The following is a 114332-nucleotide window of genomic DNA, read 5'->3' as shown; positions in this document are numbered from 1 at the left end:
CAGGGGAAGGAGCCATGGCAGGTGGTACAGTTCGCCGCTGTTGCGCTCTGCGAGCAGACGGTTGACGGTCAGCCTGTGCCGCTGCACCAGTGTGAAGGCGGCAAGGGCTTCTGCATCCTGCGCGATGAAGGCGGAGAAGTCTGCCTTGCTTTGGGACGCACTGGCGGCGTGGGGAGTGTCGCCTGCCGGGGCAAGGGGCCAGAGACGCTGGTGGAGGAGTGCGTCCAGTGCATCACGGGCGGTGAGATAGTCGCGCGCTATGTCCTGCGGTGTGCGGGGCGGGTGGGCCTGATAGTGGCGGGCTTCTTCCGGGTCCAGTTCGCGCAGAAGGATGTCCGGCACGGTCTGTTCCACCAGAAAATGGAGGGGGACGCCGGGTTCCGGACGGGTGTGCAGTTCTGCAAGCAGTTCGTGCCCGGCGACGTTCACCCATGCCATAGTACCGCGTACAAAGCGCAGCATTCTGCCGCGCAGCACCTGCCCCGGCCTGTGGGCGCGGCGGAACGCGGCGGCTCTGTTGCCGGAATCGCGGTCCTGTGCGGCGTTGCCGGAGACGGTGTTTGCGGGATAGATGCGCGTGGTCTTCATGGGAGGGCAGGCGGGGCGGCTAATTGCCCGATTTCATGAGGATGAGTTCCACCTCATCCACGGAAAGCCCTGTGGCGCGCGCCAACTGCTGTGGCGAACGGCCTTTGCGGTGTCCGTCGATGATCATTTCCCGCAGGAAATGGGGTGAACGGGTGATGTCTTCTGCCTGCTTGATGAGTTTTTGCAGGGACGCGGCGCGGGCTTCCAGCTGAATGTCCAGCTGGCGCAACTGTTCCTGACGTTGGGCAAAGGAGTCTACAAGCTCCTGCTCCAACTCGGCGTTGAAGCGGATTTTGGCGGCAAAGGCTTCCTGCTTGGCCTGCATTTCGTTGAGCAGCGATTCGGAACGCTTGAGGCGGAGGAAAAAGACAAAGAGCAGCAGGAGCAGGGCGATTTCCGTCACGCTCATGAAAAGCAGAATCCAGTGGGAAAGTTGCATGCGGGCGTCTCTATGGCTAAAGGCAGCGCGTGGTGGGGGTCAGACCTTCACATTCAGGATGTTTCCCTGCCAGGGACTTTTCGCGGTCCGGACGGTTTCTTCTTCCTCCGGTTCGTCGGGCGGGGGGTTGCGTCTGCGCCTGTCCTTGCCGTGTCCGCCGGTGCCGCCCTTGCCGTCCTTTTCCAGCAGGAGCTTGGACTGCTCTGCCTTGTCGGGCCTTTCCACCGCATTCTGCTCGTGCTTCAGCGTCTCCGCGATGGTTTGCTTCGCGGCTGCTTGCTGCGCCTCGGGGTGGGCCGATTCTTTGTGCGCTATTTCCTGCACATGGCCCATCTGCGCCAGAAGAACGGGCAGGCTGGCATCCAATGACATATTATTTCACCAGATAATGTTCTATGAGCAGATCCTCGAACTGTCCGTTGCTCATGTATTGGTTGATGACCGCCAGAAGGTCGGTCTTGAGTACCTCTACATTCTTTTCATCGGTCAGGAACAGGAGATCTTTATTGCGCAGATAATAGAACAGGGCGTCGCGCAGCACCACCTTTTTTGTTCCCGCCTCCCATGAAAGTTTTTCATTATCCGTGGCGGCGGCGAATTTGCATACCAGAAAGCGGATTTTGCCGTCTTTGTCCTTCTGTTCCACCCAGAAAGGGTCCCACGTGACGACAAAGGAATCTTGCTTTGCAGGCTCCGGTTCCGGTTGTTCCGGCTGTTGCACGGTGACCTGTTCCGGCTGGGGCGGCGGCTCCGGGCGGGGGGCGGGCTTGAGCACGAGCCACGCGAGGAGGATGATCAGCAGGGCGATGACCGCCAGAGAGGGGTAGAGAATTTTCTTGTTGTCGAGAAGCGTCTTCAGCGGGTTGGGCTTCTTCTCACCGGGTGTTTCCAGCAGCACCGGGCCGGAAGGCTGTGCTGCGGCAGGCTGCTCCTCTTCCTCTTCATCATCTTCGAGAAAGGGGGCGTCTTCAAGGTCCAGTTCGACCTTGTCTTCAGACTTACCCGCCGGGGCTCCCCCTGCGGCACCAGCAAGACCACCCAGCTCTTCGGTGTCTAGCTGCGCCTTGTCGGAGAGATCTCCGTCCAGTGAGAGGTCATCGTCTGCCATGGGTGCCGGGTGTCATGGGTTGGCCGGTTGGCCGTCCTCCGCGCGGATGCGGCCTTTCTGCGTCCGGCCGTTGAGGAAGGCTGTCTGCTGCGTTGCTGCGGAACATTCAGACCTGAGCACAGGTTCTGGTGCCCTAGGACTCTGAGCATTTTTACGCTTTGCATCCCACCGCCGGGAGCAGCCCGATGGGAAAGGTTTTTCACAGTCAGGTGCGCCCCGAACACACGGCCTCTAGCTGCCCCGGCGGAAGCGTATCGGATATTGCCGGACAGGGGAAAGGCAGGGTGAGCCGGGGCAAACAGACTGCAAAGAAGGACCGGTTGCGCGGGTCCGCTACGGGAAAATCTTGTCGATCTTCTGCTTCATCGTCTCTGCGGTGAACGGCTTGACGATGTAGTTGGAGACCTTTGCCTGCACTGCTTCTATGATGTTTTCCTGCTGGGCTTCGGCAGTGACCATAAGGAAGGGCAGGTCGCCGAACTCTTCGCTGCCGCGGACCTTGCGCAGCAGTTCAATGCCGGTCATGTTGGGCATGTTCCAGTCGGAGATGATGAAGTCTATCTTGTCTTTGTTCAGAGTTTCCCATGCGGTGGTGCCGTCATCCGCTTCCACGATGTTGGTGAAGCCGATCTGGCGCAGGATGTTCTTAACGATTCTGCGCATGGTGGAAAAGTCGTCCACTACAAGAACGCGCATGTTCGGGTCGAAGGCCATGTGAAACTCCTTGTCGGCTCAGATGCCGTCGTTTTCTCCGTAGGAGGTGTGAAACTCGCGTCGCAACCGTTGCAGGGCCTGCGTGTGCAACTGGGAAACCCTGCCTTCGGTTATTCCCATTACCTCTGCGGTTTCACGCATATTCAGTTCATCACTGTAATAGAGCGATAATACCAGCTTTTCCCTAGGTGTCAATTGGTCGATAAGTGACGCAACGCGCTCGATGAGCTCGCTGAGGGCAGTGGCCTGAAAGGGTTCTCCGTCAATGGATTCGCGGCCTTCTGTGGAAAAGGTGTCCTGTATGGCGTCCAGACTCAGGCACAGCTGGTTCTGCAGGGCTTCCAGCCCCAGCCGTACGTCTTTTTCATCCAGCCCTGTTTCTGTCTGCAGTTCCTGCTCGGTGGGGGCACGGCCTTTATCATTCTCCAGCCGGTGGATGGCCTGTTCCAGTTGTCGCACCCGGTGTCGCAGGCTGCGGGGGAACCAGTCGAGCCTGCGCAACTCGTCCAGCATGGCTCCCCGGATGCGGCTTTCGGCGTAGGTGTCGAACTTGATGCCCATTTTGGGGTTGAACTTGCCGAGCGATTCCATGAGGCCCAGCGTGCCCGCGCTGATGAGCTCGCCGAGTTCCACGTTCTTGGGCAGCTTTGCCTTGAGGCGCAGGGCGAGGAATTTGATCTTTGGGGCATAGTGGCGGACAACGGCTTCCTGTTCGCGGTTGGACATGTCCTCCCACGCCACGGAGCCGGATTCCAGCATTTCCCACGGGGCCTGTTTGCCCCCGGAACCAGCCGCACCGCCCCTGCTCCCGCCTGTTTCCGGGCTACTGCCGGAAGAGGAGCTTTTTCCAGAAGAACTTGATATTTCCATCAAGGTTGGCCGATACATCCCAGTTTTGAATGGTCTGCGCCACCTGGCGCACTGCCGCGCAGGCGGGGCCGCCTTCCGCTTCCGCGCAGAAGGGGCGCTGGTTGACCACCGCCTTGCGGACGCCCGGATCGCGGGGGACGTAGCCCACGAGATCCAGCGAGACGCCGGAAAGGAAATGGTCGCACGCCGCGTACAGTCTGGTAAACATTTCCTTGGCCGTTTTTGCGTCCGGCACCATGTTTACAAGCACCTTGAAATGCTCGACCCCGTGGTTGAGCTTCATCACCTTGATGAGGGCGTAAGCGTCCGTCAGCGAGGTGGGTTCCGGCGTGAGCACCACAATGCGCTCCTGCGCCGCGAGATTGAAGTACAGTACGTTGTCGTTTATCCCGGCCCCGGTGTCAACTATCAGATAATCCACGGCATCTTCCAGGCCGTCCATGGCCTCCAGCAGTTCCAGCTTCTGGCCGGTGGACAGGGCGAGCATCTCGCTCATGCCGGACGAGGCGGGCAGGATTTTGAAACCGTAGGGCGTGTCGAAAAGGATGTCTTGCAGGGAAGCGTCTTCATGGAACAGGTGGAAAAGGTTGCGTGTGGGCGTCATGCCCAGCACCACGTCCACGTTGGCAAGGCCGAGGTCCGCGTCCAGAAGCACCACGCGTTTGCCCGCCCGGGCAAGGCACAGCGCAAGGTTGACGGACATGTTCGTCTTGCCGACTCCGCCCTTGCCGGAGGTGACGGAAAATACCAGAGGATAATCGCCCTTCATAGTCAGTGCAACTCCGTTGTCTTAAATGGCCGCATCGCCGCGGGAAGGTGTGTCACACGGGAGCTGGTGCTTGAAGAGCAGTCTCCACAGCATGACATCGCGCGCGGGCGTGAGCGTGTTTTTGAGTCCCGGCCCGAAAGAGAGCGCGGAGACAGGTAAACCGGACGATACCGCCATGTTGACGACTGCCCCGAAGGTACAGGCTTCGTCCAGTTTCGTCCAGATAATGCTCCCTGCGCAGCCGTTTGCGTATTGCCGCATGAAGCTGGCCATCTGCTGCGGCGCGTAGGAGGGGGCAAGCACCAGATGCACCGCCATATCCTGCGCGGCGCACAGGCCCATGCGCGTGGACAGGGCGGAAAAGGAATCCTGCCTGCCGAGTCCGGGCAGGTCTATGAGCACCCTGTCGAACTGGCGGGATTCGCGCAGGACGTTGGCAAGGCTTACACCGTCGGAGGCTTCGCGGTAGGCCATGTCGGAAAGTTCCGCGTAATGCTTGAGCAGCAGGCGTCCGTTGCCGCGTTCGCTGTCTGCGTTCACGATGCAGATGCTCATGTCCGGCCGGCGGCTGCGCAGCGAAAGGGCCATGCGCACAAGGGTGCTGGTCTTGCCCGCGCCGTAGGGGCCGGCCACGGCGTGCACGCGTTCCGGCCAGTGGCTCTCTTCCCACGGCTTGACGGATACCATATCTGAGAGCGGTTCCAGAACGGAGGCGTGCGGGGTGCTGCGCAGCCTGCCGAAGAGGTCGAGCAGCACGGTGCCTTCCACGCCTTCTCGCTCCAGATATTCCAGTGCCACGCGCTGGCGGGGCGAAAGGTCTTCCAGCCGGATGCCCGGCTTCATGAGGACCAGCAGGTGCTCCTTGATGAGCGACCATTCGCGGTGCCATTCATTCCAGCCTGCGGGCGAGGCGGCATTCTTGCCGTTGCCGTTGCCGCCCGCATCCAAAGTTTTGACAGCGCGTTCCAGGCCCGCCGTCATTTCGCACCACGGGCCGTTTTCACCGTTGCCCTCGTGCTTGGAGAGGATGACGGCGTCGAGCCCCATCTCCTGCTTGATGCGGCCGAGAACGGTTTTGGTGTCCGGCCCTGTGAAGGTTTTAACCTGCATTACTTCAGTCCTACGCTGCCGACGGAGGTGAGTCGGATATCAGAAGGAATTTCTGCCTGCGAGATGACAGACACCGAGGGCAGAAACCGCATTATCAACTGGGCAAGGTGCGGGCGGGTGACAGGCGAGGTGAGCAGGACGGGTTGACCGTCTGTCGCCACCGCGTTTTCCACGCTCTGGTTCACGGATTGTATCAGCCGCTGTGCCGTTGCCGGGTCCAGTGCCAGATAGGTGCCGCCGTCTGAACGGCGGATGGCCTCTTGTACGGTCTTTTCCACGGAGGGGTCCAGCGTAATGATGGGCAGAACGCCGCTGCTGTCCATGTATGGCTTTACAATGGTGCGGGCCAGACGTTCGCGCACGTATTCTGTGAGGGTGTCCGGGTCTTTGACGCCGGGGCCATAGTCCGCCAGTGTTTCCACAATGGAGAGCAGGTCGCGTATGGAGACGTTTTCGCGCACCAGATTCTGGAGCACCTTCTGCACCACGCCCAGAGAGAGAATGCCGGGTACCAGCTCTTCCACGGCCTTGGGGGCGTGCTTGGCGAGGTTGTCCAGAAGGGCCTGCACCTCCTGCCTGCCGAGGAAATCCGCAAGATTACGCTTGAAGACCTCGGTAAGGTGGGTGGCGATGACGGTGGAGGGGTCTACCACCGTGTAGCCTGCGAGCATGGCCTCTTCTTTCTGGCTCTGCGGAATCCACAGGGCGGGCAGGTTGAAGGCGGGTTCGCGGGTTTCTATGCCCTTTATGTGGTGCTTGGCGTCGCCGGGGTCCATGGCGAGGTAGTGGTCGATAAGGATTTCTGCCCCGGCCACCGCGTTGCCCTTGACCAGCACGGAATACTGCCCCGGCTTGAGTTGCAGGTTGTCGCGCAGGTGCAGCGAGGGAACAACCACGCCCACGTCCAGCGCGAACTGGCGGCGGATGGAGCGGATGCGCGAGAGCAGGTTGCCGTCCTGTTCCTCGTCCACCAGCGGGATGAGGCCGTAGCCCACTTCCAGTTCCAGTGCGTCCAGCGGGAGCAGGGTCTGCACCTCTTCGGGCGTGTCCAGCCCCTTGGATTCGGCCTTGGCACCTTTGCCCTTTTTGCCTCCGGATTCCGCGGCGCTGTCTCCGGGGGAACCCACCAGTGTGGAAATGAAGAACAGGCCTGCCGAAAAGATGGTGAAGGGCAGGAAAGGCATGCCCGGAACCAGCGCGAAAATGAGCAGCACCATTGCCACCAGCTTGAGGGCGCGGGAGTTGAAGGTGAGCTGGCCGATGAATTCTTCGCCCATTTTCGCTTCTGCCGCCGCACGGGAAACGATGATGCCCGCCGAGGTGGAAATGATAATGGATGGGATGGTGGCGACAAGTCCGTCGCCGATGGTGAGCAGGGTGTATGTGGTAAGAGCGTCCTGCCAGGGCATGCCCTGTTGCACGATGCCGATGAGGATGCCGCCGATGATGTTGATCATGGTGATGAGCAGGCCGGCGGTAACGTCGCCCTGCACGAACTTGCCCGCGCCGTCCATGGCGCCGTAGAAGTCTGCTTCGCGCCGGATGATGTTGCGCTTTTCGTTGGCGGTTTCCTCGTCTATGAGGCCTGCGTTGAGGTCGGCTTCAATGGCCATCTGCTTGCCGGGCATGGCATCCAGGGTGAAGCGGGCCGCCACTTCTGCGATACGCGTGGTACCGGAGGTGATGACCATCTTGTTCAGGATGAAGAGAATCATGAAAATAACCGCGCCCACCACATAGTTGCCGCCTACCACAAACTCGCCGAAGGCTTGAATGACGGAGCCTGCGGCACCTGTTCCCTCATCGCCGTGCAGCAGAATGAGGCGTGTGGAGGCCACGTTCAGCGCAAGGCGCAGCAGCGTGGTGACCAGCAGCAGAGACGGGAAGATGGAAAATTCCAGCGGCGAAAGCATGAACATGGATGTGACCAGCACGATGAGCGCCAGCGATATGCTCAGGCTGAGCATGATGTCCAGAAAGAAGGTGGGCAGGGGAATGAGCATGACGAACAGGATGGTGATAACACCGCCTGCCAGCAGAATGTCGCCCTGCTTGGCGAAACGCTCATAATTTATCTTGGGAGCTGTGATTTCCTGTTTAGCCATTTTTCCGACACCTTCCGCGGGCTGGGGGGTTGTGCGAGCCGTGTGTGGCGTGCTCTGCTAACCCCTTTGTTTCCCTTTGAATTTATGCAGCGAGGCAAGAATGGATGCCACCGCCTTGTACAGGTCTTCGGGGATCATTTCGCCAATCTCAACCGACTTATACAAGGCACGTGCCAGAGGTACATTTTCCCGCACGGGGATGCCGTGTTCGCGGGCCACTTCCTTGATTTTTTCGGCCAGATGGTCCGCTCCCTTGGCAAGCACGCGCGGGGCGGGTGCCTCCATGGCGTCATACCGCAGAGCCACGGCGATGTGGGTGGGGTTGGTGATGACCACGTCTGCCTTGGGGACATCCTGCATCATGCGGCGCATCATGACCTGCAGCATCTTTTTGCGCTGTTCGGCCTTGATCTTGGGGTCGCCTTCCGCCTGTTTGCGCTCGTCCTTTACTTCATGCTTGGTCATCTTCAGGTTTTCTTCGTAGTCCCAGCGGGTGTACCACAGGTCGGCCAGGGCGATGATGGTCATGGGGACGAGGGCGTAAAGCACCATCTTGTGCCCCGTTTCCAGCAGATACACGGAAAGGCCCGCCGCATCTGTGTAATAGAGGGGCAGGAAGTTTGCCATTTCGGACTTGATGACCAGATAGGGCGCAAACCCGATGACCACGGCCTGCAGGATGCTTTTGCCCATCCGGATGAGGGTTTGGGTGGAGACGAAAAGGCGCTTGAGGCCGGAGATGATGTTGAACCTGCTCCATTTGAATTTGAAGACTTCTGTGGTCCACAGTTTGCCCACCTGCACCCGCATGTTCAGGTAGGCCAGAAAGCCGATGAAGAAGAGCAGGGGAATGAGCATTTTGGCCAGTTCTGTGGAGAGCCACTTGAAAATATCGTACACGCTTTCCGGTGTGGCCGAGAACTGCATGCTGTCGCGCAGGAAGCGCACCATGATCTTGTTCATGCTGTCGTAAATGACGCCTATCCATGCGTAGAGCCCGTACATGCCCGCAAGAATGGAGACGACCTTCCCCAGTTCCTGCGATTTTGCGACGTTGCCTTTGCCCCGCGCCTTTTTGCGACGTTTGGGTGTCGCTTGTTCTGTTTTACTCGGATCGCTCTGCGGCATGGCTCATACTCCTAAGGGGCAAGCGGGGACATGGAGTTGATGAGGTTGGTCATGAGCGGGCCGATTTCGGTGATGAAGTTGGCCATGTGGCGTGCCATGATGGTGAACAGCATGCCCATGAAGAAGAAGCCCACGCCTATCTTGAGCGGAAAGCCCAGCTGGAGCAGGTTCATCTGCGGCGCGGCGCGGCCCATGAGTGCCAGCGCCAGTTCCACAAGGAACAGCGAGGCAATGACGGGGGCGGCGATTTTTACGGCCAGCGAGAACATGATGGAGGAAAGGTCCAGAATCTGATGCACGATGGCCGGGCCGATGACCAGATGGCCCGGCGGGATGGCTTCAAAGGTTTTTGCCAGCGCCTGCAGCATGTAGAGGTGGCCGTTCAGAGTCATGAAGGTGAGCAGCGCAACAAGGTAGAGAAAGTGCGAGGTGATGGAGACGGAGGTGCCGGTCATGGGGTCCGCGATGTTGATCATGGTGAAGCCCATCTGGAAGCCCAGCAACTGACCGCCTGTCTGGATGGCAGCGAAAACAAACTCTATGGCCAGCGCGAGAGTGAGGCCCAGTACCGCCTCGGACGCCAGAATGCGTATGAGGTCGAAGGGGTGCTCCGGCATGGCGTGCCCGGAGACGGAAAGGGCCGGGAACACGGCCAGCGTGAGCACCATGCACACCGCTCCCTTGACCATCTTGGGTGCGGAATCGCCGCCGAACACGGGCAGCATGAACACCACAAGGCTGAGGCGCATGAAGGTCAGTATGAAACTGAAAAATTCGGGTTTGCTGAAGTTGAACAGATCCATGCCGGAGTGATTGCAAGGGGCGCGCCAGAGAAGATGGAGATGGGGCTTTCGGAAATGAGGAGGGGTGTCGGAATGGGGCGCGGAGGGTTCCTGATGGGTTCCCGGCGGGCAGGCTGCGGGCGGTCAGCCGGAAGTAGGGGCGTAAGAATGATCAGAAGCCTGGCGGGAAATGCGCCGTGCCGGTGCAGATGCAGGGGCAGGCGCGTTGCGCGGGGCGGTGGGGTGCGCGGGGCAGTGTCATGAATATGGCGGTGCCTGCAAGGCAGAGCAGACAAAAGGCCGCATGGGCCACGGAGCCGCAGGAGGCGGGGTTATCGAACGGGGGGTGCGGGGGCCTGCTCAGCAGGGTTGTGCGGTTCTGCTGAAGGGGCTGCCGAGGTTTGCGCAGGATCGGGGTTGAACGAGGCGCATGCGCCGACCATGGCCCCCAGTATGAGCATGGCCGTGCCCAGCCACCACGTGCGGAAGAAGCTGTGGGCGCTGACGGCGGCACCGAGGTACCCCCCGAAGTAGGAGGCCCAGAGCAGGGCGGTGACGAACCAGTAGGGGCGGTCGGGCGTGCGCAGCCCCTGCCGTATGCGCAGTCCGCTCCACACGCCGTTGCTGAGGGTGAACGCCGCAAAGAGGCCGAAGCCGATGATGCCTGTTTCCGCCAGAAGCTGCACGTAGATGTTATGGGGGTGCGGGTAGACCACCACGGTTCCGTTCCATTCCATGACGATGCCCAGAAGGTTGGTGCCGTGACGGAAGGCCCCGTTGCCTACACCCAGCCAGAAGTGCTCGTGAAAGACGCTCATGGCGGCGGGCCAGATGTCGGAGATGCGCACGTCGTTCAGGGCAGTGGCAAAACGGACCCGCTCCGGGCCGAAAAAGCCCATCAGTAGCACAATGGCACCCAAGGGCAGAAGGTGGCGCAACCGTATGGTGTTGAGCATGAGCGCCAGCAGGAGGACGGCGATGAGCAGCCCCACCCAGCCGCTCCGGGCCTGCGCGAACATCCACAGGAATATGCCCGGTGCGAGAAAGGCGGTTGTGATGCCCAGCCTTGCGGCGCGCGGCAGCGAGGCGGGCAGCAGAACCCACAGCACCAGTGAGGGAAGCAGGGCCATGGACATGTAGTTGCCCACGCGTCCTCCGCCCATGCTTGCGGTGAGGCGGCCGCCCTCAGTCATGGCGTTTTTGATGAAATCTGTGCCGTTTATGAATTGATAGATGCCGTCCAGCCCCTGCACCAGCGAGGCTGCGGCAAGGAGCAGCGCGAACAGGTAGAGGCGTTTGCGGGTGCGGACGAATTCCAGCCCCGCGAGGAAGAGCACGAAACCTTTGTGGATGTTTGAATTGAAGACGTACCAGCTTGTTTGCAGATGGATTGAGTGCACCACCTTGAAGGCGAGAAAGGCCAGAAACAGGGCGTACAGAGGCCAGAGGGGATACCGGTGCAGGGCGCTCTGCCGGAAATTGAAGAGGTAGGTCCACAGGACTCCGGCAAGGCAGAGCACGCCGCCGATTTCTGCAAACATGTTACCCAGCGGCATGAGCAGGGCAAAGGTGCATACCCCTGCCGCGATGAGCCAGTCACCCGCACGGGAGGCGGCGGGGTGCGACCGGATGGCGTGGTACCGGCGGACGAGTGCTTCGCGGGAAAGGGAGATGTTCGGCATCTGCTACCGCGCAGGAAGGGGGTGGATGAAGCGTGGCCCGCTGATGCGGAGGGGGGGGGCAGCGTGCCGGGGCACACGCAGGTCTCTTGTGTGGCAGGTTTCGGTCATCTTCCTGATCAGGCCGCAGGAAGCGGCACGTTGCGCGTTGCTGTTGTTAAGAAATCTTAAGCTGGCCGGGTAGGGCGGAACGCCGGGAACTCCCTGAAGCTGCGCGTCAGTTTGAGTTGCCGTCGTTTCCTGATCGCTTCTTGATCGTTCCGTGTTCGCGCCAGCCTGTACCGCACTCATCATCAACGCGGGAAGTATATTCTTTTTTCTGTGATTGGTCTATACTGGGAGCGGGTACCGTAAAAGGGCTTTGCTGACGGCAGGCCAAAACGGGGACGGGAGCGGAGCTTGCCATTGACCCGGTATTCTGGCAAGCCACGGGAAACCTGCGGAATGCGGGCGGAAATGGTATCCGCCGCACGCCCTTTCCGGACTCTGGCAGGAGAGGTTCGGACCTGTCCCGGAGGCGGTTCGGACAGGGTCGGCATGAGCCGCACAGGCCGTATTGGCGTACACGCCATAGTAATCTGTACATGGAGGATGTATGGACCTTTTACCCATCAAACGGGCGCTGCTCAGCGTTACCGACAAGTCAGGACTGGTGGAGTTTGCCACCTTCCTGCACGGGCGCGGCGTGGAGCTGGTTTCTACCGGCGGCACGGCGCGCATGCTTTCCGAGGCGGGGTTGAAGGTCACGCCTGTAAGCAAGGTTACGGGGTTTCCGGAGATACTCGGCGGACGCGTGAAGACGCTGCATCCGCATATCCACGGGGGTATTCTGGCGGACAAGGACAACCCGGAGCACCTTGCCACCCTCAAGGAACTGGGCATTGTTGCCTTTGACCTCATTGTGGTGAACCTGTACAACTTTGCGGAAGCCGCCCGGAAGGGATTGGATCTTAAGGCTGCCGTGGAGGAGATAGACATCGGCGGACCCTGTATGCTGCGGGCGACAGCCAAAAACTTTCACAGCATGCTCGTGCTGCCGGACCCGGCGGATTACGCCGAAGCTACGGCAGAGCTTGATGCCAGCGACATGCGTGTGGGGCTGGATTTCCGCCGCCGCATGGCAGCCAAGACCTTTGCCCGTACCGCCGCCTATGACGGCATGATTACGGAGTACCTTTCCGCCCATAACGTGTAGACTAATCCCCGCGCTGTTACCGGATTCCGGGGCGCGGGGATTTTTTTTCAGGAGCACGCCATAGCCTCTGTTCTCGGAAATATTCAAGGGCTTAAGCCCAGTCAGATCAAGGCACTGCAACGCCTGTATACCCGCAGGTATCCGGCGCAGGGCGGCTATACGCCCGAGCAGGCACGGGAGATTGCCGCCCTTTCGCGCAGCATTGCGCGGCAGGTGGGGCTGCTCATAGACAGGCAGGGGCGGGCGCAACTGGTCATCGTGGGCGACACCGGGGCCATATACATACCGGAGCTTCCCCGCTCGCGGCAGGGAACAGCGCGCCTGCGCGGGCTGCGCCTTGTGCATACCCATCTTGCCGATACGCTTCTTTCGCAGGAAGACATGATGGACATGCTTTTTCTGCGGCTGGACTCGGTGGGCGTGCTCACGGTGGATGAGTTCGGCGGGCCGGAACGCTTTCAGTACGCGCATCTGCTGCCCTCTGTGGTAAGTGGCGCAGGGGCGGGAGAGCAGGAAGCGGAACAGGGCGGACGTGCTGCGGATGGAGAAGAGGGCGAAAACAAGGGGTACCGGGTTTTTCCCGCTGTGCCGTGGGACCGGGTGGATGCAGACTTCAACGCACTGACCGAGGCGCTGGAAGATGAAATGGCGCGCGCCCTTTCCGACGCACGGGTGGCGGACGGCGACGGCGAGCGGGCAGTGCTGGTGAGCGTGGGCACGCAGCCGCGCAGCCTGCAGGAGCTGTATCTGGACGAGTTACAGGAGCTGGCGCGCACGGCGGGTATTGCCGTGGTGGGGCGCATAGTGCAGCGCGTGCCGCAGGTGAACCACAAGCTCATACTCGGCAAGGGCAAGCTGGCAGAGCTGGAAGTGCTGTGCCTGCAGGGTAACGCGGGGATGGTGGTCTTTGACGGTGAGCTTGCTCCCGCGCAGTTGCGTAACCTTACCGATGCCACGGAGCGCAAGGTGCTGGACCGTACCCAGCTTATTCTGGATATCTTTGCCCAGCACGCCACCTCGCGGGCGGGCAAGCTCCAGGTGGAAATGGCGCAGTTGCAGTATACCATGCCCCGTCTGGTGGGTAAGAACAGGGCCATGGACAGGCTTATGGGCGGCATAGGGGGGCGCGGTCCCGGTGAGACCAAGCTGGAGACGGACCGGCGCAAGATACGTGACCGTATAAGCCGCATTAAGGGCGAACTGGAAACGCTGCGCAGGCAGCGCGGTTATGCGCGCGACCGCAGGGCAAAGGCGCGTGTACCTGTGGCGGCATTGGTGGGGTATACCAATGCGGGCAAGTCCACCACGCTGAACACGCTGACCCATTCGGACGTGCTGGCGGAAAACAAACTTTTTGCCACGCTGGACCCCACCACCCGACGGCTGCGTTTTCCGCAGGAGCGGGAACTTATTCTCACGGACACGGTGGGCTTCATCCGCAACCTGCCCAAGGAGCTCAAGGAGGCGTTTGAAGCCACCCTTGAGGAGCTGGAGGCGGCGGACCTGCTTATCCACGTGGCGGATGCCGGGCACCCGGAGGTGGAGCGGCAGATTCAGGCCGTGGAGTCCATTCTCACGGACATGCAGCTGCACGAGATTCCCTCTGTGCTGGTGCTGAACAAGTGGGATATGCTGGACGATGAGGCGCGGTTCGCGCTGCGGCAGGCGCACCCGCAGGCCATATGCATCTGCGCCCGCACGGGAGAAGGGCTGGACGGGCTTTCTGCCGCCATCATCAGCCGCATTGACTGGGAACGGGGCATGGTGGTTGCGTAGCTGCCCGTCCGGTGGGCAACGGTTTTCTGCTGCATTGCCGCCGGGTTCTGATGTTCCCTGAACTGGCCCGCATTTAAAGCGCCGCCAGAACTGGACGGAATTGCACCGGACCGGCACCCGACGAGCACCGGACTGGCGACGGAATGGCCCGGGCTTGTCCAATGCGCCTGAATACGTCTGAACTGGACTTGAGCCGGGTCAGCAAAGAATGAAAAACCGAAGGCCCGTCCCATTGCGGGGCGGGCCTTCAGCACTTTGTCCGTTGTCCGGTTTCGGGAGGCTATTCTGCGCGAAACTCTCCGCTCTTGCCGCCTGCCTTGTAGACGAGACGGCAGTCGCGGATGACAATATCTTTCTGAACGGCCTTGCACATGTCGTAGATGGTCATGGCGGCGGTCTGGGCGGCCACAAGGGCTTCCATCTCCACACCGGTCTGGCCCGTGGTGCGCGCTTCCGCCTCTATGAGTATGCGGCCTGCGGGGCAGGTGTCGTCCGGGTCTGCCACGGTGAAGCGGACGTCCGCATAGCTGAGGAACAGCGGGTGGCACAGGGGGATAAGCTCGGACGTGCGTTTGGCGGCCATGATGCCCGCCACCTTGGCGGTGGTGAGCACATCGCCTTTGGGCAGTGCCTGCCGCTTAAGCAGGTCCAGCGTGGCGGGCGAAACCTCCACCACGGTGCGCACTATGGCCACGCGGCGCGAATCTGCCTTGCCGCCTACATCCACCATGGTGATGGAGCCATCATCGTGCATGTGCGAAAAGTCGTTGCCGTTCATGGATTAGTCCACTCCCATGGCCTTGCCGACCTTTTTGAACAGGTTTTTGGCCTTTGTCATGGGCTTGTCGTCCTCCAGCTGAGCGAATTCGCGCAACAGTTCTTCCTGCCGCTTGCTCAGTTTGGTGGGCGTTTTAACCACGATTTCTACCAGCAGGTCGCCGTTGGCCCCGTATCCCAGCGAGGGGAGGCCATAATCGTGCATGCGGAAGATTTCGCCGTTCTGGGTTCCCTTGGGGATTTCCACGGTGATGGGGTCGTCCAGCGTGGGCACCTCTATCCTGTCGCCCAGCGCGGCCTGCACGAAGCTGATTTCCCGCGTGACGATGAGATCCTGCCCGTGGCGGCGGAAGGTCTTGTCCTGCTCTACGGTGATGACCACATACAGGTCGCCGGGAGGGCCGCCGTGGATGCCGGGTTCGCCCTCGCCGCGCAGGCGCAGGCGGTTGCCGGAGTCCACTCCGGCGGGGATGCGCACGGCAAGTTCCTTTATCTCCTGCACGATGCCTGCGCCACGGCAGCGGGGGCAGGGAGAGGAAATGAACTGTCCCGTTCCGTTGCACGCGTGGCAGGGCATGGAGATGGAGAAGGGGCCCTGACTCTGGCGCACCTGCCCTCTGCCTGCGCAGCGGGAACAGGTTTCCGGCTTGGTGCCGGGGGCGGCACCGGAGCCTTCGCATTCCGGGCAGGTGACCTTTTTGGGGATTTTGAGGGTGACCTCGTCTCCCTTTGCCGCCTGCCGAAAACTGATGGACAGGTTGTAGCGCAGGTCCGCGCCTGACTGCGCGCGCGGCCCTCTGGACGCGCCGCCCATGGAAAAGCCGAACAGGTCGCCGAAAATGTCGCCGAACTGGCTGAAAATGTCTTCCGCACTGTGGAAGCCGCCGCCACCGCCGAAGCCGTTTCCGTTCACACCCGCATGGCCGAAGCGGTCATAACGGGCGCGTTTGTCGTCGTCGCGCAGGACATCGTATGCCTCTGCCGCTTCCTTGAACCGGGCTTCGGCATCCGGGTTATCCGGATTTCTGTCCGGATGGAACTCCATGGCCTTCTTGCGGTAGGCTTTCTTGATCTCGTCTTGCGAGGCGTCCCGGCTTACGCCGAGGACTTCGTAGTAGTCACGCTGGCTCATGGCTCGGCATTACTCGGCAGTCTTGGTTTCTTCGGGGGCGGGGGTGTACCATGCGGGGTTGTCGGGCAGCACCTTGCCGGCAGCGATTTCGCGCAGGGCGGTAACCACTTCCTTGTTCTTGCTGTCTACAAGCGGCTTGTAGCCGTCGCGAAACTGGTGGACGCGCTTGATTGCCATCTGAACCAGCAGGAAACGGTTGTCTACGCGTTTCTGACAATCTTCTACTGTGATGCGGGCCATGTGTTGACTCCTTGTATTGAAATGAACAGGGATTCCCCTGCTGTTTCCTTGTGGTTTGGGCGTATCAGGCTTTTTGAGCCGTTAACAGCCTTTTCAGTCCGATGTATACGGTACCCTGCCTGCTGTGCGAACAGTCCTTTCCCCTGCGTAGCCTTTTGTCTGTGGGCTTGAAGCCGGGGCAGGCTTGTTTGCGCGTGCAGCATACCCGCTTTGAACGTCCTGAGAAAATTCGACCGTCATTTGCCGGGCGTTTGCCGGGTGGTTACCGGGCGGGCAGCCTGCTCAGCAAGTCGTTGAGGAGCAGTCTTTCCACCGGAAACCAGTATTCTTCGCCCTGCACGTGCAGCCAGCAACGGCCGGATACGGCGGGGTCTGTATGAAATTCCACAGTGGCTATGAGCCCGGTGGCAGCGGCGCGCAGTGTCCATGTGAGCACGTGCTGTGCCCCTTCCGGAGCCTTTGCCTGCGGTGTGTCCACAAACTGGATGGCCCCGAGCCGCCACAGGATGACGTCCAGTCCTGTGAGCTCTTTGCCGGAATCCCGGTCCCGCCAGCCGTTGTGATCGCGCACCGCCGTGTGGATGCGCGTGCCACCGCCCGTAAGGACGGTGAAAATCTGCTCATCTGCCTGCCCCGGGTCGGCTCCCAGCACGGGGCGCGCCCGCAGGGAATAGGCCGTGACAGCGAGTTTTTGTGCCAGCTCGCCGTCTATGAGAACCGGAGCGTTCTGCCTTGAAAGCCGCGCAATGAACGTTTTGCCGCCATTGCCGTCGTGAAAAATATCCACCGTTTCCGGTGTGTCGGAGCGCCTGGTCCACACGGACAGCCTGAGCTGCGGGTGGGGCGGCGTTTCCGTTGCGTTATCCGCCAGTGCGCGCCCGCGCGCGTTGACCAGCGTGTGCAGGTACATTTCCAGCTTGGGCTGTGCGACCGCGTGGGGACGGTGTTTTTCCGGGGCGGCGAACGAAAAGCCTTCATTCTTGCCGCGCACCACATCCCACACGCCTGTTCCGGGGCCTTCTGCACTTACTCTGGTGACGGCATCCGGCGAATCGGCCCCCACCAGACGCAGGTCATAATAATATTCCACCGGGCGCACGATAAGTTCGCGGTACGATGCGTCCAGCAGGTGCACCTGATCGCCCTGCAGGGAGCTTCTGGCGTATACTGTTCCCGGTCGCGGGCCGTCCGCGCCGAGAACGATGCCCCAGATTTCGTTGCCCAGTAGGGTAATGCTGGTGTCATCGTTGTCCAGACCATACTGGCTTTTTTCGCGGCGCGTATACCGGGACACGTGGTCCAGCGGCGGCCTTCTGGCTATGGTATCCAGCAGGGTCTGCATTTTGGCGGCATCGGCCAGTATGGGCCGCCCGTCCGCAGCGCGCACGTACCACACGCCTTTCTCCGGGGCAAAGATGTATGTTCCCGCTGCAGACTTGACGTCTATGCGCGACAGGGAGGCAAGACGAAGCCCCGGCCATGAAGGGTCGCCCAGCAGAATCATGCCTCTCTGCGTCCATATATGCAGCCCCAGCCCCGCCGCGCTGGCAAGCACGAACAGAACCAGAAAAGCGATGATGTGTCGTTTCATCAATCGTTGCTGAAAAGGCTCCCGGCGGCCTTTCGTATGCGCCAATCGGCGGAGAAAGTGTTATCAGCCCGTTCCCCGGGTTACTGCCCCGGAAAGAGTCGCGCGGGGGAGATGAGAAGTAGTTTGTAACTTCGGGGACGCAATAATGCCAAGCTGCGCAGCATACTCCGCGGGCGTATATGTGTCAACCGCGCAGGAAAGGCCGCCGGGTGAGTGGTTGCGTACCGCCCCGATGCGGGGTACGAAGCCCCTCACCGCTATATTACAAGGTCAGGAACGGAAGAACATGGCACGCGAAAAGCTCAGTTACGCCCAGAAACACTGCGTGAGCAGCGCAGGAAAACTTATGCAGACCACCGGAATGCTCCATCCGGGGGCGCGGGTGGGGATTGCCATGTCCGGCGGCATGGACAGCTGGGTGCTCATGCAGACCCTGCTGCACAGGCGCAGGATTATCCCGTTCAGTTTTGAAATGATGGCACTGCACCTGAACCCGGGGTTTGAACCCGAAAGCCACGCCCCGCTCATTCCGTGGCTGCAGGAGCGGGGTATTGCCTATCATGTGGAGGTCACCGACCACGGACCGCGCGGGCATTCGCCGGAAAACAGGAACAACTCCCCGTGTTTTTTTTGTGCCATGCTGCGGCGGACCCGGCTGTTTGAGCTGTGCCGGGACTACAACCTGACGCATCTTGCCTTTGGGCATAACACGGATGACCTTGTGGGCACCTTTTTTATGAATCTGTACGAGGGCGGCAGTGTGCGCGGCATGTCCATGAAGGAATCGTTCTTCGGCGGCAGGCTGATGGTCATACGCCCGCTCATGCTGGTGGAGAAATCGATCATTGCCAAGTGTGTGCGCCAGTGGGAATTGCCGCTGTGGAGCAACCCGTGCCCTTCTGCCTCCGATTCGCGCCGCAAGGAGGTCATGGACGACTTCTGGGCACTAGCCGCACGTAACAAGGGGCTGCGCCAGAATGTTTTTAACGCCCTGACGCGCTGGCAGCTGGACTTGACACGGGGTGGCAAAGCGAAGTAAAGAGGCGGAGAATTGCTTGAGGATTGCCGTGCGTGCATGGCTTTGGATTTTCTAACTAAAATGCGTGAAAGGGCGAAGCGGAAGCATGCTGTTCAGCAAGTACCACATTGTCATGTTTAGGGAAAATCAGGGCCAGTGCAAGAAGTTTTTTCTGCGCGGCTGGCTGGGGGTTATCCTGCTTGGCATGGTATGCGTCTTTGCCGCCGGTAACGTTGTTTTTTGGCATTATTATACCAGTTATCAGAAGCTTAAGCGTGACTACAGCGTAGCAGAAAAGACGCTGGAAGAGCAGAATAACCAGATCCTGAGCATGGCGAACAAGCTGAAGGGCGTGCAGAGCGATCTGCAGCGCGTACAGCAGTTCAACTCCAAGCTGCGTGTTATGATCAACCTTGAGCAGGATCAGGGTGACGCCACCTCTTCCATGGGTGGTTCCCGCCCCAAAGATTTTTCCGAAAGCTATCTCCCCATACACCGTCAGGAACTGCTGGCGCGCAAGATGCACAGCTTTCTCAACCAGCTGAACACCGAAGTGCGCATGGAAGAGGTGCAGCAGCAGGAACTGATGCAGCAGTTCCGCGAAAACCGCGAACTGCTTGCCTCCACCCCGTCCATATGGCCCTCCGAAGGGTTTGTTTCCTCGCCGTTCGGCATGCGCCGCTCCCCCTTTACGGGCAGGCGTGAATTCCACAAGGGTATAGACATTACCAACCGCAAGGGCACGCCCATCTACGCGCCCGCCAAGGGCACTGTATCGTTCAGCGGCGTGGACGGCGGCTATGGCAACTGCGTGGTTATCAGCCACGGCGACGGCATATCCACCCGCTATGCCCATATGCAGCGGTTTGTGGTCAAAGAGGGGCAGAGCGTGACCCGCGGTGAGCTTATAGGCTACATCGGCAATTCCGGTCGTTCCACCGGGCCGCATCTGCATTACGAAGTGCGTCTGAACGGGGTGTGCGTGAACCCCATGCGCTACATCCTGAACTAACTTTTTCTTCCTAGGCATGTTGAAGCCCCTGCCGGTGAGCAACCGCAGGGGCTTCGGCTCGTTTGCGGGGGCTTATATGCCGCTTGATTATGGGCGCAGAGGAAGAAGGCGTGACGGGGAAGCAGGCGGGAGAGCGCGGCTGTTCAGCGCGTGGCGCGGATGCGTTCCAGCAGGGCGGTGGTGGAAAAGCCGGGAAGCAGGGGCAGGCTGACCACGGTGCCGCCGTCTGCCTCTACAAGGTCGCGGCCCACGATACGGTCCACGGACCAGTCGCCGCCTTTGACAAGTATTTGCGGGCGCACGGCGCGGATAAGTTCGTAGGGGGTGGGTTCTTCGAATTCCGCCACGAAATCGACGGCGGCAAGGTGCGCCAGCACGTAGGCACGCACAGGAAAGGGGTTTACGGGTCGGTCTGTGCCCTTGCCGAGGCTGCGGACGGAGGCATCGCTGTTCAGCCCGAGCACCAGCAGGTCGCCAAGGGCGCGGGCGCGGGCAAGCAGGTCCGCGTGGCCGGGGTGCACGATATCGTAGCAGCCGTTGGTGAAGACGATGCGTCTGCCCCTGTGCGGGGCAAGGGCCGCAAGCAGGGCATCGCGCCGTGCGGCGCTGAATACGGCGGGATGGTCGGGCACGGGCGGCATGGTGTGCCCGTTGCAACCCTGAGCCGTTTCCGGTGCGGGCAGGGTGTCGTTACTCTCTGTGGCGGGTTTTTGCTGGGGCATGTGTCTGCTCCGGGGCGGTTTTGCGCCTGATTGTGAGTCCGGGGCGGTGCGCTGGCCGCTACGCCTTGACGGTCAGCGTGCCGTTGCCGCCGTAGAGAACCAGTTCCAGCCAGTCGAATCCGAATTCCAGCCGGGCGGTCTCATCTTCCAGAATCCGTGCCTTGCGTTCTTCCGTCAGGTCCAGCCGGTCCAGCAGACCCATGCTGCGGATGAATCCTTCAAAGCGGTCCAGCTGGTACAGGGAGAGCGTGCACAGGGTGGCGTGCTTTTGCGCAAGGACACGGCCTGTGCGTTGCTGCAGTGCCATGAGGTGCATGTAGCGGTCGTTGAGCCGGTTGTATTCCGTGAGTTCCTGATCCCTGAGCCATGTTTCCGTGGTCCATTCCGCAGGCTCGGAGAAACCGAGACAGTGGGGTTCCTGCACAAGGAAATACTGCTCAAGCGGGTTTCCGGCATCATCTTCGCGGGTGGCGCGGCCCAGCGGGTAGGTGCGGCATGCAGCGGAACGGCCCGGATAGACCGTGCAGCCCGCAGGGGAAAGGAAGAAGCAGGCGCGGTCCGGCGAGGGGCTCATTTTGAGGTGGAGCACCGGGTAGCCCGAGGGGTATTGGCCCACCGTGGTGTACACGCCGATGAATTCTTCGCTGTCTATGCCCAGTTCCTGCCGCAGGCGCAGCACGTCATAGGGGGCGAGGGGCATGTTCAGGTCGTGGCAGCAGGCATTGAAACAGGCCACCTTGGGGTGGCAGGCGAAGCGGAAGGACTGGCCGGGTTTGATTTCCGGCAGGCTGTCCAGAAACGCCTGTGTTGCTTCGGCATCGGGGGCGGCGTGGTCGTTATGTGCGGGGTCGTTCATATACCCTCCGTGCGCTGGGTGGCTGTTTGTACCTTGTGGAATGGAGTATTCATCGTACGGTTGCGCGCTCCGGGCGGGCGGACCTGCCCGGAGCGCGGGCCGTTAGAAGTCGAAATGGAAGTGCCTGCGCACGCCTTCCATGGTTTCCTGTGCCTGTGCCCGTGCCCTGTCTGTGCCGTGCATGATGATATCGCGCACCAGCTGGGGCTTTTCTTCAAGCGCCCTGCGGCGCTCCTGAATGGGGGCGAGGAAACGTTCCAGCGAGGCAAGCAGGATTTTTTTACAGTCCACGCAGCCGAGGGTGGCGGTGGTGCAGCCGCTGCAGATTTCTGCCTGCGTGGCTTCGTCGGTCATGAGCACGTGGTAGGGGAACAGGTTGCAGACCTTGGGGTCGCCGGGGTCGGTCTTGCGCAGGCGGTTCTGGTCTGTGAGCATGCCGCGGACCTTGGGAGTAATTTCCTCCATGGTTTCGCGCAGGTAGATGGAGTTGTTGTAGCTCTTGGACATCTTGCGGCCGTCCAGACCGGGGAGCTTGGCTTCCGGGGTAAGGCGGGCCTGCGGTTCGGGGAAGAATTCGGTGCCGTACAGGTAGTTGAAGCGGCGGGCGATTTCGCGCGTCATCTCAACATGGGGCAGCTGGTCCTGACCCACCGGAACCCACTGGGGGCGGTACATGAGAATGTCTGTGGCCATGAGCACGGGGTAGCCGAGGAACCCGTAGTTGCCGAGATCCTTGTTGGTGATCTGCTCGCGCTGTTCCTTGTAGGTGGGGCAGCGTTCCAGCCAGCCCAGCGGGGTGATCATGCCGAACAGGAGGTTCAGTTCCGCGTGTTCCTTGACCAGCGACTGCTGGAAGATGACGCACTCTTCAGGATTCAGGCCGGAGGCCACCCAGTCTTTGACCAGTTCGGGGACGAATTCCTTGATGCGGGCGGGGTCTGCAAAGTCGCTGGTAAGGGCGTGCCAGTCTGCCACGAAGAAGAAGCAGTCCATCTCCTTCTGCATGTCCACCCAGTTTCTTATTACGCCGAAATAGTGGCCAAGATGCAGCGGGCCGGTGGGCCGCATGCCGGATACAGTGCGCTGTCGGGTCATCGGGGAGTCCTCCGGAAGAATGGGAATGGCGCGGCTATAAGCCGATGAGTACGGAAATAAGGCCGACGGAGCCGTCTACAAGGGGCCAGACCACCTTGCCCAGCAGTCCCGTCGCCAGAAGAATCATGACAATGATCAGGCCGTAGCGTTCCACGCTGAGATAGGAATAGACCATGCGCGGAGGCATGAACCCGGCGGCTATTTTGCTGCCGTCCAGCGGGGGCACGGGCATGAGGTTGAACCAGCACAGGGTGAGGTTAATCCAGACGCCTGCCCTGCACATGGCAATAAGAAATTCCTGCACGCCGCTGACAGGCATGCCCGGAATGGCGGCACTGCCTGCTGCGAGCTTGTAGCCCACGGCAAAGGCGATGGCGAGCAGGAAGTTTGTGGCCGGACCTGCGGCGGAAACCCACATCATGCCCTGCCGGGGATTGCGGAAATAGCGCGGATTAACAGGCACGGGCTTGGCCCAGCCGATGACGAAGGGGCTGGTGAGGGCCGTGAGGATGAACACCATTGTGCCCATGGGGTCTATGTGCGGCACGGGATTGAGCGTAAGCCTGCCGAGCTGCTTGGCGGTGGGATCGCCGTGCCGGTAGGCCACCCAGCCATGAGCGGCCTCGTGAAACACGATGCCTGCCAGCATGGGGATGAGGGCGATGGAAATTTTGCGTATACTGAGTGCTATATCGAGGTCAAACATGCTTGCGGCTATCATGAACGGTGGGGCAGGGCAAGCAAAACGCGGCCCCGGTGTTTGTGCGGGGCACCCCAAACGCTGCGCCGGGAGGTGTATTGTGCCGGGCGGGGCAGGCAGTTTGCCCTGCGTATCCGTTCTGCCGGTACATCTGGTCTGCAAAGGGCGTGCTTGACGGTGGGGCCGCATGTGTCTATCAGTCGGCAGTATGAAGCAGGCAATTCAGATTGACGAGAAAAACAGGCGGATTCTGACAATTCTTCAGGAGAACGCCCGTGTTTCCAACGCCGAGATTGCGCGGCAGCTGGGCATGACCACCTCTGCCGTGTTTGAGCGCATCCGCAAGATGGAAGAGCGCGGGATCATTCGCGGGTATTCCGTACAGGTGGAGCCCGCCGCATTGGGGCTGCCCCTTTCTGCCTTTGTGAGCGTGAAGATCAATCCGCACCGTCTTGCGCCGGAAGTGGGCAGGGCCATAGCGGAGATAGAAGGGGTGGAAGAGGCCTACCACCTGACCGGAGAGGAATGCTTTCTGGCCCGCATCCGGTGCAGCGACACGGATTCGCTGGAACGTATTCTCATGCAGATAAACGACATAGAGCCGGTGTATGCCACGCGGACAGTGATTATTCTGCGCAGTGCCAAGGAAATTTCCGGCGCGCTGCTCTCTTCCGTGGTGGGCGGGCTGGGAGCCGGCGAGGGCGCGTAGCGCCTGCCTAATTACCGCGTCTGCGGTATTTGTCGCGCCTGTCGAATTTGCCGTACCTTGCCGTGTCTGTCGTGTCAGTTGCTCCTGTCGCGCTAATGACGCCGGGCGAGGTGTCCGCCAGTATCAGGCGGTATCCGCCAGTATATAGCGGAGCGCGCCGCTGCCGGAAGACTTTGCGATCATACGTATGCACAACCGAACTTGAGCCAAAGGTGGAACATATGCGATTTCCCGAACCGATGATGGAAGGCCCGCTTTCTGTGGAGACAGCTCTTGCCAACCGCCGTTCCGTGCGGGAATACGCGGATGAACCGCTGACTCCGGATTCGCTGGGGCAACTGCTCTGGGCCGTGTACGGGGTGAGCGAGGAAGGCCCGTGGAACCGCCGCACCGTGCCTTCGCACGCCGCGCTTTATTCAATGGATGTGTATGTGGTGGCGGGCAGCGTGGAAGGGCTGGAGCCGGGCGTGTACCGGTATGACGCGCTCAGCCATTCGCTGGAAGAGGTGCAGGAGGGTGACCTGCGTGCCGAAGTGGCGGAAGTGTGCCTTGAGCAGGACTGGATGGAAGCCGCACCCGTGATACTGGTGCTTGCGGCGTCGTTTGAGCGCATTCAGCAGAAGTTCGGGGAGCGCGGCGTGGCCTATGCGTTTTTTGAGGCGGGGCACATGTCGCAGAGCTGCTACCTGCAGGCCGAATCGCTTGGGCTGGGCACCACCTGCGTGGGCGGGTTCCGCGAAGAGGAGCTTATAGACCTGCTCGACCTACCCCCGGACCATCACCCCATGCTGGTCATGCCCGTGGGGTGGAAGGTGTAGGGGGGAGCAAAGACAACAGAAAACGACGGACGGCCTTGGGGCTGTCCGTTTTTTTTTGGGCCGGGGACTGCGATGGAAGAACTGGGGGGGCTACGCTTCCGTCAGTTGCTGCATTTCCGCGAAGCTCTGCTCAAGGGGGCAGGGTTCGGAGACGTTTTGTTGCAGGAAGTGGTTGATGCGGGGGACCATGGTGATGGCGCGGTCTATGTCCGGGTTGGAGCCTTGGGCGTAGGCGCCGATATTGATCATGTCTTCCACGCGCTGGAAGGTGGCAAGGTGCCGGGTAATCACGCGTCCGGCGGTGACGATCTCCTGCGGGCAGATGTCTGCGCGCAGGCGTGAGACGGACTTGAGCACGTCTATGGACGGGTAGTGCCCCTGATCCGCAAGGTCGCGGGTGAGGACGATGTGGCCGTCCAGAATGGACCGCACGGCGTCGGCGATGGGTTCGTTGAAGTCGTCGCCGTCTACCAGCACGGTGTAAATGCCGGTGATGGTGCCGTGCTCGTTGCGTCCGGCGCGTTCCAGCAGTTTGGGCAGTTGGGCAAACACAGACGGCGTGTAGCCCTTTGTGGTGGGTGGTTCGCCCACGGCAAGGCCTATTTCGCGGGCCGCCATGGCAAAGCGCGTGACGGAGTCCATCATGAGCAGGACGTCTTTGCCCTGATCGCGGAAGAATTCCGCCACGGCGGTGGCGGCATAGGCGGCGCGCATGCGCACAAGGGGCGACTGGTCGGACGTGGCGATGACAAGCACGGAACGGGCCATACCCTCCGGGCCAAGGTCCTTTTCCATGAATTCCACCACCTCGCGCCCGCGTTCACCCACAAGGGCGATGACGTTTACATCTGCCTTGGTGTAGCGCGCCATCATGCCCATGAGTGTGGACTTGCCCACGCCCGAACCTGCCATAATGCCCACGCGCTGGCCTTTGCCCAGCGTGAGCAGGCTGTTTATGGAGCGTATGCCCACGTCCAGCGGTTCATCAATGCGGGGGCGGAGCAGGGGGTTGGGTGGTTCGGCATACAGAGGGTTGTAGCCGCCTGTGAGCAGGGGGTGGCTTTCTCCCGCCTTCATCTCTGCGCCGAAGGCATCGAAGGCCTTGCCGAGCAGGTCGTCACCCACGGGAAATACCGGGGGCAGACTGGAGTTGCGGATGAGCGCGCCGGGGCTTATGCCGCGCAGGTCGCCGTATGGCATGAACAGCAGGTTGCCATCACGAAAGCCTACCACTTCGGCCGGTACGGCAGCGGCCTCGCCGCCGGGAAGAATTTGGCACACGGACCCCAGAGGTGCCTTTATCCCGCAGCCTTCCGCCACCAGCCCCACCACCTTGTTCACTTTGCCGTAGGCCTGCGCCGTGTTCAGGTTTTGCAGCATGTCCAGCGCGCCACGGGGGTCTATCATACACCGTCTCCGGGAATGACAAGCTGTTCGAGGATCTGGTCTACCAGCGCGTAGCGCGTTTCCAGCGTGCTATCCACCATGCCGTCGCGGCTTTCCACCACCAGCCCGCCGGGGCCGATTTCTGCGTCTGCCCGCACGCTCCACGCTTCCAGGCCGGTGTGGTGCTTGCGCGAGGTTTCCAAGATGTCGCGCACGGCGGGCTCGTCTTCGGGATTGACGCGGATGACCAGCTTGCGCTGGCTGTCCAGCGTTTCCACGGCCTTGGCGAGAACTGCTTCCAGAATGCGTGCGCGGTCTTCGGCAATTTCCAGCTCCACGGCGCGCCGCACGGACGCCCGCAGCAGGGTGACAAGATCCTGACGCCAGCGGAAGAAGATGCCGGAACATTGGCCCTGTATAGCTCCAAGCACACCGGATACGGAGTCGGACATGGTCCGGCGGAATTCGTCCAGTTCCTGCTGTGCCTGCCCAAGGCCATCGTTGTAGCCCTGTTCCATGGCCTCGCGGCGGATGTTCTCTGCCTCCACGCGGGCCTGTTCCAGCATTTCTGCGGCACGCATGGCGGCGCGGGCGCGAACCCGCTCCATGTAATTGGCTTCTGTCTCCGCATCCCACTGCATGGAGCGCGAGCCTTCCACCTGATGGATCTGGCGTTCGTCTGTGCGGGCGGGGCCCATGAAGATGGTGCCCCATTTGGAGGTCTGGGTAGAATCAGACGAAGACATCTCCACCTCCGCGTCCTATGGCGATACGTCCTTCCACTTCCAGCCTGCGGACAACCTTGACAATATTCTGCTGGGCGTTTTCCACGTCCGAGAGGCGCGTGGGGCCCATGATTTCCAAGTCTTCCCGGATCATGGTGGCTGCACGTTCGGACATGTTCTTGAAGAAACGCTCCTTGAGGTCGTCCGATGCGCCGCGCAGGGCCATGGTCATATCTTCGTTGGAGATTTCCTTCAGCAGTTCGCGCACTGCGCGGTCGTCCAGTCCGGAAACGTCCTCGAACACGAACATGAGGTTGCGGATATCTTCCGCCATCTGGGCGGATTCTTCCTCGATCTCGGAGAGAACCTCTTCCTCGGTGGCGCGGTCCACGGCGTTGAGGATTTCTGCAACAGCACTGACGCCGCCCACCTTTTTGCCTTCCTTGCCGCCCATGGCGATGAGCTGGCTCTGGAGCACCTTGTCCACTTCCATGAGCATGTCTTCGGGCACGGCTTCCAGTTTGGCGAGGCGCATAAGTATTTCCGGGCGCACGCCTGCGGGCAGGTTGGTGAGCAGTTCCGCCGCCTGTTCCGACTGCAGGTGGCCGAGGATGAGCGCCAGCGTTTGCGGGTGTTCGTTGCGCAGTATCTGGGCGAGAATGCGCGGGCTTACGTTTTCCAGTTCCCGGAAGGGGGCGGGGCCGGTATCCAGGTTCAGGGAGTCCATGATGTACTTGGCGGTTTCGCTGTCCAGATTCTTCATGAGCAGGCGCTTTACGGTGTCTGCGCCGCCGGAGATCATTTCCTGCCCGGAGACAAGGGCGAAATGGAACTCGCGCAGAACATCCTCCACCACTTCTTTGGGAATGGATTCCAGCTCCACCATGGCCTTGGATATTATGGCGATTTCGGACCGGTCCATGCGTTTGAACGCTTCGGACGTGAACTTGTCGCCCATGGCCAGCAGAAGAATGGCTGTCTTTGACGCGCCGCTAAGCTTGTCCGCCACTTTTCGCTCCTTCAGGCTGCTTGAGCCACGACTTCAGTATGCTGACTGCCTGTTCCATATTCTGTTCCGCCAGTTGCATTGCGTGTGCCTTGATGTCTTCTATCTTCTTCAGGGCGTCAAGGGCATCCAGCTCGTCGCCGCCTTCTATGAGTGCCAGACGTTCCTCGCCGGAGGGCAGGCCTTCCAGCCCTTCGACCACGTCGCTAGAATGCACTTTGGGACGGATCATGGCAAGGATGACGGGGCGCACGATCATGATAAGGAACAGGAAGACCAGAAGGGCGTTCAGCAGCGGCTTGCCGAGGCGCATGGCGTAATCCATGACCACTTCGGTGAGGCTGGGTTCGGGCAGGATATCCGGGCCGCCGAAGGAGATGCTGGAGACTTCTATGATGTCGCCGCGTGCCGTGTCGTAGCCCACCGCGCTGGCAACAAGCTGGCGGATGCGGGCAACTTCTTCCTCGCTGCGGGGGGTGAATACATATTCGCCTGTGTCCGCATTCCGGGCATAGGTGCCGTCCAGAATGACCGCCACGGAGAGGCGGCTTACCTCGCCCACGGGGGCAACGATGTTCTGTTCTTCTTTGTTGATTTCGAAGTTGGTGGTGCGTGTTTCACGGGCGGATTCCTGCGAGCTCAGGCCGCCGGTTATGCCGTCGCCCCGGAAGTTGGGGTCCGGGGTGCCCGCTTCCAGGTTGGACTGGCCGCGGGTGGTTTCTTCGCTGCGCTGTTCGGAGCGGACCACGGCGCTTTCCGGGTCGAAAAGTTCCTTGCGGATGGTGCGCTGGGAGAAGTCCAGATCGGCGTTTACCTTGGCAATGACCCGCCCGGCCCCGATAATGGGGAACAGCATTTCCTGAATGCGGCGTTCCATGTCGCGCTGCAGGGTGAGCTTGTTATCAAGCTGGGTGGTGGTCATGCCATGCAGGGTTTCCTCATCACTGGGGTAGTAGAGGATGTTGCCCTTGGTGTCGTTCACGGCGATACGGCTCTTGTCCATACCTTCCACGGCCATGACCACAAGGTTGACGATGGCCATGACGTCTTTCTGTTCCAGCTTCTTGCCGTCCACCATGGTGAGCACCACAGAGGCGGAAGGCTTTTGTTCATCTTCAATGAACAGGCTGCGGTGGGGCACCACAAGGTGCACGCGCGCGCTTTTGATGGCAGGAAATTCGGAAATGGTGCGCGAAAGTTCGCCCTGCATGGCGCGCTGGTAGTTGATCTTCTGGACGAACTCGGTCTGGCCCACCTTCACTTCGTTGAAGATTTCGAAGCCGATGCCTTGTCCCACGAGGCTGCCTTCGCCCGCCACGCGGATACGCAGGTCGTATACACGGTCGGCCGGAACGAGAATGGTGGTGCCGTCATTCGCAAGCTTGTATTTGGTCTTGTCGGCATCCAGAAGCTTGACCACGCGGTTGGCGTCTTCGAGGCTCAGGTTGGTGTAGAGGGTTTTGTAATCCGGCTGGTTCATCCACAGGATGAGGGCGAAGAACACACCGATGACCGCAAGGGCCAGCCCGCCTATGAACACGCGCTGGGAAAGGCTTATCTGGCTCCAGAAGGCTTTGGACTTGTCTACGGCATCGTTGAGAAGGGGAGACATGGGCTACTCCGTGTGCTGTGTGGTGTGAATTGCCAACCCGAACCGCCGTTCCGGCGGCCAAAATTTTGCCATGCGCGCCGCTAGAAGCTGACGCGGCTGAGTTCCTTGTAGGCTTCCATAACCTTGTTGCGAACCGCGCTGGTCATGGACATGGCGACCCCCGCCTTTTGCAGGGTGATCATAAGCTCGTGCACGTTCTGCGTTTCGCCGGAGGCAAAGGACTGAATCTGCTTGGACTTTTCGGCTTCCATGTCATTTGTTTTGCGCAGGGAGTCCTTGATGGTGGTGGTGAGCGATTCTTTGGGGGGCCTTGGCAGGGCAAAGGATTCACCCGTTGTGGCCTTTTGCGCCTTGCTGAAGTTGTGCATGGCATTGGCGTATGCCTTCATGCCCACGTTCTGTATGCTCATGGCTTCCTCCTGCCTGCGGCGGGATTACTTGGCGAGTTCAAGCGCCTTGTTATACATGCCCTTTACGGCTTCCATAGTGGCCACGTTGGCCTCGTACCCGCGCTGTACGGTCATCAGGTGGGCCATTTCCTCCACCACGTTGATATCCGGGTAGAAGACGAAGCCGTCTTCGTTGGCGTCGGGGTGTCCGGGTTCGTACACCTGCTTGAGGGGGCGCTTGTCCTGCGCCACGTGCAGCACGCGCACGCCGCGCAGTTCCCTGTCCAGAGCGGACTGCATCTGCTTGCTGAAGGGGTGGTCCACTTCTGTTGCCGCCATGAGCACCGTCTTGCGCCGGTAGGGTCCGCCTTCCGGCGTGCGGGTGGTCTTGGCGTTGGCAAGGTTCATGGAAATGATGTTCATGTGGGTACGCTCCGCGCTGAGGGCGGAGGCGCCGATGTCGAGAGCTGTCATGAAGTCCATTATTTCTGCCCTTCCGTTATGATTTTGGTAAGCCCTTCAAAGTTGCCCCGCATGACGGTGGCAAGGGCGTTGTATTGCATGTTGTTCTTGGCCATCTTTGCCATTTCCTTGTCCAGATCCACCTGGTCTTCGCCGTGCACCACGCGCGGCTTGAAGACCTTTTCCCATTCCGGGCCGAATTTTTCGGGATCGAACACGGCGGGCATGTGCGATGAGGCGGTGCGCGTCATCTTGCCCCGGCTGTCCAGATTCAGGGCCTTTTGCAGATCTTCTTCGAATTCAAGATTTCTGGCCCTGTATCCGGGAGTCTTCAGGTTGGCCATGTTGCTCATGACAACATTCTGACGCTGAAGCTGCATGTCCAGAACCTTTTCGGTGACACGTATATGTGCGCTGAACAGGCTTTTCATGCAATGATCCTCCTAGGTTATGTTCTTTCGGACTCTTTTTGTGCGCCCGGGCCATGATTTACTGGAAAGAGGATTAGCAAGAGGCGTTCCATGTGATATATCTTGTTGGTATAAAACCATTTTTATGTGCTGCAAGCACGGGCGGTAGCCGGAATACCGCCTCCGCAGCCGGGTGCGCGGGTTCGCGTGGAGAATGTGGCGGGAGGGCAATAAGGGGAGCAGAAGGAAGTGGTCGCGGGCAGGGGGGGCAGGCACGGTGCGGTGCTGTCTTTCGGAAACGAAGCACGGGCCGTGTTAAGGGTGCATCATAAGAAGGAAGCACCGGAAGACGGGAGAACGTTGCGGTCGTGGCGATTGTGGTGAACGGGCCTGATTTTTTGGCACACACGTTGCATAGCTTCCGGCAGGCAGGACGATGCGGAAAAAATTGTATCCACCGCGCTGGCCTGCAACTTGCATAAAGCAGATTGACTGCTTAGCGAGGGGAAACTTTGTCCTGCATGGAGGGGATCATGAGCAACCATCTCGATTACGAAATCAACAAGGAACTTGGCGAGTGCTACCTGTTTATGGGTGAGCTCGACAAGGCGGAAGAGTACTACAAGAAGGCCGCCACTTCCAACGGAGTGCATCCCGACCCGTATCTGGGTTTGGCAACCATTGCCGTGCAGCGCGGCAAGCTGGATGAGGCGCTTCTGCTGTACCGCAAGGCTGATACCATTGAAAGCAGCGACAAGACGCTGGCGGGTATGGGTCTTATCCACATGGATCGCGGCAACCACGTTGAGGCAATGGAATTTTTTATGCGTGCACTGGAGAACAACCCGGAAAACATGATCGCCATGAGCGGCATGATTCAGGAAAGCTACGCCCTTGACCGCGTTGCTGAGGTTGTGCCCATGCTCGAAACAAGCCTCGCCCATGCTCCCGGCAAGGATGCCGTGCGCTTTTCCCTTGCCGGATGCCTTATCTGGCTGGGAAGGAACGCGGAAGCCATGGAGCATCTGGAAATGCTGCTGGAGAAGGATCCGGCAAACGAGGGCGCGCGTCAGCTGTACGCCAAGGCGAGCGGCGCGTAGCGCGCACCTCCTGTCATAACGAAGACGAGTTCTCCCCTCCCCATACGATTTTCCGGCCCTGACGCTGGCGCTTACGGGCCGGGAAATCCCTTTTCAGCAAGGCCTGCGGCAAAATATGCCGCAGGCCTTTTGCTGTTTGTTTTCTGCCGTGTCAGTTCTCCGTCGGCAAGGCAGAACGGGCCTGCATCCGGTGGTAGGCCACGGGAATGACCACAAGCGTGAACAGGGTTGAGGCCACAAGGCCGAAGATGAGCGCATAGGCCAGACCGGAGAAGATGGGGTCCAGCGTTATGGGCCATGCGCCCAGAGCCGTGGTGGCGGCGGTGAGCACAATGGGCCGCAGCCGGGTGGCACCGCTTTGCAGCACAGCCTCGCGCAGGCTTTGCCCCTGCCGCACGGCCTCCTGAATGAATTCGATGAGCACCAGCGAGTTGCGGATGACGATGCCGCCAAGGGCTATCATGCCGATCATGCTGGTGGCGGTGAAGAAGACCGGGTCCGGGTAGCCCGCCACCGTATCGCCGAAGAGCAGGTTCAGCAGCCAGAATCCCGGCATGATGCCCAGCAGGGTGAGCGGGATGGCTGTCATGATGAGCAGGGGCAGCCGGAAGGAATCGGTTTGCAGGACCAGCAGCAGGTAGATGACCAGCATGGCGGCTCCGAAGGCGATGCCGAGGTCGCGGAAGACATCCACGGTGATTTTCCACTCCCCTTCGCCCGTCCAGACCACGTGGGTGCGCGGGGGCATGGGGTGGGCGCGCAGGGCCGAGGACATGTCCAGCACGGCTTCCGCCGGTGCCCGCCCGGCCATTTCTGCATACACGTAGACCACACGCCTGAGGTTTTTGTGGTAGATGGGCTGGTCTTCTTTCAGCAGAATGAAGCGGCCCAGCTCGCCCAGCGGCACCATGTGGCCGGCGGCGGATTTGAGCGGAATTTCTTCCAGCGAGGCGGTGGAGGAGCGCTTGTCGCGCGGCAGGGTCACGCGGATAGGCAAGGCCTGCCGCTCGTCCGGCAGGTGCACGGTGGCGGGCTGCCCGCCGCCCACGGCAAGGCGCAGGGTATCTGTAATGGCGCGGGCGGTTATGCCGTGCAGGGCGGCTTTTTCTCTGTCTATGGCAAAATCCAGACGCTGCCGGGGGGATTCGTAGCTGGCGTCTATGTCCGTGACGCCGGGTTCCTGACGCATGATGTCCTGCACGTGGGACGCCGCCCGGATAAGCTGCTCTACGGTGCGGTCCGGTTCGCCATACACTTCTGCCGTGATGGTGGAAAGCACGGGAGGCCCGGGCGGGGTTTCCACGATTTTGAGGCGCGCGCCGTGCCTGTCTGCCACAGCCTGCAAAGCATCGCGCACGCGCAGGATAATGGCGTGGCTCTGCGCTGAGCGCTGCGATTTATCCAGCAGGTTCACACGGATATCTGCCTGATGCGGCTCGCCGCGCAGGTAGTAGTGGCGGACCATGCCGTTGAAGTCCATGGGCGAAGAGGTGCCCGCGTAGGTAACGAAATCCGTCACCTCCGGCATGGTGCGCAGGAAGGCTTCCATGTCGCGCACGGCGCGGTCGGTGGTTTCCACGCTGGAGCCTTCCGGCAGGTCGAGGACGATCTGGAATTCGTTCTTGTTGTCAAAGGGCAGCATTTTGAGCGGCACCAGCCTGAAGCCTGCCAGCGCTATGCTGAAGACCATGCCTGCCATGATGCCGCCCAGCAGGATGCGCCGCGCGTTACGGGAATCCAGAAACGGTTCCACGCAGCGTCTGTAGTTGCGCACGATCCATGCGGGGGTGAGTTCCTGCATCTGGCCGCTGCCCGCGCGGTGCCTGAGCAGCAGATGGCTGAGCCATGGCACCACGGTGAGGGCGCACAGTGTGGAAAAAATGACGGTGAGGGGTACGTTAACGGCCATGGGGGCCATGTACGGACCCATCATGCCCGTGATGAAGAACATGGGCATGAAGCAGGCGATGATGGCCAGCGTGGACATGATAACCGGGGTGAGTACCTCGCGCACCGCCGCCAGAGTGGCGGGCAGGGGGGGGAGCTTGCCCTGCCGTATGTGGCGCTGGATGTTGTCTACGTTGGTTATTGGGTCATCTACCACAAGGCCCAGCGAAAGGATGAGGGCGAACAGGGTGACGCGGTTTATGGTGTAGCCGAACAGCCAGTTCACGGTGAGTGCCAGCGCGAAGCTGACCGGAACGGCGACCGCCACCACCAGTGCCTCGCGCCTGCCCAGTGTGAAGGCCAGCAGCGCCACCACGGTGGCGATGGCAAACCCGAGGGAGGAGAGCAGGTCCGTTACCTTGGACTGGGCAGTGGCACCGTAGTCGCGCGTGACGCGCACGTGCACCCCGTGGGGCAGCACGGTCTGTTGCAGGTGTTCTGCCGTGGCGATGACGTTACGGGCCACGGCCACGGCGTTTGTGCCCTTTTTCTTGGAGATTGCCAGCGTGACGGCGGACAGGGACTGACCTTGCGGCAGGCCTGCGCTGCTGGCGTACGCATCGGAAAAGCCGATGCGGGAGTACGCTACGGGTTCCGCGTGGGTGTCTGTGACAGTGGCTACGTCCGCAAGGTACACGGGGCGGTCTTCAGCCACGCCCACCACCAGCGAGCGCACCTCTTCCAGTGTGTTCAGGAACGAATCTGCCGTGACCGTGAGGGTGCGGTTCCGCGTGTCCAGCGAGCCTGCCGTGACCGATGCGTCCGCACCGGCAAGGGCGTTGCGCACTTCCAGTGCGGAGACGCGGAAGGCGGAGAGTGCCTCGGGCGAGAGATCTACACGCACCTCGCGCGGGAACCCGCCGGTGATGGTGCAGCGGGAAACATCTTCCGTTTCCGCCAGCCGGTGGAACATTTCTTCGCCCATGCGGCGCAGTTCGTGGGGGCCGTACCCTGTCTGCGGGTCGGCGTGCAGGGTGAGGGTGACGATGGGCACATCGTCTATCTCTACCGGTTTGACCACCCAGCCGCTGACCACGGAGGGGACAAGGTCCGGGTGCGTGGCGATGGTGTTATGCAGTTTGACCAGCGAGTTTTCCCGGTCCTCGCCCACGTGGAAGCGCACAGTGGCAAGACAGCCATCGCGCTGCGAGGTGGAGTAGACATATTCCACGCCATCTATCTGCCAGAGCAGCCGTTCCAGCGGGGTGGCGACCAGTTTTTCCACTTCTTCGGCGGAAGCACCGGGCACCTGCACCATGATGTCTGCCATGGGGACGACGATCTGCGGTTCTTCCTCGCGCGGGGTGACGAAAATGGCTGCGGCGCCGAGGCAGAGTGCGAAAACGAGAAAGAGGACGGCGTTTTTTCCCGTGAGGAATTGGCGCACTATGCCCATAAGCAGGCCCGCAGCAGCACCGGCTGCCGCATTAGTTGCGGAATCGGCTGTCGCGTCGGCTGTCGTGTGAATTGTCGCACAGTTTGCCGTATCGGTTGCAGTGCCGGTTAACACTTCAGCGTTCGCATCCGCAGCCGCATCGGAATGTGCCGGCTGCCCCGATGTCGCATCATCTGCCGCATCATTTGCCCCATCATCCGGGGCGGGAGAGGCGTCTGGCTGCTCCGACAGGGGCTTTTCGGGCATGGTATCCTTATCGTGCATGGCCTGCCTCCAGCACCACGGTTTCACCGCCGCGCAGACCGGACAGGATTTCCACCTCGTCATATGTGCCGCTTTGCCCTGCGGGATACGTGCGGCCTGTCTTCACATAGACCGGTGTTTCCTGCTCTCCCTCGCGGACGCGCACGGTTTCTAGCTGCCCCACGCGGGAAACGGCTGCGGCGGGAATGAGCACGGTTTCGCTTTCGCCCACGGGGATGAGCAGCCTGCCGAACATTCCGGGATAGAGTCCCGGCACCGCAGGCAGCCCTACCCGTACTTCAAAGGTGCGTGAGAGCGGGTCTGCGGCGGGGACCACTTCTTCCACCGTGCCGGTGAGGGGGGCATCGGAAAGAGAGCCGATGATGACGGAAAGCGGGGTGCCGGGACGTACCCTGCCGATGAGTCCTTCGCGCACCTGAGCTTCCAGCCGCAGGGAACCGCCGGTCTGCAGCATGAGCAGGGTTTTGCCGGGAAAGGCCAGGTCGCCCGGTTCTGCCTCGCGCCGGACCACTTCGCCGTCATCCAGTGCCCGGATTTCGCCGTATTCCAGCGCTATCTGCGCCTGTTCGCGCATCTTGCCCGCACGTGACTCTGCGGACTGCGCCCCGGAAACACCATCGCGGGCGCGGCGTACTTCTGCCTCTGCCTGCGCGTAGGCGGCTTCTGCCTGATCCATTTCGCTGCGGGCCACGGTGCCTGTTTCATACAGGGTGCGGATGCGGCGGTAGTGGGCCTCTGCCTTGACGAATTCCGCCTCTGCTGCGGCAAGGGCCTGCCGCGCCTGCCGTGTGGCAGCAGCCGCGGAGGAGATGCCCTGCTGTGCCTGCCCGCTAAGGGTCTCCAGTTCGCGGGTATCCAGCACCACCAGCACATCGCCCCGGTTGACGCGGCTGCCGGACTGCGCACGTATTTCGAGGATGCGGGCGGTGATCTGCGCCTCTATGCGGGTTTCTGTGCGTGGTCGGACAGTACCTACGGCCTGCCGGGTTTCCGGCAGCAGGGCAATACGGGCAACGGCGGTGGCGGGCACTTCCTGCGCCTGTGCGCATGGAGTGCCGGGGACGGCAAAGACTGCGGCCCAGAGCAGCAGAAGCAGCAGGAAAGACCCGTGTATCCGATGTGTCCGGCAGAACCGGTGCGGGCCGATGCGGAGGTGTGTGTGGTTCATTGTTAATATCCTGTATTGTATGACGATGAGCCGGGCTTGTTATTCCGGGGCATATGTATTACTGCACGCGTGGGGATATAGCTATTCGGGGTGAATGCCTACAGACTGTATACGCCAGATTGTGGCATGTGAATAGGGAATGTGGTTTTTTCGGGGTGTTTTATAGTGCGGCCCCCGACGCTTTGCCTTTGCGAGGTTAGAGTCATGGCAGATACAATGCCTGACGGAGGGTGTTCTGCGTGCGAGTCGGGGGACGCAATCGCAGGAAACTCCGGGGACGGTGCGCTGCACCGAGCCCTGCAACACTGCCGCCAGCGTTTCTCAGTGCTGGCGGAGCATCTGTACAACTGGGAACTGTGGATTGCCCCTGACGGCGGCATGGAGTTCGTCTCGCGCGCCTGTGAGCGGGTGTGCGGCTACGGTCCCGAACAGTTTTATAAAAATCCCGATTTTTTTGCCGCCATCATGCATGAAGCGGATGTGCCCGTATGGCGCAAGCTGCAGGCCATGATGCTGGGCGGTGCCCGTGCGGGCGAGGCGGAGTTTCGCCTGCGTACGCCGGATGGGCGTGAGCGCTGGATTCAGTTTCTGGTGCGCCGCGTGGAAGGGGATTCCGGCGAGTTTTTGGGTCACAGGGCAACTTGCCGGGATATTTCCGAGCGCAAGATGCTGACCATGCAGCTCAAGCATCAGGCATGGCACGACCCGCTGACCGACCTGCCCAACCGTACCCTGTGCATGGACCGCATAGGCCGCGCCCTTGAGCGCGCCAAGCGCAAGGAGCGGGCCGATTTTGCTCTGGTGTTCATGGACCTGGACCGGTTTAAAGTCATTAACGACTCGTTGGGACAGGCCATAGGCGATCAGGTGCTCAGGGACACTGCCAGCCGCATGGTGCGCGAGGTGCGTGCCATGGACACGGTTTCGCGCATTGGGGGCGACGAGTTTGTGATTCTGCTGGAAGAGGTGGAATCGCTGCGCGAGGTGCAGATCATTGTCCGGCGGATAATGGATGCCGTGGAAGAATCGCTGGCCATAGGGCAGCGCGTTGTGCGGGTGACGGGCAGCTTTGGCGTGGTGATGGGCGATGCCTCCTACGCCACGGCAGACGAGATGCTGCGCAATGCCAACATTGCCATGCATCAGGCCCGCGAGGAAGGGTGGGGGAACCTTGTGGTGTTTGACCCCTCCATGCTTGAACGGGCCATGAACCTGATGCACATAGAGATGGACCTGTACCGGGCACTGGAACGCGACGAATTCTTTCTTGTCTATCAGCCTATCGTGAACATAACGTGCCGTCGCATTACCGGGTTTGAGGCGCTGGTGCGCTGGAATCACCCGGACAAGGGCACCGTTTCGCCCACGGAGTTCATTCCCATTTCGGAAGGAACAGGGCAGATTATGCACATTGGCAAGTGGGTGCTCATGGACGCCTGCCAGACCATGGCGCGATGGCGGGAGACCTACCCCGAGTTTGAAGACATGGTGGTGAGCGTGAACCTTTCTGCCCGGCAGCTTTCGCAGCCGGGCATGGTGGAGCAGGTGGCGGAGGTGCTGCGCGAAACTGCCCTGCCGCCCCAGTGCCTGCGGCTGGAGGTGACGGAAACCATGCTCATGGGCAACCCGGAATTTGCCAACATGACCCTTGCACGCCTGAAAGAGCTGGGCGTGAAGCTGTGCATAGACGACTTTGGCACCGGCTACTCCTCGCTCTCGTACCTGCAGGCGTTTCCCATAGACACGCTGAAGGTGGACCGCAGCTTTGTGGGCAAGATGAGCCGCGAGCCGGGTAACTTCAAGATTGTGCAGGCCGTGGTGGCACTGGCGCATTCGCTGGGGCTGGAAGTGGTGGCGGAAGGCGTGGAAGAGGAAGAGCAGCGGATTATGCTTTCTGAACTGCGCTGCGAGAGCGGGCAGGGCTTTTTGTTTTCACGCCCCGTGCCCGGTGATGAAGTGCCCAATCTGGTCTTTGCCGCGCTGGAAGCGCTGGAAGAATGCACCCTGCGCGGGGTGGCGTAACGTCAGCCGCCGCAGATATTCGCAGTAGGCAGGGCGCAGCAGTGAATGTTGCGCCCTTTTCTATTTGGGAAGCGAGGGGGGATGCACGCGGGCGGGAACGCCCGTGGCGGTGCTGTGCGAGGGAATATTGCTCACCACGGCGGCACCTGCGCCGATGACGCAGCGCGAGCCGATGCGGATGCCCTGTATGACCGCCGCTCCCGTGCCCACAAGGGTGCATTCGCCCACGGTAACGGAACCGGAGAGGGTGACACCCGGAGCGATGTGGCAGTGCGCGCCGATGGAGCAATCGTGGTCCACGCAGGCGCGGGTGTTGATGATGGAATTTTCTCCCACGGTGGCACCCGTGATGAGCACGGCTCCTGCCATGACCTGTGCGCCTTCGCCAAGCTGCACGTCCGCCGCCACAAAGGCTGCGGGGTGCACCAGCGTGGCAAAGGAGTAGCCAAGCTCCCTGAAACGCCGGAACACATTGCGCCGGGGTGACATGTCCTTGACGCCGCCTATGCCGTTGACCAGCAGGGTGGCATCCGGCGGGAACGCCCCGGATGCGCCTTCGGCCAGTTCCGCCTCAGCCACGATGGGAACTCCGTTCAGCTGCCCGCCCACGAGATCCGGACGGACATCGGAAAACGCGGCGGCATCGAGCCCGAGGCAGCGCATGGTATCGAGCAGCACGCGGGCGTGTCCGCCTGAACCGAGGATGACGTAGCGGGGGTGCATGGGGCCTCCGGATGCCGTCAGCGCGGCAGTTGGGACATGTATCGTTCCAGACTCTCCCGCCAGTGGGGCAGGAGGGGAATGCCCGCATATTCCAGCGCGTAGCTGGTGAGCCATTCGCAGTCCGGCACGTTGGCGGCGCGGGGGAAGCTTGAGGAGCTTACCCGCTCCACGCGGGTATCACTTCCTGCGGACTTGAGGATGGCCTCCACGTAGTCGGCACGGGCGCAGGGGGAGTCTGCCGTGTTGGCGCAGTGGAACACGCCGTAGATGTTTCCGTCCAGCAGGGAGAGCAGGGTGACTGCCACATCGTCCGCATTGGTGGGGCAGCCGTATTTGTCTGCCGCGCAGCGCATGACGGGGTTTGCAGCAGCTTCCTCAAGGCGGGCTGTCACAAAGTCGCGCTTGGTGTCCATGCCGCCGCCGTACAGCCAGCCGAGGCGCAGGATGATGTGCCGTTCGCACCATTCGCGGGCAAACGTTTCGCCTGCGTATTTGGAAGCGGCGTAGCGGGTTTTGTTGACTACGGGGTCGAACTCGTGGAAGGGCCGCACCACGTCTCCGAACACGCCGCTGGTGGAAATCTGCACCAGCTGAGTGCCCAGCCTGTCACAGGCGCGGGCCAGATTGCGTACGCTCCACGCGTTTATGAGGAACGCGGCCTTGGGGTCTGCCTCGCAGGGTTCCACCAGCATGGCTGCCGTGTTGACCACGGCGGAGGGCCTGATGCTTTGCAGGCAGGCGAGGATGGCGTTTTCGTCGGTTATGTCCAGGTCGGTGCGGGAGGGGGCGTGCACTTCCCAGCCCTGAGCGCGAAAGTTGGCGGCCAGCCTGCCCGCCAGCATGCCGGCACCGCCGGTGATAAGCACGGATTGTTCTGGCATGGATTAACGCTCCTTTGGCGGGCTGCCGGGAACCGCTTCCCGCAACTCCGGCCAGACATAGGGAATGGCGGGCGAATCTGCCGCGATGCGTTCCGATTCTTCCGGGCGGTGGGTCATATCCGCGCAGTTGCAGATGATGCCGCCCGCTGCATCCGCCGCCGTGAAGCCGTACCAGACCATGGGCGGAATGCGCAGCAGGCAGTAGGAATCGGGCCTGCCCAGCGTGTGTTCCGCCACGGTGCCGCGCGTGGGCGAGTTTTCCCGGTCGTCATAGATGACCACGCGTATGCGTCCCGAAGGCACGGCGAAATTCTGGGTCATTTCCCTGTGGCGCTTCCAAGCTTTGATCGCGCCGGGGAGGCATTCGGAAAAATAGACCTCTCCGAAGCCGGTAAAGTGCGGCGCATCGGCGCGCAGCATGTGCAGCACGGCACCGCCTTCTGCGGGAATCTGGCGCAGGGGGATGCGCTCCACCCCGTCTATGGCGGCTACCGGGTCCATGCTATGTCCTGTGCCCTCGCTTTTTCAGTATACTCCGCAATCTGGGCCATGGTGAAGGCGAACATGTCTGCCTGTTCACGGTAGTAGGCGCGGTACCATTCCGCCGTGAAGCGGATGGTTTCCGCAAAGGGCATGGCCGCACGCCATTGCAGGTGCGAAAGCGCCTTGTCGCAGCATAGCTTGAGCAGGGTGCATTCCTTCATGCCCGCGCAGCCGCTGCGGTCCATCTCGCTGGAGAAGCCTGACCAGTAGGCGGCAAGGGCGTCCACCACCTCGGCCACGGGGTTGTTCACGTCTGCCGCGGGGCCGAAGTTGAAGGCCTGCTTGTCCAGCGGGAAGGGGCCCTGTGCGTTTTCCAGCAGCTTTGCGCCCAGCCAGAGGTAGCCGGAAAGGGGTTCCAGAACATGCTGCCACGGGCGTGTGGCCCACGGGCTGCGGATGGAGACGGGTTCGCCCTTGGCCCATGCGCGGGCGCAGTCCGGCACGATGCGGTCTGCTGCCCAGTCGCCGCCGCCTATGACGTTGCCTGCCCGCGTGGTGGCGGAGCGGGGACCGTTGCCGAAAAAGGACTGCATGTAGGAGTGCGCGATGATTTCTGCGCAGCCCTTGGAGGCGGAGTAAGGGTCTTCGCCGCCCAAGTGGTCGGTTTCGCGGTAGCCCCATACCCACTCATCGTTGCGGTAGGCTTTGTCGGACGTGATGAGCACCAGTGCCTGCACGGAGGGCGTAAGTCGTACAGCCTCCATCACGTTCAGAGTGCCCATGGCGTTGGCTTCAATGGTGTAGGCAGGTTCGCGGTAAGATTCGCGCACCAGTGCCTGCGCCGCAAGATGGAAGATGGCATCGGGCGCAAAATCCTGTACGGCCTTGGTCAGTGCGGCACGGTCGCGGATGTCGCCCTGAATGTGGGTAATGCGCCTGCCTAGTTCCAGGACCTCGAAATTGGCGGGAGAGGTGGGAACATCCAGTGAATAGCCCGCCACCTCGGCACCGAGGGAAAGCAGCCACGCTGTGAGCCACGAACCCTTGAAGCCCGTGTGACCGGTGACCAGAACCTTTTTGCCCGAATAGATGCCGCCGAAAACCGTCATGGAAACTCCTGAGGAGGTATGGTTGTGCCTCCGGCGGGGAGGGCTCTGCCCTTCACCCGGCAGGGGCCGGCAGGGGGGATACTTCCCCTGCACCCGCGGAAGCTGTATACGCTGTCTGTTTGCTGCAAGCCGCCTTGCGGGTGGTGCGGAACAATCACAACCAGCAATCTATGACCGTGGCCATGATTCCGGCATGTCGTTCACCGCATTTCCCGAAAGCAGGGCTGCCCCTCTTGAAATGCGCTGGCTACTTGGTCCAGGGGGCGTTGCCCTTGTTCCACAGCGCGTTCAGATTCTGGTAGTCGCGCAGGGTATCCATGCACTGCCAGAAACCGGGATGCGGATACATGGAAAGCTGCCCTTCCGCCGCAAGGCGCATGAGCGGTTCCTTTTCCAGGTCGCATTCAGGGTCTTCATTGAGGTAGTCCAGAAACTCGCGTTTGAAAACGAAAAAGCCGCAGTTGATGTATTCGTCCAGAACGGGCTTTTCCTGCCACGAGGTGATATTGCCTTCGTCATCGGTCTTCACGGTGCCGAAGCGCGAGGGCATGCGGACGCCTGTGAAGGTGCCTATTTTGCCGGATTTTTTGTGGAAGGCAACAAGGGCGTCTATGTCGATATCCGACACGCCGTCACCGTAGGTGACCATGAAGCGCTCCGTGTCTATGTATCTGGCAACCTGCTTGATGCGCGCGCCCTTAAGGGTGTCTTCGCCGGTATCGCAGAGCGTGACCTTCCAGTCCGTGCAGCAGGCGTTGTGGGTCTGCACCTCGCCGCTGGCAAGGTCTACGGTGAAGTCTGTGTTGCGTATCTTGTATTCCCAGAAATATTGCTTGATGTACTCGCCCCGGTAACCCAGCGGCAGCACGAAATCTTTATAACCATACCGGGCGTAGCGGTTCATGATGTGCCACATGACCGGCTTGCCACCAATTTCCACCATGGGCTTGGGTTTGTATTCGGTCTCTTCGCGCATGCGGGTGCCCTTGCCGCCGCAGAGGATGATGGTTTTCATCAGTGTTATCCCGTATAGGTGTATGGATGGGGTGCTAGATTACGCTGCATTGGGCCGCAGGTCAAAAGCCTCGAGGATTGCTTCCTCTGTGGGGTCACGGAAAAGCAGGTCCCTGAACTGCCTGCGCATATCCTCACGCTGTTGCGGGGAGGTTGCAGAGAGCAGGGTGCTGCGTACGGTGTCGATACGTTCGGGAGCACTGCATACCTCCCAGAGAATGCCCTTGCCGAACGGGGGCAGGTAGTTGTGGCAGAAGCGGTCCGGGCTTTCCACGGTAATGGCGGGAATGCCGAGCGCTACGGCTTCTGCAAGAGTGCCGGTGCCGGACCCGATGACTACGGACGAGCCCTCGATGGCGGAAATGAGAGATCCCGTGACGATGGTCGCGTTTTCGGGAAGAAATTCCCTATAGCGTTGGGGGTTGGTTGCGGGATGAAACTTGAATCGCAGACCAATCTTGGAGAACAGTGGTCGAATGGCCTGCAGGGTTCGTAAGGTTTCGTCATGGAAATAGGACAGCAGAACCGTTGCTGGGCCTTGCAGATTGCGCGTTGCGGCACGTTCAAAAATGTGTTTGTAACGCATAGAAGGGCCGCAGCGGTAGACGCTTTGCCCGTCATTATCGTCGTCGGGAAGAAAATAAGGTCCGTTCACGACAACAATGTCGGGTGTCATGTCGTAGACTTCATCAACCGTATCACGGTGGGTATTAAGCAGCGTTGCGGGCCAGACAAGCAACTGTGCGCCGTAGTGCCTGCCGCTGAAGCCGCCATCGCGCAATCCGCGCGAAAAGGCTTTGTCAACGGACTGGTTTTCATACCAACTGATGGGTTTTGCCGTGGCATCAAGCTGGCTGCCAAGTCGCATGGCTGCCCAGTAGCGCGAGCATGGGTCAAGGTGTCCGCTTCGTAGTCCACGTATTAGGGCGTGGCGTATGAATGCCTGTTCTCGGGATGTCGGGTCCAGATCGCCGCACAGGCGCAGGACATGATACGGCATGGAGAGCAGGTCCCACCACAGGCTGAGAAGCTGGCGGGGAGAAATCAGTTGATATTCGGTAAGGACATTCGCTCCAGATTCTTTCAGCAGAACGAACAGCTTTATGTAGGTCAGGGGGTTGCGCGAGCCATAGAGTCTGGGGAGGTACACTATGGGGGTGCGTTGCTGTTCCAGCACGTGGGCGATATCACCGAAATAGGAATCCGCAAATACTCCGCTCTTCAGAATGCGTGGGACGACACAGTAACTATCCAAGATCACGCTGTCGGGGCCCGGAATCTGACACCGTTGGCCGGATATAATGTGCAGCAGTTTGGTGAGGCAGAAGAATAGAAATAGGGCCATGTTTACCATGTAATATCGTACGATGCAGGCTGCGGTTTCCAACAAAGTTGTCTTGGGGATGGCCTTTCCTGAAAGGTAGTCTGTGAACAGGGATGTTTCCGCCGGAACCTTGCTGAGAACAAAGTTGAACCTGAGTTGCCGGGTGACGAAGGCCTTGCGGTTGACGGCGCTGAATGCCGTGAACAGAGTGCGGAGGTGCGGAGGTGGCTGCATGGTAGTAAAGCGGGTTACTCGCCGCCGGAAACAGGAATGACGGCCCCGGTAAGAAATGTTGGCGCGTCCAGAGTCAGGTAGCATACTACGTTGGCAATCTCTTCGGGTCTGGCCATGCGCTTTGCTGGGATGAGAGATACTCTCTTGCCCATGTCCTTGGAAGGGTTTCGTGCATGAATCCCGGTATCTGTGACACCGACACGTACAGCGTTGCAGGGTATGCCGAGTTCGGCATACCGTTTGGCCAGCGTGATGGTCATTGTTTCCAGCGCGGCCTTGGAAGAGGCGTAGGGAAGCGATGCGATGGAGCCTCCAAATTTGACTCCGATGCTGGAGAGAAAGAGAATGCGACCCCGCTGTTGCGGTTCCATATACCGCAGCGCCCGCTGGGCGAGAAGAAAGGGCATGAAGGTATTGATGGCGAAGGACGTTTCAAGATCCTGTACCGCAATATCATCCAGTGACGCATATCCGTGGTAGGATGCGGCGTTGCAGATAAGGATATCCAGCCCGCCGTGTTCTGCCAGCACGGCATCCAGAAGCGCGAGGCTCCCTTGTTGATCGGCAAAATCACAGCGCAGAGCGGTCAGCCCGGGATGTTCGGCTATACTCTCGGAAAGTGGGGTGTTGTTATGCTGGGCGATAACATGTATCCCCCGTGCTAGCAGAGCGTTGACGATGGCGGTTCCGATGCCGCCCGAAGCTCCTGTTACCAGTGCTATGCTACTCGCCAAGAGACTCTCTCCATAGCTGGAAATGTTCTTCTCCCATGACAAGCCCGTCGACGTCACAGAGGGCGCAGGGATCAAAATCGCGCTTGCAATTGATGAGCCGCTTTCTCCATGCGTTCATCTTCTTGCTGTTCCATACAGACAGTAGGGATTCGGTCTTGAGATTGCCCAATCCGGACAGCTTTTTCCAGTCGTGAGGACAGAGCAGTGGGCTGCCGTCCACGTCCACCATGATCATGTAGAACGGATAGTAGCAGGGCTGGTGCAGCGGCAGTTCCGGTGGCGTTTCATTCTCGTCTCGATAGGCGTTGGAGTTGATAAGGCCGGACCGGTTGGAAATGGTCATGCCAAAGTTGGTTTCGGTCTTGTATCGCCTGCGCAGAACAACAGCGCCTTCCGGAACATTGGCTTCTTCAACCAGTAGCTCAAACTGTTTCGCCTCTGCCGGGCCGTCATATATGGAAATGTTGATGGTATCCAGGCTGGCGTCGAGAAGAGAGAGCAGAACTTCCTTCGTGAGCAGATCACCATTGGTCACCATTTCAATACGGGAGTTGGGTAGTGTTTTGCGGGTGAACGCGATGAACTCGGTGATGTGTTTGTTCAGCAGAGGCTCACAAAACCCGGAGTAAAGAATCTTGCCTGCGTACTGGATGGACTCCAGTTCCCGAATAATTTTTTGGTACAGGCCGAAATCCATGGCCACAGGATTTTTCTTGTAGACGGCAGGATCGTAGAAAGGGCAGAAGGGGCAGGCGCGGGTACAGGAACCGTGAATGTTGAATTCGACAATGGAAAAAACCGGAACGCCATCAACCGTGCTGATGCGATCCGCAATAATCTTTCTCTTGCGTCGTGTGCTCGGATCAATAAACCGCTGCATGAGACGGTATCCTATCTGTTGCTGTGATTGAAAACAAGGTCAGCGTCGAGAAACAATGGTCGGAGATCTTCCCCCCATGGCCACGCGCTGTCCGCAAAGCCCTTTCCTCTCCCGTAGAACAGGGTGCCGTTGGCTTCTGCCGCTTTCAGGTCCGTGGAACTGTCGCCCACCATAAGCGTTTCCGCCGCTTGAACCCCCGCACGCTCTATGCACAGGCGTAACAACTCCGTCTTACCGGGCGGGGAGCCGTAAATTCCTTCAAAATAACCGGAGAGGCCACGTTCCTTCAATATCACGTTCAATTCCTCATGAGGCGCACCGGAGGCGACATACATGGGGATTCTCCCATGGAATGAACGTATGGCCTCCAATGCCCCGGGAACCATAGGGGCACTCATGACATTGGCAAAGGAAAGTTCCTCGAATTTGCGCCCCATAGCCTGCGACTGTTCTTCGGTGATGGATTTGTCCAGCACCTCGGCATAGAACCACTCGAACTTCTTGTACCGGCTTACCCCGCCGTTGGCGTTATGATACGTGATAAGGCGGGCCACCGCTTCCGGGCCGAATTCTGCCACCACCTGCCCGAAGGCGTGGGTCTTGGCTTCCACGCTTTCAAGGATGACGCCGTCGCAGTCGAAAACAATTAGGGAAACGGGCATTGGTTATCCCCTCAGGGCATCCAGCAGGTTCAGGATGGTGTCGGTTTCCATCTGGATGCGGCTTTCCATGGCGTAGGAGCCGATGTGCGGGGTGAGGATGACGCTATCCAGCTCCTTCAGAGGGCCGTCGTAAGGTTCCTTGTCGAACACGTCGATTGCGGCACCGGAAAGATGACCTGATTTGCAAAGTTCGTACAGGGCGTCTTCCTCGATGATGCCGCCGCGAGAGGCGTTGATGACCCAGCTACCCTTCTTCATCTGCATGAGGCGCTCTGTGGTGAACAAGGAGCATTCGCCACCGGTCTTGGAGCAGTGCAGGGTGAGGATATCCGCCCACGAGAGCAGGTCGTCCACGCTTTTGCTTGCATAGGCGTCGGATGTGGCGACAGGGTCGTTGAAGGCGATTTCAACGCCCAGCGGAGCAAACACGGAAGCCACCGCTTGCCCGATGCGGCCAAAGCCGATTATGCCGAGCTTCTTTCCCTTCAGGGTGTTGCCCATGCGCTTTTTCCACACGCCGGAACGCAGCTCGCGGTCCTGCTGGGTGACCTTGCGCATAAGGTCGAGCGCATAGCCGAGGGTGAGCTCTGCAACCGCCAACGTGGGCCCGTCCGGGGTGTTGCGCACGGCAATGCCTCGTGCCTTGGCTGCGGCATGGTCCACATTGTCCATGCCGGTGCCGCAGCGGGAAATGGCTTTGAGCTCGGGCAGCGCGGCCATGACACGCTCCGTCAGGGGCTCTGTTCCCGCAGCCACGCCCACGCAGCCCTGCAGTACCTCGATCGTTTCCTCTTCAGTCAGCTTGCGTCCGTGCGGGTTGAGCACGTACTCGATGCCTGCGTCCCGCAGCAGTTGCAGGGGCGCGTCACTGAATTTGGCAAATGACGAGGTGGTGATGGCGATTTTCATGGCTGTCCCACTTTTCTGTAAAAACTGTTGTAGAAATTCTGGTAGCGCGTGTTGTCAAAAATAGGACTGCGTTCTCGGAGGTAGAGCTTGAAGCCGAGTGACTCGACAAGTGCCGTGATTCGCTCGACAAACCCTGTATCGTCCATGTTAGTTTCAAGCGCGAGGGTTTTAACCTTTGGATCGGCCAGCGTTTGGACACCATTGGAAAGGATTAATTCTTCTATTCCGTCTACATCAACTTTGATGTGGTTGGGGAACGGAATGCCCTGTTCCCTTACTAGAGAGTCGATGGTGTAACTCATGACCTGCTGCTTGAATTCTATAGCAAGTTGCACGGACCCTGCACCGGAAATCGACCCCGCCTGCTCGTTCAAAGAAAACTCCGCCCCGCCCAGGTCCATGGAGGACATGGAGAGTGGCAGCAGGCCGTTGCTGCCGCCAAGGGCAATGCAGAGCGGGGTGACCATCTTTCCGAGATCATTAAGATGCACGTTCTTGCACAGCAGATAGAAGTTTGGAGCCGCCGGTTCAAATGAAAGTACCTGGGTGCCTCTGCTGCCTGCGTAGAGCGAATACAGGCCCACGTTTGCGCCAATGTCCCAGAAGACGTCACCCGGTTCAAAGGAATCGATCCAGGCAAGTGTCTCGGGTTCCTTTGTGTGGAACGTGTTTGCCCTATACGCCAACAGGCGGCCCGGACAGTGGAGTTTCAGTGTGGAGTGCTTTGTTTTCACCGTAGCTGTGGGGACCATGTCTTCGGCAAGCATCGCCCGGAAGGCAAGGTGCTTGTTTCTGGGTAGCATCACCAGAGGCAGGCTTATAAGCCATGCATAGAGGCGGGTAAGTTTGCGTTTCGTATCAGTCATGGTGCTAACTGTACTTTTTGCGCAGCGCGTCGTTCTTCATCATTTCGATGGCGCGGTCGAGGTCGTGCTGCGTGTCGACTGAGAGGGTGTTTGCCGCGTAAGGCACCATCCGCACCTTTTCGCCATGTTCAAGGATACGCATCATGTCCACGGATTCGATTATTTCCAGCGGTGTTTCCGGTAACGCGTTGAAGCGCAGCAGATAGTCGCGGCGGAAGGGGATGATGCAGACCTGTTTGCGCATGGGCACGTTGGTTACGCCCTTCTTGCGGGACGGTACCGGCTCGCGCGAGAAATAGAGGGCATCGTTGTTCAGGTCCACAACCACCTTGACCTCGTTGGGATCTTCGAACTCCTCCACGGTCTTCATGTCGCCCATCAGGTTGACCACATTAATTGAAAGGTCTGCGATCATGGGTTTTACGGCGGCTTCGATCATTTCCGGTGTGGTCATGGGTTCATCGCCCTGTACCATAACCACGATGTCCGCCCTGATGCCGAGCTCTTCTTCGATCTTGAGCAGGGCTTCTGCGGTGCGGGTGGTGCAGCGCTCATGGGTGTCTGCAGTCATTACGCACTTAAGGCCAACGGATGTGCAATAGTCCATGATCACACTGTCGCAGGTAGCGACATACGTGGCGGTAAGTGATGTGCACATGGCGGTACGGAAGGCAACGTGGCCGATCATGGGCACCCCGTGTATATCGGCAAGGGGTTTGCCGGGGAAACGGCTGGAGCCCATACGGGCAGGAATAACTGCAATGATGTTCATGCTCACCCTTTTATCAGATAGCCGCCGACATTCTGCATGTCGGGATTAATTTCCTGGTGCAGTTCCTCGATGAGTCGTAAAACGCCCTGCCCCAGATCGGTGTGCAGGATGGGGGTGATTTTTTTCCCCATGCGTGGGCTAAAATTGTACGGTGTGATCAGATAGTGGTTGCTGTCTGAATCGAACAGGAAGCGCAGGTCAAGATCTTTGCCCAGCATTTCCCCGATCATCTTCAGCACGTTGCCTACGGCCATTTGCTGGTGTCCGGTGAGCACGATGTTTTGGTTTGCGTATTCCGGCTTGAGGATTTCCACGCTGGTCAGGGCAGCATCTTCTACGTGTATGTATTCCCGTAGCGCCTCGGGTGAGCCGTAATAGGTAATAGACCCTGTGGTCAGGGCTTCTTTGACGAATCGGTGAATGGCGTTTTTTTCATCAGCACGCGAGCCGTATAGGGAGCCGTAACGCAAGATGGTATACTCTAGTCCGTAGTTCTTATGAAACTGTTCTATGAACAGCTCGCAGGCCTGCTTGCTGCAGCGGTAGAATCCGCCGGAGTCGCTGTATACGTAAACGGAGCTGGCAAACAGGAATCGCTTGACCTTGGCTTGGCGGCAGGCATCCAGGACGATGGTATTCCCGAGAATATTGTAGGTCACGGTGTCTATGGGGCGTCCGTTGGCCTCACCGATGTCGGCGATGCCAGCGAAGTTGAACACCGCATCAGCGCCGGAGACCGAATCTAGAACACTTTGCTCGTCAAGGATGTTGCCCACGATCATCTTCTGATCATCGCGCAGGTATGGTGACTTGCGGATATCGAAGATGACGACGTCGTGCCCGGCAGCGGACAGCTTGTCGCATACGTGTGAGCCGAGGAACCCGGCTCCGCCAAATACTGTAATCTTCATGGTGCGTCTAACCACTATTACCAGATGGGCCTTTCGGCACTGTTATACAAAAACACGGAATCAATTCCGTACGCAATGAACTGGTATCCTTCCTCAATCTTGCTGCGCAGTGCTGCTGCGTCGGGCTGTACAACATGCAGCCCCATGGGGATGCATGCGGATCGCGCCGATTCAGCAATGCGGGAAAGAGCTTGCGTAAAGTCAGAGTGTCCGAACTGCCCGGTCAAGCCCATGGAGCCGGAAAGGTCATAAGGGCCTACCATAATCGCGTCCAGTCTGGGGTGAGCAAGAATGGCCGACAGGTTGTCTATAGCCCGCACGTGCTCAATCTGTGCACAGAAAAAGAGGTCGGGATTGGCAGCAACGCCCTGTTCGAACTGCTTGCCGAACAGATTGCCTCGACAATAGCCGACTCCGCGTATTCCGTTGGGCGGGTACAGAGAAAGGCTGATAGCATCGTCCAGTTGTTTACGGGATTCGATCATGGGAAAGATGAGACCCGCAGCTCCGGAATCCAAGGCTCCCTTGATCGAGGTCATGGTGCAGTCCGCAACCCGGGCAAAAGGCAGCGAGCCGCCTAGGTCAATGGCGCGAAATGTGTCCGGGAGATCGCTGCGGGTAAAGGCGCCGTGTTCTAGGTCCACAGCAATCCAGTCATACCCTGAATTGCCCATAAGTTCGGCTACATCGGGCGAGGGAATTTGCATCCACGATCCAACGGTGTGCCCGCCAGTTGAAAGTTTTTGGCGTAATGCAGCTATGGTCATAGGGGGACGCATGGTTAATATGCCTTCCAATACGGGCGTTTAGCCAGCAGACTGGTTGTGTTAAATTCGCTGGTGGGCATGACCATGGTTCTGATCTTTCTGCCCAGCTTTTTCTCTATGGGCTGTGCCACACCGTGCAGTTTATTGGGGTCTACGTTGCCGACGACGAGCACGTCAATTATGCCGCTGTCCACCCCTTTGGCATAGTCGTCCAGAATGTAAACTTCCTGTACGTCGCCAAGGTGGGTGAGAATCTGCTCGATCACCCTGTCTATGCCGAAATGTTTGCGCACGATGGAGCTGATTTCCGGAAAGAAAGGATGCCGTGTGTTGGCCTTGTAGTAGATGTTCCGTCCTTTCTTTTCCTTGTCAAGGTACCCCGCCTGACTCAGGCCGTCCAATTCCTCTTTCAGCGCGTTGGGTGAAAGGCTGAACTCGCTGGATAATTCGCGCAGATAGGAAGAGACCTCAGGGTTAAGGAAAAGCTTGAGGAGCAGCTTGATGCGCGTTTTGGATGTGAAGAGCTTGTCGAGCATGGGTGTTACGTTAAGGAAAATTGAACAAAAAGTAAACGTCAGTTCTGGGCAGATGATAAGATGTAGTTCACTATCCGCTCTCGGCAATGGCCGTCTGAGAGCCCGCCAATTTTGCTGCGAATGAAGGAAAAATACTCCTCTTGATCCGTTAGGAATCCTGACTCGACAATCCGTCTGGTCATGCGATCCAGGTCGTCATAGGAATGGGCAAATAGAGGATAGCCATGCAGGTTTGTGGCATGGCAGCTAAAGTGGTGAGAGGAGAACTTTTTGTAATCATGAACGATAAGCGGTTTTCCGCATGAGATATATTCATCGCACATGGATGAATAGCAGGCGATGCAAAAGTCAGAAATAGCTGCAAGCTTGTAGCTGATGTTGTGCACGCGGTACTGTCTGTTGATTTCTATGTTTTTTCGAGATTCGATTTGGCGGACAGTTTCAGCGAATGTAGGGTACGAACACCATTCGTCGTCTTTCCCTCTTATGATAAAATGTACATCTGGCATTGAATCGGAAAGGCGTATAATATCATTGTAAAATGCAATAAGTGATACATGGCTAATGTGTAGATTGCCTGCAGAGTGAAAATATTCATGGCTGTGAAAGTTTAAAACAAGACAGATTTTTTTGTTGTCATCTATTTGCGTGTAATCTCTCCTTATTTCTTTCGAATCAGTAATGTATTTCTTGAGAATATCAGATCGATGAAATCCTACAGAGTGTGTGCGTTTTACGCTGCACAGTGGATGGTTTGCAATAAGTGATTCAGAGTGAGGGTTGGCACACAAAAATTCATCGATAATAGTTTTTGCGTCAAGTCTGTTGTATGTAATGTATCTTTCCTGTGCAGAGATTGTTTTAATATTAAGGGTATTTAAGGCAAGAGCAACGTATTTCGAGAATAGAAAATCATACGAGATAAGAGCAATTTTCGCGTCTGTGTCCGAAAAAGAATCGATGGCAGATTTATATCTGCAAAATGCTAGCGTGTATAATATTAATGTGTATGTCTCATGTATTGATCGAGGAGCTATTTTGTTTTTAATAAGAAGCAAGGCGAGTGCCTGTAGTGCTTTGAAGCTTTTGCTCAAGGATCTGGTTGAGTACGTCTTTAGCGTAACCCCTGCGGATTGGTATTGTCCTTTGAGCCAGCTAAGCGAGCGAACGTGCAGTTCGTCCTCATAGTGAACCAGAGAAGTCATGGGCAGACGATCTTCATCGTAGTATTTGTTATTTTCATAGAGTGGAGAAGATAATCCTTTATGCGCGATAACAATGATTTCCTTCCTGAGAGGTGTTTGTGGTTGCTGGTTTGGTTCGTAGGGCGATGTTTCGGGGTGTTTTGTTTTTTGAAAAGACTTTATGAAAATCATTTTTATAAAAAAGAATATTTTAATGAGTATCTTGTATGTCGTGATGCATGATACGATGGTTGCGCTAAGAAAATTAGGGCATATGTTTTTGCAATCCGGCGATGACTGTTTCAAGAGCACAGACGAGAATGGATCTGCTGCAATGCATACAGATACGGAAGATGAGCTTTTAAGTTGCCCGTTGCGCCACATTAATAGTTTTGTAGTGTCAACCAGCCTGCCCTCGATCAGATCGCAGGCAGTTATGTATAGTTTATGGGTTAGATTTTCTATGTTCGGAAAAAGATAAGGCTGAACAGAAGCGAGAAATTCGGGTTTCCAAAGAGCGTCAACAGTTGTTTTAGTGTTTTCACCGAACTGTAATTGATAGCGACGGACAGCATCATTGTTGGCATAACCAAAATCGATCATGTGAATATGAAGAGCTGAAAGAAGCGCTGTTGCTCTGTCTGATCGGAACCGACGAGACAAATGCAGAACATGCACTTCAAATCCGCAAGCAGTGCAAAGCAGTGCTGGGAAAAAAGTGAACAGTGACAGCGTTTTGAAAAGGACAATCTTGGAGCGCTGCCCGTAGCGTGGTGTGTTCATGGGGAGTGTCGTTACGACTACCCATAGTCTCTATGGGTAGTCGTATAATGAGCTAGAGGGTAATAAGGAGAATTTCGTCGGTGCGGCGCCCGAGACTGTACACTGCGCCCCAAGAAAAAAAGTTCGACATATACACAGCAGGATCAAACTCGTCGATTTCAGCATCGGGTGGGCGCTTGTAGTGAGCAAGGTCTTGCAGGCTTTTGTAGGGCTTTTGTGTCAGTTACTTGAAGTCGGAAAAAGAAAGCTTTTGTCCCTTGGTCAGATTGTGCGCAGTTGTTCTGCCCAGAATCAGGTGGTCCATATCCGCAGGAATGCCGTCTCCGGGACGGGAATAGTGCAGATGCTCTTGAGAAATTGTGCTTCCTGCGGGTAAATCACAAGCGGCAAAAAGGCTTCGCCGCGCCACCAGTCTGGACTTTCTTTCAGGTGGGGAAACATATCTGCGGGTGGAGCCGAGTGCAATTTCCACCTCGCGGATAGTCTTAATAAAGGCAGCTGCGTCTTCAGGTTCCAAAGACATGATATGTTCAGGGCTGCGCGTTGTCCTGTCAAGCGTGATGGTCTTCTCGATCATGTGTGCTCCCAGAGCCACAGCAGCGACATCCATCACTGCTCCCGGGGTGTGATCAGAGAAGGCAACAGGATATGGGAACATGCTCTTAAGGGTGCGCAGAACGTTGAGATTAATTCCTTCAAGGTGGGCAGGATATCCGGAGGGACAATGGTTGATGATGATCTTGCGAGCGTTTGCCTCTTCAAGCACATCTATGGCCTTTTCAACCTCGCCAATGCTGGAAGACCCTGTGTCTATCTGTATGGCCCAATCGTATTGCGCAGCAACACGTAAAAAATGGTGGTAGGTCAGATCTCCGGAGCATATCTTGATACAATCCACTCCTTGCGCAGCAAGGAAATGGAGCTCGTCTTCAGTGGTTGCAGTGGAAAAGAAATCGATTCCTCTCTGCTTGCAGTGGGCGATGAGGATTTTCCATTCTTCTCTTGTCAGTTCCCGGCGTTGCAGAATTTCGAGAAGGGACTCCTCGATAGTTTCCGTTTCTCCGGTGTGTCGATCTTTTAGATAGGAATATGAAAACTTCACAGAAGGGTTGGATACAATAGCCTTGGCATCAACCATCTGGAATTTGATAGCGTCCGCATTGGCGTCGGCTGCCATATCTACCAGTTTAAGCGCGGATTCGAGACCGCTATGTGTGGGACCTGCTTCAAATACAATGTGAACAGGGTTCCCTTCGCCAAGAACGCGTGAGCCGAGGTGGAGAGTCTTGTTAGTCATTGGAAACTCGTTTGGTGAGAAGCCATTGTGCTAATTCAAAATCAAGCGCCGAGTCTATATCTATGGAGCGGCTTTGTGGCATTGCATACACATGCAGAGGTGTTCCGTAGTATGACCTGCTTTGCTTGAATGCCTTTACGTCAACAATGCAAATAGCGCCGTTTGCGCGGTACGGAACGGGCATCTCGTGCCGCTTCTTGCCCAGCGTTTCCGGGAAACAGGGAAAGGCCTGATGCGGAAATTGCGAGGCCATGCGGAGCGCACTGTAGGGGCTATGCTCGTATTCAGAAACACTCATTAAATAATTTGCGTTGTTCTCCCGGAAGAGAGCATAGGCAGCGTCAATATCCTCCGCCGTTCTGAAAGGGGAGGTGGGGAGCAGGATAATCAGCGTGTCGAACGTCTGGCCGAGTTGTTCATATGCTTCCAGAACATTCAGGCACACGTCAGAGACGCCGTAGGGATCTCTGGCCAAATGGTCCGGGCGGACGAAAGGGACTTCAGCACCGTATTCTTCAGCAATGTCGAGAACTTTTTTGCTTTCGGAGGAGACCATGATGCGACCGCAGGCAGAGGATTGCCTAGCCGCTTCAATGCTCCAGGCAATGAGCGGTTTGTCTCCCAGAGGTAGAATGTTCTTTTGCGGAAGCCGGGTAGACCCGAGTTTTGCGGGGAGGATAGTGAGGGTTCTGCTATTCACGGTGATTATTCCCGGAGGTGAAAAGGCCCATAGACATTGGGGTGCCCGCTTGAATGTCCATAGTAGCGTGACTGCCAATTATATCCGAGAGAAAACGGGTATGCAAGCCTGTACCCGGGCGTATGGAGCGCACATTCTCTAGGGTGAATGTTTCTCCTTTTTTCACGTCCTTTACCACGAAGAGAGAGCGTCGGAACACCTTGCTGGCAACTTCCTTGGCAGTGAGGGTGTATTGTACCGTACCGAGGGCCGCCTCTGCCATGCGTATGGCGTCGACCATCTGCCTGAACTCCTGCGGTTCCAGAGAGAATGAGGAGTCCGGTCCCTCATCGCCACGGGAGAGGGTGAAGTGCTTTTCGATGATACAGGCCCCGAGAGCCACGGCGGCCACAGGCGCGGTGATGCCGAGGGTGTGGTCGGAAAGCCCGCTGGGAACGCCGAACGCCTGCCCGAGATGGGGTATGGTGCGCAGGTTCATTTCGTGGGCGGGGGCGGGGTAGGCACTGGTGCATTTGAGCAGGGCAAGTTGTTTGCACCCTGCCTGACGCAGGGTGGTCACTGCCTCATCGATTTCTGCCAGGGTGGCCATGCCGGTGGACATAATGACGGGTTTGCCCGTGGCCGCAATCTTTTTGAGCAGAGGCAGGTCCACAAGCTCAAAGGACGCAACCTTGTGGGCGGGAACGTTCATGGTTTCCAGAAAATCCACGGCCGTTTCATCGAACGGAGTGGAAAACAGGTGCATGCCCAGTTCATCGGCCAAAGCCTTGAGCTTGGGCTGCCAGTCCCACGGAGTGTAGGCCTCCAGATACAGGTCATGCAGGGTTCGGCCTTCCCACAGGGTGCCCTTGATACGGAAATGTTCGTTGTCGCAGGGGATGGTGAGGGTGTCTGCGGTGTAGGTCTGCAGCTTCACGGCATCTGCGCCTGCGGCATGGGCAGCACGGAGGATGTCTGCCGCACGGTCGAAGCTCTGGTTGTGGTTGGCCGACATCTCCGCAATGATATATGCGGGGTGCCCTGCGCCTATGGTTCGGGTGCCTATGGTGATGCTACTGGTCATTTCCGGCTGCTCCGAGTGTGTAAAATTCTGTAGGCACGTTCATATATTGCCCTGTTTTCGTTAAATAAAAGCCTGCAGAGAGAAAGCTTTTTACGGAAGCGATATTGTCTGACTTGATGAGTGCCCGCACCGTGTGCCCGGGGTGCTCTTTCAGGAACATGCGGCAAGCCTGCCCGATAAGGCTGCCACCGAGCCCGCAGCCCCGGAAGGGCAGTGCCACAGCTACGGATATAGTGGCTGTGCGGCCTTCTCCCGTATGGAAACGGGCGTATCCGGCGGGAACGCCGTAGGCATTATCCGCCATATAAAAATGGATATCCCCGGACTGCAGGGCCTCTTTGTACCATGCCACATGATTTGCATGAGGGATGGGGGCCGAATTGAACGATGCGGCACGCACCTGAGGGTCGTTTGCGATGCTGAAAACGGCATCGCAGTCATCCGGGGTGGCAGGGCGCAACCGCAGTTCCGTGGGAGCCAACGCCTCAAGAAGGCGGAATGCGCCTAGTCCGTCAACCAGTGAACGAGCACGGGCAGCGGTGTGATGCCGGAGCGCGGAATCTGCAAGAAAGTCTGACAGGGTTGTAGACCACTGGGGAGACATGGCATCCAGACTACCCATGGAAACTGCGATTCCCTGACGGGTTAGGCTTTCTGCCAGCAGAGCCTGGTTGTCCGCTGTCTGGAGCAGAAAGAAGGGAATCCCCATGCGGGCAAGCTCAAAGCAGGTGCTGCCCGCAGCGGAGATGGCAAGGTCTGTCTGCCGTAGCAGGGCGGGCATGTCAGAGACCGCCGTGAGGAGTTGTGTGTGTGCACACCGCACTGTCTGCAGCGTTTGGCGGATGCTTTCTGTATGCGGGTTTGCCGGGCCGGTGAGCACGGTCAGTGTTACGTTATCCGGAGACAGTTCGGCCAGAGTCTGCAAAATGGCGCAGGTGGCGTTGTGTGGGTCTGCGCCGCCCATGGAGACAAGAAGGCGGACGGGACCTTTATGTTCATCGGGCCGTGCCGGGGGAGCCTGCAGGAATTCTTCGCGCAGCATGACGTAGCGGTGTCCGACAAGGAGTCTGGTATCATGTGCCTCAGGGTAGCGGACCAGTTCCGGCATGGTGCTGGGATTCACCAGAATATCGCAGCAGAATTCCCTGCGAAAGGCGTGGTCGTCCAGAACTACGGTCTTGGCATAGGGGCGGATGGCCTGCTGGTAGTCCAGAGTGAAGTGGTAGCCGTCCAGAACAATCGCACAAGGAGCCGGAGTCATCATTGCGCGGATGACAGCCATCTCTTCGTCCCTGTCCGCCTGAGGTGCGAGATACGTTACCGTGCACGGTATGGCGGACAGGCGTTCGCGCAGGAAAGGGATTTCGCAACGCGTTGCAAACGCAACCTGCATGCCCCGCCGCACCGCCGCCTGTGCAAGGGCGATGCAACGCATGACATGACCGGTTCCCATTTCGGGCGTGGCGTCTGCGCGGATGACCAGCTTCACTTACGCTCCTCGGGCATCCAGCAGCGTTTTAACCACCCTGTCCACGTCCGCCTCGGACAGTTCCGGGAACATCGGCAGGGAAAGCAGATGGTTGTATGCTTTTTCCGCCACAGGGCACAGTCCTTCCGCCGTGCCGAGGCGGGTGCGGTAATACGGGTGCAGGTGCACGGGAATGTAGTGGACGTTGACGCCTATTTTGTTGGCGCGCATGTGGGCGAACGCGGCGGCGCGGTCGGTCTTCTCCGGGAGTTGCACGGCGTAGAGGTGATAGGCGTTGAGCCTGTCGGGTCTTTGTGTGCAGGGCGAGATGTCAGTGCCCGCAAAGGCGGCATCATACTGTGCTGCGATGGCGCGGCGACGTTCCAGCGAATGCGGCAGACGTTTCAGCTGTGAGATGCCCAGCGCGCATTGGATGTCCGTAATGCGGTAGTTGTACCCGAGTTCCACCATGTCGTACGCCCATGAACCTGCGGCTTCGCGCTGGCGGTGGTCCGTGGAGATGCCGTGATTGCGGAACAGGCGCAGACGGGCGGCGAGCAGATCGCTGTCCGTCATGATCATGCCGCCTTCTCCCGTGGCAACGTGCTTCACCGGATGGAAGCTGAACACGGTCATATCGGCAAGGGTACCCACACTGCGCCCTCTGTACGTGCCGCCGATGGCATGGCAGCCATCCGCAACCAGTGCTACGCCCGCTTCATCGGCAACGGCCCGCAGGGCGTCCCAGTCGCAGGGCTGGCCGGCATAGTCCACGCCGATGATGGCCCGGGTTGCGGGCGTGATGCGGGCGCGCACCGCCTGCGGGTCTATAAGCAGAGTGTCCGGCTCCACATCGGCAAACACGGGGGTGCCCCCCATATACAGCACGCAGTTCGCAGTGGCTGCAAAGGTCATGGGGGAGACGATGACCTCGTCTCCGGGGCCGATGCCCAGCGCGAACATGGCAGCATGCAGGGCCGCTGTACCGTTGCACACCGCAACGCCGTGGCGTGCACCCGTGAAGGTGCACACTGCCTGCTCGAACTCGCCCACGCGGGGACCGGTGGTGAGCCAGTCTGACCGCAGGGCTTCGGTCACGGCGGCGATGTCTTCGTCCGTGATGTGCTGTCGCCCGTAAGGGATGAATGTGCGGTTGTCTTCCATGACGCTATATGCCCCAGCCCTGCTGGCGCAGCATGGTGCGCATTTCGTCCACGGTGAGCCACCAGTTGTTGGTGCCGGAATCATATTCGAAGTTTTCCGGCACGGGCTTGCCTGCGGAGAGGTCGCCCTTGAAGTTGAAGAGCTCGTGGTCGGGCTTGATGATGAAGTGGTCGCCCATGTCCAGAGTGTGGCGGGCATCTTCCATGGGGATCATGCGTTCGTGCAGTTTTTCGCCGGGACGGATGCCCACTATCTTGGTTTCGCACTCAGGCGCTATGGCCTTTGCGAGATCCATGATGTTCATGCTCGGGATTTTGGGGACGTATATCTCGCCGCCGGCGGCTTCGTGCAGAGCCTTGATGACGAGGTTTACGCCTTCTTCAAGCGATATCCAGAAGCGGGTCATGCGCGGGTCTGTGATGGGCAGCACGCCTTCCTTGCGCTTGTTCATGAAGAAGGGAATGACGCTGCCGCGGCTGCCCATGACGTTGCCGTAGCGCACCACGCTGAACCGGGTGGCGCTGCCCGTGAACATGTTGGCGGCGACCACCAGCTTGTCTGCTGCCAGCTTGGTGGCACCGTACAGGTTTGCGGGGCTGACCGCCTTGTCTGTGCTGAGCGCCACCAGCCGTTGCACGCCCACGTCCGCAGCCACGTTAATGAGGTTCTGCGTGCCATAGATGTTGGTCTTTATGGCTTCCGTGGGGTTGTATTCCGAGGCGGGTACATGCTTCATGGCAGCCGCATGGATGACAAAATCCACGCCCTGCAAGGCGCGGTAGAGGCGTTCTTTATCGCGTATGTCGCCAATGAAATAGCGGATGCAGGGGTATTTTTCCTTGGAAAATTCGTGAGCCATTTCGAACTGCTTGAGCTCGTCGCGGCTGAAGACGATGAGACGCCGGGGCGCGAAGCGCTTCAGGATGATCTCGGTGAACATCTTGCCGAAGGAGCCTGTGCCGCCGGTGATGAGAATGGATTTATCGTTTAACATAGTAGAACCCGGTTGTTTCTGGTGAGGGGACCAGGTACAGTTCACCAGTGTTGAGATGCTTTTCGAAGTAGCGTGTCAGGTTGTCGTAAATGCGACAGCGGTTTTTCTGCTCGATTTCAACGGTCATCGCCTTGCAAGAGGAATGTGAGTCAAGAAGGAGAAAGGATTTGTTTGCAACGCGGACAAGGTTGTCAACTATCGACTGACGAATCTCTGCTGTAACCTTCTCGTTTTCAACGCATATGAACCCCATAACATGGGACATGATGACATGGTCAAATCCGTTGGCGGGAAGCGAGGCCATGTATGCCGGCTCAAGAATGCTGCCCTTTTCTACAGTGACATTCGGGTTCTTCTCAGCCGACTTGATCAGATCAAGGGCGGACTCATTAATGTCGAAGCCCGTAATCTTGGAGTTGGGATAGGCCTGTGAAAGGAAACGGATGTTCTTCCCCATGCCGCATCCTGCATCAAGAAAGGAATCACCGTCGCGGTAGAGGGCAAGCATGCCCGCCTTGTCCAAGACCATGGATGCCCGGCTTACGAGTGACTGGTATTTTTCGGTTTTTTCGGCTTCCGACAGGTCCTTCAGCGAAAGGTATCCGCGGCCTCCAGGGGCATAGTGCAGCGGAGTAAGGCGGTGGTACTGTTTGATGGCGTAGTTGGAATAACTGGCCTTGAACCCGCTGTGGATGATGCCTACCAGATGGTAGAATGCGACAAAAGGAACGGCCCAGTAGGACGGCTTGCCCAGTCTGGGGTATTGGCGCAGCACAAAGTCATTGTCGAGAACCCATCGGTTGACCCAGAAGAATGCTGCCGTGAAAGGGTACGCGAGCACGGTGCTTACCACGGTCAGGGCGCGTACGGCCTTCTTAACTGTTTCTTTCATGAATACTGTGCTCCGGTATTGAATACTGGGGAATGCGGTGCCTTGTGTTGCGTTTCCGCGGCTGTCGGGTCGGAATATCGGGAGAGGCACCACGAAACCGGCGGACTCCTTTCGCAGGAAAAGGAGCCGCCGCCATGGTGTTTAGGCTACGCTGTGCTTCAGGCGCCACACGTTGTCCACCTTTTCCCACAGGTGGATCGGGCGGAATTTGTCGATAACGGCATCAAGGTGTTCCTTGGAGATGTCGATGTAACGGCAGAAATCTTCAAGGTGTTTGTTGGGGTATTCACCGTCGTACTTGTTGACCAGCGCCACCGCTTCTTCACGGGTAATGTGCTTGTTGCGAATCTCCATGGAGGCGTCACGGGTGGTTCTGCCCATACCGAACTTGATGTATCCCATATAATAATGGAAGCCATCGGTCTTGTCATCAAGGCTGGCGTACTTGGTATAGGTACCCTCGGACCGTTCTGTGTTGGTTTCGAATCCGGTGTTTTCCACGCAATAGTAGTAGTTTTCCTGCGGGATCCATTTTTTATAGAACGAGAACCAGTGCATTTCAGCGCCGAGCTTGTTCACCTGTTCGGGGTCCGGCGCTCGGTAGAATTCGGTGTTCTGCCTAGCAATCTCATCTTTTGTGAAGATGCCATTCTCAAGGCCGATGGAGACAAGGTTCTGAACGCCGCTGCCCTTGAAGTAGGTGTTGGTCCAGTCGGATATGTCTTCGTGGGATTTGTTTTTGGAATGCATGCTGCCACCGTATTCCAGATCGCCGTTCTCGCCGTAGAAGATGAGCGGGATGTTGAATCGGATGGCAATGTTGAAGACGAATGATTTCTGTCCGTACACAAATGGGTCGAAGTTGTCACCGTTGCACTCAAATGAAATTCTGGACAGCTTTCTGTGGAATATCCCGTTTGGGGTGAACTGAATGTTGTCAAACCCGGTATGAATCATGTTGTTGAAGTTTCTGAAGCCGATATCGGTGTACATGAACGGGGACCACGTAACCGTAAGGGGATTCATGCCGTAACGGTACTTGAGCATGTGGGCGACGAACCCGGAATCTTTGCCGCCGCTGGAGGGGACAAGACAGTCAAACTGACCGTTCTTGGAACGGTGCTTGTCCAGCAGTTCCACGAGCATCCGTTCGCGTTCGTTCCAGTCGAGGGTTTCTTTTTCCTCATGCCACTGACATGCGCTGCAAATCCCCTGATCATTGAATGTTATACGGGGACGCTGGTTGGACGTGACACACTTGGTGCAAAAAAACACGTCCTGCGGGATATTGCCGAGTTGTTTGTCTATGGTCGGTAGTTCAGGAAGAGGGGTATGAAAAAGCTTATCCATGATGATCTCCTGTTGCTCCTGCTAGGTGAGAAGACATTTAGACTGCAAGAAAATTCTGAAAGATGGCTTTGCCAGTATTGAAGCTCAGTTCGGGATGGAACTGGCATCCCCAAACATTATCACGGGATACGGTGCTGCAAAAGAGACTGTGCCCATAGCTGGAATACGAAAGGACATGCTCAGGTGACAAGGGCTTTGCCGCAAAGGAGTGCACAAAGTAGGCGTAGCTTTCCATCGTCAAGCCCTTGAATAGACCTTCATTCCAAGCCGTGGCTTCTTCCGTGGGGCACAAGAGCTTGCTCCAGCCGATGTGCGGCAGTTTGGAGCCGTCCGTAATGGGCAGCCGTTCGACTGAACCGGGTACAAGGTCCAGTCCTGTATGATCCCCGAATTCATCGCTTCGGGAAAAGAGCAATTGCATTCCAAGGCAGATGCCGAGCAGCGGTTTACCCGAGGTGACGAATGTTTTGATAGCCTCGTCCATGCCGTTGAGGGCAAGGCTCTGCATGGCATTTCCAAAGGCCCCAACGCCCGGTAGGATGACTTTATCGGCAGCGGCAAGATCCTCGGGGCGTGACGTCAGCACTGGATTGCCCCCCGCATCGGCTACCGCTCTTCGGATGTTGAAGATGTTGCCTATGCCGTAGTCTATGATGTGAACTGTGTTCATGATCGGTACTAAATGAGTCGGGTTTGGATGTTGTTGGCGAGCAGAAAATGTTTGATGTCGAGGATGCTGGTTGGACGGATTTTTTGCTTTAGAAATTCTGTTGACTTGCCCCGTTGGAGCGCAATGTAGGACGTATTTCCTTCCGATGCGTAGTTCTCGGAATCCACAACATTCTGCAATCGGTCATAATGCAGCATCGAGGCCAGCGAAATGGCATCCGCCATGCCCGTGGTGGCGGCATCAAGGAGATGTTCAAGTCGTCCCGCGCCGCCGCTGGCAATGACGGGAACCGGCAGGGAGGAAGCCAGCATATGTATGAGTTCCAGATCATAGCCGTTACCGGTTCCTTCCTGATCGACGCTGGTCAGTAGTATTTCTCCCGCCCCTCTGTCCACAGCTTCCTTCGCCCATTCCAGCGGTTCGCGGCTTGTGATGTCGCGGCCGTATGTGTGCATGCAGCGGTATCGATTGTCCACTTTTTTGGCCTCTATGTACACCACCACGCACTGGGAGCCGAACCGTTTGGCCACTTCGGAAATCAACCCCGGTTTTTCAAAGAGCGAGGTGTTTATGGCAACTTTGTCGGCACCAGAGCGCAGCAGATGGTAGGCATCGTCAAGGCTGCGGATGCCCCCGCCCACCGTGAGCGGGATGGAGATGTTGGAGGCTGTACGTGAAACGATCTCGTGCAGGTTGTTCCGCCCGTACAGGCTGGCCACACTGTCTATGTAGATAATTTCGTCGGCACCCTGTTCGCAGTACTTGGTGGCGAAGAACTCCGGTTTGCCAAGGACGCGTAACCCCTCAAGGTGGATGGACTTGATGAGGTTAGGGCCTTTTATGTCCAGCCTCGGTATGATTCGAATCGGGTTGGTTGTGCTCATGGTTGCGTGTTCTGGTTGAGTTTGTCGAAATAAATCTGCGCCATGACAAAGTCTTCTTCATAGTCGATATCCACGGCTTCCTCTCGTGTCACCATAACGACCGCCAGATTGCCGCTGAAGAGGGAGGGCGCTTCAATGGCGTGGCGTGCGGTCATGGCATACACGTTGCCGGTGGGCACGTATTCCGGCGTACTGTCTGCTGCTGGGTAGCGGAGCAGAAAGGTGTCCTGCGGGTCTACGGTACCCATAAAGCGGGAAGCCACATGCACGGCATCGGCGGAAAAAACCATGTCGCGGTTATCTTCAAGCAGTCGCTCTATGCAGCGGTCAATGGTTTCCACCCTAGTCAGCGGCGAGGTGGGCTGCATGAGCACAACATGCGTATACTTGTTGCCCTGCGCGGCAAAAAACTCCAGAGCATGGCGCAGCACATCCTGCGAATTGGCTGTGTCGCTCGCAAGGTGGTCCGGCCGCAGAAAGGGAGCCTGCGCCCCGGCATCCATGGCGGCACGGCGTATGGCCTCGGAATCAGTGGAAACAATGCAGTCCGTCAGCAGGCGAGATCGAGAGCAGGTTTCAATGATGTGCTGAATAAGAGGCCTGCCGCCAAGCGGTCTGATGTTTTTACCGGGCAGGCGCTTCGAGCCCCCCCTTGCGGGGATGACGCCGAGAATTCTGCATTGAGTGTTGTGGTGCTTCATGACTTGCGCAAGTGCTGGATGACAATGTCCCACAAAGGAATATCCGGTGCCTTGTCCGATTTGATGTACTCATAAATGAAGTTGTCGTAGGCATTCTTGCCGTGAGTCAGTGGCATGGGAAGGGTCCAGTCTGCCTTATTATTGAGGTCCAGTTGCAAGGGGTTTAGGAGGCGGATGTATTCATCGACCCATGGGTTCTGGCGCGGCCCCAGTTCTTCCATCGTCAGGACGATGAGGGGCTTATGGTACAATACGCAGAAGTTGATGGCTGTGGAGTAGTGCGTAATGCACCCCGCGCTGTCCCGTATGAGTTCACAGGTATTGCCGCTCAAGATCGTTCTGTTGCCATATGGATTGCCCGTTGACGTGTAGTCTGATCGCGGATGTGCGGCAATGACGACGTTTAGTCCGGTTTTTTCTTCAATATAGCGGAATGCAGCGTCTACCGCAGGGTAATATATCTCGCGTGTGGCCAGATTGATTTTGTGCCGCACATTGCAGTCTGGATGATTCGGGATGTCTTGGTCGATGAAAACAAGGTAGTTTCCGATGCTGCCTGTTTTGCCAGCTTTGAGATACGTGTCGTAATCGAATGTGTGTGCATGAATAGGGATACCTTTCACGGTACGGCCCGGATTGCCAGTAATGACAGTGTAGGTCGCACCGATTGTGGGCTTTCGGAAACGACTGAAAATTCGAAAAGCAGTGTTGGACAGATTCGATACGTTGATGTTTTTCAGTGCCATCTTCAATGAAGTCATGTTTCGTGGCATGGTGACACGCAGTGGCGATGTGGCATAATCTAAAATAGCTATGTCCCGTCCGTGTAGCAGGCCGAGAATGTGCTGCGTGGTGAACCCGCTCGGGAGGAAGTTGATGGCGATGGTATTCTTTGGTGCTCGTACGACAAGTTCTTTCAGCTGTTTCCGTGAGGTAATAAGCACTGTCTCCGCAACAGGTTTGCGGATATCATTAGGAAGTCCTTTAAAATACTCAGGAGTTATGAGCGCGGTTACGTCCCATGCCTGCACCGAGAAACCATTTTTTCTGAAGGTTTCAACTCCGAACCGCTGATAATCGCGCTCAGTAAAAATATTGGAATATAGTATGATGATGTTCTGCGGATTGTTCATGGACGTTTACTCTACACGTTGTAGATATCTATCTTGTAGCGCTTAAGGTTTTCCTGCCTACTGAACCATGCAATGCAGTCCTTAAGGCCGTCCTCCAACGTGTATGCGGAGCGGAAACCGGTGGCCGCCGCAATTTTGGAGCTGTCGCAGAGCAGGCGCATGACCTCGGATTTCTTGGGCCTGAATCGCTGCTCTTCTTCTTTGATGGTTGCCTTGGTGCCCATGAGGTCGTTGATGGTGCTGAACAGATCGAGAATTGAAATGTCTCTTCCGCTTCCGATGTTGAAGACTTCGCCGTTGCCCCCGTCGTACTCCGCAAGGGCGATGAATCCTCGACAAGTGTCGAGCACGTAGTTGAAGTCGCGGGTGGGGCGCGTGTCACCCAGGGCAATTTCAGTTTTTCCAGCAGCGAGTTGTATGATGATGTTAGGAATGACGGCCCGTGCCGATTGCCTGGGGCCGAAGGTGTTGAATGGACGGGCCGTAACAACTGGCAGGTCGAACGATGTGTGGAAGCTGTTGGCGATGGCGTCAGCTCCTATCTTGCTGGCGCTGTAAGGTGACTGCGCCTGAAGCGGGTGCTCTTCGGAAATGGGGACGCTCAATGCTGTTCCGTACACCTCGCTTGTGGATGTGTGGATGACCTTGGAGCAGCCCATGTCGAGGGCGGCTTGGCAGATGTTGAGCGTGCCGCGCACGTTGGTGTCCACGTAGCAGTCGGGAGCAACGTATGAAAAGGGAATGGCAATCAGCGCTGCAAGGTGAAATACTATATCGATATCCTTGCAGATATGTCGGCAGAAATGGGGGTCGCGGATGTCGCCAGTCACCACGTTCACGTTGCCGGGCAGGTCAATGGTGTCAAGCCATCCCCAGTCGTTGAAGGAGTTGTAGTAGCTGAGCGCTCGGACATTGGCGCCCATGCGGGCCAGGGTTTCTGTGAGGTGCGAGCCGATGAAGCCGTCCGCGCCGGTAACGAGGATGTTCTTGGACTGTATGGTCATGCTCTAGCTCTTCAAGGTCATGCAAAAGTTAGAAACGTATTCGGCTTCGGCCCGCTGAAAGTCATCCAGTCTGCCAATATCGAGCCAGTATTCCCTAAGGGGGAAACAGGCGGTCATCCGGTTGTCTGCAATAAGCATCTTGAACAGATCGGGCATGTCGAAGAAGCCGCCCTTGGGGATCATGGCGAGCACGTCGGGGTTGAGCACGTAAATGCCAGCATTGACAAAAAAGTTGTGCATGGGCTTTTCATCTATGGCTGTCAGACGTTCGCCGTCGGTGTGCACAACGCCAAAGGGAATTTGCAGTTCATATTCGCGTACGCACATGGTGGCCAGAGAATTTTTCTGGGTGTGGAAATCTATAAGCTGTTTGAAGTTGGTTTTTGTGAGCAGGTCTCCGTTCATCACGAAGAAAGGGGTTTCCGGAGTTTCCGGGAGCAGGCTGAGAGCTCCGGCCGTGCCCATGCGCTGGCTTTCATGGACGTACTGGATATGGCTATTCCATCTACTGCCGTCACCAAAGTGGTTTTTTATTATATCAGCCATATAGTTGACGCACATGGTGAACCGGCGAAACCCGTGGGCGATAAAATTCTCTAGTATGGTTTCCAGTATCGGCTTTCCCCCAATGTTCAGCATGGGCTTCGGGCAGTTTTCTGTGAGCGGGCGAAGACGCGTGCCGAGGCCGCCGGCCATGAGAACAACCATATTGTCCTGTTCGGGAACCGATGTCAGTTCTTTTAGGCTGCGCAAGCCGACAAGTCGACCGGCATCGTCCACAAGCGGAATATGGAGGATGTCATGGCTGTGCATCATTGCCAGAACTGAAGCGTTGTTGTCTGTTTCGCGTGCAGTCATGGGGGTGGAGCACATCACCCGGCTGACAGGAGTGTCAAGCGGAAGCTGTTCCAGCAGGGTCCTGCGGATGTCGCCATCCGTAATTGTGCCGACTAGGTGTTCCTGTTCGTCCACAACCAACGCAATCTGCAGTGCGCTTTCATCGATGAGGCGAATGGCATCGATGAGCGGGGCTGCTTGTCGTATCAGACCTTGTCTCCATTTTTTCATAAATGGCGTCCGTTTGGCTGCATAAGCCGGTTGCTGAGTGCTGATTACTACTAAGTCAAGGCTGCCTGTGCTTAAGGGCCTAGGCTAATATTCTTGAATGAGGGCTTCCGAGGGATAGTCTTGCTTTGCCCGCTTCCCAAGCCACTCCCAGTAGCACATAGGCGATACTCCATTACCCGGCCGTTTCACGGTCAGGTTTTCTTCCGTGAACAGCTCGCCAGCGGCTATATCCCGTGCGGCTACAAGGCTTTTGCGGGCAATGGCCATGTTACCCAGTTCGCTGGGTTGGGGCTTTTTTTCTCCGGTGCCCAGAGCGCGTTCCACAATGCGGATGGATCGGACCATTTCTGCAAGTTCCTGCGGTTCCAGCGAGGCTTTGTGGTCGGGACCGGGTAGATTTTTATCCAACGTGAAATGCTTTTCAATCAGCACGGCACCGCGTGCGGTGGCGGCAACGGGAATGGTGATGCCGGGGGTGTGGTCGGAATAGCCCACGGGAATGCCGAACATGTCCTTCAGGGTATCCATGCCGCGCAGGTTCACATCTTCGTAAGGTGTGGGGTACTGCGTGGTGCAGTGCAGAATGACAACGCGGTCGCTGAGCAGGCGCTTGCCTTGTTCCGAGGCATAGGCTGCGGCAAAGTCGCCTTTTGCAGGCGTGTCAGCCGGCTCCATCATGCCGAATGCCAGTACGCCGAGGGCGGTTTCGACTTCAGCCGGGGTGGCCATGCCCGTGGAGAGGATGACCGGCAAGCCGGTTCTGGCCACCTTGAGGACCAGAGGCCCGTTAGTCAGTTCGCCTGACGGAATTTTCATACGCTGCACGCCAAGGTTCATCAGCAGGTCCACGCTGTCGAGGTCGAACGGGGTGGACATGAACTCTATGCCCACGTCTCGGCAGTGTTGCAGCAAGGCATCGTGGTCCGCAACGGAGAGTTCCAGCTTTTTCAGCATATCAAGCTGGGATTCGGCGGCATCCGTGGTTTCCTTCTGGTAGGCTGCCTTGGAAGCACCGGCAGAGGCAATGCTTGAAGCCTTGAAGGTCTGGAACTTGACGGCATCCGCACCGGCTGCTTTGGCCGCATCGATGAGTTTGCGGGCAAGGTCGAGGGAGCCGTTATGGTTCACGCCCGCTTCGGCAATGATGTACACCGGGTTCATTGCACGTCTCCATCAAGGGCAAAAAAGTGTTTTCTGACAAGGGAGGCCGTGTCCGTGAGCGATTCCAGCACCGTGACAATGCGTTCTGCCGTTCTTCCATCGCCGTAGGGATTGGAAACGGCGGAGCAGTCGGTTGCAATGGCGGTGTTCAGGGCTGCCAGTATGGCGTCCTTTTCCGGAGCGCAGTCTATGACGGAGGCGGCACGAAGCCTCCCTTTCTGCCGGTCGCCGATGTTCACGGTCGGCACATGCAGGCTGGGGGCCTCGTACAGTCCGCTTGACGAGTTGCCCACCACCACGGCGGCATGACGCATGGCACTGAGATAGCGCAGCTGGCCGAGCGAGGTGTGCGCGCTGACATGCGGGCGGTGTTCGGCATAGGCGCGTATGTGCTCCATGATTTCCCGTCCGCCTGTATCGGCATTGGGCATGGTGAAGACCACGCTGCATTCACCGCTGCTGGCGCAGAAGGCATCCAGCGCGCCGAAAAGGCTGTGCAACTGCCCGGTTGCGGATGCGCTGCTCAGGGTTTCCGGATGATAGGTGACCAGCAGCATGCGCGGAGCAAGGCGTATGCCGAGCGATGCTGCGAGCGCTTCGCGGGAAAGCATGTCCTGTTCCAGAATGGTGTCTATTCCCGGACTGCCTACGTTGAAGATGTGTTCCGGGTTTTCTCCCATCTGGCGGACGCGCAGGGCAGCGTGGGCGTTGCTGACAAAGTGCAGGTGGGACATCTTGGTGATGGCGTGGCGGATGCCTTCATCGAACGCGCCTTCCGTGGAATCGCCCCCGCACAGGTGGGCAACGGGGATGCGGGCGATAAGGGCCGCCTGCACGGCGGAGAGAATTTCGAACCGGTCGCCGAGCACAAGGACAAGGTCCGGGGCAAGACGGGCCAGGGCGTCCGCAAAGCCTATGACGCCCAGGCCCATGGATTTTGTAATGCCGACGGGGGTGTCGCTGGAGAGTAGCATCTCAACCCGCTCGTCAATGGTAAAGCCGTCGTCGAGGATGGACTGTGCGGTATGGCCGAATTCCTGCGACAGGTGCATGCCTGTGGCAATGACCTGCAATGCGAGCGAACCGCTTTGGGCGATGCGCCGCATGACCGGGCGCAGCAGGCCGTATTCGGCCCTTGTTCCCGTAACCACACATATCCTGCGCATGGCGTTACCCTGCCAGTCCTGCCCCGCTGGGGATGTTTATGAGGCGCGCTTCAAGATCTTCCGCAACGGAAAGGTCCATCCGGGGGGCTCCCGCATACATGGGCAGCCTGTTCATGAGCCGCCATGCGGGACGGGTCATGAAGCCCGCAGCGTTGGTCTTTTCCAGTATGTCTTCGCGCAGAGCCATGTCTGCCTTGTCCAGCAGGATGGCATTAAGCCAGTAGTTGCTTACGGAATCGGCAGGTTCTGCAGCAAAGGAGACGCCATCCACTCCGGCAAACGCCTTGATGTAGCGCTCCGCAAGGGTGCGCTTCTTCTGCAGGAATCCGGGCAACTGCTCCATCTGGGCGCAGCCCAGGGCCGCGTTCAGGTTGGGCATGCGGTAATTGAACCCGACCATGTCGTGCACGTATTCCCATTTATGGGGCAGCTTGGCCGTGGTGGTGATATGCTTGGCAAGGTCGCCCAGCGCGTCATCGTCGGTAAGAATGGCTCCGCCGCCGCCGGTGGTGATGGTCTTGTTGCCGTTGAAGCTGAGGATACCAAGCTTGCCGAACAGGCCGGTATGCTTGCCCTTGTAGAAAGAGCCCAGCGATTCTGCCGAGTCCTCCACCATGACGATGCCCCACTTTTCGCACACGGCGCACAGTTCATCCAGCCGTACAGGATGACCGAAGGTGTGCATGGGCACAATGGCTGCGATGCGGCGTCCGGTCTGCCTGTTGTAGGTGGCGTTGCCCCGGCGTTCTGCCACTGCGTCCAGATGCGCGGCGAGCTTGTCCGGGTCCATACCCAGAGTGGCATATTCGCTGTCCGCAAAGTGGGGTACCGCGCCGATGTATGCAGCGGCAGCGGCAGTGGCGGCAAAGGTGAGCGCGGGCATGATGACTTCCGTATCACGCTCCACGCCTGCCAGCAGCAGAGCCACATGCAGGGCGGCGGTGCCGTTGGCAACGGCAATGGCGCGCTTGGCCCCGGTGTATTCCTGCAGGCGCACCTCGAAGTCATTGACGTATTTACCTGCGGTGGAGACCCATCCTGTATCAATGGTCTCCTTCACGTAGGTCCATTCGTTGCCTGCGAAGGTGGGTTCATGCAACGACAAAAGAGTGCTGCACTGGTTTGTGGCGTTATGAAGTGCCTGAATGATGGTTTTCACGACTCCAAAGGCCATAGGTATCTCCATTACTCTCTGTCGCTTCGTTTGAAAACAAGTAACGAGTTCGGAGCGTTGGGGCCTGCAGGGCGCCTCGCCTCGCAGAGATAATAGCCTTCACGGTTGAACTCCCACTCCCAGAATCGTGGATATGAGTGCTCAGTTTCATAGAAATAAAGAATGACATAGGTTTTTGAGACGCGACAGAGATGCTTGATCAGCGGGAAAGAAGGGTGGACAAGTTCTACTGTAGCGCCATGTGAGAATATGGTTTCAATAGATTTTTCCGGCTGCTCGGTGAGGTATTTCTGAAATGTTGCAACAGTGTAATGTACCTGCTGTGCAAGTTCAGGAAACACTTTATGCATATGCTCATATGCGGCTTGCGAAATGTCCACGCCGTGCAGATTGGAGTATCCCTTTTCCCTTAGTGCATTCAAAATGCGACCGCTGTTGCAACCAAGGTCGAGAATCGGCGCCGACATGTCCGGAGTGGTAGATGTCACGGCATCTACAAGCGCTGTTGCACCGGGCGTCATCTCCACAAAGTGGCTCGGGTCCCGCTGGTTTCCGATGGCAGCATCGCGCCACTGCTCCGCATCAATGAGGCGCGGCCAGAACCAGACGACTTTCATGAACAGTCGGCGCAGCTTCGTGGAATACTGGGCCTGAAAGGAGTCGTCGTTGATAATCCGGCTCCACAGCCACGGCAATTGAAGAAAGGTGTTCTTGAAGCGGGCGAAAAAGCGCCTGCGCAGAGAATACTGTGAGTGATTTTTGTGCATGTTATCGGTCTCCGGAGGAATCTGGTAAGTCGTTTTCAGCACCCAGGCTGGCGCGATAGTGGGGTAGCACTTCGGCGGGTGTTCCGTCCATTACAATCCGTCCGCCTTCCAGCCACACCACCTTGTCGCACTGTTCTACTGTGGAAAGGCGGTGGGCGATGATGAGCATGGTCAGAGACCCTGCCAGATTTTTAACAGTGTTTTTTATGGTGTTTTCGCTCTGCTGGTCGAGCGCGCTGGTCGCTTCGTCCAGAATAAGCAACTGGGGGTTGCGGTACAGGGCGCGCGCAATGGCCACACGCTGCCGTTGGCCGCCAGAAAGTTTGCCTGCCCGTTCTCCCAGAGGCTGTTCCATGCCGCCGGGAAGCTGTTCAATGAGGCTGTCCAGCGCGGCCATTTTGCAGCAGTGCAGAAGGTGCCCCTTGTCAATACGGTCGGCAGGAACCCCGAAGGTCACATTTTCCAAGATGCTGCCGTCCGTAAAGAATGGAGTCTGCCCCACATAACCAACGCTGGCTATCCAGTTGTTGCGCAGTTGCGGTGTCAGTGGTTGCCCGTCTATGGAAATAGAGCCTGCTGTAGGAGAAAGCAGGCCGATGACAAGGTCGGCCAGGGTGCTTTTTCCGGAGCCGGAACGTCCAACAAGGCCTACGGTCGTGCCCGCTTCAATGGAGACGTTCACAGAGTGCAACGCGTTGCTATCGGCCGTGCCGTATCTGAAGTCCAGACCAGCGATGGTGATGCCTTTTTTCAAGGGGAGGGGAGTGGCCTCTTCTGCAGAGAACGTGCTGTCCGGCATGGCGAGAATGGCATCCAGAACGGCATCGGCTTTGGGCAGGTTGTCTCTCAGAGTGGTCAGGCTGTTCACTATTCTGTTGAAGGCGGGAATGGCGCGCCACGCCACCACGCCCAGCATGGCCAGTTTGCCGGAAATGACGGATGAGGAGACGTTTTCATTCATGGCCAAGGTTCCCGCCACGGCCAGACACAACAGCATGAAGCCGACGGTTTCAAACGCCCACGAGGGTATGCGGGTGAGTAGCAGAATGCGGGCCTGCGCATTGGCGGCGCGTGTCACATCCTTCTGATACTGCTCAAAAAAATAATTTTGCTTGGAAGAGATGAGAATGTCCTTGATGCCCTGCGTAATGTCGGATGTCTGCTTGTTGACCCGTTGTTCCGACGAGGCAGCAGTTCGCGCTTCTTTGTCTACCCTGGGCCTGAGCAGGAGGAATATGCTTCCTGCCAGCAGGCCGAACGTGACGATGGCAACCAGTGTGACGAGCGGGGCGGCATACAGCAGGGCTAGTCCCAGCATGACCACCAGCATTATATCGTTTACTGCCAGCATCCCCATGTACCAGACAACCGACATGAACCGCCGCCATGTTCCGGCCGTCACGAGGTCTGCGGAGTGGTGGCCCACGTGCCATTCATAGTCGTGGCACAGGTAGTTTTTCATCAGCAGGTCGCCGAAATGGGTGTCGAGTTTGCACGCCAGACGGGAGTATGCATAGGTAACGCCTGCTGAGCACAGGTTCTTGAGCAGCAGCAGGGCGGAAGCTGCCCCCGCAAGGGTGAGCAGGGTGTTCTTGGGAGAGTTGAAAAGCTCTCCCGGTATCTGCTGGAGAACCGAGGCAAGCTTGGGAGAGCGCATGACGATATCCGGGTCGCTGATGGCGGAGACGAACACCGCGATGATTCCCATGGTTCCCGTTTCCAAAATCGATGTGAACAGGATGCCTGCCGTAATTAATACGAGGTTCCTCTTCAGCCGAAACGGCATAACGGTTAGGGATTTTGAGAAAAAGTTTTCCCGGGTGGGGGACATGCGTTCTCTTCCTTCCATGTGCATTGCTATATTGTTAAGAAAAACTGTACAAAAGTCAACAGGGAAGTGGCGGCGTCTTGAGCTGGGCAGAGAGCCCTTGGCCCGGCGCCGTATACGCCTGACGGCCTGCAATCAATGGGGTTGCGCTTCTTATGAAAAATGGTTACTGTTAACCAGTGGAAAAACCTATTGAGGAGAAAGAGCATGCCCCCCCAGACACGTATGACCAAACAGCGCCGGGTTATTCTGGAAGAGCTGCGCCGGGTTACCACGCACCCCACAGCGGATGAAGTGTATGACATGGTCCGCCAGCGGCTTCCGCGGATAAGCCTTGGAACCATATACCGCAATCTGGACGTGCTTGCCGAGAGCGGAGAAATACTCAAACTTGAAAGCGCTGGCAACCAGAAGCGGTTTGACGGAAACATCATGCCCCATGCCCATATCCGCTGCACCCGGTGCGGCAGGCTGGGAGACGTGATGAACGTGCCCGCCAGAATTCCTGCGGGCGGTGCCGAGGCGGAAGGGTTTTTTATCACCGGAGCCCGGGTGGAATTTGAAGGAGTGTGCAACGCCTGCGAGGTGACAAACTAGTTTTGCCCGCACGTGGCGGCGCGTCTATGATGCGCGGTTCCGAAACATCTTTTTTGCCGCGCGCCGGAAGTCCGCTTCCGGCGCGCGATTTTTTAGCGGCTGCCGTTCGGGTTTCCGCGCAGCACATCGAAAAGATATTTCAGCCTGCGCATCCGTTCTGCCTCGGATTCGTTGCTCTCCGTGCGCTTGCGCCATGCTGGCGACTGCTCGGCGAGTACCTCTGCCAGCCGCCAGCGGTGGGTGAACGCCTGCCCGGAAAGCTCTTCCACTGCCTGAATCTCTTCGGGGGTCAGGTAGTTGTGGTCGATCATCTGCACGCCTTCTGCGGTGATGCGGATGGGGTCCATCTCCGCAAGCTGCATGATGGGCTTAATCCGTTCCTGTGCGTCGGGCAGCCGGGTGCGCAGGGCATCGCGGAACTGAGCCGCATCGGCGAAGCGTTCCATGTATAGGTCTTCCAGACGTTCCCGCACGGTGGGGTCTTCTGCCGTCATGTCAATGACGCGCTCCCATGCGGCAGGAGTCAGCTCGTAGTGCACCGGGCGGTATGTCTTCTGCCCGAACACGTTTTGCAGGAAAAACAGTGAGATGAAGCAGATGGCCGTGGCGCATACCGGGGTGGTTATCCAGCTGGAAGCGATGCCGCCCAGCGTGCGCCAGCGAATGCCACCGCCGCCTTTGAGCAGTCCTATGCCGATAACGGCCCCCACTATGGCCTGTGAACTGGAAACCGGTACCAGCGGAATGGCGGGCAGGCCCACAGCACGCAGGGCGTTGGAAAGTTCCTGCGAGGAAAAGACGAACAGTACCAGCGAGTGGGCTGTAACTACCACAAAGGCCCCCACGGGGGTAAGCCGCACGATTCCGGAGCCCACCGTCATCATCACGCGTCTGGAGTAGGTGAACACACCTGCGGCAATGGCCACGCCGCCGAGAAAAAAGAGCTGCTGCGCCGGGGTGAGGGTGAGTCTGCCGAACAGGGTTATGTCGTGAAACGGGGCCACGGGCACGAATACGCCCATGACGTTGGCGATATTGTTCGCGCCCAGTGCATAGGAGCCGAAGGCCCCGGCAAGAATGAGGCCCCAGCGGGTCATGGTGTCCTGCGTGAGGATATGTATGGATGTGCCCCGTATGACCCGCGCGATGGGAACATACATGGCCACGGCGAAAAACGCCGCCAGCACGGGGCATGCCACCCATGTCATGACGATTTTGGAGAGCGATTCCGGGTCGGTGAGCGAGCCGGAAAACAGGTTCCAGCCGATGATGGCTCCCACGATGGCCTGTGACGTGGAAACAGGATAGCGCGCCACGGTCATCATATAGACGGTGACGGCGGCGGAAAAGGCCACCATGAAGGCCCCGGCCAGCGCGTTGACCGCTCCCAGCTGGCCCAGCGTGTGAGAGGCCCCGGAACCGCCCGCCACTGCGCCCAGAATGACGAAGACGGAGCAGATGACCGCTGCAGTACGAAAGCGCACCATGCGCGAGGCCACAGCCGTGCCGAACACGTTGGAGGCATCGTTTGCGCCGAGTGACCAGCCCAGAAACAGGCCGCTGGAAAGAAAGAGGGGGAGCATGGGCGTTCCTCTGCGCTACAGCATGCGCTTGATGGCGTAGATACTCAGGCGGTCTGCCACGTCCTCGGCCTTGTCCGAGATGAGCGCGATGCGGCGGATAAAGTCCTTGAGCTGGCTTTTGTGGCACAGAGTCAGGTCATCGCGACGGTACAGGGCCATCATCATGCGGATAGACACCTTGTCGCACTCCGCCTCCCAGTAAGAGACCTTATGGATGTGGTCGCGCAGTTCGGGGCTGGAGCGGAAAAAAGCCCGGGCTGACCGGACAATGGCTTCCACCGATTCCATGGACTGTTCGGCAAGTTCCTTCAGGTCCTTGTGCATTTCTTCCGGGATGTCGGGCAGTTCTATTTTGAATTGCCACAGCATGGCCTTGCAGGAATCCAGCAGGGTGTCCATGCGTTCCAGCAGTTGCAGCACATCGCTGCGCGATTCGGGGATAAGGGTTTTGAGGTACAGTTTTTCCTCAATACTCCGCCGTTTTTCGTCTCCACGGTGCTCCACGGTGGTTATCTGTTCCAGCTTTTCGTCAAAGGCCTCTTCGTTTTCAAGAAGATAGAGCGTTACGCCCTGCCTGAAGAGCAGGCCAGCCTCGCTGACCTGATTGAGGAATTCGTCCAGCTGCTTCTGCAGTCCGACCTGAATTTTGAGGATGCCGAAACCCATGTTTTCTCCGTGGAGCCGGTGTGGTTAACAGGTAGTTTACAGGTGGCAATGACGATGCAGTTTTACTTTACCGTGGCTTTGGCGCATGGGTATGTCGCGCTTGCCCTGAATGTGTGCGGCGTGCATACCCTTGTCGTGTGCAAACGGTCTGCGGAAAAGGCTTGTCCATAGCTCAACAATGATAACAGTTCGGACGGGCATTGTTAAGATTGTGTTACAGCGGTTGCATCGGTTACGGCTATAACGCGGTATCGGGGCGGTCGTCCAGCCGAGCCTAGCTTACGGAACATTTTGCTGGAAAAAAAAAGCGACTGTTGGCAGTATTATGAAGTCTGACACTGCGAAATAACGGATAACACGAGAGGGCTGACAGTCCATGCAGGAATTCCCGGCGACCATACTCACCATAGACGACGACCTTAATGTCCGGGAAAATATTGTCGCCTACCTTGAGGACAGCGGCTTCCGCGTCTGTCAGGCGGAAAACGGAGCCCTGGGGCTGGAGGTTTTCCGCGCAGAGGGGCCGGACCTTGTTCTGGTGGACCTGCGCATGCCTGTTATGGACGGCATGGAGGTGGTGCGCAGGCTTAAGGTGGAATCGCCCATGACGCCAGTGATTGTGGTTTCCGGTGTGGGCGTGCTGGAAGAGGCGGTGGAAGCCCTGCGGTTAGGCGCGTGGGATTTTGTGACCAAGCCCATTTCTGACATGATGGTGCTGGAGCACGCCGTATCCAAGGCGCTTGAACGGGCGCGTCTGCTGGAAGAGCGCAATCGGTATCAGGAACGGCTGGAGCGCGAGGTTTCCATGCGCACCAGCGAACTGCGCAACGCCAACGCGCGTCTGCTGGAAGTGCAGGCACTGTTGCAGGAAAAGAACCAGTTCCTTGAAATTCTTATCGAATCCATGCCCAATCCGGTGTTTTACAAGGACCTTGGCGGTATGTACCTTGGCTGCAACAAGGTGTTCAGCGATATGCTGGGTGTGCGACGTGAGGACATTGTGGGACAGTCTTCCCAGCGGCTTTTGCCTTCCGAGGTTTCCTGTCAGGCGGACGTTTACGCTCCCGGAGGCAAGATACACTGCGAAATGGAACTGCAGACATCTTCCGGGGCGCGCCATAATTTTGTGCTCTACAAGAGTGTGTTCTACGACCGGGACGGCAAGCCTTCCGGCGAGGTGGGCACTTTTCATGACATTACGGAGCTGAAGCGCAAAGAAGCCCAGATTACCTATCAGGCGCACCACGATGAACTGACCGGGCTGCCCAACCGCCTTAAGCTGAAGCAGGAAATTGCCGTTCTCATACAGGCGCACTCCGCCAGAGGCGGCAGGTTTGCGGTGCTGTTCCTTGATCTGGACAACTTCAAGACCGTGAACGACAGTTTGGGGCACCAACTGGGCGACAAGCTGCTCAAGGAAACCGCAGAGCGGCTGCACGCCCTTATGGGTGAGCGTGGCATAGTGGCGCGCTTGGGCGGAGACGAGTATGTGCTTGTGATGCCGGAGATCAGCGAGGAACAAGAGATAGACCGGCAGGCGGAGGTGGTGCTGGCGGCGTTCCGCCGACCCTTCATGATAGATGGGCACGAACTGTACATGAGCACCAGCGTGGGAGCCACCAGCTACCCGGAGGACGGGGAAGACCCGGATACCCTCATCAAGAACGCGGACATAGCCATGTACCGGGCTAAGGCCCGCGAACGGTCCAGTTGGCGGCGGTTCGATTTTTCCATGGTGGAGCAGGTGACTCGCCGGCTTGCCATGGAAAAGAATATTCGCAAGGGGCTGGAAAACGGGGAATTTGTTCCCTACTACCAGCCGCGCGTGGATATCCGCACCGGCAGGGTGGTGGGCATGGAGGCACTGGTCCGCTGGCTCAAGCCGGACGGAACCGTGGGCAACCCGGCAGACTTCATACCTGTTGCGGAAGATACGGGGCTGATCGTACAGCTTGGCGAGCGGGTGCTGCGCGATGCCTGTGAGCAGGCGCGCCGGTGGCATCTTTCCGGTCTGCCCGGCCTGCGGGTTGCGGTGAATATTTCTGCCCACCAGTTCAGGGCAAACCTTGCGGAACTGGTCTTCGCGGTGCTGGAAGACTCCGGGCTGGACCCGGAACTGCTGGAACTGGAGATTACGGAATCCACCATGATGAGCGATCTGGGGCAGACCGTATCGCTACTGGAGCAACTGGCTCGGCGCGGTATCCACACCGCCATTGACGACTTCGGCACCGGGCATTCTTCGCTGTATTATCTCAAGACGTTCCACATAAACACGCTGAAAATAGACCGTTCCTTCGTGCGTGACATATTGAACGACGAGAACGATGCCAACATTGTTTCTACGGTCATCACCATGGCGCAGAACCTTTCGCTTCAGGTGGTGGCGGAAGGTGTGGAGACTGCGGAGCAGCTGGACTTTCTGCGCCGCCACGGCTGCCCCGAGGTGCAGGGCTATTACTATGCCCGCCCGCTGCCCGTGGCAGAGTTTGAGGCGTACGTACGTAAAACCAACGGTTGGTAGGGCACAGACCTACCCAGCCAGTCCGCACAAGACCAGAAATGTGCGGGCACGGGGTGAAAGTTCGGGCAGGGCGGCTGCCGCGCAACGGGCTAGGTGGGCATCATCCGCCGCCTGAACGCTGCGGTTCACCCGTGCCAGTTCGCCGCCGGTAATCTTCATCTCCATCTTCATATGATTGCCCCACACGTGGCCCCAGCCAGCCTCGGTGCGCGGTGCGGCGCGTCCTGCGTCCTGCCTGTGCACCACGGTGACGCGCCCGTCGTACAGCACGGAACCTCCGGCAAGCCAGACCTGAATGTCGTGTTCAAGGTCGTCTACCTGTGACGGGGTGAAACGCACGTCAAACCCCGGCACGTTCAGCCGCTCGCAGGCTGCGCGGTTGAACAGGTGGCAGCACCCCATGACCGAGAGGCAGGGGCGGCGGTAGGTGAACTGTTGCAGGTCCATGAACAGGGGCGCGTTGTTGGTGAAGCGGATGAGGTTGGTGTCTGTCTGCGAAAAGAAACGCGCCACGTACTGGATGGTGGGTATGCGGCCGGGGTTCACCACACGCGGGCCGATGACCGTGGCATCCGGGTGCTCTGCGGCATCCTGCAGGAAGCAGCGCAGCCAGTTTTGGGGGAGATAGACATCATCATCCAGAAAGGCCGTGTAGTCCGAGCGGCGGGAAGATTCCAACTGCCACAGCCAGTTACGTGCGGCGGGTGCGCCGATGTTCACGGGCAACTGGATGACCTCCACTGCGCGGCCCTGCGCCACGCCTGCCACGGCGGCGGAAAATTCCTCGGGGCTGAAGGCGGTGGAACCGTTGTTCAGCAAGGCGATGTGGGCATCGCCTATCTCGCTGAGCAGCAGGCTGCGCAGGGTGTCCATGGTCACATCCAGCTTGTTCCATGTGTAGAAGAGCACACTGGTGCGCACAGTCTCTGGCAGCGGGGGAGGTGCAGGCGTTTCCAGTTCGTGCAGGCGCAGCAGCAGGTGGGTCTGCACGGGCAGGGCATCCAGCGAGCGCAGCAACAGGCCGCGCGCGGATGCGGCATCACCCGCAGCCGCCGCCCGTTCCGCCTTGAGATTCAGCGTAAGGGGGTTGATCAGGGCGCGGGAAAGCAGCCCCTTGCACAGGGGAGTATCCTGTGCCGCCATGGCTCCGTAGGCATAAAGGCCGCAGACCAGCGGGCCGTATTCGGAAGCGGCCATGGCGCAGGCGGCTTCCGCGAACATGTCCGCATTGCCCAGTTCCCAGAGCTTGATGACGCAGGCGTGCCGCAGGCAGGGAGATTCGTGTGACAGGGCGGTGTGCAGCAGTCGTTCCTCTTCCTGTTTCCACTCCTCGGCCTGTTCCAGTGCCTCGCCCACAAACATGTCTTCGCTGTCTTCCAGCGCCTTGTTGCAGGCCCCCAGCCACGCTGTGAATATCTCCGAGGCGGGGGCGGCATTTGCCAACTGGTTCACCACGCCGCGCAGCACCCTGTCGAAAGGGTTGAGCAGCAGGGCCTGCCGGAGCAGCCCGGCCGCCAGCTTCAACCTTCTGTGCCGGTCCTGCGGCGGCAGCGGATCCATGTTCTTGAGGAGCTGTTCTCCGAAAAACATGGCCAGTCCCGGCTCGGTGTATCCGTTCATGCGGTGGCTGCGCATGTAAAAGTCAAAGACGGCGTCGTGCATGCGTGTCTATCCTTCCGTTTGGGCAGGGCGTTTTTCTCTTTCACTATACCAAAAGCCGGACGGAAGCCAGCGCGCCGCCTGCCTCCGGGGCGGTTGTCTCTCCGCACGCCGCATAGGGTGCTCTTGACGCTGCGCCCCGCGACTCCTAGAGTCGGCGCATGCTGCTCTATATCCATGTTCCCTTCTGCCGAAGCAAGTGCGGGTACTGCGCCTTTCATTCCGAAGTCCCCCGGGGTGACGCCGTGCAGGTGTATCTGGACGCACTGCTGCGCGAAATAGCCCTGTGGGGCGACCGGCTGGGCAGGGTGCCCGTGAGTACGGTGTTCTTCGGGGGCGGGACGCCTTCCATGCTGCCGCACCGCGCCGTTGCCACCGTGCTGGACCGCATCCGCAAGGCCTTTGCCGTGGAGCGCGCCGCGGAAATAAGTCTGGAGGCCAACCCGGAGTCCGTGGGAACCATGGACACCCTGAGCGGCCTGCTGGAGGCTGGGGTAAACCGCCTGAGCATGGGTTTTCAGAGTATGGACCCTGCCACGCTGAAGCTGCTGGGGCGCCCGCACAGCGCGCGGGACGCGGTGCGCGTGTTTGAACTGGCGAGGACACTCGGGTTCGGCAACATAAATCTGGATTTCATATGGGGGCTGCCCAACCAGAGGCTCAAGCTGTGGCTTGAAGACCTGCGCGCCATAGTCAAGCTGGGGCCGGAGCACCTTTCCTGCTACGGGCTGACCGTGGAGGAGGAAACCCCCCTTGAGCGGGACGTGCGTGCAGGCAGGATTTCCCTGCCGGACGACGGGGAACAGGGGAAGATGTTCATCTACGGGGCGGAGTATCTGGAATCGCAGGGGTACCTGCATTACGAGATTTCCAACTTTGCCCGTATGGGATTTCAGTGCCGCCACAACACGGGCTACTGGGAGGGGGCGGAATATCTGGGCTTCGGTCCTGCGGCGGTTTCCACCCTTATGGGCAGGCGATGGACCAATCCCTGCGACCTTGCGGCCTACGCAGGCGCGGTGCGCACTGGCACGGTGGGACATGAAGCGGAAGTCCTGAGCCTGCACGAACGGGTACAGGAGTTGGTTATGCTGCGGTTGCGCACCACAAGGGGGCTGCGGGTAAAGGCCTACCGCGAGCTTACCGGGCGGGATTTCATAAAGGACAACAAGTCGCTCATTCACGCATTGCACAGGAACCGTCTGGTCCGGCTGCGCAACGGCTATCTGAGCCTCACCCGCAACGGGCTGCTGGTTTCCAACGCCATACTGGAGCGGTTTTTCAGCGAAATGGAAACACGCCTTGCCGGGCAGGCATCCGGTGCACCCGCAGGGCAGGGCACACCATGAGAAGCGGCAGCCTGCGGTGGAACGCCCTCTTTCTTTCCGGTTTCCTGTTTCTGGTGCTGTTTCTGGCAAGCCTTATCAGCATGACCTTCCTGGGCGGAGACAGGGAGCGCATCTTTGAGACGGCGCGGCACCGGCTGGAGAGCCACGTGTGGTTTCTGGCGGAATACACCGAACGCCTGCTCGATGTGGTGAACGGCCGTTTTGCGCACCTTTCGCGGGATATTGTTGCGCATGGCGGACTTGCCGGGCACAGCGGGGCCGGAACGGAAAGCGGCACGGAAAGCGGGACGGGTGACAGGTCTGACGGCAGACATGGCAGTGGAGCTGGCTTGTGGTCCGATGAACGGCTGGCAGACGAAGTGCAGCAGACTTTTGCCTTTTTGCCCGAACTGGCGAACATGGTGATACTGGATGCCGGGGGCAACGTGCGCTACGCCATGCGCCCGGGCAGGGTGCCGCTTATTGTATCCCGTAACGCTGCCGGGTTCGCAGCGCACAGGGACAGCCATGAACTTTCGCGGTTTTCGGCTTTTCCGCCGGAAGGGGGGCAGCCCGGGCAGTTGTTTCTCAGCTGGCGGCTGGGGAAGGCTGACGGTGAATTTCTGGGGATACTGCTGGCGGAAATTTCTCCCGTTGCCCTGTATGAGCGCTTCCGTGCGGCGCATGTGCAGCGTCCGGATGCCATGCTTCTGCTGGACAGGACCAGCCGGACCATAGGAGCGTGGCGGCACCCGGAAGGCGATGCGGCGGCACTGTTTGACGGGGTGGGCAGGGTTGCCGTGGCACCGGGAGGCATGACACAGGTGCGCGGAAAGACGGGATTCGCCCTTGTGTACGGCATGCCGCGGTATCCGCTGCGGGTGGCGGCTGCCTATGAACTTGCCGGCCTGCTTGATGAGTGGGAACGCCGCCGTAACTGGCTCATCGGCATGGTCATGGTCTTCAGTGCTCTGGGGTTGTGGATTACGTACATCCTCTACCGGCAGCGGCAGATGCTCAGTACCACCCGCGCGGCCCTTTCTCGGCGGGACAAGTATTACCGCACGCTGGCGGAAAATTTTCCCGTGGGCATCATCATGCTCTTTGACCGTTCGGGGCGCATAACCATTGCGGACGGGCAGGGGCTGGAGGCCGCAGGGTTGCGCAAGGTGCAGATGGAAGGCAGGCGGCCCACTGAATGTCTGCCGCCGGAGGTGGCGTCGCAACTGGCACCGCACCATGCCGCCGTGCTGGAAGGCAGGCGTGTCAACTTTACCGTATCCGTGAAGGACAGGGTATATCATGCCCATGCCCAGCCCTTGCTGAATGACCGGGGCGAGGTGGAGGCGGGCATGACCGTGCTCACGGACGTGACCCGCCGCGAGGAATACGAAACCGCCCTGCGCAAGGCCAAGGAGGCGGCGGAGGCAGCCAGCGAGTTGAAAGGGCAGTTTGTTGCCAACATCAGCCACGAACTGCGCACTCCCATAAGCGGCATCATGGGCATAACCGAGGTGGCGCTCAGCGAAGGGCCGCCGGAGAAGTGGCACCGTCATTTCACCATCATCAAGAATGTCTCCGACGGGCTGCTGGGCGTGATCAACGATGTGCTGGATTTTTCGCGCATCGAAGCGGGCAAGATGACGCTGGAACGCAAGCCCTTTAATCTGCATTCGCTGCTGACAGACTGCATGGAGACTCTGCGGCTGCGGGCGGAGCAGAAGGGACTGGCCCTGCGCATGGAATTTGACGGCGGGCTGGAACATTGGGTGACGGGCGACCCCGGCAGGCTGCGACAGGTGCTGGTGAACCTTATGGATAATGCCATAAAGTTCACCGAGTCCGGGCAGGTGCTGGTGGAGGTGCACCGCGTGGGCTCTGCACCGGGGCGTCAGGCCGTGCTGTTTTCCATTACGGACTCTGGTGTAGGTATACCGGAAGACAGGCTTGGTGATTTGTTCAACAGCTTTTCGCAGGTGGACGGCAGCCTTTCGCGCCAGCACGGGGGAAGCGGTCTGGGGCTTGCCATCTGCCGCCACCTGGTTCACCTCATGGGCGGCAGTCTGGGGGTGGAAAGCCGCAGCGGCGAGGGGAGCCGGTTTTATTTTTCCGTCTCGCTGGAGATGCGGGCCCCTGAGGAGCTTGCTGGACTTCACGCGGCACTGTCGCAGGGCTGCGGGACTGCGTCCGCTGTGCGTCCGCTGCGCATTCTGCTGGCCGAGGATAACGACTTGAATCAGGAGTTTCTTACCTATTTTCTGGAAGACCATGGACACACTGTTTCCGTGGCGGGCAACGGGGAAGAAGCAGTGCGCATGGTACGGCAGGGGGGGGTGGATATTGTGCTCATGGACGTGCAGATGCCTGTGCTGAGCGGGCTGGAGGCTACGCGTATTCTCCGTGAATCGCCGGAATCGTATAGCGCTATTCCCATTGTGGCGCTTACCGCACATGCCATGGCGGGCGACCGGGAACGGTTTCTGCAAGCGGGCATGGACGCCTTTGTGGGCAAGCCGGTGGACAGGGACCGGCTTGCCCGTGCGCTGGACGAGGCGTGGACCGTTGCCATGGCCCGGGGATGGCGGGGGGCATGATAATCGTGCCGCGGGGAATGGTTCTGCTTATCAGGCAATCTTCTTTGGGGTATGATGGCATCATGTAAGGATCTGCTCAGGTGTATGGTCCTTGGGTTTCCAATCTTCCACACAGGCAGGTTTTTGTGCCCAGACGTCGAAGTGCCTCGCGCGCACCTTCCGATTCTGCCGCCCCCGGCGAGCATGCGCCGCCCTGCGGTTCCGACGTGTCTGCGGACAGTCCGGGGCGCGGGGACGGAGGTGCCCTGTCCGGGGCGGTTCAGGAGCCCCTGGAGCCGCATAAGGCAACTGCAAACCGCCTTTCCGCCGCCGAGATCCGCAGGCAGGCGGATGCCGTGCGTGCCCATCTGGGCGGCAGGCTTGCCGAGACCATTCCCATACCGTTTATAGTGCTCAACGAGGCGCGGCAGATTGTGTATGCCAACGGGCACGCTGTTCGTTTCTTCGGTTGCGCGACAGAAGAAGAGGCGCTGGGTTTCAGGCCCGGTGAGCGTATCTTCTGTGTGCATTCTCAGGAGATGGGCGGATGCGGGGAATCGCCTGCCTGCGGTCATTGCGGCAATGTCCGGGCCGTTCTGGGGGTGCAGGAAGGGGCGGTATACGGGGCCGAGAGCCGGGTACTCACCAAGCATCATGGGCTGATCAACGCGCTGAACCTGCAGGTGGACGCAGCCGGGACGAAACTGGACGAGGAGCACTACACCATTGTCTACCTGCGCGACATTTCACGCGAGAAGGATCGGGAACTGCTGGAACGGGTGTTTTTGCATGATGCGGTAAACGCTCTTGGCGGCATATCGGGTGCCATGCGGCTGCTGGGTGACGCAGTGGATGAGAAGCTGCGTGAACTGGCGCTGGCCGTGGAGGAGCGTGCCTCGCTGCTGGTGCGCGAAGCCCGGTTCATGCAACTGCTGTTTTCCGCAGAATCCACAGACCTGATGGTGATGCGGGATGTTTTTTCTGCCCGCGATATGCTGGAAGAGCTGCGCATGCTGTATTCCACAAACGTGTTCGCGGAAGGGCGGCATCTTGTGCTTGACCCGCAGACGCTCTCCGCCCCGGACATTACCCTGACCACGGACAGGGCCTTGCTGCAGCGTTCGCTGGAGAATCTGGTCAAGAACGCGCTGGAAGCCTCGCGTCCCGGTCAGACCGTGACCATGGGATACCTGAGCACGGGTGGGGCAGTGCATTTTTTTGTGAGGAGCGAGCCGTTCATTCCCCGGCATGTGCAGTTGCAGATGTTCCAGCGTACTTTCTCCACCAAGGGGCGGGGCAGGGGGCTGGGTACATACAGCGCGCGGCTGTTCGTCACCAATTATCTGGGCGGCACGGTGTCGTTCGAATCCACGCCGGAAGAAGGGACCACCTTCTACGTGCGGATTCCGCTGGAATAGCCGCCGGTGTACCCGTTGTAATCCTTCCCGGCATTGCCGCCGCAGCAACAGCATGAGGGGAGAACGCGGGAATGCAATTGGGGCAGGAAGCAAGGCAGAACATATTCAGGGAGCATGTATGGAGAGCATCCGGGAATTGTACCGCATAGGCGTGGGGCCTTCTTCCAGCCATACCATGGGGCCGAGGTATGCGGCGCAGCAGTTTCTTGAACGCACACCCGGTGCGGTGCGTTACAGGGTGCACCTGTTTGAGAGTCTGGGAGCCACGGGTAAGGGGCACCTTACGGACGCGGCGGTGCTGGCCGTGCTGGGAGCAGACCGGACAGAGGTGGTCTGGCGCGCGGCGGAGAAGCTGCCGGAGCACCCCAACGGTATGGTTTTTGAGGCTCTGGACAGCGGGGGCAACGTGACCGATGCCGTTACCATGTACAGCGTGGGCGGCGGAGCCGTGCGCGTGGCGGGGGAGGAGGCGCAGGCCCGGCAGCGGGTGTATGCCCTGCCCGGCATGGCGGAGATGATGGCCCACTGCGAAGACCGGGGCATGACCTACTGGGAGTATGTGCAAGCCTGCGAGGGCCGGGATATTTGGGATTTTTTGCGCGGTGTGTGGCAGGCCATGCAGGAAGCCGTGAACAGGGGGCTGGAAACGCAGGGCGTGCTGCCCGGTTCCATAGGGCTGCGGCGGCACGCATGGAGCTATTTCCGCCGCACACGCCTTGCCTCGCAGGACATGCAGCAGACGGGGCTGCTCACGGCGTATGCCATGGCTGTTTCGGAGGAGAATGCGGCGGGCGGGGTTATAGTCACCGCGCCTACCTGCGGAGCCAGCGGAGTGGTGCCTGCCGTGCTGCGCTACCTTATGGAGGTGCAGCAGCTTGCGGAGGGCGACATGCTGCGTGCGCTGGCCACGGCGGGACTCTTCGGCAACGTGATCAAGCATAACGGGTCCATATCCGGTGCGGAGGTGGGGTGTCAGGGTGAGGTGGGGGCGGCCTGCGCTATGGCCTGTGCCGCAGCCACGCAGCTTCTGGGCGGCTCGCTGCGGCAGATTGAGTATGCGGCGGAGATGGGGCTGGAGCACCATCTGGGGCTTACCTGCGACCCGGTGGACGGGCTGGTGCAGATTCCCTGCATAGAGCGCAACGCCTGCGCCGCCACCCGCGCCTTGTCCTGCGCGCAGATGGCTATTCTTTCCGACGGCACGCACCGCATTCCCTTTGACGAGGTGGTCACCGTTATGGCCAGCACCGGGCACGACCTGCCCAGCCTGTATCGCGAAACATCCACCGGCGGGCTGGCCCGCGCCTACGCGGGACGCAAGGGCGGCGTGGGGCGCGCCCGCTGCGCGGGATGTTCGTAGGGACTGCCCAGTCTTCGATAGCTGGCCGACATGTATTTGGCCGGGGCTGGTCGGTGGCGGTTACGGGAACTTTTACGGCAACCCGTCTGGTCTTTGGGACAGCGGCTGCGGAGCGGCAAGCTGGCCCAGCGTGCACATGGCCTGCTGCATGGATTCGTTCCACACCCCGCAGCAGGAAAGGCGTATGTAGTTGCGGTACTGGTCGCGGGTGGTGAAGATGGGGCCGGGAGCGATGAGAATATCTCGCGCCTTGGCCTGATTGAACAGCCGCACGCTGTCCATGCCCTCCGGCAGGGCAACCCACAGAAAAGCACCTCCCTCCGGGCGGGTGACACGCGTACCCGGCGGGAAATGCGTCGCAAGCTGGTGGCGCACGGTCTGCATCTGGCGTTCCGTGGCGGCGCGCAGCCGCTTCAGGTGCCGTTCGTACAGCCCCTGCCCGAGGAATTCGGCAATGACCATCTGGGTGGGGGAGGGACAGCACACATTGGTGGTGGCCTTGATTTCCAGAGCCTTGGACATGAATGTGCCGGGCAGCATCCATCCCGCCCTGTACCCGGGGGCGATGGTTTTGGAGAACGAGGAACACAGCGTTACCGTGCCCCGCGTGTCGAACGCCTTGAGCGGTGCGGGGCGCGAAGGGCCGAAGTGCACATCCCCCGCCACATCGTCCTCCACGAGGGGAATACCCCGTTCCGCGAGCATGGACACAATCTCGCGCTTGGCTGCATCCGGCATGAGCGCGCCGTCCGGATTGTTGAAGTTGGCGGAGAGGATGCATGCCGCCACGGAATACTTGCTTATGGCTTCACGCAGGGCGGCGGGCGATACCCCGTGTTCCGGGCTGGACGGCACCTCGATGGCGCGCAGTCCCAGATTTTCCAGCAGCTGGATGAAGCAGAAATATGTGGGCGACTGGATGACCACGTTGTCGCCGGGGCGGGTGAGGCAGCGCAGGGTGATGTACAGTGCCTCCATGGCTCCGGCGGTGACGAGCACGTCGTCCGCTTCTGCCCGCAGCCCGCATTGCTGCGCCCGCCACGCGATTTGCCTGCGCAGGTGTTCGTTGCCCTGAATGACCTCGTACGCCAGCGCCTGACCGGGGGAAAAGCGCAGCACGTCCTGCATGATGCGCGCGAGAGCCTTGCCCGGAAGCAGCGCGGGGTCCGGGCTTACGCAGCCGAAAGAGACCATGCGCGTGTTGCCCACCGCTTCCAGCACCTTCTGGATGAGCTGGGTACGGTTTTCTTCGCCTGCCTCGCTGCCACCTGCCATGCTGTCGCCTGCCATGCAGTCACCTGGTCCTGTGCCGTTTACTCTGGCCAGGGTGGCTGGTTTGACGGGAGCATCGGGGCCGGAAATGGTGCGCTGTGCCGCTGGCAGCGGCAGGTGGGCGACTGTTTTGCGCACGAAGAACCCCGAGCGGGGGCGTGCCTCCACAATGCCCTTGCGTTCCAGTTCCATGTAAGCGTGATTGGCGGTGGCAAGGCTTACGCCCATGCTTGTGCATACGGACCGCAGCGAAGGCAGCTTGTCGCCGGGATTGTATCGGCCCGATTCGATCATGGTGAGCACCTGACGTTCTACATGATGATAGCGGAACGGCTCGCCGTTCATGGATGTCTGGGACGTGGCGGTGGTGCGGGTCGCTTGGGTCGTGTTGGTCGCGTAGGGGTCATGGGAGCCTTGGGAAGCATGCGGCGGGCGCAGGTGTGATTGCTTGGAATCGCGGGTGTTGGTGGTCATGAGGGTGGCAGCTTTGTCAAAGGGTTCAGGCAATCTGTTGTGATTGAATTTTCATATTTCTGTGTCTGTTATGGTGACAGTTTTCGGGGTTTACTGCAAGCCACAAGCCCGGTACCACCGACACAAACTTAGCAGAGGTCGCTGATGGCAGCACACACAAGACGACAGGCGCAGACCGCCGGTTCATCGGATACGGTTTTACGGAACGAGGCTATTCCGGATACGGACTCTCCGGGCGGGACTGCTGCGGCTGTAGCGGCTTCCGGTATGGATACAGGGTTTTCCGGTGCGCACCCCGGTACGCACCCCGGCACGCACCCCAGACTGCTGGCGGATACGCTTTCGGGCATGCGGCAGGCACTGCCCATCGTCATGGGCTACCTGCCCGTGGGATTCGCCTACGGCGTGCTTGCCCGCAAGGTCGGGCTTTCCGAATGGAACACCATTCTCATGTCCGTGCTGGTCTATGCGGGGTCTGCGCAATTTATTGCGGTGAGCCTGCTGGCGGCTTCGGTTTCGCCGCTTTCGGTGGTGCTGACCACCTTTGTGGTGAACCTGCGCCACCTGCTCATGGCGGCGGCACTGGCACCATACCTGCGGGGCTGGTCGCGGCTGCGGCAGGCGCTGTTTGCCTTTGAACTGACGGACGAATCTTTTGCCATGCACACCCGCCGTTTTGCGGAAGGACGCACAGGCGCGGCGGAAACCTATGCCCTGAACGCCACGGCGCAGTCTTCATGGATAGCGGGTGCGGTGCTGGGCGTGTTTTCCAGCAACCTTATCGGAGACGTGAAGCCGCTGGGGCTGGACTATGCCCTTGCCGCCATGTTCATAGCCCTGCTGGTGGGGCAGGTGCGTACCAACATGCATGTGCTGGTGGGGCTGGCATCGGCTGCACTTTCCGTGGGATTTATGCTGGCGGGCGCGGGACAGTGGAACGTGATTCTGGCAACCGTGTGCGGCGCCACGCTGGGCACCGTGCTCTGCTGCCGCGAAAAAAAGGGGGCGTAACATGCAGTATTCCGACGCGCTTGTGCTGTTGATCATAGCAGGGATGGCCGTGGTAACCTATCTGCCGCGCGTGCTGCCGATATGGGCGCTTTCCTCGCGGGAGCTGCCCCCCGTGGCGGTGCGCTGGCTGGGCTACGTACCCACCGCCATTCTCAGTGCGCTGCTGGCTCCCGCCCTGCTGGTGCAGGACGGTGCGGTGGCGCTGAACACGGGCAATCTTTCGCTGCTGGCGGCGGTGCCCACCTTTCTGGTGGCGTGGCGCACCCGCAGCTTTTTCGGCACCGTGGCCGTGGGCATGGTCTGCGTGGCGGCGGGGCGGTATTTCGGCTGGCAGTAGCGGAGGCGGCTACCCGTCCAGCAGGGCGGGCAGGCGCAGGTCTGTAGCGAGCATGTCTGCAAGTTTGCGGTGCCCTGCGGGGAGGGTGTAGTCCGTTAGTTCCCCGAAGCGTACCCAGCGGTGGTCCGTGGCGGCGTGCAGCACCGGGGCGGGGGAGGTGCCGCTGCGCAGGCGCAGGAAAAAGCAGTGCAGGGTCACGCGATAGGTGGTGTAGCCGTGGTGGATGACGGTTATCTTGCCTGCGTGCTCAACAGGAAATTCCATTTCTTCCATGAACTCGCGTTCCACCGTGCGTTCAGGCGTTTCCCCCGGTTCCACACAGCCGCCGGGAAACTCCCAGAATCCCGCCCATACCCCGTGGTCGGGGCGTTTCTGGATGAAGATGCGCCCCTGGTGTACCAGCACTCCGGTGGCCACATCGATATGGCTGACAGGTTTGCGGGCTGCCGGCACGGGACGTTCATGCACTATGCCCAGATGGTGCGCCTCGCACCAGCGGCGGACCGGGCAATCCTCGCAGCGTGCTTTTTTGGAGCAGACCAGCGCTCCCAGTTCCATCATGGCCTGATTGAACTCCCGCGCTTTGCCGGGAGGCAGCAGCGCCTGCGCGGTAGCCCGCACAAAGGCCATGTTTTCCTTCTGCTTCACGGGGGTATCGATGTCGCACACGCGGGCAAGCACGCGCTCCACGTTGGCGTCCACGCACGCCACATCCTGCCGGAAGGCAATGGAGGCGATGGCGGCTGCCGTGTAGTCGCCTATGCCGGGCAGGGCGCGGATATGCTCCAGACGTCCGGGAAATTCCCCTGCATGCTCGCGCACGATGATGCGTGCCGCCCTGTGCAGATTGCGCACCCGGGAATAGTAGCCCAGTCCCTCCCAGAGTTTGAGGACGGTTTCTTCGTCCGCGTCTGCCACGGCGGCTATGTCCGGCAGGCGGTCCATCCAGCGCAGAAAGTACTCCACGCCCCGTTCCATTTGAGTTTGTTGGAGCATAATTTCGGATATCCACACCTGATAGGGCGTGTAATCCCGCCGCCACGGCAGGGGACGCTGGTGTTGCGAAAACCAAAGGAGCAGGGAGTCCGCAAAGGCGGCGTGGTCGTGGGAGTGCAGCATGGGGAGTGTGTAGCCTCTTGCCGGGAGGAGGACAAGCTGTTGCAGAATGTTGTGGATTTTCATTAACACGCCATGTATTTTGAGAGCATGCCACCATATTGATTTTTCATTATCAATTTGGGTTCCGGGGGGAGGCCAAGGAGTGTTTTATGCGGGAGCCGAAGCCGTGCGCCAGTTGCGGCGGCAGATCTGCGTTGTTGCGATTTGATGGTGTGTACTATTTTCTTTCCTGCGAACAGTGTGAAAAAAGCGGCCCGCGGGCCGATGGCCCGGAGGATGCGGTGAGCCTGTGGAACAGCCGCGGGGCCACCATGTTCCACTACGGCGAGGACCTGCGGCGGGTGCGCATTGTCCGGCGTATGGAATGCGAAGGCGGGCATAACGGCAGGCGCGATGACCGCTGCGCCGTGAATATTCCCATGGTGCTTGCCGTGGGAGGTGAGCGCGGACGCCGGGTTACGGGCGTGCTGCGCAACGTTTCGCATTTCGGGGCGTTCATGGAACTGACGGGGGGCGACCTGAGCGCTGTTCCCGTGGACATGCAGGATGTCCGCGACATGGAGACATTTCTGTTCTTCAAGTTTCCCAAAAATCTGACAGAACTGGCCTTGCGCGCCAGCAACGGTGACGGTGCCGCCCTGCGGCGCAAGCTGGACGCGGTGCAGAAGCTGCGGTTCAGCCCGCGTCACGTATCCCAGAAACGGGACGTGGTGGGTATGGGCGGATGCTTTGTCAAACCGCAGGGCGAGGATCTGGACATGCTGGCAACGCTGGTACGCTGCGCCGCCGAGCAGGGTGATGCCGATTCCGATATACGTCACCAGTGAGCAGGACGCGTTTAGGCGCGTTGAACCGCATGAAGAGCGCATGCGTCTTGGGTAGTAACGGGCGATATCCGGCAGTACCGAGGTATAACGGGCCGCACCATGAAGGATGGAAGACGTGATGGAACGCATCAATAAACCAGCAGGGGCGCAAGACCTGTCTGGGGCTGAGCGGCCTTCTGACGGGGAAGAATCGGCAGGCAACGTGCGGTTTGTTGACGCGGCGGCACTGTGGTTGCGGGTGGGGCTGTTCAGCTTCGGCGGTCCCGCGGGGCAGGTAGCCATGATGTACCGCATGGTGGTGGAAGAGCGCAGGTGGGTGAGCAACGGGCGTTTCCTGCACGCCCTGAACTACTGCAACCTGCTGCCGGGACCGGAGGCGCAGCAACTGGCCACGTATGTGGGCTGGCTGCTGCACGGCACGCGGGGCGGACTGGTGGCGGGCACGCTGTTCATATTGCCGGGATTTCTGGTGGTGCTGGCCCTTTCCGCCCTGTACGCGGCCTTCAGTCAGGTGCCCGCCGTGGAGGCACTGTTCTGGGGGCTTAAGCCCGCCGTGCTGGCCGTGGTGGTTATGGCGCTTATGCGCATCGGAAGCAAGGCGTTGGTGGGGGCGTATGCGTGGGCGCTGGCCTTCGGGGCGTTTCTGGCGCTGTTTGTCTTCGGGGTGCCTTTCCCTTTGGTGGTGCTGATGGCGGGGATTCTGGGCTGGGCTCGTCATGAAATAGGGGCTAACGGGACGGGAACACCCGCCTCTTCCGCCTCCTCGGGCTCTTCCGGCACACAGGACGAGGATGAAGAACCGGTCAATGGCCGTGAGCATGCCGCGCCGACGGTACGGGGCAGCCTGCGGGTGCTGGCAACGTGGCTCACCCTGTGGCTTGTGCCCGTATTTTTGCTGCTGGCGATTCTGGGCCCGGAGAACGTGTATGCGCGCATAGCGGTCTTTTTCAGCAAGATGGCGGTGGTGAGCTTTGGCGGTGCCTATGCCGTGCTTGCCTACGTGGCGCAGGCGGCGGTGGCGGATTTCGGATGGCTTTCGGCAGAGGACATGCTCAATGGTCTGGGACTGGCCGAAAGCACGCCCGGCCCCCTGATTCTGGTGCTGGAATACGTGGGCTATCTGGCGGCCTACCGCAATGCGGGCGATCTGCCGCCTGCCCTGGCGGGGATGCTGGGCGCTACGCTGGCCGTGTGGGTTACCTTTACTCCCTGCTTCCTGTGGATATTTTTGGGGGCACCCTTCATTGAGCGGCTGCGGGGCGTGCGTGCCCTTTCTGCCGCCCTTTCCGGCATAACGGCCTCTGTAGTGGGCGTGATATTCAACCTTGCGTTATGGTTTGCCCTGCATTCCCTGTTCGGCAGGGTGGATGCGCTGGCTTTTCCCGGTGGCAGCCTGCCCGTGCCCGATATGGCCACGGCGGATGTGCCCGCGCTGGTGCTGGCTTTTGCAGCCTTTGTGGCCCTGCACCGCCTGTGGCTGGGTATGATACCTGTGCTGGCGGGGTGTGCCGCAGCCGGAATGCTCTGGCGGCTGGTGCTGTAACTCCCGATTCAAAACAGATTCAGGCCGCAGCCTGACAGGATTCATGAGACAGGAAGCAGCCCCATATCGGCCAGCATGGCCATGTCTGCCGCCATGTCCCGTCCGGAGGTGGTGAGGTAGTTGCCTATCATCAGGCCGTTGGCTCCTGCCATGAACACCCATGACTGATAGTCACCCAGTGTTGTTTCGCGCCCGCCTGCCACAAGGATGTCCCTGTCCGGCAGGATGAAGCGGAACAGTGCCAGCGCGGCAAGAGCCTCTAAGGGGTGCAGTGTGGGCCGGTCTGCCAGCCGTGTGCCCGCGATGGGGTTGAGAAAGTTCACCGGCACCGAATGCACGCCCATATCGCGCAGGGTGAACGCCAGTTCCACCCGCTGCGCCGGGCTTTCGCCCAGCCCAAGAATGCCCCCGCTGCACACCCGGAATCCGGCGTCCAGCGCGTGCCGCACGGTTGTCACATCATCTTCGTACGGGTGTGTGGTGCAGATGTGCGGAAAAAAGCTGCGCGCGGTCTCCAGATTATGATGGTAGCTGGAAAAGCCCGCCTGCCGCAGCCGTGCCGCCCGGTGCTGGGTAAGCTGCCCCAGCGAGGCACACAGCCCCAGCCCTGTACGGGTGATAATGCGCTGCGCGGCCTCGCACAGGTTGTCCAGTTCCCTGTCTGTCACGGTGTTGCCGCTGGTGACAATGCCGTAACGGTCTGCCCCTGCGTCTGCCAGTTGCATGGCGCGGTCCATAAGGTCCTGATTGCTGAGCAGGGGGTAGACGGCAACCCCGGTGGCATGGTGCGCGGACTGGGCGCAGAAGGCGCAGTTCTCTGAACAACGGCCGGACTTGGCGTTTATGATGCCGCAGGTGAAGGTGGCGTTGCCACGGCAGGCAGCGGCTATGCGCCGTGCTCCGCCCACAAGATCCATGGCGGCTGAGCGCGGCAGGGCAGCCAGCGCAAGAGCCTCTTCCTCTGTAAGGCGGGCTTGCGCCGGGTGGGCGGCGCGCACTATGCGCTGCGCGAGGCTGTGGATGAATTCTGCGTGGTCGGTACGGGAGGCGTGCATGCTGCGTCCTGTGAGTGAATGTCCTGCACGGCAGGCCCCTGTGCGGTATACCGGAACGGGAGTCTTGTAAACCGGCGTTCTTCGGTGCCTGCTGGATGTGGTTCGTGCAGGAGTTGTGGCTTCACAAGCCCTGCCAAGTGGCGTATGTTCCCTAGAATGGCAGAAGAGTTCCCCTGTGGTTTTGTTGGCGACTCACGCAGTGTTCTGCTTATAGTGTAACTCCGGCAGTGCAAAGTATGGTTACGTATCGCCCATCCACATCTGTTTTCATTAATATCTCCCTGCTTGCCGTTATCACATTGGTGCTTCTGCTCTTCGGAGTGACGGATTATCTGCGGGAAAAGAACCGGTATTACAGTGAACTTGTGCTGCGCATTGAGCAGACTACAGAGCAGATGGCCGCCAGTCTGGCGCTGACGCTATGGAATTTTCAGGACGACCAGACCCGCACTATTGTACATAACGGCTTCATGGAGCGGGACATTCAGGCCATTCTGGTGACGGACACCCTTTCCGGCAGAGTGGCGAGCGGCGGCGTGCGTGCCCCGGATGGCAGCGTGCGTGCGGTGGAAACGCTGGAAGGAGCGTTTGACGAGAAAGCCGTACAGCAGGGAGTGCGAACGGATGCGGCACCGCGGGGTCTGCCAGATGCTGATCCGGGCAGCGTGGGAGACATGCGCGCCACGGGGGGGAGTGGTACCGGAGCCGGACGGATTGTTAAGGCCGAACGGAGCATAGAGTTGCACGGGCGGGTGCTGGGGACCATTGCCGTACAGGGCACCACCGCTCACGCGGACGCGCGGGCTGCGGCTTCGCTACGGCGTATTGCGGTGTCTATCATCACGCTGGACCTGCTCATTTTTCTGCTGCTCAACAATATTCTGAAGCTCTACATAGGTACCCCGCTCAGGCGCATAGAGAATTATGCCCGCACGGTGAGCATGAGTGACGGGGCTGCTGTGTCTGCGCCTGAGGATGCCTTTTTGCAGGAAATGAACAGCCTGCGTCAGTCTATGGTCATTATGGTTTCCCGGTTGCAGAATCAGTATGATGCCTTGCGGCTGGCGCATACGTTTATTCAGGAAATGCTGGATTCCATGCCGTCCATCGTTATCGGCGTGGAGCAGGGGCAGGGGGATGCGTTCAGGGTCACCCACTGCAACAAGGCGGCACAGCAGGCAACCGGGCTTGATGCCGATGCACTGGTGGGGGCGGACCTTTACACGGTGCTGCCCCGCATGGCGGCGTACGGCCCGGTTATTGAATCGGCCATGCGCGAAGGGCGGGCGGTTTCCCTTGTCAATCAGTCTATACAGGGGGCCATACAGGGGGCTGCATCGTCGCTCGAATCGTCTGAATCTGCATCGTCTGAACCTGCATTGTATGGGAAGGGCGGAACGGGAAAGCGGCTGGAGACGGTTATGGTTTTTCCGGTGTCCAGAGGGGCGGCAGGCAGTGTGGTTATTCGGCTGGACGATGTGACCGAGCAGGCGCGTATGGAGGAGCTTATCCTTCAGACCGAGAAGATGATGTCTGTGGGCGGTCTGGCGGCCGGTATGGCGCACGAGATTAACAATCCGCTGGCGGGCATACTGCTCGGGGTGCAGAATATTCAGCGGCGGTTCTCTGCGGACCTGCCTGCCAATGAAGCTGCGGCGCGGGCCAGCGGGTGCGACTTGTCCGCCATGCATGGCTATATGCGGGATCGCGGCATAACCTCGCTGCTGCAGGGCATACGGGAATCCGGCGAACGCGCCGCCCGTATTGTAAGCAATATGCTGAGCTTTGCACGGCAGAGTCAGGACAGTCACACCGCGGTTTGTCTGGATACCCTGCTGGACAAGTGCATAGAGCTTGCCTCTACCGACTATGACCTGAAGAAGAAATACGATTTCAAGAGTATACGCATTGCCAAGGAATATGCGCCCGATGTGCCGGAGGTGCTGTGCTCTCCGCAGGAGATAGAACAGGTGGTGTTGAACCTGCTGCGCAACGCGGCACAGGCCCTTTTCCGGGAGACGGCTGCGGATGGGGAACGCGTGCCGCGCATTACCATTCGGCTATACCGGGACAACGGCAACGCCATGATAGAGGTGGAAGACAACGGCCCCGGCGTGCCGGAAGACAATTTCCGGCAGGTGTTCGAGCCGTTTTTCACCACCAAGCAGCCGGGAGCGGGAACCGGGCTTGGGCTTTCTGTCTCGTACTTCATCATTACCCGCAACCACGGGGGCAGCATCTGGCTGGATACGGAATACCGGGGCGGGGCGCGTTTCTGCATCCGGCTGCCCGGCGCAGGCGAGGCGTGTGTGGGGTCGGAAGGGAATGCCGAACCGGGCGAACCGGGCGAACCGGGAGAACCGGGACATGCGCCCGGACAGGACGTTTCTTAGAAGGCTCAGGGAGCCTTTCCGGGCACAGGGCTTGCCGCTTCCATGCGTTTCTGCATGCTGCGCAGCAGGGAATCCAGCCGCTGCTCGCCGCGCAGGAAGGCGGCAAAAAGGCCCAGCCCGGCATCGGCGGTAACCGGCGGTACAGTAAGGTCGTAGGCGAACTGCCAGCTTTCCGCATGCTGCACAATGGTTGCCAGACGCCGCTTGAGCGGGGAATAGAAGTCCGGGGGTACAAGGGAACTTGGGGCCAGTGCGCCTGAACCCAGACTCATGACCTGCTGCAGTTCCGTATCCGCAAAATAGGCCAGCACCTGCCGCATCTCCTGCTCGTGCCCATGTGGTGCCATGACCAGAACATCTATGGGGCCTACGGCCACGAGCGGCACACCCGGTTCTATGGCGGGAAAGACGAAGAAGTCGTAATCCTCCCCTTCCTTCCAGCCAAGCTGTTCAGCGTAATACCCCATGACCCACGTGCCCATGAGGGTCATGCCCGCCCTGCCTTCGCGTACCTCGCGCGCGGCCTCTGCCCAGTCTGCCGATTCCGTGACGGGGCTGAAGTACCCTGCATCCAGAAGCTGTCTCCACAGGGTAAAGGCCCGAACCACTTCGCTGTCCGTATAGGCGGCCCTGCTCTGCATCAGGCGTTGCCGGTATTCAGGCCCGGCGGTGCGCAGGAGCAGGTAGTCGAACCAGAACTGCGCGGGCCAGCGTTCCCTGTTGCCGAGTGCCAGAGGGGCCACTCCGGCGGCGCGCAGCTTCCCGCACACGGCAAGAAACTGTTCCCATGTTGCGGGCGGTTCAAGGCCAAGGGCGGCAAACTGTTTGACGTTATAAAAAAAACCCACAAGGTGCTGGGTGACAGGAATGGCGTATTTTTGACCGTTGTAGGTGCAGGCCTGCGCCACCGCAGGAGGGAAAACGGCGGAGAGGTTGGAGGCGTTCCACACCGCGTCCACGGGGGCCAGCTGTCCGGCATCGATAAGCGACTGTGTACGCGCCCCGGCCCAGTAACTGAAGATGTCCGGCCCGTTGCCGGAGGCCAGCATGCCGCGTATGGCGGTTTTGAAGGATTCGTGCTCCATGCCCACGGCTTTGACGGGAATGGCGGGTGAGCGTGCGTTGTAGGCATCTACCATGTCGGCTATGCCCCCGGCCATAGAGCCTGTCCAGTAGTGCAGCAGGGTGATGGGATGCTCCGCCCGTGCGGTGTGCGCAGGCATGGTAAACAGCGCAGACAGACAGAGCAGCAGGCAGGCTGCCGTGTGTCTGACCAAACGCCGGTATGTGTCCGGAGAAGTGTGGGTCATTGCCCTGCTCCGCGATGTCGCAATCTGCTCTGCCGGAAGGGGTGGCCGCCGCACCGGAAGATGCGGCGGCCGTTTTGTTTCCGGTTCCATTAATGCACAGAACATGCGCGAAGGCAACGGCGTGTTGCGGAATCGCTGAAAAAATCAGGCTGTTCTGCTTATTTTCCGAACGGGCACTTGGGGAAGGTGCACGCCTTGCATTGCAGGCAGAAGCCGCCTTCGCCGTAGCGCGCCAGTTCCTTGCGGGTGATGGTGTCGCTTGCGAGCAGGCGCGGGAGCAGCAGGTCAAACCCGGTGGTCTTGAAGAACAGCGCGCAGGCGGGCACGCCGATGACCTGCGCCGTGCCGATGCGGCCCAGCAGGGTCATGGTGCCGGGAAGCACGGGAACGCCGTAAAGCACGTCCGTGAGCCCCGCGTCTTCCAGAGCGGGCAGGGTTACGTCGTCCGGGTCCACGGAAAGGCCTGCCGTGGTGACGATGAGATCCGCTCCGCCGTCCAGCAGGCTGCGCACGCCGTCCGCTATCATGGCGCGGTCGTCCGGTACGATGAGCGAGCCGGAGACTGACGAACCCAGCGCCACTACCTTGTTGGTGATGATGGGCGCGAACTTGTCCTGAATGATGCCCTTGAAGACCTCTGTGCCCGTGACCAGAATGCCCACCCGCGCCTTGCGCAGCGGCAGGACGCGCAGCAGGGGTTCATGGCCCAGTGCAGCCATGGCGCGGCTGAAGTGGTCGCGGGAAATGTATAGGGGAATGGCGCGGCACCCTGCCACATCCTTGCCGCTGTCCACCAGCGAGGCGGACTGCCGTGTGGCGAGCATGACGTTGGGGCAGAGGTTGAAGCGTTCCAGGGCGTCGAGGTCTATGGACAGCAGACCGTCATGGGCGGCGCGGAAGTTGATTTTGCCCTCGGCGGGAGGCAGGTCGTACTCAATGCCCTCTCCCGCCATGCGGGCGGCAAAGGCAGCCACGGCATCGTTTTCGTGCACCCATTCGTCACCGGGGACCTGGTCTTCCACATGCACGCGGAAGCGGCCCATCTGCTGCAGACGGCACACATCGCCCACCGAAAGTTCCTGCCCGGCGCGGAAAGCGGGTTCCTTGGTCTCGCCGGGGATAATCTGGGTCATGTCGTGCAGGGCTTTCTGCCCCACGGCCTCTTCTGCGGAAACAGTGCGCAGGGCGGGGCGGGAAAGCACGCTGCCGGCAACGCCAGCACTGCCTGTTCCGGCCAGCGAAGCTCCGGCACCGGTGCTCCCGTGTACAACGCTGTAGGGGGCTTCGCCCTGACAGCCCCGGCAGATGGCTCCGTCCGTCAGCGGATATGCCTCGCGGCATACCGGGCATTCCGAAATGGCACTCATGTGCGAGTGGCCGAGATATTTGGAGCGGATGACAATCTGCTGCACCGAACAGATGGTGGCTCCGGCAGCTTCTATTTCCGCGAACAGTCTGTCTGTGTCCTGTTCTTTTTTGGGCTTGAGCTTCATGAACCAGCCGTGGATTTCCGGCCATGCCTTAAGCTTTTCGGAATCCACATACACGCGCCAGCCTTCGCCGGAAAATTTGTCGTACAGCGAAAGGGCGTAGCGGCCCAGATTGAGCACTTTCATCCACTGGTTGCCGGTGGAACACAGGGTCAGCAACTGCACGGCGTCCGGCAGGCATTTGGATGTTTCCACCATGGCCTCGAAAAGAGTGCCTTCCGGAAGCCGGACCCGGGCTTCCTCCACCATGTAGCCGCCGATGAGAAGACCGGGGGCGGGGTAGCCGTGGAACCCGGCAGCCAACTGCTTGAATTCTTCAAAGGTGTAGTTTCCGATGTTCATAGCATCCTGCGCTGTAAGAAGATGCCCGCATGCACGTGCGGGAGGCGAAGCCGGAGCGGAGCCGGAGATGGACCTGTGACTTCAGGGCAGTATAGGGCGGATGCGGCGATTCTGTCACGCATCGAATATATTGTGCTTTTTTAAACAAGATGGAGAGTGTTGCCGCATGCGGCCGATGCAGCCGGCCCTGCTCAAGGTCCGGAGCGGCCTGTGCGCCGCCCCGGACTGTGTGTTAACGGGGATGGGTCTTATCAGTATACGCCGCCCATATGCGTGGCCGTATGCACGGTGTCCGCAAAGAAGGCCGCGCGCCCTGCCAGTTCTCCCGCCAGTGCGAGCAGGGGCAGCCAGCGGGGGATGAAGTCGGCTTTTGCCGTCACGGCAAGGCATGCCGCCATGATGACAATGTGCGTCCAGTACAGGCCGGAGCCCAGCCATGCAAGGCCGGTCTGGCGCATGATCTCGCCGCCGGAGAGCCAGACGCACGGGGCGGCAAGGCTGACCACCAGTCCCACCACCAGAGCCGTGCTGAAGATGCGCCGGAGCAGCGGCTGTGCGGACGATGCCGCGAACCAGCTGACGAACCCGGCACCCAGCACCACGGCGGAGATGACAAAGAAGATGGTGGGCAGGGCGTTGTTCACGGCGGGCAGGGCAGCGGGGGCGTAGGTCATGCCGGATGCCAGCAGCAGCATAAGCCCGGTGGCGGCGCTTGCGTATACCAGCGCGGCGGACTGATTTGCACGGATGGCGGCTGCGGCCAGCACCGCAAAGACGCCAGCGGCCAGCACCTCGCGGCTGAGCCACGCCTTTTCCAGATGCGCCAGAGCGCGGAAGGATTCCAGCGGATGACCAAGATGGAACAGTGAGGCGAGCACGCCCACGACCATGAGAGCCGTGGCGGCTGCCCAGCCCTTGGCAATGTTGGCGCCCTGCCCGGACTGCGGGCCGGTTGCCAGAAGCGCGGCGCTCATGAGCGCTATGCCCACGGATGCCTGCGAGAGCACCGTGAACAGGACCAGCGGTATTTCCATGGATTGCATGTGACTACCTCCTCACCATTGTCGGTGCTTTGGGCAGGATGAACCGTGTGGTGGGGTTCACCTTGGTGTTCTTGGGGAATCCGGGGGGGAACTGCACTTCGTTGCCCGGTTCCAGCGTGTTCAGGTCTACCAGCCGTATGGCCTGAACGGGGCAGCTCTGCACACAGGCGGGCTCAAGGCCCGCATCCAGCCGCTCGTGGCACAGGCTGCACTTTTCCGCCCGTTTCTCCACGGGGTTGTAGACAGGCGCTCCGTAGGGACAGGAGCGTATGCAGTTGCCGCAGCCTATGCACCGTTCCTGATGGTGCACCACCACGCCGTCCTCTTCGCGTTTGGTATAGGCCCGTGCAGGGCACACGTTCAGGCAGGCGGGGTTTTCACAGTGGTTGCAGGCCAGCGAGAAAAAGGCCCGCTCCCTGTGAGGATATATTTCCTCATGCAGCGGGTAGACATGCCGCCAGACCACTCCCTTTTCATGCCGGTAGTAGTTGCGGCACGCCATGGCGCAGGTAAAGCAGCCTATGCAGCGCTCGGAATCCACCAGAAAGGCGTATTGCTTGTTCATTGTCCACTCTCCTTAAAGCTTTTCCACATTGGCGAACTGGTCGTGCAGGGCTACGCCCGGTGCCCCGGTCTTGAAGGCGCCCATGTCGGATGCCTCGTCGTCCACCAGATTCTGCACGTTGAATGTGGATTCCGGCCCGAACCACGCCTCGTACATGAGCAGGCAGTCCTTTGCCACGTTGCGGGTAAGCTTGACGCGGCTGCGCACCTCGCCCACCTTGTTGAAGACGCGCACGGTGTCCAGGTCGGCAATGCCTTTTTCGCGGGCCGCATCAGGATGCATGTAGATGAACGGTTCCTTGTTGTATTCCTTCATCCAGTCCAGATTGATGAACTGCGAATGCAGGCCGAACTGGGTGTGCGGTGTCAGCACGCGGAATACGTCATAGGGCTTGCGGCCTTCCTTGTAGACGGGCAGGGCCGCGTGGCCGTTCTGCTCGCACAGCTCGGACCTGAACTCGTATTTACCGGAAGGCGTGCCGAAGGCCTTGTCGTGCCACGAAGCACTGGAGGCCATACGCGCCTTGGCGGGGCCGTTGCGCAGGTCTGTCCAGTGCGAGATGCCGAAGGTGTCGTAGATGCCCTGATTGAACTCTTTCTCCAGCCATTCGCGGGTGTCTATTTCCTGCGGGAAAGTGCAGGAGCCGGGGGAAAGCTCGTTCATCTTTTTGGAGAGCAGGGCCGCTATTTCGATATTGGATTTGGTTTCGAACATGGGCGTTATGGCCTGCTCGTTCAGCCCCATCCAGTAGTGCCAGTAGGAGACGTTCACCGTCCATTCCTCGAACAGCGTGGTCACGGGAAGCACGATGTCGGAATTGCTCACGGTTTCGGTGAAGAACTGTTCCACGGAAACCACCAGATCCAGCGTGTCAAAGGCCTTTTCGAGCTTGGGCCGGTCGAAGTCCTGCGCAAAGGGGTTCTTGCAGGAAACCCAGAGCATGCGGATGGCGGGGTCTTTGGTATCCAGTATGGCCTGCGCGGTCTTGTTGATGTTAACCGTGCGGTCGGTGTAGCTGGCGGCTGCCTCTTCCTTGGTGAAGTCGAAGTCGCCCTTGGGTCCGCCGCCGCCCACAAAGCCCACTGCTCCCTCGGGCTGCTTCTGGAGCAGGGCGTGGTAGTTGAAGCCCCATGTGCGCAGATGTCCATAGCGTGCACCGCCGCCTTCCTTGCCCACGTTGCCGGTCATGGCCACCAGCGCGTCAATGGCGCGCACGGAAGCGCCGCCGTTGGTATGCCGCTGCATGCCGTAGCCTATCCAGATGGTGGCCGGGTCTGCCGAGGCAAACTCTTCCGCCACCTCGCGTATCTGCTGTGCGGGAATGCCGCTGCGTTCCGCCGCCCACTCCACGGTCACGTTGGCACGCAGGTAGTCGGCAAATTCGTTGAATCCCACGGAATGGTTGTTCACAAAGTCGCGGTCCACAAGGCCCGCATCAAGAATGTGGCGGGCCATGCCCAGTGCCAGAGCGCCGTCGCTGGATGTTTCCGGCTGCCAGAACACATCGCCCTTGGCGGCAGTCTGCGTGAATACGGGGTCTATGACCACCACCTTGGCTCCGCGTCGTTTGGCTTCCATCACGTACTTCATGGAGTGCACGGAGCACCACGCAGGGTTTGCGCCCCAGATGATGATGTAGCGCGACTTCACCATGTCTTCCGGGTCGTTGCACCACATGTCGCCCAAGTCGTAATTCTGGGCGTCTATGCCTGCGGGCCAGCAGGGGGTGCCCACAAAGCGCGTGGTGTAGCCGAGGGAGGACATCATGCCTTCCACGCCGTAGTTGGTGATGCCGAAGTTGCCGGAATATTTGGTCAGGCCAAGCCCCAGCAGGCTGCCATCCTGTTCCTTCAGTTCCAGCACCTTGCGGGCTATGCGGTCCATGGCCTCGTCCCACGTTACGCGGCGCCAGTTGCCGGTGCGGCGTCCGTCCTGCACCATGGGGTATTTGATGCGGTCGGGGCTGTAGACGCGGCGGGGATAGGCATAGCCCTTCACACACAGGCCGCCGTGCGTGAAGGTGGATTCCTGTGCTCCCTCTATGAACTTGACCACCCCGTCCTGTACGTAGGTTTTAATGGAGCAGGTGTCATAACAGTTGCGCGGACAGGCGTTGCGGAACACCTGATATTCCTGCTCAGAGAATGCCGCGGCCTGCGCGGAATGCGGCATGAGGAAACGGCAGGGCAGCAGGGCCGCTGCGCCTGCTGCGGAGATTCCCTGCAGGAATCTCCGCCTGCTCAGACCACTGTTTTTTTCCTTCATGGCTACTCCTCCTTGGAGTTGGTGTTCTGGGAATGCGGACTGGATGCCGCCATGCTTCGGGTTTCTTCGTCCAGCCACGCGGCGAGCGTGTCTACGGCCAGCGTGACGGGACACACCGTGTGTTCCGGGGGGCCGGGCATACCTTCGGCGGTGCCGGAAGGCAGGTTAGCCCGCACTGCCTGAATGAAACGGGGCAGCCAGCAGGCCATATGGTCGGTGATGAAGGCCGCGTGCGGCCCTGCAGGACTGGAGGGAGACGCCTCTGCAAGGGAGCGCAGGGCGAGCACGGCGTCCAGCTCAAAGGCCAGATGGTCATCCGGAATCGTGCCCTGACGGGGTACGGCCAGCCCCATGCTGCGGTATGCCTGCCGCGCGGCCTGCGCGGGTTTGCCCATGAGCAGGGATTCGTCATCGCCGTAGGCGGAGGCATAGGGCGGCGCGGGCACGGCTGCCGGACCCACGAACAGCCTGTTGAAGAGATACTCGGCGGTGGTCCAGTCGGTTTCGGCGGGCAGGGGAGAACCTGTCGCGGCGGCGATGCGGCTGGCGGCATCCCGCAGGTCGGCTGCGCCTGTGGCCGCAAAAAAGTCCCGCAGGGCGGCAAGCGTTTCGTTGTCTGCGATTTCTGCGCGTTTGCCGGTATGACTGTCGGGCACTATGCGGGACGTGCCGGGGGCTGTGTTCCGGGCTGCATGTTCTGAGACATGTTCTGAGACATGTTCCGATACATGTCGGGCCGTATGTTCAGCCGTTCGTCCGGGTTCATGTCCGGCCTCATGGCTGGTTTCATGTCTGGTCGGACATTCTCCGGGTATGGTGTGGGGCATAATGCACCTCCGCAGCAGGGTTTGGCAGTAATACTACCCTATATGCTACGGAACGAGATGATTTCCTCACAGGCGGGAAAGCAGGGAAATACTGGGTAGGAAGATATACCCATCGGGTGCGTGGTCATCCCCTGCCGGGCAGGCCGTTTTCTGGGAGCATCGTCTGCGGAAAAGAGCAGGCCGGTCGGTTTGTGGCGTTGTGTGCCGGGGAGTGCTTCAGTCGCGCAGGGCCTGTGTGGCCAGATGGGCATACAGGCTTACGCTGCTGCCCAGCAGCCCCAGCTTACGCCGGATGTTTTTGCGGTGGGTCTGAATGGTTTCCACAGACAGGTTCAGATGGTCGGCGATATCCTTGGTGGAATGGCCGGAGCGGATAAACTGGCAGACCTTCATCTCCATGTGCGTGAGTTTGAGCAGCAGCGGGTCTGTGCCGGAACCGCCGGGGACGAGCCTGCGCAGCTGGTCTGCCACCACAGTGGTGTAGCCCTTGCGTATAGCCGCGTCGCTCTCGTTTTCTATGCGTTCCAGTGCGGGCAGCACCAGCGTGCTGACCTTTGCAGCCAAGTTGTCCGCCTGTTCTTCGCGTTCCCTGTCTATGCTCTTGAGCACGTTGCGCAGGGTAATGTTCATTTCTTCCAGTTGTTCCTTTTCCTTGCGCAGGGCTTCGGTTTTTTCGTCCACAATGCGTTCCAGCGTTTCGCGCTGCATGGCCTGCGTGGTAATGTTGGTAAGCACCACGATATACTGGTCGCTGGCAAGGCTTACGGAGTTGAGCGGGGTAATCTGCATACGGTAGATGGCCGACTCTCCGAAAGGAGCCAGCTCGCAGGTGATGCCCACGGGATAGTAGCGGAGCAGTTCTTCCACCGTTCGTCCTTCCAAATCCAAAATCTTCCACACCGGGCGACCGAGAATTTCTTCCGGGGAGACCGGCAATGCGTCCCTGACGGCGGCATTGGCGTTCACCACCAGCCCGTCGTTGTCCACCACAAGGATGAGGTCGGAGGTGGAGTTGAGAATGTTCTCAAACCGGCATTTTTCTAGCGTAAGTAGCCTGTTCATTTCATCAATTTTCTGCTCGGTAAGCTCCGGCAGAAACCGCGTCCAGTCCTGCAGAAACAGCACTTCCAGAGCATCGCCGTACAGTCGGATGAGGCGTGCGGCCTCTTCGCGCCGCCACGGCGGCGCTTCCAGATGCTCCACCACATCCAGCAGGCTGTGGATAAATGTTTTAAAGCAGCCGAGAAACATCTCGGCAGGAACGCCCCGCATGCGGTGCCTGCGGGCGGATTCTGTGAGGAAGCGGCTCCAGTCATTGTCGTTACGCACAAGGTCGCGGAACTCCGGCTGGCCGGAGTGGGCAGCCGCGTGGTCAAGGATGGGCTGCAGAAATTCGTCCAGCGCAAGGATGCAGTCCACGCGTTTTGCCGTGGTGTGCTGCAGGTAGCCTGCCTCGGCCATGCGTAGGGACCAGCGGTTCAGGAAGAGGGGCTGGTTACTGCTTATGCGTTCCAGCAGGTCGGGAGTGGATTCCGGTGTCTCGCTCATGCCGTGCTCCGTTCCTGCGGGGATTGCCGCAGGCGTGAATAGTGGCCTGTGTCTTGATGGTAATGCTGTGGGCATCTTCTCCGGACCCGCTGGAGCAGAGCTTGGGTTGAGACGGGAATTGAGGACAGCGAGGATACCCAGTGTCTACCCACCATATTGCTATAGCGTGGCGAGTGCGTATTATCAAGGCATCATCAACCACAACCATGGCAGGTGCTCATGCGCAGGATGTGCGTTTTATCCCTTGTGGTCGTGTGTATTTTCTGGAGCGTGGGGGCACAGGCGTCTGGCGCGACTGCAGCAACAGGCGTAACAGGCGTAACAGGCGCAGCGGGCAAAGCTGCAGAGGCTGCTGCTACGTCGCAATCCGCCATGCTTGCCGGAACTGCATCCGGCAACGCTTCCGCAACGTCTTCCGGTGGGGCTGCGGATATCCCTTCCCGCGAGGCGACGGGTACAGTGCCCGGTGCCGGGGCAGGTACTCCATCTGACCGCCGCACGCAGGAGCATGCTGGCCGCAGCCTTGTCCTTTCAGGCGAGAGAGTGGCGGGCGGAACGGTTGTAGCCACCTTTCTGACAGAAGCCGGGGCCGTGCCGGAGGGCGCGTACGCCGCCGTGAACATAGATGTGACGCAGCACCCGCAGGGCAGCCGCCCCGATGTGGTTCCGGGTTTCCCTGCAAGCCGCCTTGTGTTTCGCCAGCCCGGTGAATATGTGCTGGTGTTCCGCCTCGATATGGTGAGCAAGTCCAGCTGCGCGGGAGTGAATGCGACCCCGCTGATGGAGCGCACGGAACGGATAGTTATTATGCCTGCGCCAGACCCGGAGCCCATGTCTGCCACGGGAGCTGCATCCGGGCAGTAGGCGTGGAGGCAGCAGGGTTGGAAAGCTTCGGGGCGGTGTTGGGAGAGTGCTTTGAGAGGTGTGATGCACGGGGATGTGCGACGCTGCGACAGCCCGCGCAGGCATATTTTCTGGCAAGGTGTTCCCCATTTGTTACCCGCAAAGAAAACGGACTTGCGCTTTTGCAGCACAAGTCCTTGTATTCCTTATGGCGGGCTATGCAGGAGTCGAACCTGCGGCCTTTGGCTCCGGAGGCCAACGCTCTATCCAACTGAGCTAATAGCCCATAGGGAAGGTTGTAGTAAGCGGGGTGGCATCGGTTGTCAAGGCATAATCCGTAGTCTGAGCGGTGGTGGTGGGGCTGGCGTTACGGCGGTTCGGGTAAAGCTCCAACTGGCGTTTTGTGGACAATTCTGTTAAAAGCCCACCTGCATCGAGGGTATGGTTCTTTTGCTGCGGGGTAGGGGGCGTGAAGGTGCGCCTATGAATCGCCTCGGGGGGCGTGTTCGAGGGAGCGCAGCCGTATTGCCGGTCGCGTTCTGCGGCGTATAATCATGGTCTGAGCCGGTATGCGGTGCCAGAATGGGCAAGGCTGGCCGGGGCGGGCGATGCTCCGGACACAATGGGCTCCAGACACAATGGGGATGTATGAAACGGATAGTGATGGGAGTAACCGGGGCCAGCGGCATGCCTCTTGCCGTAACCTTGCTGCGGGCGTTGCACGGTAGCGGGCAGGTGGAGACGCATCTCATTGTTTCCGATGCCGCGCGGCAGGTGCTGGTGCTGGAGTCTGCCATGCAGGTGGAGCAGCTTGCGGCATGGGCTCATGCGACGTACGCGCCGCAGGATTTTGGTGCTCCTCCGGCAAGCGGGTCGTGGCGGCATGACGGCATGGTGGTGTGTCCCTGCTCCATGGCATCGCTGGCGGCCATAGCCAACGGGCTGGGCTCCAACCTGCTGCACCGGGCGGCGGACGTGACGCTCAAGGAGCGCAGGCCGCTCATTCTTGTGCCGCGCGAAACGCCGCTGAATCGTGTGCATCTGCGCAACATGCTGGCGGCGGATGAGGCAGGGGCTTGCATTATGCCTCCGGTACCGGGATTTTACTCTGGAGCGGCTGACCTGCAAGGTGTGTTGGATCACCTGGCGGGGCGCATTATGGATCAGCTGGGGCTGGAGAATACGCTGGTAAGGCGCTGGCAGGGCATGGGGGCAGGGTATGAAGGACAGGTACCGTCCAATTGAAGCGGCTCCCGGATTGGCGGAAGCAGGCGAAATCAGGTGCGTGAACAAAAGCGGATGGTAGCGGACGAAAACAGCAGGGCAGCAGGCCCGAGAATTTCGGCAAGGAGGCAGCATGAACACGCTGACATGGCACGGACATTCCAATTTTCAGATTGCCACTCCCACCACAAACATCATAATTGATCCTTTTTTCCACGGTAATCCTTCTGCGGACAGCGCATGGACCGATATTGCCCGCCCGGATGCCGTGTTTGTGACCCATGACCACGGCGACCATGTGGGGCAGGCGGCGGACATATGCAAGGCAACCGGGGCCATGCTCGGTGCGGTGGTGGGCACGGCAGGCAAGCTGGCGGCAGACCTGCCCGCCGCGCAGGTGGTGAACGGCATCGGCTTCAATATCGGCGGTACGGTGCGCGTGGGCAACGTCTCCGTTACCATGACGCAGGCGTACCACTCATCGGAATCCGGCGTGGCGGTGGGCTACATCCTCAGGCTGGATGATGGCTTTACGATATATCATGCGGGCGATACGGGTATTTTTTCCGGCATGAAGCTGTGGGGCAGGCTCTATGATATTGATGTGGCGCTGCTGCCCATAGGGGGCGTGTTCACCATGGATGCGCGGCAGGCGGCTCTTGCCTGTTCGCTGCTGAGGTGCCGGGGCGTGGTGCCCATGCACTGGGGGACCTTTCCCGTGCTGGACCAGAACACCCGCGCTTTTCGTGCTGCACTGGAGAATTTTGCGCCGGAGTGCCGGTTGTTTGAACTGAAGCCGGGTGAGGCTCACCCGTTCAGCAAGCTGCCGGAAGAAGACTGCGGCTGCGCATAACAGGGGTTTGCGCGCGTGCCTGGCATTACGCGCGGAACAACAGGAACCATACAAACATGGCGGATCAGACTTGGGTTGTCTATCTGGTGCGCTGCGCGGATATGTCGCTTTATTGCGGCATAACCACGGATTTGGAGCGACGCCTTGGCGAGCACAACAGGGGGACGGGCGCGAAATATACGCGCACCCGCACCCCGGTTACGCTGGTTGCCAGCGCCTTGTTTCCCGACCGACGCAGTGCGGCACGGATGGAATATCGTGTGAAACAGCAACCCTCCGGGCGAAAGATCGACTTTCTGGCACAGGGTGCCGGAGCCGCATCGCCCTCAGCGTTGCGAACGGATGCCGAGAACGCGTAAGGATTATCAATGGAAGGTTTTTCTTTTGAAGGGGTTGAGCTTTCGCCCGAGGTGCTCAAATCCATAGAGGACATGGGCTTTGAAGAGGCTTCGCCCATTCAGGCTCTGGCCATTCCGCCCATCATGCAGGGGCGTGACATCATTGGGCAGGCCCAGACGGGCACGGGCAAGACAGCCGCCTTCGGCATTCCCATTCTGGAACGCATTAACCCGCGCGAGAGGGATGTGCAGGCCATAGTGCTTTGCCCCACGCGCGAACTGGCCATTCAGGTTTCTGAAGAAATTTCCAATCTTGCCAAGCGCATGCGCAGCGTGAACGTGCTGCCGGTGTACGGCGGCCAGCCCATAGACAGGCAGTTCAAGGCGCTTAAGCGCGGAGTGCAGGTTGTTGTGGGCACGCCCGGGCGCGTTATGGACCACTTGGAGCGTGGCACCATTGTGCTGGACAAGGTGGTTCTGGCGGTGCTGGATGAAGCGGACGAAATGCTGGACATGGGGTTCCGCGAGGATATTGAATTCATTCTGGAGAAGGTGCCGGACTCGGTGCAGACGGTGTTCTTCTCTGCCACCATGCCGCAGGAGATTCTGAATCTTGCCAAGCGGTTTCTGAAAGATCCGGAGTTCCTCAAGGTGACGCAGAAGGTGCTCACCGTTCCCAATATCGAACAGATATACTACGAGGTGCGGCCCTTCCAGAAGATAGATGCGCTGTGCCGCGTGATGGATGTGTATAACCCCAAGCTTACGGTGGTGTTCTGCTCCACCAAGCGCGGGGTTGATGAACTTACCGCCAACTTGCAGGGGCGCGGATATCAGGCAGACGGCCTGCACGGCAACCTGAACCAGACCCAGCGCGACCGCGTGATGAACCGCTTCCGCAAGGGGGGCATAGAGATTCTGGTGGCAACGGACGTTGCCGCGCGCGGCATAGACGTGGAAAACGTGGAGGCCGTGGTCAACTTTGATATTCCCAACGATGTGGAATATTACGTGCACCGCATAGGCCGCACGGGCCGCGCCGGTCGCTCCGGCCGCGCCTTTACGTTTGTGTCGCCCAAGGAGTTCTGGAAGCTGCGCGACATTAAGCGTTACACAAAGGCGCGCATTGTTCAGCACCAGATTCCGTCCATTGAAGAGGTGGAAACCGCCAAGTCCGGCAAGCTGTTGCAGGAAATTCGCCAGCAGATTCAGACCGGCAATCTGGAACGGTACATCTCTACGGTGGAGAGCTTTATCGAAACCGAGTTCAACGGCGACCTGACCACCATGGAAATGGCGGCGGCCCTGTTGCGTATTATGATGAAGCGCGACCTTGGCGATGCCTTGCCGGACGAGACATCCGGCGGGTTCGGCGATACGGGCGCGCAGGTGGGCATGGTGCGTCTGTTCCTGAACGTGGGGCGCAAGATGCGCATAGGCGCGCGTGACATAGTGGGAGCCATTGCCGGAGAAACCGGCCTGCCCGGCAAGATGATAGGCAACATAGAAATCTATGACCGCTTCTGCTTTGTGGAAGTGCCGCAGGATTATGCGCCGGAAGTGCTTACCGTGATGAACGGCAACCAGATACGCGGTTTCCGCCTGTTTGTGGAGCCTGCCAGCCGCAAGTAACGGCCCGTACGCGGGCAGCGTGAGAGTATTGCAATGAAGAACCCGCCCGGTACATGGCGTTCCGGGCGGGTTTTTGCGTTTGGGGGATGGAGAAGCCACGGTAATGGCGACAGTCGTTTGGGAAGAAAAACAAGTAGTGGGGGAAGTTCTTAAAGCCGGAGTCAGAAACTAGGCAAATGTTCGCTGAAGCCAGTCTTCAAAAATGGGATCCACGACCCTCCAGCCTTCACGTGTTTTTTCGATGATATCCTGCTCTGCCAAGTGCCTTGTTGCATGTTGCACGCCGCCCAGCGAGAGGCCGTGATTTTGGAGAAATTCGCTTGAGGTGATTTGAGCAAAGGGATGGACAGATATGGCGCAAAGAAATTTCAGGTGCGCTGCGGACAGGGATTGAACGATGGCCTGATAGCCGTACCTCTCGTTTTCCAGCATTCCGGCATATGCCTCGGCAACGTTTTGTTCTGTGCATGTGCCGGAGCTTAGTGAAAAAGCTCGGTAGGCCAACGCCTGTGCATAATATGGGTACTGCTGCACGAGCTTTACCATCTTTGCGGCGTATTCTTTCGGACACGACTTGCCGGCAAGGGCAAACTGATCGCAGATAAACTCCGTAAGTTCTTCGTGAGGCAGCGGGGCAAGTTCCATCATTGTTGCGCTTTGGTAGAAGGGGCGGTCCTTGGTTGTGAAGATTTCTTGGAGTACCCTGCGTCGGCTGCCAAGAAAGATGTATGCAGCCCGGTGGCGCTGGACATGCTCCCTAAGAATTGCCTCCACGCGGCCATCTTTGAGGTCCACGATGTCTTGAAATTCGTCCAGTGCGATGGTGACCTGAGTGTGCTCGTTCTCCAAAAAGCGGCTGATATCGCCAAGCAGGGATTCAAGCCGGTCCAAGGCTTCCATGCGGCGTTCTGTGGGCGCAACGGATATGCTTGGTGTTCCGTCAGGATTGAGGCTGAAGCCGACGGAGAAGGTAGGAAAGTACCGTAAAAATCGGCGCCCTTTGTCCAGCAAAGAGAGGTGTCCATGGAGGCCTTTGAAGACAGCCTTTGCAAGCCGGTCAACGAGGTCGTCTACGGACATGAGGCGGAAGAACTGCGCATAGATGACGCAATGGCCCATTTCCTTTTCCAACCGCGATTGCACCCGCTGGACAAGGGACGTTTTCCCGTAGCGCCTAGGTGCAAAGAGAACGACGTTCATGCCCGACTCTGCATGCTGAATGAGGGCATCCTGTTCTTTTGTCCGGTTACAGAAAGGCTGGTCCGGGCCAATGGTTCCTGTGAAGAAGGGGTTTCTCGTGCTGGTCATGGCAAAGCTCTGAGGCGCGATTATTGGGTTTGAATTATTTTGTTGAAATAATTCTACTGAAATAATAACAAGAGTCCAGCTTTATTTAAGGGAAATGTACGGGGGATGGGGGAGGGAAAGGGGCGGGGGGATTTTGCCAGCCATGAAGAGATATCCGCTGAGAAATAATCTTTAACTCATAGTTAACAACGCCTGACACGTTCGTTTTGTGTTTTCCTATTATTGTTATAAAATTGGCAAAATGGTAATTGCAATGAAGCCTTGCCTATAGGTGCTCTATGTTTGAAATATCCAGCGATGACATTGCCAGCCTCAATGACAGCGAGTTACGCGCATTAGTAGGCCTTCTTTGTGAAGCTGAGTTGGCTTCACATGGTCTTCCGACCGCCGGGGTTACTTGGGGTGGAAGTCAGGACGCATCAGACGGGGGCGTTGACGTTCGCGTCTCGCGAGCCTCGTTGCCATATTCAGACGGTTTTATTCCTAAAGCGCAGACTATTTTTCAGGTTAAGAAGCCTGACATGCCACCTGCAGCAATTGGTAATGAGATGTGCTCTGGCGGTGCGCTTCGTGATTCGATCAAGGAGATTGCTGCACAAGGTGGTGCATACATCATTGTTAGCAGCGCAGGAACAACGACGGATTCGGCCCTCAAAAAACGCGTTCAAAGGATGCGCGAGATCATTACCGACTATGCATTGGGATGCTTTGTTGACTTCTATGATCGCAATCGCCTCGCCTCTTGGGTTCGAAGCTACCCAGGAATAGCTATTTGGGTCAGAGAAAAGTGCGGCAGAAAACTTGAAGGGTGGAAGCCTTATGGCAACTGGGCAAATTGCCCTCAGGTGTAGTGGTTCATACTTGATCTGACAGTCGTCCCTTTTGACGGGCCAGAATTGTCAGATTAGTTCAGCTTTGAAACGTATTCC

At 59.2% G+C, this 114332-nt stretch carries 103 protein-coding genes and 1 tRNA gene (1 of these 104 running past the window's edge); 25 read left to right on the top strand and 79 right to left on the bottom strand.

Going from position 1 to position 114332, the window contains the following annotated elements:
* The 12 genes from HUV26_RS14220 to HUV26_RS14165 all read right to left on the bottom strand — a co-directional run.
* Window positions 1-588: the 5' portion of a hypothetical protein gene (locus tag HUV26_RS14220; protein ID WP_174410797.1), read on the bottom strand. It extends 414 nt beyond the left edge of the window; 588 of the gene's 1002 nt are visible here — the first part of the coding sequence; it begins with the start codon at window positions 586-588; its stop codon lies off the left edge, out of view.
* 19 nt (window positions 589-607) lie between these two features.
* Window positions 608-1027, bottom strand: a complete 420-nt coding sequence (locus HUV26_RS14215; protein WP_174410796.1) for a hypothetical protein — start codon at window positions 1025-1027, stop codon at window positions 608-610.
* A gap of 39 nt (window positions 1028-1066) precedes the next feature.
* A complete protein-coding gene (locus tag HUV26_RS14210) occupies window positions 1067-1399 on the bottom strand; it encodes a hypothetical protein (RefSeq protein ID WP_174410795.1) in 333 nt (110 codons plus the stop codon).
* A gap of 1 nt (window position 1400) precedes the next feature.
* The gene (locus HUV26_RS14205) at window positions 1401-2135 is read right to left on the bottom strand and encodes a flagellar basal body-associated FliL family protein (protein WP_174410794.1); all 735 of its coding nucleotides are present in this window, start codon (window positions 2133-2135) and stop codon (window positions 1401-1403) included.
* A 333-nt stretch (window positions 2136-2468) separates the two neighbouring features.
* On the bottom strand, window positions 2469-2849 hold the full coding sequence (locus tag HUV26_RS14200; protein WP_174410793.1) for a chemotaxis response regulator CheY: 381 nt from the start codon (window positions 2847-2849) through the stop codon (window positions 2469-2471).
* An 18-nt stretch (window positions 2850-2867) separates the two neighbouring features.
* Entirely contained in the window at window positions 2868-3719 is an 852-nt protein-coding gene (locus tag HUV26_RS14195) for a FliA/WhiG family RNA polymerase sigma factor (protein WP_174410792.1), read from the bottom strand.
* Window positions 3673-4488 carry a MinD/ParA family protein gene (locus tag HUV26_RS14190; protein ID WP_174410791.1) on the bottom strand — a complete coding sequence of 272 codons (816 nt, stop codon included), beginning with the start codon at window positions 4486-4488 and terminating at the stop codon, window positions 3673-3675. Before HUV26_RS14190 ends, HUV26_RS14195 begins: the two co-directional genes overlap by 47 nt.
* 21 nt (window positions 4489-4509) lie before the next feature.
* Complete coding sequence (locus HUV26_RS14185) at window positions 4510-5598, bottom strand: flagellar biosynthesis protein FlhF (protein WP_174410790.1); 1089 nt, start codon at window positions 5596-5598, stop codon at window positions 4510-4512.
* On the bottom strand, window positions 5598-7703 hold the full coding sequence (gene flhA, locus HUV26_RS14180) for a flagellar biosynthesis protein FlhA (RefSeq protein ID WP_174410789.1): 2106 nt from the start codon (window positions 7701-7703) through the stop codon (window positions 5598-5600). Before flhA ends, HUV26_RS14185 begins: the two co-directional genes overlap by 1 nt.
* A gap of 57 nt (window positions 7704-7760) precedes the next feature.
* The gene (gene flhB, locus HUV26_RS14175; protein WP_174410788.1) at window positions 7761-8831 is read right to left on the bottom strand and encodes a flagellar biosynthesis protein FlhB; all 1071 of its coding nucleotides are present in this window, start codon (window positions 8829-8831) and stop codon (window positions 7761-7763) included.
* An 11-nt stretch (window positions 8832-8842) separates the two neighbouring features.
* Window positions 8843-9634, bottom strand: coding sequence for a flagellar biosynthetic protein FliR (gene fliR, locus HUV26_RS14170; protein WP_174410787.1), 792 nt, complete (start codon window positions 9632-9634; stop codon window positions 8843-8845).
* A gap of 311 nt (window positions 9635-9945) precedes the next feature.
* Window positions 9946-11295 (bottom strand): O-antigen ligase family protein, encoded by a 1350-nt coding sequence (locus HUV26_RS14165; RefSeq protein WP_174410786.1) that lies wholly within the window; start codon window positions 11293-11295, stop codon window positions 9946-9948.
* A gap of 592 nt (window positions 11296-11887) precedes the next feature.
* On the opposite strand from HUV26_RS14165, the gene HUV26_RS14160 reads away from it, so the two are divergent.
* Window positions 11888-12487, top strand: coding sequence for an IMP cyclohydrolase (locus HUV26_RS14160; protein WP_174410785.1), 600 nt, complete (start codon window positions 11888-11890; stop codon window positions 12485-12487).
* A gap of 105 nt (window positions 12488-12592) precedes the next feature.
* Window positions 12593-14263 (top strand): GTPase HflX, encoded by a 1671-nt coding sequence (gene hflX / locus HUV26_RS14155; RefSeq protein ID WP_174410854.1) that lies wholly within the window; start codon window positions 12593-12595, stop codon window positions 14261-14263.
* Between the two features lie 280 nt (window positions 14264-14543).
* Here hflX and moaC read toward each other — a convergent pair whose 3' ends face one another.
* The 4 genes from moaC to HUV26_RS14135 all read right to left on the bottom strand — a co-directional run bounded on the left by moaC (window position 14544) and on the right by HUV26_RS14135 (window position 18003).
* Entirely contained in the window at window positions 14544-15041 is a 498-nt protein-coding gene (gene moaC / locus HUV26_RS14150) for a cyclic pyranopterin monophosphate synthase MoaC (protein WP_174410784.1), read from the bottom strand.
* A 3-nt stretch (window positions 15042-15044) separates the two neighbouring features.
* The gene (gene dnaJ, locus HUV26_RS14145; RefSeq protein ID WP_174410783.1) at window positions 15045-16172 is read right to left on the bottom strand and encodes a molecular chaperone DnaJ; all 1128 of its coding nucleotides are present in this window, start codon (window positions 16170-16172) and stop codon (window positions 15045-15047) included.
* A gap of 9 nt (window positions 16173-16181) precedes the next feature.
* Window positions 16182-16412: a DNA-directed RNA polymerase subunit omega gene (gene rpoZ / locus HUV26_RS14140; protein ID WP_174410782.1), complete on the bottom strand. Its 231-nt coding sequence runs from the start codon at window positions 16410-16412 to the stop codon at window positions 16182-16184.
* A 262-nt stretch (window positions 16413-16674) separates the two neighbouring features.
* Complete coding sequence (locus HUV26_RS14135) at window positions 16675-18003, bottom strand: DUF4340 domain-containing protein (protein WP_174410781.1); 1329 nt, start codon at window positions 18001-18003, stop codon at window positions 16675-16677.
* A 286-nt stretch (window positions 18004-18289) separates the two neighbouring features.
* Here HUV26_RS14135 and HUV26_RS14130 point away from each other — a divergent pair, with 286 nt between their 5' ends.
* Complete coding sequence (locus HUV26_RS14130) at window positions 18290-19042, top strand: tRNA lysidine(34) synthetase (RefSeq protein WP_174410780.1); 753 nt, start codon at window positions 18290-18292, stop codon at window positions 19040-19042.
* 85 nt (window positions 19043-19127) lie between these two features.
* A complete protein-coding gene (locus tag HUV26_RS14125; RefSeq protein WP_174410779.1) occupies window positions 19128-20033 on the top strand; it encodes a M23 family metallopeptidase in 906 nt (301 codons plus the stop codon).
* Between the two features lie 143 nt (window positions 20034-20176).
* Here the strand turns inward: HUV26_RS14125 and HUV26_RS14120 are convergent, their stop codons facing one another.
* The 4 genes from HUV26_RS14120 to HUV26_RS14105 all read right to left on the bottom strand — a co-directional run bounded on the left by HUV26_RS14120 (window position 20177) and on the right by HUV26_RS14105 (window position 23412).
* Window positions 20177-20674 carry an adenylyltransferase/cytidyltransferase family protein gene (locus tag HUV26_RS14120; RefSeq protein WP_174410853.1) on the bottom strand — a complete coding sequence of 166 codons (498 nt, stop codon included), beginning with the start codon at window positions 20672-20674 and terminating at the stop codon, window positions 20177-20179.
* Window positions 20675-20813: 139 nt separating this feature from the next.
* The gene (locus HUV26_RS14115; protein ID WP_174410778.1) at window positions 20814-21611 is read right to left on the bottom strand and encodes a YkgJ family cysteine cluster protein; all 798 of its coding nucleotides are present in this window, start codon (window positions 21609-21611) and stop codon (window positions 20814-20816) included.
* A 102-nt stretch (window positions 21612-21713) separates the two neighbouring features.
* Window positions 21714-22706 carry a tryptophan--tRNA ligase gene (gene trpS / locus HUV26_RS14110; protein ID WP_174410777.1) on the bottom strand — a complete coding sequence of 331 codons (993 nt, stop codon included), beginning with the start codon at window positions 22704-22706 and terminating at the stop codon, window positions 21714-21716.
* Between the two features lie 34 nt (window positions 22707-22740).
* A complete protein-coding gene (locus HUV26_RS14105; RefSeq protein ID WP_174410776.1) occupies window positions 22741-23412 on the bottom strand; it encodes a site-2 protease family protein in 672 nt (223 codons plus the stop codon).
* A gap of 202 nt (window positions 23413-23614) precedes the next feature.
* Here HUV26_RS14105 and HUV26_RS14100 point away from each other — a divergent pair, with 202 nt between their 5' ends.
* A complete protein-coding gene (locus tag HUV26_RS14100) occupies window positions 23615-24115 on the top strand; it encodes an Lrp/AsnC family transcriptional regulator (RefSeq protein ID WP_174410775.1) in 501 nt (166 codons plus the stop codon).
* Window positions 24116-24336: 221 nt separating this feature from the next.
* Window positions 24337-24933, top strand: coding sequence for a SagB/ThcOx family dehydrogenase (locus HUV26_RS14095; RefSeq protein WP_174410774.1), 597 nt, complete (start codon window positions 24337-24339; stop codon window positions 24931-24933).
* 90 nt (window positions 24934-25023) lie between these two features.
* Here the strand turns inward: HUV26_RS14095 and HUV26_RS14090 are convergent, their stop codons facing one another.
* From HUV26_RS14090 to flgB, 7 genes are all read right to left on the bottom strand, one after another.
* A complete protein-coding gene (locus tag HUV26_RS14090) occupies window positions 25024-26340 on the bottom strand; it encodes a FliI/YscN family ATPase (RefSeq protein WP_174410773.1) in 1317 nt (438 codons plus the stop codon).
* On the bottom strand, window positions 26337-27065 hold the full coding sequence (locus HUV26_RS14085) for a FliH/SctL family protein (RefSeq protein ID WP_174410772.1): 729 nt from the start codon (window positions 27063-27065) through the stop codon (window positions 26337-26339). The genes HUV26_RS14090 and HUV26_RS14085 overlap by 4 nt, the downstream gene beginning before the upstream one ends.
* The gene (gene fliG, locus HUV26_RS14080; RefSeq protein ID WP_243451406.1) at window positions 27052-28002 is read right to left on the bottom strand and encodes a flagellar motor switch protein FliG; all 951 of its coding nucleotides are present in this window, start codon (window positions 28000-28002) and stop codon (window positions 27052-27054) included. Before fliG ends, HUV26_RS14085 begins: the two co-directional genes overlap by 14 nt.
* A gap of 34 nt (window positions 28003-28036) precedes the next feature.
* Complete coding sequence (gene fliF / locus HUV26_RS14075; protein ID WP_174410770.1) at window positions 28037-29662, bottom strand: flagellar basal-body MS-ring/collar protein FliF; 1626 nt, start codon at window positions 29660-29662, stop codon at window positions 28037-28039.
* An 80-nt stretch (window positions 29663-29742) separates the two neighbouring features.
* A complete protein-coding gene (fliE, locus tag HUV26_RS14070) occupies window positions 29743-30072 on the bottom strand; it encodes a flagellar hook-basal body complex protein FliE (RefSeq protein WP_174410769.1) in 330 nt (109 codons plus the stop codon).
* A 24-nt stretch (window positions 30073-30096) separates the two neighbouring features.
* Entirely contained in the window at window positions 30097-30534 is a 438-nt protein-coding gene (gene flgC, locus HUV26_RS14065; RefSeq protein ID WP_174410768.1) for a flagellar basal body rod protein FlgC, read from the bottom strand.
* Complete coding sequence (flgB, locus tag HUV26_RS14060) at window positions 30534-30944, bottom strand: flagellar basal body rod protein FlgB (RefSeq protein WP_174410767.1); 411 nt, start codon at window positions 30942-30944, stop codon at window positions 30534-30536. Before flgB ends, flgC begins: the two co-directional genes overlap by 1 nt.
* Window positions 30945-31456: 512 nt before the next feature.
* Here flgB and HUV26_RS14055 point away from each other — a divergent pair.
* Window positions 31457-32023, top strand: coding sequence for a tetratricopeptide repeat protein (locus HUV26_RS14055; RefSeq protein WP_174410766.1), 567 nt, complete (start codon window positions 31457-31459; stop codon window positions 32021-32023).
* 151 nt (window positions 32024-32174) lie between these two features.
* On the opposite strand, the gene HUV26_RS14050 is transcribed toward HUV26_RS14055, so the two are convergent.
* Both HUV26_RS14050 and HUV26_RS14045 read right to left on the bottom strand, forming a co-directional pair.
* Window positions 32175-35366 carry an efflux RND transporter permease subunit gene (locus HUV26_RS14050; protein ID WP_174410852.1) on the bottom strand — a complete coding sequence of 1064 codons (3192 nt, stop codon included), beginning with the start codon at window positions 35364-35366 and terminating at the stop codon, window positions 32175-32177.
* Window positions 35367-35619: 253 nt separating this feature from the next.
* Window positions 35620-36798, bottom strand: a complete 1179-nt coding sequence (locus HUV26_RS14045) for an efflux RND transporter periplasmic adaptor subunit (RefSeq protein WP_174410765.1) — start codon at window positions 36796-36798, stop codon at window positions 35620-35622.
* Window positions 36799-37002: 204 nt separating this feature from the next.
* Between HUV26_RS14045 and HUV26_RS14040 the strand changes: the two genes are divergently transcribed.
* A complete protein-coding gene (locus tag HUV26_RS14040) occupies window positions 37003-38820 on the top strand; it encodes a putative bifunctional diguanylate cyclase/phosphodiesterase (protein WP_243451402.1) in 1818 nt (605 codons plus the stop codon).
* 60 nt (window positions 38821-38880) lie between these two features.
* Here HUV26_RS14040 and HUV26_RS14035 read toward each other — a convergent pair whose 3' ends face one another.
* From HUV26_RS14035 to HUV26_RS13865, 35 genes are all read right to left on the bottom strand, one after another.
* A complete protein-coding gene (locus HUV26_RS14035) occupies window positions 38881-39543 on the bottom strand; it encodes an acetyltransferase (RefSeq protein ID WP_174410764.1) in 663 nt (220 codons plus the stop codon).
* A gap of 17 nt (window positions 39544-39560) precedes the next feature.
* Window positions 39561-40424, bottom strand: a complete 864-nt coding sequence (locus HUV26_RS14030) for an SDR family oxidoreductase (protein WP_174410763.1) — start codon at window positions 40422-40424, stop codon at window positions 39561-39563.
* A 3-nt stretch (window positions 40425-40427) separates the two neighbouring features.
* Complete coding sequence (locus tag HUV26_RS14025; protein ID WP_174410762.1) at window positions 40428-40925, bottom strand: cupin domain-containing protein; 498 nt, start codon at window positions 40923-40925, stop codon at window positions 40428-40430.
* Entirely contained in the window at window positions 40913-42016 is a 1104-nt protein-coding gene (gene rfbG, locus HUV26_RS14020) for a CDP-glucose 4,6-dehydratase (protein ID WP_174410761.1), read from the bottom strand. The genes HUV26_RS14025 and rfbG overlap by 13 nt, the downstream gene beginning before the upstream one ends.
* 247 nt (window positions 42017-42263) lie before the next feature.
* Window positions 42264-43031, bottom strand: a complete 768-nt coding sequence (rfbF, locus tag HUV26_RS14015) for a glucose-1-phosphate cytidylyltransferase (RefSeq protein ID WP_174410760.1) — start codon at window positions 43029-43031, stop codon at window positions 42264-42266.
* Window positions 43032-43070: 39 nt separating this feature from the next.
* Window positions 43071-44588, bottom strand: coding sequence for a glycosyltransferase family protein (locus HUV26_RS14010; RefSeq protein WP_174410759.1), 1518 nt, complete (start codon window positions 44586-44588; stop codon window positions 43071-43073).
* A 14-nt stretch (window positions 44589-44602) separates the two neighbouring features.
* Window positions 44603-45322, bottom strand: coding sequence for an SDR family NAD(P)-dependent oxidoreductase (locus tag HUV26_RS14005; RefSeq protein ID WP_174410758.1), 720 nt, complete (start codon window positions 45320-45322; stop codon window positions 44603-44605).
* Window positions 45312-46202, bottom strand: a complete 891-nt coding sequence (locus tag HUV26_RS14000) for a radical SAM/SPASM domain-containing protein (RefSeq protein WP_174410757.1) — start codon at window positions 46200-46202, stop codon at window positions 45312-45314. The genes HUV26_RS14005 and HUV26_RS14000 overlap by 11 nt, the downstream gene beginning before the upstream one ends.
* Window positions 46203-46213: 11 nt before the next feature.
* Window positions 46214-46864 carry an HAD family hydrolase gene (locus HUV26_RS13995; RefSeq protein WP_174410756.1) on the bottom strand — a complete coding sequence of 217 codons (651 nt, stop codon included), beginning with the start codon at window positions 46862-46864 and terminating at the stop codon, window positions 46214-46216.
* A gap of 3 nt (window positions 46865-46867) precedes the next feature.
* Window positions 46868-47773, bottom strand: a complete 906-nt coding sequence (locus HUV26_RS13990; RefSeq protein WP_174410755.1) for a phosphoglycerate dehydrogenase — start codon at window positions 47771-47773, stop codon at window positions 46868-46870.
* On the bottom strand, window positions 47770-48639 hold the full coding sequence (locus HUV26_RS13985) for an FkbM family methyltransferase (protein ID WP_174410754.1): 870 nt from the start codon (window positions 48637-48639) through the stop codon (window positions 47770-47772). The genes HUV26_RS13990 and HUV26_RS13985 overlap by 4 nt, the downstream gene beginning before the upstream one ends.
* 4 nt (window positions 48640-48643) lie before the next feature.
* The gene (locus tag HUV26_RS13980) at window positions 48644-49411 is read right to left on the bottom strand and encodes a 3-deoxy-manno-octulosonate cytidylyltransferase (protein WP_174410753.1); all 768 of its coding nucleotides are present in this window, start codon (window positions 49409-49411) and stop codon (window positions 48644-48646) included.
* A 2-nt stretch (window positions 49412-49413) separates the two neighbouring features.
* Window positions 49414-50322: an NAD-dependent epimerase/dehydratase family protein gene (locus HUV26_RS13975; protein ID WP_174410752.1), complete on the bottom strand. Its 909-nt coding sequence runs from the start codon at window positions 50320-50322 to the stop codon at window positions 49414-49416.
* 17 nt (window positions 50323-50339) lie between these two features.
* Entirely contained in the window at window positions 50340-51089 is a 750-nt protein-coding gene (locus HUV26_RS13970; RefSeq protein ID WP_174410751.1) for an HpcH/HpaI aldolase family protein, read from the bottom strand.
* A 14-nt stretch (window positions 51090-51103) separates the two neighbouring features.
* Complete coding sequence (locus HUV26_RS13965) at window positions 51104-51625, bottom strand: winged helix-turn-helix domain-containing protein (RefSeq protein WP_174410750.1); 522 nt, start codon at window positions 51623-51625, stop codon at window positions 51104-51106.
* 38 nt (window positions 51626-51663) lie between these two features.
* The gene (locus tag HUV26_RS13960) at window positions 51664-53592 is read right to left on the bottom strand and encodes a hypothetical protein (RefSeq protein WP_174410749.1); all 1929 of its coding nucleotides are present in this window, start codon (window positions 53590-53592) and stop codon (window positions 51664-51666) included.
* A gap of 223 nt (window positions 53593-53815) precedes the next feature.
* The gene (locus tag HUV26_RS13955) at window positions 53816-54889 is read right to left on the bottom strand and encodes an N-acetylneuraminate synthase family protein (RefSeq protein WP_174410748.1); all 1074 of its coding nucleotides are present in this window, start codon (window positions 54887-54889) and stop codon (window positions 53816-53818) included.
* Window positions 54882-55589: an acylneuraminate cytidylyltransferase family protein gene (locus tag HUV26_RS13950; protein WP_174410747.1), complete on the bottom strand. Its 708-nt coding sequence runs from the start codon at window positions 55587-55589 to the stop codon at window positions 54882-54884. The genes HUV26_RS13955 and HUV26_RS13950 overlap by 8 nt, the downstream gene beginning before the upstream one ends.
* Entirely contained in the window at window positions 55582-56652 is a 1071-nt protein-coding gene (gene pseI, locus HUV26_RS13945; RefSeq protein ID WP_174410746.1) for a pseudaminic acid synthase, read from the bottom strand. The genes HUV26_RS13950 and pseI overlap by 8 nt, the downstream gene beginning before the upstream one ends.
* On the bottom strand, window positions 56642-58141 hold the full coding sequence (pseG, locus tag HUV26_RS13940; protein ID WP_174410745.1) for a UDP-2,4-diacetamido-2,4,6-trideoxy-beta-L-altropyranose hydrolase: 1500 nt from the start codon (window positions 58139-58141) through the stop codon (window positions 56642-56644). Before pseG ends, pseI begins: the two co-directional genes overlap by 11 nt.
* Window positions 58142-59284 carry a UDP-4-amino-4,6-dideoxy-N-acetyl-beta-L-altrosamine transaminase gene (gene pseC / locus HUV26_RS13935; RefSeq protein WP_174410744.1) on the bottom strand — a complete coding sequence of 381 codons (1143 nt, stop codon included), beginning with the start codon at window positions 59282-59284 and terminating at the stop codon, window positions 58142-58144. It lies immediately after the preceding gene.
* Between the two features lie 4 nt (window positions 59285-59288).
* Window positions 59289-60278: a UDP-N-acetylglucosamine 4,6-dehydratase (inverting) gene (gene pseB / locus HUV26_RS13930; protein WP_174410743.1), complete on the bottom strand. Its 990-nt coding sequence runs from the start codon at window positions 60276-60278 to the stop codon at window positions 59289-59291.
* A complete protein-coding gene (locus HUV26_RS13925; RefSeq protein WP_174410742.1) occupies window positions 60265-61170 on the bottom strand; it encodes a class I SAM-dependent methyltransferase in 906 nt (301 codons plus the stop codon). The genes pseB and HUV26_RS13925 overlap by 14 nt, the downstream gene beginning before the upstream one ends.
* 141 nt (window positions 61171-61311) lie before the next feature.
* Entirely contained in the window at window positions 61312-62520 is a 1209-nt protein-coding gene (locus tag HUV26_RS13920; RefSeq protein ID WP_174410741.1) for an N-acetyl sugar amidotransferase, read from the bottom strand.
* A 37-nt stretch (window positions 62521-62557) separates the two neighbouring features.
* Window positions 62558-63190, bottom strand: a complete 633-nt coding sequence (hisH, locus tag HUV26_RS13915) for an imidazole glycerol phosphate synthase subunit HisH (RefSeq protein WP_174410740.1) — start codon at window positions 63188-63190, stop codon at window positions 62558-62560.
* Between the two features lie 8 nt (window positions 63191-63198).
* Window positions 63199-64074 (bottom strand): imidazole glycerol phosphate synthase subunit HisF, encoded by an 876-nt coding sequence (hisF, locus tag HUV26_RS13910; protein ID WP_174410739.1) that lies wholly within the window; start codon window positions 64072-64074, stop codon window positions 63199-63201.
* The gene (locus HUV26_RS13905; protein ID WP_174410738.1) at window positions 64071-64775 is read right to left on the bottom strand and encodes an acylneuraminate cytidylyltransferase family protein; all 705 of its coding nucleotides are present in this window, start codon (window positions 64773-64775) and stop codon (window positions 64071-64073) included. The genes hisF and HUV26_RS13905 overlap by 4 nt, the downstream gene beginning before the upstream one ends.
* A complete protein-coding gene (locus HUV26_RS13900) occupies window positions 64772-65908 on the bottom strand; it encodes a hypothetical protein (RefSeq protein ID WP_174410737.1) in 1137 nt (378 codons plus the stop codon). The genes HUV26_RS13905 and HUV26_RS13900 overlap by 4 nt, the downstream gene beginning before the upstream one ends.
* Before the next feature lie 11 nt (window positions 65909-65919).
* Entirely contained in the window at window positions 65920-66912 is a 993-nt protein-coding gene (locus tag HUV26_RS13895) for an SDR family NAD(P)-dependent oxidoreductase (RefSeq protein WP_174410736.1), read from the bottom strand.
* A 3-nt stretch (window positions 66913-66915) separates the two neighbouring features.
* Window positions 66916-67980, bottom strand: a complete 1065-nt coding sequence (locus tag HUV26_RS13890; RefSeq protein WP_174410735.1) for a nucleotidyltransferase family protein — start codon at window positions 67978-67980, stop codon at window positions 66916-66918.
* A gap of 84 nt (window positions 67981-68064) precedes the next feature.
* Window positions 68065-69141, bottom strand: a complete 1077-nt coding sequence (neuB, locus tag HUV26_RS13885; protein ID WP_174410734.1) for an N-acetylneuraminate synthase — start codon at window positions 69139-69141, stop codon at window positions 68065-68067.
* Complete coding sequence (neuC, locus tag HUV26_RS13880) at window positions 69138-70307, bottom strand: UDP-N-acetylglucosamine 2-epimerase (protein ID WP_174410733.1); 1170 nt, start codon at window positions 70305-70307, stop codon at window positions 69138-69140. The genes neuB and neuC overlap by 4 nt, the downstream gene beginning before the upstream one ends.
* 4 nt (window positions 70308-70311) lie before the next feature.
* Complete coding sequence (locus HUV26_RS13875) at window positions 70312-71481, bottom strand: LegC family aminotransferase (protein WP_174410732.1); 1170 nt, start codon at window positions 71479-71481, stop codon at window positions 70312-70314.
* A gap of 11 nt (window positions 71482-71492) precedes the next feature.
* Window positions 71493-72248, bottom strand: a complete 756-nt coding sequence (locus HUV26_RS13870) for a class I SAM-dependent methyltransferase (protein ID WP_174410731.1) — start codon at window positions 72246-72248, stop codon at window positions 71493-71495.
* 1 nt (window position 72249) lies between these two features.
* Window positions 72250-73956, bottom strand: coding sequence for an ATP-binding cassette domain-containing protein (locus tag HUV26_RS13865; RefSeq protein WP_174410730.1), 1707 nt, complete (start codon window positions 73954-73956; stop codon window positions 72250-72252).
* 327 nt (window positions 73957-74283) lie between these two features.
* On the opposite strand from HUV26_RS13865, the gene HUV26_RS13860 reads away from it, so the two are divergent.
* On the top strand, window positions 74284-74673 hold the full coding sequence (locus HUV26_RS13860; RefSeq protein WP_174410729.1) for a Fur family transcriptional regulator: 390 nt from the start codon (window positions 74284-74286) through the stop codon (window positions 74671-74673).
* A gap of 92 nt (window positions 74674-74765) precedes the next feature.
* Here HUV26_RS13860 and HUV26_RS13855 read toward each other — a convergent pair whose 3' ends face one another.
* The gene (locus HUV26_RS13855; protein ID WP_174410728.1) at window positions 74766-76256 is read right to left on the bottom strand and encodes an inorganic phosphate transporter; all 1491 of its coding nucleotides are present in this window, start codon (window positions 76254-76256) and stop codon (window positions 74766-74768) included.
* A 15-nt stretch (window positions 76257-76271) separates the two neighbouring features.
* Window positions 76272-76922, bottom strand: a complete 651-nt coding sequence (locus tag HUV26_RS13850) for a DUF47 domain-containing protein (protein WP_174410727.1) — start codon at window positions 76920-76922, stop codon at window positions 76272-76274.
* A gap of 376 nt (window positions 76923-77298) precedes the next feature.
* On the opposite strand from HUV26_RS13850, the gene HUV26_RS13845 reads away from it, so the two are divergent.
* The gene (locus HUV26_RS13845) at window positions 77299-79446 is read left to right on the top strand and encodes an EAL domain-containing response regulator (protein WP_174410726.1); all 2148 of its coding nucleotides are present in this window, start codon (window positions 77299-77301) and stop codon (window positions 79444-79446) included.
* Between the two features lie 9 nt (window positions 79447-79455).
* Here HUV26_RS13845 and HUV26_RS13840 read toward each other — a convergent pair whose 3' ends face one another.
* Entirely contained in the window at window positions 79456-81108 is a 1653-nt protein-coding gene (locus HUV26_RS13840; protein ID WP_174410725.1) for a glycosyltransferase, read from the bottom strand.
* A gap of 158 nt (window positions 81109-81266) precedes the next feature.
* On the opposite strand from HUV26_RS13840, the gene hemW reads away from it, so the two are divergent.
* From hemW to HUV26_RS13820, 4 genes are all read left to right on the top strand, one after another.
* A complete protein-coding gene (hemW, locus tag HUV26_RS13835) occupies window positions 81267-82454 on the top strand; it encodes a radical SAM family heme chaperone HemW (protein WP_174410724.1) in 1188 nt (395 codons plus the stop codon).
* Window positions 82451-85027: an ATP-binding protein gene (locus tag HUV26_RS13830; protein ID WP_174410723.1), complete on the top strand. Its 2577-nt coding sequence runs from the start codon at window positions 82451-82453 to the stop codon at window positions 85025-85027. Before hemW ends, HUV26_RS13830 begins: the two co-directional genes overlap by 4 nt.
* 125 nt (window positions 85028-85152) lie before the next feature.
* Window positions 85153-86424: an ATP-binding protein gene (locus HUV26_RS13825; protein ID WP_174410722.1), complete on the top strand. Its 1272-nt coding sequence runs from the start codon at window positions 85153-85155 to the stop codon at window positions 86422-86424.
* 118 nt (window positions 86425-86542) lie between these two features.
* Window positions 86543-87784, top strand: a complete 1242-nt coding sequence (locus HUV26_RS13820) for an L-serine ammonia-lyase, iron-sulfur-dependent, subunit alpha (protein WP_174410721.1) — start codon at window positions 86543-86545, stop codon at window positions 87782-87784.
* A gap of 72 nt (window positions 87785-87856) precedes the next feature.
* Here the strand turns inward: HUV26_RS13820 and HUV26_RS13815 are convergent, their stop codons facing one another.
* Window positions 87857-89530: an aminotransferase-like domain-containing protein gene (locus tag HUV26_RS13815; protein WP_308483163.1), complete on the bottom strand. Its 1674-nt coding sequence runs from the start codon at window positions 89528-89530 to the stop codon at window positions 87857-87859.
* A 144-nt stretch (window positions 89531-89674) separates the two neighbouring features.
* On the opposite strand from HUV26_RS13815, the gene HUV26_RS13810 reads away from it, so the two are divergent.
* Window positions 89675-90541, top strand: a complete 867-nt coding sequence (locus tag HUV26_RS13810; RefSeq protein WP_308483162.1) for an AzlC family ABC transporter permease — start codon at window positions 89675-89677, stop codon at window positions 90539-90541.
* Between the two features lies 1 nt (window position 90542).
* On the top strand, window positions 90543-90878 hold the full coding sequence (locus tag HUV26_RS13805) for an AzlD domain-containing protein (protein ID WP_174410720.1): 336 nt from the start codon (window positions 90543-90545) through the stop codon (window positions 90876-90878).
* 9 nt (window positions 90879-90887) lie between these two features.
* On the opposite strand, the gene mutY is transcribed toward HUV26_RS13805, so the two are convergent.
* Window positions 90888-91997, bottom strand: a complete 1110-nt coding sequence (gene mutY / locus HUV26_RS13800) for an A/G-specific adenine glycosylase (RefSeq protein WP_174410848.1) — start codon at window positions 91995-91997, stop codon at window positions 90888-90890.
* Window positions 91998-92146: 149 nt separating this feature from the next.
* Between mutY and HUV26_RS13795 the strand changes: the two genes are divergently transcribed.
* Window positions 92147-92824: a Lar family restriction alleviation protein gene (locus tag HUV26_RS13795; protein ID WP_174410719.1), complete on the top strand. Its 678-nt coding sequence runs from the start codon at window positions 92147-92149 to the stop codon at window positions 92822-92824.
* Window positions 92825-92942: 118 nt separating this feature from the next.
* Window positions 92943-94367 (top strand): chromate efflux transporter, encoded by a 1425-nt coding sequence (gene chrA / locus HUV26_RS13790; RefSeq protein WP_205245154.1) that lies wholly within the window; start codon window positions 92943-92945, stop codon window positions 94365-94367.
* 41 nt (window positions 94368-94408) lie between these two features.
* Here the strand turns inward: chrA and bioB are convergent, their stop codons facing one another.
* Window positions 94409-95422, bottom strand: coding sequence for a biotin synthase BioB (gene bioB, locus HUV26_RS13785; RefSeq protein ID WP_174410717.1), 1014 nt, complete (start codon window positions 95420-95422; stop codon window positions 94409-94411).
* 236 nt (window positions 95423-95658) lie between these two features.
* Here bioB and HUV26_RS13780 point away from each other — a divergent pair, with 236 nt between their 5' ends.
* Window positions 95659-97815 carry a two-component system sensor histidine kinase NtrB gene (locus HUV26_RS13780; RefSeq protein ID WP_174410716.1) on the top strand — a complete coding sequence of 719 codons (2157 nt, stop codon included), beginning with the start codon at window positions 95659-95661 and terminating at the stop codon, window positions 97813-97815.
* Window positions 97816-97820: 5 nt separating this feature from the next.
* Here the strand turns inward: HUV26_RS13780 and HUV26_RS13775 are convergent, their stop codons facing one another.
* From HUV26_RS13775 to HUV26_RS13745, 7 genes are all read right to left on the bottom strand, one after another.
* Complete coding sequence (locus HUV26_RS13775) at window positions 97821-99125, bottom strand: ABC transporter substrate-binding protein (protein ID WP_174410715.1); 1305 nt, start codon at window positions 99123-99125, stop codon at window positions 97821-97823.
* 158 nt (window positions 99126-99283) lie between these two features.
* On the bottom strand, window positions 99284-100957 hold the full coding sequence (locus HUV26_RS13770) for an FmdE family protein (RefSeq protein WP_174410714.1): 1674 nt from the start codon (window positions 100955-100957) through the stop codon (window positions 99284-99286).
* Between the two features lie 251 nt (window positions 100958-101208).
* On the bottom strand, window positions 101209-102000 hold the full coding sequence (locus HUV26_RS13765; protein ID WP_174410713.1) for a dimethyl sulfoxide reductase anchor subunit family protein: 792 nt from the start codon (window positions 101998-102000) through the stop codon (window positions 101209-101211).
* A 4-nt stretch (window positions 102001-102004) separates the two neighbouring features.
* Entirely contained in the window at window positions 102005-102565 is a 561-nt protein-coding gene (locus tag HUV26_RS13760; RefSeq protein ID WP_174410712.1) for a 4Fe-4S dicluster domain-containing protein, read from the bottom strand.
* A 12-nt stretch (window positions 102566-102577) separates the two neighbouring features.
* Window positions 102578-104830 (bottom strand): molybdopterin-dependent oxidoreductase, encoded by a 2253-nt coding sequence (locus tag HUV26_RS13755; RefSeq protein ID WP_174410711.1) that lies wholly within the window; start codon window positions 104828-104830, stop codon window positions 102578-102580.
* Between the two features lie 2 nt (window positions 104831-104832).
* Entirely contained in the window at window positions 104833-105486 is a 654-nt protein-coding gene (locus tag HUV26_RS13750; protein WP_174410710.1) for a TorD/DmsD family molecular chaperone, read from the bottom strand.
* Window positions 105487-105873: 387 nt separating this feature from the next.
* Window positions 105874-107205, bottom strand: coding sequence for a LuxR C-terminal-related transcriptional regulator (locus HUV26_RS13745; protein ID WP_174410709.1), 1332 nt, complete (start codon window positions 107203-107205; stop codon window positions 105874-105876).
* A gap of 219 nt (window positions 107206-107424) precedes the next feature.
* Between HUV26_RS13745 and HUV26_RS13740 the strand changes: the two genes are divergently transcribed.
* Window positions 107425-108069, top strand: coding sequence for a hypothetical protein (locus HUV26_RS13740; RefSeq protein WP_205245153.1), 645 nt, complete (start codon window positions 107425-107427; stop codon window positions 108067-108069).
* A gap of 188 nt (window positions 108070-108257) precedes the next feature.
* Here the strand turns inward: HUV26_RS13740 and HUV26_RS13735 are convergent.
* Window positions 108258-108334 (bottom strand) — tRNA-Arg (locus tag HUV26_RS13735).
* Between the two features lie 362 nt (window positions 108335-108696).
* On the opposite strand from HUV26_RS13735, the gene HUV26_RS13730 reads away from it, so the two are divergent.
* The 4 genes from HUV26_RS13730 (at window position 108697) to HUV26_RS13715 (ending at window position 112095) form a co-directional block, all read left to right on the top strand.
* On the top strand, window positions 108697-109293 hold the full coding sequence (locus HUV26_RS13730) for a UbiX family flavin prenyltransferase (protein WP_174410707.1): 597 nt from the start codon (window positions 108697-108699) through the stop codon (window positions 109291-109293).
* Window positions 109294-109405: 112 nt separating this feature from the next.
* Window positions 109406-110125 (top strand): metal-dependent hydrolase, encoded by a 720-nt coding sequence (locus HUV26_RS13725; RefSeq protein ID WP_174410706.1) that lies wholly within the window; start codon window positions 109406-109408, stop codon window positions 110123-110125.
* 56 nt (window positions 110126-110181) lie between these two features.
* Window positions 110182-110484 (top strand): GIY-YIG nuclease family protein, encoded by a 303-nt coding sequence (locus HUV26_RS13720; RefSeq protein WP_174410705.1) that lies wholly within the window; start codon window positions 110182-110184, stop codon window positions 110482-110484.
* A 9-nt stretch (window positions 110485-110493) separates the two neighbouring features.
* Window positions 110494-112095, top strand: coding sequence for a DEAD/DEAH box helicase (locus HUV26_RS13715; RefSeq protein ID WP_174410704.1), 1602 nt, complete (start codon window positions 110494-110496; stop codon window positions 112093-112095).
* Window positions 112096-112263: 168 nt separating this feature from the next.
* On the opposite strand, the gene HUV26_RS13710 is transcribed toward HUV26_RS13715, so the two are convergent.
* On the bottom strand, window positions 112264-113403 hold the full coding sequence (locus HUV26_RS13710) for an AAA family ATPase (RefSeq protein WP_174410703.1): 1140 nt from the start codon (window positions 113401-113403) through the stop codon (window positions 112264-112266).
* 278 nt (window positions 113404-113681) lie between these two features.
* Between HUV26_RS13710 and HUV26_RS13705 the strand changes: the two genes are divergently transcribed.
* Complete coding sequence (locus HUV26_RS13705; protein WP_174410702.1) at window positions 113682-114254, top strand: hypothetical protein; 573 nt, start codon at window positions 113682-113684, stop codon at window positions 114252-114254.
* Window positions 114255-114332 lie beyond the last annotated feature (78 nt).

Origin of the sequence: Desulfovibrio psychrotolerans (assembly GCF_013340305.1) — a bacterium.
In the GTDB taxonomy this organism is placed as follows: domain Bacteria; phylum Desulfobacterota; class Desulfovibrionia; order Desulfovibrionales; family Desulfovibrionaceae; genus Halodesulfovibrio; species Halodesulfovibrio psychrotolerans.
This window is presented reverse-complemented; position numbering and strand designations above follow the sequence as displayed.

Excerpts from the sequence above, each read along its gene's own strand:
- HUV26_RS14025 (WP_174410762.1), bottom strand. The coding sequence starts at position 40,925 with ATGGACCCGGTAGCCGCCATAGACGGGGTGGAGCGCATCCCCCTGCGC.
- HUV26_RS13975 (WP_174410752.1), bottom strand. The coding sequence starts at position 50,322 with ATGAAGATTACAGTATTTGGCGGAGCCGGGTTCCTCGGCTCACACGTA.
- HUV26_RS13715 (WP_174410704.1), top strand. The coding sequence starts at position 110,494 with ATGGAAGGTTTTTCTTTTGAAGGGGTTGAGCTTTCGCCCGAGGTGCTC.
- chrA (WP_205245154.1), top strand. The coding sequence starts at position 92,943 with ATGGAACGCATCAATAAACCAGCAGGGGCGCAAGACCTGTCTGGGGCT.
- HUV26_RS13805 (WP_174410720.1), top strand. The coding sequence starts at position 90,543 with ATGCAGTATTCCGACGCGCTTGTGCTGTTGATCATAGCAGGGATGGCC.
- HUV26_RS14205 (WP_174410794.1), bottom strand. The coding sequence starts at position 2,135 with ATGGCAGACGATGACCTCTCACTGGACGGAGATCTCTCCGACAAGGCG.
- HUV26_RS14010 (WP_174410759.1), bottom strand. The coding sequence starts at position 44,588 with ATGCAGCCACCTCCGCACCTCCGCACTCTGTTCACGGCATTCAGCGCC.
- HUV26_RS13830 (WP_174410723.1), top strand. The coding sequence starts at position 82,451 with ATGAGAAGCGGCAGCCTGCGGTGGAACGCCCTCTTTCTTTCCGGTTTC.
- HUV26_RS14160 (WP_174410785.1), top strand. The coding sequence starts at position 11,888 with ATGGACCTTTTACCCATCAAACGGGCGCTGCTCAGCGTTACCGACAAG.
- fliE (WP_174410769.1), bottom strand. The coding sequence starts at position 30,072 with ATGAGCATACAGAACGTGGGCATGAAGGCATACGCCAATGCCATGCAC.
- HUV26_RS13895 (WP_174410736.1), bottom strand. The coding sequence starts at position 66,912 with ATGACCATACAGTCCAAGAACATCCTCGTTACCGGCGCGGACGGCTTC.
- HUV26_RS13905 (WP_174410738.1), bottom strand. The coding sequence starts at position 64,775 with ATGAAGCACCACAACACTCAATGCAGAATTCTCGGCGTCATCCCCGCA.
- HUV26_RS13870 (WP_174410731.1), bottom strand. The coding sequence starts at position 72,248 with ATGCACAAAAATCACTCACAGTATTCTCTGCGCAGGCGCTTTTTCGCC.
- dnaJ (WP_174410783.1), bottom strand. The coding sequence starts at position 16,172 with ATGAGCCAGCGTGACTACTACGAAGTCCTCGGCGTAAGCCGGGACGCC.
- hisH (WP_174410740.1), bottom strand. The coding sequence starts at position 63,190 with ATGAACACAGTTCACATCATAGACTACGGCATAGGCAACATCTTCAAC.
- HUV26_RS14125 (WP_174410779.1), top strand. The coding sequence starts at position 19,128 with ATGCTGTTCAGCAAGTACCACATTGTCATGTTTAGGGAAAATCAGGGC.
- HUV26_RS13965 (WP_174410750.1), bottom strand. The coding sequence starts at position 51,625 with ATGCTCGACAAGCTCTTCACATCCAAAACGCGCATCAAGCTGCTCCTC.
- moaC (WP_174410784.1), bottom strand. The coding sequence starts at position 15,041 with ATGAACGGCAACGACTTTTCGCACATGCACGATGATGGCTCCATCACC.
- HUV26_RS13980 (WP_174410753.1), bottom strand. The coding sequence starts at position 49,411 with ATGAACATCATTGCAGTTATTCCTGCCCGTATGGGCTCCAGCCGTTTC.
- pseB (WP_174410743.1), bottom strand. The coding sequence starts at position 60,278 with ATGTTAAACGATAAATCCATTCTCATCACCGGCGGCACAGGCTCCTTC.
- HUV26_RS14120 (WP_174410853.1), bottom strand. The coding sequence starts at position 20,674 with ATGCCGCCCGTGCCCGACCATCCCGCCGTATTCAGCGCCGCACGGCGC.
- HUV26_RS14135 (WP_174410781.1), bottom strand. The coding sequence starts at position 18,003 with ATGAAACGACACATCATCGCTTTTCTGGTTCTGTTCGTGCTTGCCAGC.
- rfbG (WP_174410761.1), bottom strand. The coding sequence starts at position 42,016 with ATGACGGTTTTCGGCGGCATCTATTCGGGCAAAAAGGTTCTGGTCACC.
- HUV26_RS14000 (WP_174410757.1), bottom strand. The coding sequence starts at position 46,202 with ATGCAGCGGTTTATTGATCCGAGCACACGACGCAAGAGAAAGATTATT.
- HUV26_RS14045 (WP_174410765.1), bottom strand. The coding sequence starts at position 36,798 with ATGAACCACACACACCTCCGCATCGGCCCGCACCGGTTCTGCCGGACA.
- bioB (WP_174410717.1), bottom strand. The coding sequence starts at position 95,422 with ATGCACGCCTCCCGTACCGACCACGCAGAATTCATCCACAGCCTCGCG.
- HUV26_RS13815 (WP_308483163.1), bottom strand. The coding sequence starts at position 89,530 with ATGACCACCAACACCCGCGATTCCAAGCAATCACACCTGCGCCCGCCG.
- trpS (WP_174410777.1), bottom strand. The coding sequence starts at position 22,706 with ATGACCCGACAGCGCACTGTATCCGGCATGCGGCCCACCGGCCCGCTG.
- HUV26_RS14165 (WP_174410786.1), bottom strand. The coding sequence starts at position 11,295 with ATGCCGAACATCTCCCTTTCCCGCGAAGCACTCGTCCGCCGGTACCAC.
- HUV26_RS14210 (WP_174410795.1), bottom strand. The coding sequence starts at position 1,399 with ATGTCATTGGATGCCAGCCTGCCCGTTCTTCTGGCGCAGATGGGCCAT.
- HUV26_RS13990 (WP_174410755.1), bottom strand. The coding sequence starts at position 47,773 with ATGAAAATCGCCATCACCACCTCGTCATTTGCCAAATTCAGTGACGCG.
- HUV26_RS14040 (WP_243451402.1), top strand. The coding sequence starts at position 37,003 with ATGGCAGATACAATGCCTGACGGAGGGTGTTCTGCGTGCGAGTCGGGG.
- HUV26_RS13725 (WP_174410706.1), top strand. The coding sequence starts at position 109,406 with ATGAACACGCTGACATGGCACGGACATTCCAATTTTCAGATTGCCACT.
- neuB (WP_174410734.1), bottom strand. The coding sequence starts at position 69,141 with ATGAACCCGGTGTACATCATTGCCGAAGCGGGCGTGAACCATAACGGC.
- HUV26_RS13890 (WP_174410735.1), bottom strand. The coding sequence starts at position 67,980 with ATGAAAAAATGGAGACAAGGTCTGATACGACAAGCAGCCCCGCTCATC.
- HUV26_RS14115 (WP_174410778.1), bottom strand. The coding sequence starts at position 21,611 with ATGAACGACCCCGCACATAACGACCACGCCGCCCCCGATGCCGAAGCA.
- HUV26_RS14105 (WP_174410776.1), bottom strand. The coding sequence starts at position 23,412 with ATGTTTGACCTCGATATAGCACTCAGTATACGCAAAATTTCCATCGCC.
- flhB (WP_174410788.1), bottom strand. The coding sequence starts at position 8,831 with ATGCCGCAGAGCGATCCGAGTAAAACAGAACAAGCGACACCCAAACGT.
- HUV26_RS13970 (WP_174410751.1), bottom strand. The coding sequence starts at position 51,089 with ATGACCATAGCTGCATTACGCCAAAAACTTTCAACTGGCGGGCACACC.
- HUV26_RS13960 (WP_174410749.1), bottom strand. The coding sequence starts at position 53,592 with ATGAACACACCACGCTACGGGCAGCGCTCCAAGATTGTCCTTTTCAAA.
- HUV26_RS13780 (WP_174410716.1), top strand. The coding sequence starts at position 95,659 with ATGGTTACGTATCGCCCATCCACATCTGTTTTCATTAATATCTCCCTG.
- HUV26_RS13775 (WP_174410715.1), bottom strand. The coding sequence starts at position 99,125 with ATGACCCACACTTCTCCGGACACATACCGGCGTTTGGTCAGACACACG.
- HUV26_RS14095 (WP_174410774.1), top strand. The coding sequence starts at position 24,337 with ATGCGATTTCCCGAACCGATGATGGAAGGCCCGCTTTCTGTGGAGACA.
- hemW (WP_174410724.1), top strand. The coding sequence starts at position 81,267 with ATGCTGCTCTATATCCATGTTCCCTTCTGCCGAAGCAAGTGCGGGTAC.
- pseC (WP_174410744.1), bottom strand. The coding sequence starts at position 59,284 with ATGGAAGACAACCGCACATTCATCCCTTACGGGCGACAGCACATCACG.
- HUV26_RS13995 (WP_174410756.1), bottom strand. The coding sequence starts at position 46,864 with ATGCCCGTTTCCCTAATTGTTTTCGACTGCGACGGCGTCATCCTTGAA.
- HUV26_RS14130 (WP_174410780.1), top strand. The coding sequence starts at position 18,290 with ATGGCACGCGAAAAGCTCAGTTACGCCCAGAAACACTGCGTGAGCAGC.
- HUV26_RS14215 (WP_174410796.1), bottom strand. The coding sequence starts at position 1,027 with ATGCAACTTTCCCACTGGATTCTGCTTTTCATGAGCGTGACGGAAATC.
- HUV26_RS13845 (WP_174410726.1), top strand. The coding sequence starts at position 77,299 with ATGCAGGAATTCCCGGCGACCATACTCACCATAGACGACGACCTTAAT.
- HUV26_RS14185 (WP_174410790.1), bottom strand. The coding sequence starts at position 5,598 with ATGCAGGTTAAAACCTTCACAGGGCCGGACACCAAAACCGTTCTCGGC.
- hisF (WP_174410739.1), bottom strand. The coding sequence starts at position 64,074 with ATGAGCACAACCAACCCGATTCGAATCATACCGAGGCTGGACATAAAA.
- HUV26_RS13720 (WP_174410705.1), top strand. The coding sequence starts at position 110,182 with ATGGCGGATCAGACTTGGGTTGTCTATCTGGTGCGCTGCGCGGATATG.
- HUV26_RS13850 (WP_174410727.1), bottom strand. The coding sequence starts at position 76,922 with ATGGGTTTCGGCATCCTCAAAATTCAGGTCGGACTGCAGAAGCAGCTG.
- HUV26_RS13765 (WP_174410713.1), bottom strand. The coding sequence starts at position 102,000 with ATGCAATCCATGGAAATACCGCTGGTCCTGTTCACGGTGCTCTCGCAG.
- HUV26_RS14090 (WP_174410773.1), bottom strand. The coding sequence starts at position 26,340 with ATGATAGACCCCCGTGGCGCGCTGGACATGCTGCAAAACCTGAACACG.
- HUV26_RS14055 (WP_174410766.1), top strand. The coding sequence starts at position 31,457 with ATGAGCAACCATCTCGATTACGAAATCAACAAGGAACTTGGCGAGTGC.
- HUV26_RS13810 (WP_308483162.1), top strand. The coding sequence starts at position 89,675 with ATGGCAGCACACACAAGACGACAGGCGCAGACCGCCGGTTCATCGGAT.
- HUV26_RS14050 (WP_174410852.1), bottom strand. The coding sequence starts at position 35,366 with ATGGGCATAGTGCGCCAATTCCTCACGGGAAAAAACGCCGTCCTCTTT.
- HUV26_RS13925 (WP_174410742.1), bottom strand. The coding sequence starts at position 61,170 with ATGAAAGAAACAGTTAAGAAGGCCGTACGCGCCCTGACCGTGGTAAGC.
- HUV26_RS13985 (WP_174410754.1), bottom strand. The coding sequence starts at position 48,639 with ATGACTGATACGAAACGCAAACTTACCCGCCTCTATGCATGGCTTATA.
- HUV26_RS13705 (WP_174410702.1), top strand. The coding sequence starts at position 113,682 with ATGTTTGAAATATCCAGCGATGACATTGCCAGCCTCAATGACAGCGAG.
- HUV26_RS13840 (WP_174410725.1), bottom strand. The coding sequence starts at position 81,108 with ATGCACGACGCCGTCTTTGACTTTTACATGCGCAGCCACCGCATGAAC.
- HUV26_RS13710 (WP_174410703.1), bottom strand. The coding sequence starts at position 113,403 with ATGACCAGCACGAGAAACCCCTTCTTCACAGGAACCATTGGCCCGGAC.
- fliF (WP_174410770.1), bottom strand. The coding sequence starts at position 29,662 with ATGTCTCCCCTTCTCAACGATGCCGTAGACAAGTCCAAAGCCTTCTGG.
- HUV26_RS13820 (WP_174410721.1), top strand. The coding sequence starts at position 86,543 with ATGGAGAGCATCCGGGAATTGTACCGCATAGGCGTGGGGCCTTCTTCC.
- HUV26_RS13770 (WP_174410714.1), bottom strand. The coding sequence starts at position 100,957 with ATGAACATCGGAAACTACACCTTTGAAGAATTCAAGCAGTTGGCTGCC.
- HUV26_RS13730 (WP_174410707.1), top strand. The coding sequence starts at position 108,697 with ATGAAACGGATAGTGATGGGAGTAACCGGGGCCAGCGGCATGCCTCTT.
- HUV26_RS13795 (WP_174410719.1), top strand. The coding sequence starts at position 92,147 with ATGCGGGAGCCGAAGCCGTGCGCCAGTTGCGGCGGCAGATCTGCGTTG.
- rfbF (WP_174410760.1), bottom strand. The coding sequence starts at position 43,031 with ATGAAAACCATCATCCTCTGCGGCGGCAAGGGCACCCGCATGCGCGAA.
- flhA (WP_174410789.1), bottom strand. The coding sequence starts at position 7,703 with ATGGCTAAACAGGAAATCACAGCTCCCAAGATAAATTATGAGCGTTTC.
- HUV26_RS14200 (WP_174410793.1), bottom strand. The coding sequence starts at position 2,849 with ATGGCCTTCGACCCGAACATGCGCGTTCTTGTAGTGGACGACTTTTCC.
- mutY (WP_174410848.1), bottom strand. The coding sequence starts at position 91,997 with ATGCTGCACTCCCACGACCACGCCGCCTTTGCGGACTCCCTGCTCCTT.
- HUV26_RS13955 (WP_174410748.1), bottom strand. The coding sequence starts at position 54,889 with ATGACTAACAAGACTCTCCACCTCGGCTCACGCGTTCTTGGCGAAGGG.
- HUV26_RS13745 (WP_174410709.1), bottom strand. The coding sequence starts at position 107,205 with ATGAGCGAGACACCGGAATCCACTCCCGACCTGCTGGAACGCATAAGC.
- HUV26_RS13855 (WP_174410728.1), bottom strand. The coding sequence starts at position 76,256 with ATGCTCCCCCTCTTTCTTTCCAGCGGCCTGTTTCTGGGCTGGTCACTC.
- HUV26_RS14035 (WP_174410764.1), bottom strand. The coding sequence starts at position 39,543 with ATGCACCCCCGCTACGTCATCCTCGGTTCAGGCGGACACGCCCGCGTG.
- HUV26_RS13875 (WP_174410732.1), bottom strand. The coding sequence starts at position 71,481 with ATGGCCTTTGGAGTCGTGAAAACCATCATTCAGGCACTTCATAACGCC.
- HUV26_RS13920 (WP_174410741.1), bottom strand. The coding sequence starts at position 62,520 with ATGGATAAGCTTTTTCATACCCCTCTTCCTGAACTACCGACCATAGAC.
- HUV26_RS14085 (WP_174410772.1), bottom strand. The coding sequence starts at position 27,065 with ATGTCTTCGTCTGATTCTACCCAGACCTCCAAATGGGGCACCATCTTC.
- HUV26_RS14195 (WP_174410792.1), bottom strand. The coding sequence starts at position 3,719 with ATGGAAATATCAAGTTCTTCTGGAAAAAGCTCCTCTTCCGGCAGTAGC.
- HUV26_RS13865 (WP_174410730.1), bottom strand. The coding sequence starts at position 73,956 with ATGGGAATCATCGCGGTGTTCGTCTCCGCCATCAGCGACCCGGATATC.
- HUV26_RS14100 (WP_174410775.1), top strand. The coding sequence starts at position 23,615 with ATGAAGCAGGCAATTCAGATTGACGAGAAAAACAGGCGGATTCTGACA.
- HUV26_RS13900 (WP_174410737.1), bottom strand. The coding sequence starts at position 65,908 with ATGAACAATCCGCAGAACATCATCATACTATATTCCAATATTTTTACT.
- HUV26_RS13860 (WP_174410729.1), top strand. The coding sequence starts at position 74,284 with ATGCCCCCCCAGACACGTATGACCAAACAGCGCCGGGTTATTCTGGAA.
- flgC (WP_174410768.1), bottom strand. The coding sequence starts at position 30,534 with ATGGACTTCATGACAGCTCTCGACATCGGCGCCTCCGCCCTCAGCGCG.
- pseI (WP_174410746.1), bottom strand. The coding sequence starts at position 56,652 with ATGACCAGTAGCATCACCATAGGCACCCGAACCATAGGCGCAGGGCAC.
- HUV26_RS14030 (WP_174410763.1), bottom strand. The coding sequence starts at position 40,424 with ATGCCAGAACAATCCGTGCTTATCACCGGCGGTGCCGGCATGCTGGCG.
- HUV26_RS13760 (WP_174410712.1), bottom strand. The coding sequence starts at position 102,565 with ATGAACAAGCAATACGCCTTTCTGGTGGATTCCGAGCGCTGCATAGGC.
- fliR (WP_174410787.1), bottom strand. The coding sequence starts at position 9,634 with ATGGATCTGTTCAACTTCAGCAAACCCGAATTTTTCAGTTTCATACTG.
- HUV26_RS13755 (WP_174410711.1), bottom strand. The coding sequence starts at position 104,830 with ATGAAGGAAAAAAACAGTGGTCTGAGCAGGCGGAGATTCCTGCAGGGA.
- rpoZ (WP_174410782.1), bottom strand. The coding sequence starts at position 16,412 with ATGGCCCGCATCACAGTAGAAGATTGTCAGAAACGCGTAGACAACCGT.
- HUV26_RS14190 (WP_174410791.1), bottom strand. The coding sequence starts at position 4,488 with ATGAAGGGCGATTATCCTCTGGTATTTTCCGTCACCTCCGGCAAGGGC.
- flgB (WP_174410767.1), bottom strand. The coding sequence starts at position 30,944 with ATGAAAAGCCTGTTCAGCGCACATATACGTGTCACCGAAAAGGTTCTG.
- HUV26_RS13740 (WP_205245153.1), top strand. The coding sequence starts at position 107,425 with ATGCGCAGGATGTGCGTTTTATCCCTTGTGGTCGTGTGTATTTTCTGG.
- neuC (WP_174410733.1), bottom strand. The coding sequence starts at position 70,307 with ATGCGCAGGATATGTGTGGTTACGGGAACAAGGGCCGAATACGGCCTG.
- fliG (WP_243451406.1), bottom strand. The coding sequence starts at position 28,002 with ATGGGCGACAAGTTCACGTCCGAAGCGTTCAAACGCATGGACCGGTCC.